Raw genomic sequence first — 115343 nt, 5'->3', positions numbered from 1 at the left:
CGATCGGTCAAATCGATCGCACTCCCGAGATCGACATTCCTCGCCAAAATCGCAAAATCGTCACCCCCCACCCGCGCCACAGTATCCGCGCGAGCAATACTTGCCCTCAGCCTCCGCACCACGGCGATCAACAGTTCGTCCCCTACCAAATGACCTAGAGAATCATTAATTACCTTAAATCGGTCTAAATCAATAAACAGCACTGCAAACAGATAGCTGTGGTGGCCTTTATTGTGGGCGATCGCCCGCCCCAAACATTCCACAAACAAATCCCGGTTCGGCAAACCCGTCAGACAGTCGTGAAAAGCATCGTAAACCTTCCTGTAAGCGCTGACGCCCACACCAGTCACCACCAAACCCAAAGCCGGCGATACCAGCGGCACCCACCCACCCCCAATAAAAATCGCAAAACTAATTCCCAGCAGCCCCATCAACACCGCGCCCCCAACCAATACCGCCCTCGCCGGGTGCACGATACGCCAAGCCACAACCCCGCCAAGCACAGCCCAAGAAGCGTTCCACAAAATTTCTGCCCATTGCGGCCAGATCCAAAACAGCGATCGCCCCTCCAAAACGGCACTCAATATTTGGCTGAGCATTTGGGCGTGCAGGATCACCCCCGGCATTTTCGGAGTTTGTTTTTGAACCGGACTGTAGGGCGTCAGAAACACGTCTCTGGTACTAGGTGCTGTCGTTCCGATCAGCACAATTTTGTCCTTTATCCAGCTTGGGTCAATTTCCCCCTTCAATACCTGCGAGATACTGACTTGTCGCGCTACATTCTTCCCCGATCGGTATTTGAGCAGAATTTGGTAGCCTCTGGCATCGAGATTTGCATAGCCGCCGCTGTCAGACTTTAAAGGCAGAAATTCTGCTTTACCCCAGTTGATTTGGTGGGGATTGACAGGGCTATTTTTCTGCTGCACTCTGTCTTTGAGATACAGCAGAGCCAGTTGCAAAGAAAACGACGAAACAGTAGTCTTGTTTGCTTGCGAGACTGAGAGTAAATGGCGGCGCACCACGCCGTCAGCGTCGAGCACGAAGTCGTTAAAACCGATTCGATCGGGCGGTATTCCTTGGGGCGCCGGGACTCCCGGACTTTCTGCATCGCTCATTTTGGCGATCGCCACTACATTCGGTGCTTTCAGCTTGACCAGCAATTCTTCGTGTCCCGGTGGTTGCGGCAAATCTCGGTACAAGTCCAAACCGATGACTTTTGGCTGGTACTTTTGCAATTTTGTCAAGGTTTGGGCGATCGCACCGTCGGAAACCGGAAATCTCCCCAAAGCTTGAATATCGGCCTCGGAAATTCCCACGATCAGCAGCCTCGGATCGCGGCCCGCATCGGGCTGCAAGCGTACTAACGAGTCAAAACTGCCCAATTCCCAGCTTTGCAGCCATCCCAACCGTTGAACTCCCAGATTCAGCAGCGTTACAGTAGCACCCGCCAGCATTGCAGGCAAAATTCTGACCCGGCGGCCTGGAGAACTCAGATCGAGGCCAGTGGCGACAGACAGTACATAACGAAGATTTCGAGAGAATTTGGGAGTCACAGAAAAAATATATGGGTGCAAATTCGCTTCGCACAAGTCTGTTCCACAGAATTGAGCTTATTATGAGATTGAGTGTAATTTTTTCAGAAATTGTGCCGAAACCGAGTTTATTTAAGTTAATTACTCGATTTTGCCAAGTATTTCGGGAGGGGAAACCGGGTTGTTGAAGATTTGCCGACAAGTCCTGTTTTTTATTCCCCTGTTTCCCTAAATTCCCACAAGCGTTAAAATTTAGTCGATCGAAGTTTCAGGATATTTTTGAGATTATGGCGAATCAACTTCCGATTCCGGTGATTGTTAACGGTGCTGGCGGCAAGATGGGCCGCGAAGTAATTAAGGCGATCGCCAATGCTGATGACATGACTTTATTTGGGGCTGTAGACCGTTCTCCTGAGTGCCTCAACGCCGATGCGGGGGAATTAGCCGGATGCGGCCCGTTAGAAGTTCCCGTCACTGACGACTTGCAAGGAATGCTGGTATTAGCGTCTCAGGAAAAGCAGTTAGGCGTGATGGTAGATTTTACGCACCCTTCGTCAGTCTATGAAAATGTGCGATCGGCTATAGCTTATGGTATACGCCCGGTAGTTGGGACTACAGGATTGAGCAGCAAGCAAATTGATAACTTAGGTGAATTCGCTGACAAAGCCAGCATCGGCTGTTTGATTATACCCAATTTCTCGATCGGCATGGTTTTGCTGCAACAAGCCGCCGTCACCGCATCTCAGTATTTTGAACACGTAGAAATTATCGAGCTGCACCACAATCAAAAAGCCGACGCTCCCAGCGGCACGGCGATTCAAACTGCCCAAATGCTAGCAGAATTGGGAAAAACTTTCAATGTGCCCGAAGTTGAGGAAACCGAAAAAATAGCCGGAGCTCGCGGTTCGGTAGCCGATGAAGGGATTCGGATTCACAGCATCCGTTTACCAGGCTTAATTGCCCACCAAGAGGTAATTTTTGGCGGTGCAGGTCAAGTTTATACTTTACGGCACGATACGAGCGATCGCGCTTGTTATATGCCGGGAGTTTTGTTATCGGTGCGAAAAGTTCTAGAATTGCGATCGCTCGTTTACGGATTGGAAAAAATACTCTAGAAAATTAGGAATTAGGAATTGGGCGAAGCGAAGCGGAGGGATTGGGAATTGGGAGTAAATAACCAATAATCAATAACTAATAACCTAATTATGTAGGGTGCGCAATGCGCACAAATTATGTAGGTTGCGCAATGCGCACAAATTATCTAGGGTGCCCAATGGCAAATTATGTAGGGTTGCGCAATGCCCACAAATTATCTAGGGTTGCGCAATGCCCACAAATTATCTAGGGTTGCGCAATGCCCACAAATTATCTAGGGTGCCCAATGCGCAAAATTATCTAGGGTTCCCAATGCGCACAAATTATCTAGGGTTCCCAATGCGCACAAATTATGTAGGGTTCCCAATGGGCACAAATTATGTAGGGTTCCCAATGGGCACAACCGTGCGCAATGCGCACCCTACTAATTTTTTGTCCGGTTCATATTTAACACGCCCGACTGTTACCAATAACCTATTACCAATTCTCCATGCCCATGCCCTGCGCAAGCCCATTCCCCATACCCCATGACAAATTATGCTAATTCCCTTAACCCGAGAAACCTTTCAAGAACTAATCCCCCCCGTCGCCACCGGAGCCCAATACAAATATATTTGGGGAAAACCACCCGATTTTTTGAGGCGAATGTTAATCTCTGCGGTAGCCGTAGTATTCCTGCTAGTAATCTATAACTTTGCAGGTTCCGATGTCGGGCCGCTAGTTTTAATTACCGGATTGATAGCTGGTTTGTACTGGTTGTGGGGGCCGATTTTCTGGGCGAGTTTGCGGAATGCAGAATGTCGCAAATATAAATATTGCGGTTTTTGGCAAGGACGAGTTTTGGATATTTATATCACCGATGAAGTCACAAGTCAAGAAGAAACAGTCAATCAAAAAGGACAACTCGTAATTGTAGACAACCTAGAACCGCGCATCAATATAGAAGTCGGCGACAAAACCGGATTTACTACCACACTCAAAGCGCCATTGCAAAAAAATCATCAAGGAATTGTCCCCGGCCAAGCTGCTTTAATGTTAATCATGTCCAATCAAGAAGATTTGGGCAGAATTGCCAAAGTATCAGATATTTACATTCCCAGTCGCGAAGTATGGGTGAGTGATTATCCTTATTTACGCAAAGATTTGTTTGTCGAAATGAGTCAACAAATTAAAAAAGGTAGAAACAAAAAAACGGGCGATAATGATAGTAGAAGCACAAAAAGACGATCGTCCGCCGACTATTAATTCCATCGGCGCGGGTAGTGGCGAGAAACCGGGTTTTTGCGACATACTTCGCCATCGTCCCAAATCTCCGTAAAAAACCCGGTTTCTAGGAGCTCAGGTTAGTGGCGAGAAACCGGGTTTTTGCGACATACTTCGCCATCGTCTCAAATCTCCGTAAAAAACCCAGTTTCTCCAATCCCCGCCTCCCCAACCAACCCATAAACCAACCCCAAATCCATCCGCTACATCCGCTACAAAATCTGTAAAAAACCCAGTTTCTCCAATCCCCGCCTCCCCAACCAACCCATAAACCAACCCCCAATCCATCCGCTACATCCGTTACAAAACCCAGTTTCTCCAATCCCCGCCTCCCCAACCAACCCATAAACCAACCCCCAATCCATCCGCTAAATCCCGCACATTGCTCGCTGCCAATCTTGCATTCCCCCCCACAAACAATGTAAAATATCCCAAACACGGGCAGTCAAAAATGAACCAACCACTGCGCCAAACCTATCTCACCCTAATTGAATCTCTCCTCACCTGTCCCAGCGAAGAACAAACCGCCATCCTGCAAGCCAATCTAGAATTATTAGACGATGAATTTGCCCAATATTTGCGAGAGTGGGCAACAGAAACACTGCCCAACTTCGATGCAGACAAAGCAGAAACTCGTGCCAATATATTATACAATTTAAATCTAAAAATTTCAAGTCTTCAGCAAGGCAGTCGCAGAAGCAACATAGAGATTGCGATTGCTTGTCTGGATATAGGATTAACTATTTTTACCCGCGAAGATTACCCAGAAGATTGGGCAATGTTTCAAAACAGTATAGCAATTGCTTACAGCCAGAGAATCAAGGGAGACAGGGGCGATAATCTAGAAAGGGCGAGATCCTGTTATGAATTAGCTTTGTCCGTTTACACCCGCGATGCTTTCCCCTAAAATTGGGCGACGACTCAAAATAATTTGGCTGCTGCTTACAGTGACAGAATCAAGGGAGACAGGGGCGATAATCTAGAAAGGGCGAGATCCTGTTATGAATTAGCTTTGTCGGTTCGCACCCCTACCGCTTTACCCCTTGACTGTCTGCAAACAGGGCGAAACTTAGGCAATTTAGGATTTGACGAAAGCTTGTGGGAAACAGCCATCTTCGGCTACGAAAAAGCCATCGAAGCAGTGGAACAAAGTCGCGAATGGGTAACATCCGACAACCGCAAACGAGAACTAATCGAAAAAAATCTCAACGTCTACGAAAAAATGATCCAATCCTGCATCAACCACCAACAATATCACAAAGCCATTCAAACGATCGAACGCAGCAAATCCCGCTACCTAGTCGAACTCTTCACCAACAGCGAAATCTATCCCAAAACAGCCACCGAATCCGAAAAACAGCAACTCCAAAACCTGCGCCGCCAAATCGCCACCCTCCAACAATCCCTAGAAACATCAACACCCACTCCAACTCCAACTCCCCCCCTTGTAGGGGCGGTGCCCCCGTGCCCGCCCTCTGGCGAGGGCGTTCCAGATGACTCTCCCCCTCTTCCTCCCCCCCTTACCAAGGGGGGGCCGGGGGGGGGTTCCCGAAGACTCAGACACCCAACGCACAACTCAAACCCGCACCCTCACCCCCCAATCACAAAAACAACAAAAAGACAAATTAGCAACAGCATTACAGCAACTAGAACAATTCCTAGAAATCTTCAAACAGCGAGAACCAGAATTCAAACTAACTCAAAAAATCTCACCCATAGACATCGCCGAATTCCAGCAAACATTAGATCCAAAAACCGCCATTATAGAATGGTACATCGGTAATTCCCCAGAGGGCGGGCACGGGGGCACCGCCCCTACGGGATTTGCCTTCATCATCACCCACAACAACATAGAATTAGTCACATACACCACAACCGAAATAGCCGAATTAGAAACTTGGAAAGATGAATATCTCGACCAATACCGCGACAAAAAAACCAACAAAATCTGGCAAAAAACCCTACCCGACAAACTGCAAAAACTCTCCGAAATATTGCGCCTCAACGAAATAGTCGCCCAAATCCCAGAGAATTGCCAACAACTAATCTTAGTCCCCCACCGCTACCTGCATTTATTCCCCCTCCACGCCCTACCATTCACATTCAAAGGCGAACCCAAAGAAACCGCCCCTAGGAAATACCTGCTAGATTGCTTCCCCAGCGGCGTGCAATACGCCCCCAGCTTGCAACTCCTAGAAATCGTCAAAAACCGCAGCAAAACCCGCAAAACCCCGGCCCCCGAATTGCAACCATTATTTGCCATTCAAAATCCCACCGAAGACTTAACCAATACCGACATGGAAGTAGAAACCATCAAACAAAGATTCAATCCCCACCACATCTTAATCAAAAACCAAGCCACCAAAATCGCCTTCACCGAAAACGCCAAAAACCTCTCAAACGCCACCTATATCCATTTTTCCTGCCACGGATTATTCGACTTTAACAATCCCCTGCTATCCCTACTAGCCCTAGCCGGTTCCATAGAAACAACCTCAGAAATTAACCCGCCGCAAATCCCCGAAATTAACCCCCCCCAACCCCCCCTTGCTAAGGGCGGGCTTCAAGAGCAAATTAACCCCCCCCAACCCCCCCTTGGTAAGGGGGGGCTTCAAGAGAATAAAGTCAAAAAACAGCGCTATGTCACCATGCGAAGCGGCAAAATGGTCATCCCTGAAAAATGCCTAACCTTAGGAGAAATCTTCAGCAATTTAGAGTTACCCCAGTGCAACCTCGTGACACTTTCCGCCTGCGAAACCGGGTTAACAAACTCAACAGCAATGACAGATGAGTACATCGGTTTACCCAGCGGCTTCTTGTATGCAGGAAGCATGAATGTAGTCAGCACATTATGGAAAATTGATGATTTTGCGACAGCCATATTCACGATCAAATTTTACCAAGAATTGCAACTACAAAAAGCAGTAGCCGTCGCCTTAAATGCCACGCAAAACTGGATGCGCTCTGTCACCCGGGAGGAGTTTATGGTTTGGATTGAATTATTAAAATTAGATGAAGATTCGATGGAAAAAGTCAAAAATTGGTTAAGTTTTGATAGAAGCAATGAACCGCCTTTCCGCAAACCCAAATATTGGGCGGCATTCTTTGCTACTGGATACTAGGGAAACAGGTTTATCGGTATCTGCAATGGGATGGGGCGGGTTGACAATTCCTGCGATTTGATGACATAAATTTCGGCGAAGTGAGCCCCTACAAATCTGGGTACTTTAGATGTATAATTGTCATATCAAATATCGTAGGGGCGGGTTAACCAACCATATTTGATTCGCACAAACAATTCACATAAACCCGCCCCTACCCCACCAATCAACCCCGAACGCAGAAAACGTTTATCTGTATCTGCAATGGGATGGGGCGGGTTGACAATTCCTGCGATTTGATGACATAAATTTCGGCGAAGTGAGTTCCTACAAATCTGGGTACTTTAGATGTATAATTATCATACCAAATATCGTAGGGCGGGTTAACCAACCATATTTAATTCGCACAAATAATTCACATAAACCCGCCCCTACCCAACAACCCATTTGTGATTACAATCCCACATTGTATTAACGGAGAATTATTTATGAACCCGGACAAAAACCTCATTGCTTTTATAAATTTGCTGACTGAATGTCCAAAAATATTTCAATTAGACTCAGAAGCATGGAAAGATTTACCTAATTTGGCAAAAGCAATAACCAACTTAGCAGACCATGAATCCGCCATTGGTGATACGATCAAAGATTGGTGTACGCAGCATGGCGATTTAGGAGAAGCATTAAGAGATGAGTTGCGAGAAATCTCCGATCCGGGTGACGCCCTTCACAGTACACTAGAACCGATCGCAAATCTCACCAAAAGAGCACCTGAGATCATTATGAAAGCTTACGAAGAAATGCAAAAACTCGAACAAAAAAATATTGCAGATAGCAAGAATGAATCCAAATAACCGAGTAGGCGCCCCAAACGTTCATTTATTCGCCTTCCACGTCTGGGATATCCTATCATCAGGCTCAATTTCCCCTACAAATCCCCGACAACCAGCCCTACCACCAACCTCGAATCCCCAACATCTCTGGGAAAAATGTAACGAAATTCTGCAAGAAAAACTCCATATTAATGCCGAATTTAACGATACCAATTTATACAAAACTGCACAACCACCAGGCCGCCGCGTGAATCTGATGATCGGAAAAGCGGTCAACAATCGGGGTTCGTTGTATTTAAGCAAACATATCAGCCATGAAAACCAGGAGATTTCCCTCACCGGATTGGCCCAACCCCTGCGGATTGATGACAGTTACGCTTTGGGCTTCAACCTGCGCGTCCCCGAAAAAACTAATGATACAAAAACACCTGATGTCGATATTAGTATCTTCCAGCGGTTCAATCCCGATAACTGTTTGCTGCAAAATTCGGTTAATAGTTATTTCCCTCAAACTCTCTTACTTACCGCTTGGCTAACCGAAGCACAAAAAGCCGCTGTCCAAGAAGATCCCAATTATATCAAAAGTTTAGGTCAACTTTGTCTAAAATCCTTTATTTCCGGTGAGAATTTCCCAGAATTTTACCGTGAAGGCGAATTATTTGGTAGCCCAATTCTGGAATACGGCTATCCCAATTACCCTGATAAATTCGGACAGATTCTGATTTGGTTTTTCGAGAGTCAAACCACGGGTGATATCTGGGATACCTACTACTCCGATTTTTTAGATTTATGCTTGTACCGCAATAAAGTCATTCTTGCTTACAAAGAAAGTCGCGCCTATTATTTGGAAATTCGCAAGGAATACGCACAAATCGATGTCGATATTGAAAGCACTTTTCAGTATTTGCAGCATGATGAAGCCTATCAGCGCCAAGGAAAGGACTCTCGTTTAAAGAAAGAGGAATTAGAGTATCTCGAAAGTCAGACAATTAATATGCCGCCCCGCGCTGTTAAGTATGCGCGCCTGCTGATTGAGATGGAAATTAGGCAAAATACGATCGCCATTAACGCCAAAAATTACCAAAATAAATTAAATCAAATAAGTCTTGACATCAAAGCCAGAAAGATTTATAATAATAGGGATACCAAAAATTATTCTGACTTGAGCTTCCTAGAATTATTCAGCAAAGAAACCTGCCCGCAGTTCAGCGAACAAATCAAAGCTGACCTAGGTTACTTCAAATACGGTACGGTGGCCTTAGACAAGGCGATGGAAGCAATTAGGGGCGTAGTGGCGATCGCCCAAGCCGATCGCGATGCAAAATTAGAAGCAACGATTCAAACAGTAGGTTCTGCTTTGGGATTGGTCGGCATAGTAGCTAGCGTAGCTCCATACTCGATCAAACAAGACCCGCCCGATCGCAAATTTTACTTCCCGTTGAGCAACATTGAAATCCCGTCATTTCTTCTAGTGCTGCTGATTAGTATGGGTGCGGGTTTTGGTGTGTGGATGTCGGTATGGGCGATCGCCAAAATCAAGCAAATCCTACCAAGAATCAAGCAGCGGCTGCCTTTCCGCTGACAGTTGACAGCAAGATTAGTAGGGTGTGTCGCGATCGATAGTATCCAAAACAGACGAAATATCGATCGAGCGACGCACCAGCAACAGACAATATTGTTACATTAACTTTCCATCCTTGATATTACTTTTCCGAATCGCCGCGATTGGACTTGTCAAAAAACGCCGTCAGCGAGTTCCAAGCCGACTTAGCAGTCTCTTTCAATCGAGCACCAATCGACTCAATTTCTCCCACAACAACGTGCCAATTCTTTTCCGTTTCCTTGTGGATGTGCTCGACAGCTCGATCGATGCGATCGCGTTCGACTAATTTATTTTGTTCCACCGCTTCCCGCGCTTGTCGCACCGCTTTCAAATAAGCTTCGCGGCTGACTTCGCCGGCATCTTGCACCTGGGCTTGAGCCCGGGTTTTAATTGCATCCACCACCAGCCAATTTTTCTCGGATTCCTTTTTCAACAGGCTGACAGCCTCAGTCATTCTCTCTTTGGCGATCGACTTATTTTGTTCGATCGCACCTGAAGCCTTTTGGAGGGCTTTCAAATAAGCTTCGCGGGTGAGATCGCCCGCTGCTTGCACTTCGGCGGCGGCGCGTTTTTTAATTGCTTCAAACAAAGCCGCTGTTTCTGCGATCGTCTCATCAGTCGCATCGGGCATCTCTTTTTTTACGATCGCCGTGGTTTCGGGAGTAGCCTCTACAATTGTTACTTCAGTCAAATTTGGATCTGTCATATCAATCGTCTCCTTTTGTAGTCCGCGAAGGCGGACTTTGTATGTGTAGCGCCAGAATTCATTCTGGCATTTAAGACTGGCCCTAAAAACTTAGTCATGTTCTCCTACATTCTATCTGCCCAAGTTGAGCTCGCGTGTAGGATACCGCCAACTTGCAGGTACGGTTTAGCGCACTTTAATTTTTGATAAGTGACTTTACCTAAAAAAACACAACACCCATAAACGAGGTTTCTAAACACTGTAAAAGGGGGAAATTTAATCCTTTGAATTTTCCAACTGCAAATCTCCGGCATCGCCAGCATATAACAAGCGGTGAGATTTTTGGGCATCCAGCCAAGATTTAGGAAATTGGTATTGAGATAGGAGGATATCTGCGATCGCGACTTGCATCTGATGCGCGCAGATATCCGGCGGCACTTTACCTGTGCCCGTACCCATGCCGGGAATCGCGATCGTTTCAATAATATGTTTGACAGGCGTTCCGTCTGGAACCGTGCCAAATTTTACGAGAGTTAAAATAGCGCGGGTTGCTAGATAAACATTGACGGTCTCTGTTAAAATTGTCGGAACCCGCATGGTTGGGGCAGCGATTAAATAGGGAATTTCTGCATGATCGGTATCTACAACTTCGGCTAATCCTACTAATAGTTCGCCCTGATGGCGAGTCTGAATGAGTTTTTGCAGGCGTTCTTGAACCTGGTCTCCAAAATATTCCGAAATCTCTAAATCTAAGCCGCCGTCCATGAAGCCAAAACTATTGGTCGGACTCACAAGCGCATCGCATTTCACATCAAAGATTGAGCCGCGATGTATCTTGACATTTTGCATATTACCGCAAGTTTGTTCCCAGGCTCTAACTAAGTCATCGTCTGCAGCAGCCAGCACAATTTGCATACATACTCTCTATAATTTTAAAATGGCGATCGCCATTTTAATCATACAATACATTACATGAGTTCGCTCAATCTAAAATCCAAAATCTAAAATCTAAAATTCTTAGATGCTGCAAGACCCCAATCTCCGCCATCCGATCGCAATTAGTTTCGGTGCCATTGCCGGTGCATTGAGCCGGTATTATATCACCTTGTGGTTTGCCAACCGTTTCGGCACGGCTTTTCCCTACGGAACTTTTTTTATTAACATCACCGGTTGCTTGGCTATGGGATTTTTTATCACCCTGGTTTTTGAACGGGTGCCGGCTGTTCCGTCGGAGGTGCGGTTAATGGTAGCAACGGGATTTTTGGGGGCTTATACTACTTTTTCGACTTACGGTTTAGAGACGAATGTCTTGTTGCGCGATCGATCCTATAGCTTGGCAACTTTTTACTGGGTTGGTAGTGCCATACTCGGAGTAATTGCCGTTCAGTTAGGCAGCACTTTAGCACGAATTGGCAAATAGTTGACACTCCCCGGTCTGAAGACGCGGGGATTCTTAAGGACAAACTTTGGGGGATGAATCCACCCAAAGTTTAATTCTTAAAGGGTTAGTCAGCAACCCTCTACCCAATCGCTCAATAATTGAGTCTGTGGCTACTTTTGATTTTCTGATGATATTAGCTGCACCATTAACATCTGCATTAATTAACAACCCAGTGCTAGAACGGTACAAGCCTCGCTTGATTCGCTGACCCGATGGCTGCCAATTGTCGGGTTTTTCACCGACTTTCACGGGCAACAAATCTTGGTCTAAAAAACTCGCTTTTGATGTGTAGGATTCGTCTTGTTCGAAAAATCGCCATCCCCTTAAGTCGCATTCTTGTTGTAGTCTATCCTTGACTTTAGCTGTGGGTATTTGGACAAAATTTTGGTTGGTCACTCCCCCCATATTGACTTCTTGCTTCTGTCCTTTATTCCAGCCAAAAACCATGACATTAATTTGGGAGTTTTCGCAATAATCCACGATGGCTCTAACTGCTTTGTTGACAGCATCTCTCATTCTTCTTGTACGAGTGTCTGACAACTGTTGCAGCCTGGTCGATGAGAAACCTTTGGGTAATTTATGTCGAGCGTGTTCCGATTGGACTCGCGCCTTTTCTTTGTTAAACCCTTGGTTCCAAGACTTCAATTTGTGACCATCAATGATGAAAGATTTACCATTACTAGAAACACAAGTTAACCAGTTGTTGATCCCGTGGTCGATGCCCAAAACTCCTGTTACTTCCAAGCTGCAACTAGGGGCTTGTTCAGTCAGAGATTTGTGGACGTATTCGACCCATACCTGACCATTCCTAGGAATTAACCTGAGTTCTTTAATCTGGCAATCTTTGAGTCTTTCCGGTAGGGGAATCCAGAGAGCATCTGTCCCGAAGTGTTCTTTACCTTTGTTTCCCAGAGGCAGTCTCACCTGATTGCCGACTATTTTCAAGGCTTGTCCCGGATAGGAAATCTGGTACATACCGCCTGGAGTTCTGTACTTGGGCAATCTCGGTTTTTGATTAAGTTCCCCTTTCTTGGCTAACTTTTCTAAGGCTCGGAAAGAGCTAAAAGATTCAGCAACAGATTTTAAGGATTGTTGAGCAACTTGAGAGTAAAGCAATCCGTAATTTTCGTTGGTTTTGGCAATCTTGTACAGGTCGGGATATTTGATGGCGCCTTGGTCCTTAAAGTACCGTTGCCGACTCTCGTAAGTGCCGACATTAAACAGGTTATTTGACCATCTTAGTAGTTGCTCAACAATGATTTTGTGGAATCCCTTTAAATGCCAAACATCTTTTTGTACTGCGTACATTTAATTTACAGTTTGTTGTCATAGGTTTACTATACACCAATTGCCTACCTGTGGACACCTAGCTACTTGGTCTCTACTGCGGGCAATATCTGTACACAAACAGTTAAGCGTTACATTGAAGATCTTTGAGAGTGGGCAGGATAAATCCTGCAACGCCCTTTCATCCCTGGACTAAAGTCACAGGGTTTTCAGGGTAATTCTTGTAAAATACTAATTGAGCATCTGTAGGGAGGGAGCATCTCAGTTTTGCAAGAAGCATTTCTAAAGAGCAGACTGAAGTCCGCACGTGCGTTCCTTTTTTTGAGCGGGGGAACACTGTAAATGCAAAACTGAGATGCTCCCTGTAGGGAAATGTCAATGGGGTGTCCGGGTGGCAGGTCATCAAAGGACAGATAATTTGTATAAAATCAGTAATCTCAAAATCAAGTTTTTTCAGATAGACTAGGTTTTGGCGATCGTTATTATTTTCTGCCTTAATTGATCTCTCGCAGATTTTACCAGAAAGTAGTTGACAGTTGACAGTTGGCTGTGAGGGAAGCCGAAGAGTTGATAGTATACCCATTCTCAAAGGCGATGAAGTAATTGGTAATTGGTAATTGGTAATTGGTAATAGATCGCGCTCCCCGAACTCACACTCTTTTCTGCTATAGCGGTTATCAAAAAAGTGAGGTATGCCCTAAACCAGGCCCTGGCCTAGGCCCGGCCCTGGCCTATTCCCTATTCCCAGTCGTCAGCGAATCTTTCTGAGAACCGCTATATATCAAAAACATAATACCAAAAAACCCGGTTTTCAGAATATATCTTCATTTGCGTCCTGGTGCCGCATCTGCCAAAAAATTCGGTTGCTCGCGCTGCCCGTGTAAATCATAATAACTGCAACCAGTGGTGTCAATAGGCTATAAACTGGATTCAGGAAGGCGTGCAGCACAGGTTGATACCAGTTAGCACAAAAATGCAACTGTAGGTCAAGTCCAAATCTGCTGACTCAGTAAGTCATTCCCAATTCTTTAATCCCAAATCCCAAATCCCAAATCTAAAATCTAAAATCTAAAATTGCATGAGGAGAGTCATCAGTGACAGAAAACAATTATCAATCGTCTTCTCTACCCACCTACGCGCGAAAAGAACTCCGGGAATTAGTTCGATCGCAGTTAAAGGCTTTGTTGGAACAAGGAGACTTTCAAGCAGCAAAAGCAATTTTGCAGCCGGTGCAGGAAGCAGACATCGCTGAAGCTATCGAAGGCCTGCCAGAAACCATGCAAGTAATAGCTTTTCGGTTGCTTTCTAAAGACGAAGCGATCGCAGTTTACGAATATCTCGACTCCAGCGTTCAGCAGTCCCTCTGCGAAAAATTCAAACGCCAAGAAGTCCTCGATATTGTAGACAAAATGTCCCCGGACGATCGAGCTAAACTATTTGATGAACTGCCGGCCATCTTAGTCCGCCGCCTCTTAGGTGAAATGAGTCCAACGGAACGGGAAGCTACTGCCCAACTCTTGGGTTACGAAGCCAGTAGCGCCGGCAGGATTATGACCCCGGAATACATTTCACTCAAAGAAAGCTTTACCGTTGCTCAAGCTTTAGACAGAATTCGCTCTTTGGCTAAAACTACCGAAACCATTTATTCTCTTTACGTCACTGATGCCGCGCGACGGTTGAGCGGCATTTTATCCTTGCGGGATTTAGTCACTTCTCCCCTCGACAAAACTGTCGGCGAAATTATGACCCGCGAGGTAGTTTCTGTGCAAACGGGAACGGATCGAGAAGAAGTAGCTAGGCTGATCCAGCGTTACGATTTTTTAGCCGTGCCCGTTGTAGACCGCGAACAGCGTCTGGTGGGGATCATTACAGTTGATGACGCGATCGACATTTTAGAACAAGAAGCCGCCAAAGATATTTATACCTTGGGTGGCGTCCAGTCCGGCGGCGACAATTATTTTCAGACCGATTTAATCACCGTCGCCCGCAAAAGGGTCGTGTGGCTGTTTGTTCTGCTGTTAACCAATACTGTCACCGGGGCAATTATTAGAGCTCAAGAAGATATTTTGCACCAAGTAGTCGCCCTAGCAGCCTTTATTCCGCTGCTGACGGGCACTGGAGGCAATGTCGGAGCCCAGTCCTCAACTGTGGTAATTCGCGGTTTGAATACTGATGAAATTACAGCAATGGGCCCCTTTCAAGTAATTGTCCGCGAGGGGATGGCGGGAGCGCTCCTAGGAGCTATATTGGGGACGGTAGCGACGGGGTGGGCTTACACTCTGCAAGGGAATTTAGCAGTGGCGATCGCGGTGGGGGTGAGTTTGCTGGCGATCGCAATTTTAGCTTCTATTGCCGGTTCTGCTCTGCCGTTTCTCTTTCGTTCTTTGGGTTTAGACCCCGCTTTAATGTCTGCTCCTTTTATTACCACCGCAGTTGATGTCCTCGGAGTCTTAATTTATTTCACTTTAGCTCGACTAATTTTGCAAATATAATATATTTATGTAGATTGGCATAATAAAAAACCGATAGTAATTTTAAATTCCGTGATGTACAGCCTCCCAATTCCTTATACCCTATGTCCTATGCCCAATGTCCTATGCCCAATTCCCAATTCCCAATTCCCAATTCCCAATTAATTTATGTCATCATCTAATTCATCAACCAAAATTCAAAATCCCAAATCGAGCAATTTGTTAGAAACTGCTGAATTAATCTTTCTTGCACTCTCGGCTGTAGGATTGGCTGCTAGTTTGGTTTTGCAGCAGAGCATTTATGTGGAAGTTCCTGTAGTGATTTCGCTCTTTTTGAATTTTGTGAACCGCCAGAAGTTTCGCGGGCAAGTTAAAACAAGTACGGCGGCAGTGTTCGATCGCGTAAACCAACAAGCCGCTACGAGCGATCGGGCGATCGAACAATTACAACTTGCTGTAAATTCTCTAGATACAGCTCTTGCCCAAACATCTCGCGAAAATCTCAATGTTGGCCAGGCAGAAAATTCCCACTCTCTAATTGCAGCAATTGAGAACCTGCGCCAGCGGCTCATAATTTTAGAAAAAACTATTAAAATGATTCAAAGCGAGATCGAAATCACCAGCCGCCAATTCAAACAACGACCGGAGTTGCAACAAGTCGAAACTTTGACAACAATCATTCTGGACTTGCAGGAGTTTATCAACGAACTGCCGCAATGGGGAAATTTGCAGCAGCGGCAGCTAAGTGAACTTCAGCAACAAGTAGATAATGCTTTGGCTCAGCTTTCTCAAGAAATTGCTGTGATTCCGGGCCGGGTAGAGGAGGCTGTAGCTAGTCGCGGCGCGGAAATTAACCAACCGTTGGGTTCTGGTTTGAATGCCGAGCCCAAAAATGCCGATCGAGCTAAAACCCAGAATGAGAAAATTCGCCAGAAATATCCCAGGGCTTACGTAAAGTGGAGTCGGGAGGAAGATGAGAATTTGCAGCAAGAATATGCAAACTGCCAAGAAATTAGTGAATTGTCTCAGAAATTTCAGCGACAACCTGTTGCCATTCGTTCGCGATTGCAGAAATTAGGATTGCTCGAATAATATTGAAGGAATTGGGAATTGGGAATTGGGAATTCGGAATGGGGAATTGGTAATGGGGAATTTTGCCTTCTTCCTGCTTCCTAATAACTAATAACTAATAACTAATGACTAATAGCTAATAACTAACAACTAACAACTAATGACTAATAGCTAATAACTAACAACTAACAACTAACAACTAATGACTAATGACTAATAACTAATAACTAATGACTAATGACTAATGACTAATAACTAATAACTTCTTCCATAACAAAGCGATCGCCCTTTTTTTCAAAAGAGCGATCGCGTTGTTTATTTATTCAGTACCTGCTGCCAACAGCGGGCCACTAACATCACATCTCAAGGCTTTTTAGCCTTGGTCTACCTCATTCTAGAAATCTTGCGGTAACAAAGAACTTAAACGCTCCAATAAAGGATCGGAATCCCGACGAGGAGCAACCTCAGCATCAGAAACTACATCATTCGCTACAGACTCAGACTCGATCGGGTCAGGCTCTACTACTTTTGAAACTTGGGCAAAAGAAACTTGAGCAAACTTACTGTCAACACTCCCCTGCAACTGATCCAACTGCGCGCCCAATTGACTCAGGTGATGTTCCAGTCCTTCCAAACGGCTTAATTCCTCAGCAGAAACATTGCGCTCAAACTCAGCAAATCTGACCGCAAGTTCAGCAATACGCTCTTCCAACCGCTGAGAGCTATCTGTAGAGCTAGCAGACTCAGATACAGACAAAAACTGCCACAAAGCTTGTTTGCAGAGATTGCTGAAAGTCTGATACTTCGTAAAAGCCAACTCTTTTTCAATAGCGGCCAGCAAAGTTTGATCGGCAGCATCTTCCGTAAACGCCACCGAGAAATTTGCCTTATTTTTTGCCCACAGTGCCATAGGGTTCAAGCCTTAATGCGTTACTTTATCGTGGCTAGCTGAGCCTCAGCATAAATAAACTGTCCCAAAGCATTAGCTTTCCGAGAAGGCTGAGCCAAGTGAGCCTTCAGATTGGCGTCTTTCAGCAAAGGTTGGAGTACCTCCCAGAAAAACTCGCCTCCACCGCCAGTCAGAACTACATCCGTCACCCGTTCCGGCAACCACTGTACCAAACGTTCGGACAGTTCGTTAGCGAAAGCCTCCCGCAAATCCTTAATAATTGGATCTAAATTGGTCGGCTTAGTCGCTCCTCTAGGACGGTAGAAACGCTGCCCTTCGGGTTTATTCACCCCTTCCAATAAAGACAGGGATTGAGGGTCTGCCCCCGGAATTTTTGAGGCAACTTGTTCGTAGAATTTGTTCATGGCGAAGGAATCGCTTTTAGAAGCGGCCCGGGCGAACCGGAAACGATCGACCATTAACAAATCCGTAGTTTGGTGTCCGATATCGACCACAGCCACCGACAGTTCCGGCAACTCCGGTACAAACTCCTTGTTGTCTTGAGCTTCGCACCAAATCAGGCTGCCGAATCCTTCCGGCATCACCCAAACGTGGCGGATGTCAATTTCCAAACGCTCGCCGCGGTATACCACAACGTGGGGAGAGCGCAGTTGGCTGATAATCTCTTCCTTTTCTTTCTCGAACTGATCCTGCGAATAAAAAGGCAAACCCAGCACTACTGCCATTTCGCCCTTCATCTGGAAATATCCAGCACAGGAAAAAACCTTAACCAAAGCATCTACTACTTTCGACTGGTCAGCCCCACCGAGATTAGCGCCAAAGTCAGCGGCCAGTTGACCGATGGCGTACCCCTTGCCCTGGTGCTCCAGCCACATATCCAACAGAGGGTCTGTTGCTTTTGACTCAAAGCTGCCGCCCCGCACCTTTTCCACGGGCATAGTAGCCACGTTGGCAGGGATGAAAACAACACCATTTGGGTTGCGACTCACGCAAGCTTTAGTTGCTGTACGACCCAAATCAGCACTAATAATCGATTTGTGAGAAGCGATCTTAGTCTGCTGCGTCAGCATAGCCGAATTAGGAACAAGCTGTCTAGTTGTCATTGAAATGTGTTACCTCACTGAGCCTCACCATTATCATGCCTTATCCCTGGACACTGCCGCGCTTAAAGACAGTGGGTTTTGAGGCGATTCTTCTAACTCTACCTAGATCGGTATTGAAATCAGCACCAAATATTATATTCGGGACGATCGCCCAAACATGGATTTTAGATTTTAGATTTTAGATTTTAGATTAAACAGGCGACAAGAGCGGCCGCTCGGACGGGGGTCAGATACCCTGGATGCTTGATTGTCGGTTTTATTCTCGATCGCGACAATAGGCCCTATTGCCCGATGTTGCATTGTTAAGTTAAATTTAGTTAAGATTCTGAGTGTAAACATTTGTCACACTAATCCGAGACCGCCAGCTTACCCGATTTGTCCCCAACTCAAGGCACCCGCATTTATGAAAATTTCTTGGCAAACTATACTACTTTGGACTTTACCAGCCCTAGTCATCGGCTTTTTCCTGTGGCAGGGAGCCTTCGCCGCAGCCCCGGCAGAAATGAGCAAGAACACCGCCAGCACCCGCCTGAGCTACGGTAGATTCTTAGATTACCTAAACGCCGATCGAGTCACCAGTGTTGATTTGTACGACGGAGGCCGGACTGCGATCATCCTAGCCGTCGATCCCGAACTGGACAATCACGAGCAGCGGTGGCGCGTGGACTTGCCCTCAAATGCCCCGGAACTCGTTTCTCGACTCAGAGACTCCAAAATTAGCTTCGACACTCACCCCTTGCGGAACGACGGCGCCATCTGGGGAGTGTTAGGCAATCTAGTATTTCCCCTACTGTTAGTAGGAGGGCTGTTCTTCCTGTTCCGCCGCGGCGGCAACGTGCCAGGGGGCCCTGGCCAAGCCATGAATTTTGGCAAATCCAAAGCGCGCTTTCAAATGGAAGCTAAAACAGGCGTACTGTTCGACGACGTAGCAGGCGTAGAAGAAGCCAAAGAAGAACTCGCCGAAGTCGTGACTTTCCTCAAAAAACCCGAACGCTTTACCGCAGTCGGCGCCAAGATTCCCAAAGGCGTACTGCTAGTGGGCCCTCCCGGAACAGGCAAAACCCTGCTGGCAAAAGCGATCGCAGGTGAAGCCGGCGTCCCTTTCTTCAGCATCTCCGGTTCGGAATTTGTGGAAATGTTCGTAGGTGTCGGCGCATCCCGCGTCCGCGACTTGTTCAAGAAAGCTAAAGAAAATGCTCCTTGTATAATTTTTATCGATGAAATCGATGCAGTGGGCCGCCAGCGCGGTGCCGGTATCGGTGGCGGTAACGACGAACGGGAACAAACCCTGAACCAGTTGCTGACCGAAATGGACGGTTTTGAGGGCAATACTGGCATCATCATCATTGCTGCTACGAACCGCCCCGACGTGCTCGACTCGGCGTTGCTGCGTCCGGGTCGTTTTGACCGCCAAGTGACGGTTGATACACCGGATATCAAGGGCAGGTTGGAAATTCTGGAAGTTCACTCGCGCAACAAGAAGCTGTCTGAGGAGATTTCTTTGGATGCGATCGCCCGCCGCACTCCCGGTTTTACCGGCGCTGATTTGGCTAACTTACTCAACGAAGCTGCTATTTTGACAGCAAGACGCCGCAAAGAAGCGATTACGATGCTCGAAATTGACGATGCAGTCGATCGCGTGGTTGCAGGTATGGAAGGCACACCGCTGGTGGACAGCAAGAGCAAGCGCTTGATTGCTTACCACGAAATCGGCCACGCGATCGTCGGTACTGTAATTCAAGCCCACGATCCCGTCCAAAAAGTTACCTTAGTTCCTCGCGGACAAGCCCGCGGCTTAACCTGGTTCATGCCCAGCGAAGACCAAGGTTTGATTTCGAGATCGCAAATTTTAGCCCGGATTAGCGGTGCTTTGGGCGGCCGCGCAGCCGAAGAAGTAGTTTTCGGGGATGCTGAAGTCACCACCGGTGCCGGCAACGACTTGCAGCAAGTTAGCGGTATGGCCCGCCAAATGGTGACTCGCTACGGGATGTCTACTTTGGGCCCGATCGCCCTGGAAGCTCAGCAAAGCGAAATTTTCCTCGGCCGCGACTACACGGCGCGATCGGAATATTCCGAAGAAATTGCCTCTCGGATTGACGGACAAGTCCGGGAAATTGTCGATCGCTGCTACGAAGATGCCCGCCGAATTATTCGCGACAATCGCAGCGTGGTCGATCGTTTAGTCGATTTGTTAATCGAAAAAGAAACCATCGACGGCGAAGAGTTGCGCCTAATCGTCTCTGAATACACTTTTGTTCCTGAAAAAGAACAATACGTTCCTCAGCTTTAAAAAGCTAATCTTCACGGCAAATATTCAGGGCGAATAGAATTCGCTCCTACACAGACAAAACCCGCCTGCGCGGGTTGAATTAATTCAGTCCGCGCAGGCGGACTTTGTTTGTGTAGAAGCGGTTTCAACCGCCGAGTTGATTTTTGATAGAATAACCGCAGATGAACGCAAATTAACGCAGATGAAAACTAGATTTTACAAGCATAAAACTCAGAATTTGTCAATAGTTTTAATAGCAAGTTTAATTTTTATTCCCCTCAATACTTTGAGCGCCCGCGCCGAAAAATTAAGATGTTTTGTGGATATTTGTATTGACCCCAGCAGCGTAAAATTAAGTAAATCCAATTTTCCCGGTGCTCCCTCTTATTCCGTCAGAACTGTTTTAGGAACTCAGCAGTTTAGTAACGAGAAAATGCGGGTGCAGATGGAAGTTAACTGCAAGCAGCGAGAGTTTAGAACTGTCCGAGTTAGCGAAGATGGCGAAAATTGGTCGAATTTCGATCCGAGGTGGACTTTGGTCGATCGCAACTCATCTTTGTCTCGGATGGTTGACTATAGTTGTAAATTGGCGATCGAATAAGCCTAAAATGTCGATCGAGTTATTGTAATTATTGTAGTTATTGTAGGGTGCGTCAGGGGGCTGAATGTTTTGTATCAACTCAAAAATTATCCCCTCCTGATGCTTAGTCATTGTAGGGTGCGTCAGGGGGCTGAATGTTTTGTATCAACTCAAAAATTCCCCCCCCCTGACGCACCCTACGGCTTAAAATAGCGATCGCGACTTAAGACTCTATCTCAAATCTAAAATCTAAAATCGGATGACCAACCCCAGCGAATACCGGCAAAGACGCGAACAGTTAATGGCAAAAATTGGCAGCGGGACGGCGATATTTCGCAGCGCGCCCGCAGCCGTCATGCACAACGATGTTGAATACGCCTACCGACAAGATAGCGATTTTTTCTATTTAACTGGTTTCAACGAAGCGGAGGCGGTAGCAGTGCTCGCACCGCACCACGAAGAACACAAATTTATCCTGTTTGTGCAGCCAAAAGACTTGGAAAAAGAAACTTGGCACGGTTATCGCGCTGGAGTTGAAGGCGCTAAGGAGTTGTACGGCGCCGATGAAGCGTTTCCCATCGCCGAACTTGCGGAAAAATTGCCGAAATATTTAGAAAAGGCCGATCGCATATATTATCACTTCGGGCGCGATCGCAGTTTCGACCAAACCGTGCTCGATCGCTGGCAAAGCTTGATGCGTACCTACCCCAAACGCGGTACAGGCCCTACTGCGATCGAAGATTCCAACATCATTTTACACCCGATGCGGCTGGTAAAAAGCCAAACAGAATTAGCCTTAATGCGAAAAGCCGCTAATATCTCCGTTACAGCCCACAACCGCGCCCGAGAATTTGCCCAACCAGGCAGGTACGAATACGAAATTCAAGCAGAAATAGAACATATTTTTGGCATGAACGGCGGCACTCCCGCTTATCCTTCAATTGTGGCATCCGGTTACAATTCCTGCGTCCTCCACTACATCGAAAACACCCGCCAAATGCAGGAAAATGATTTGCTGCTAATAGATGCCGGTTGTGCTTGCGGCTACTACAATGCCGATATTACTCGCACCTTTCCCGTCAGCGGCAAATTCACCGCCGAACAAAAGACTATTTACGACTTAGTTTTGCAAGCACAAACCCAGGCAATTAGTCAAGTATATCCCGGAAATCCTTACAGCAAAATTCACGAAACAGCCGTGCGCGTTTTGGTGGAAGGTTTAATGGATTTAAAACTTTTGGTCGGCGACATTGAAGAGATAATTAAAGAGGAGAAATACAAGCCCTTTTATATGCACCGCACTGGTCACTGGCTGGGATTGGACGTGCACGATGTTGGTGTTTATCAGTACGGCGAAAATCCGCAACTTTTGCAGGCGGGACAAGTCCTGACGGTGGAACCGGGGATTTATATTTCTCCTTATATTAAACCCGTTGAGGGACAGCCGGAGGTTCCTGAAAAATGGCGCGGTATTGGTGTGAGAATTGAAGATGATGTTTTGGTGACTGTTGACAGTCATGAAGTCTTGACTGCGGGAGTTCCTAAATGAATTCATTAGTCATTAGTCATTAGTCATTAGTCATTAGTCATTAGTCATTAGTCATAGTGCTGTCCCCGCGATCGAACGTTATTAGTCATCAGTCATCAGTCATTAGTCATTAGTCATCAGTCATTAGTCATCAGGAAGAAGAGAAATGGAAGTCGGAAGAAGAAGGAAAGTAATTATAGTCCTGGACTCATAACGGGCGTTGTGTAGGGCGCGCTAGGCGCAACGCTATAATTCGCGCGTCAAACCTTTTTTTGGTGTTAGTCGTATTAATGCTAAGCTGGACAAAACTCAAGTCCGCAACTGCAAAAAAAAGAACCCTACCATTTGAGATTAAAAAATTGAGAATGGCTTATTATGTATAGGTTTGGAGCTGGCAAAGCAGTTGCATTAGTTTGGGAACTGGTATAAGGTACTCGCCATTTGTCTTACCCATTACCCATTACCCATTACCCATTACCCATTACCTATTACCCATTACCACTTTGTACCTCACTCATTTGAGGATTGCTATATGTGTATTGATCCCACAAAGATCGATCGACCTCTCGAAAGCTGCGAAGCATTAGTCGCAGAGCAAAGCGCAAAAATTCGGCAACTGGAAGAGGATTTGCAGCAGCAGAGAGAATTGTGCCAGAAATTAGCAGCACAACTCAAAGCAGTCGAGAATGCCGACTATTCGGGATCCGCAACTGAGTTGGATATCACCGAGGACGATCGCACTGAGTTAATCGCATCTCTCGAAAAAAGCCAGGAAATGTACCGAACTCTCATCAAACATTATCCGAATGGTTCGGTATTTTTGTTCGATCCTGATTTGCGCTATACTCTGGTTGACGGTCAAGGTTTGGCAGTAGTTGGTTTGTCCAAAGAACTGTTGGAAGGCAAAACCTTGTGGGAAATATCGCCGCCAGAAGATTTGGAACTTTTTGAGACCAAATATCGCGCAGCTTTAGCAGGAGAAGAGAATAATTTTGAATATAAATATCGCGATCGATTTTATTCAATAACAATTTCTCCAGTGAAAAACGACCAGGCAGAAATTTTTGCAGGCATGGTAGTTACTCAAGATATTACAGAAAAAAAGCAATCAGAATTCGCGCTGCAACGCCTGAAAAATGAGCTAGAAATAAAATATCAAAAGCGCACTGAAGATTTAAGAATAGCTAACCAACACTTGCGGGAAGAAATTATCGATCGCTGGCGCACCGAAGAATTTTTGCGGGAAAGCCAGCAACAGCTAGAATTGTTTTTTTCTCAATCTTTAGATGGTTTTTTCTTTATGATGTTGGACGAACCAGTGTACTGGGACGATACCGCTGACAAAGAAAAAGTCTTGGATTACGTATTTGCGAACGGGCGGGTAACGAAGGCAAACGATGCTTTTATAGCTCAATACGGAGCGACTAGGGAAGAGTTGATGGGCTTGGGGCTTAACTCTTTCTTGTCCCACAACTTGGCTGTTGGCAGAGAGATTATCGGGCAATTATTTGATGCTGGCAGAATTCACATCGAATGTGACAATCGCAAGTTAGATGGGACTCCTATTTGGGTGGAAGGCGACTATATTTGCATTTACGATTCCCACGGCAAAATCGTCGGACATTTTGGCGTGCAGCGCGATATTAGCGATCGCAAAAAAGCAGAAGCTGCCCTCCGAGATAGCGAAGAACGCTTTCGCGCAACCGTCGAACAAGCCGCAGTCGGCATTACCCACTGCGACAAAAAAGGCCGCTTTTTGCGAGTCAACCAAAAATTTTGCAATATTTTGGGATATACTGCCGAAGAATTGCTGTGCCGAACTTGGATGGATGTCAGTTATTGTGAAGATATAGCTCCCGGCTTGGCGAAAAATAGCAGGTTGTTTGCTAGGGAAATTGACTGTTTCAACATAGAAAAACGCTTGGTGCGTCGAGATGGTTCTTTAGTTTGGGTAAATATCACTGTTTCCCTAGTCGAAGAACCGTTGAGCGGAGCAGTTTACAACATAGCAGTCATAGAAGATATTAGCGATCGCAAAAAAGCTGAAGCAGCACTGAAGGAAAGCGAAGAAAGGTTCCGACAGCTAGCAGAAAATATTGAAAGCGTGTTTTGGATGGTAGACGTTCAACCCCAGGAAATGATTTATGTCAGTCCGGGTTACGAAAAGATTTGGGGGAGAAGCTGCGCTGATTTGTATGATTCAGGGCACTTTTTTGCAGAGTCTATCCATCCAGAAGATCGTTCTCGCGTTATTGATACTTTCACTAAACAAGTTCTAGCTGAAGACGAGATAGAATATCGCATTGTCAGACCGGACGGCGAAATCCGCTGGATTCGCGATCGGGCTTTTCCAATTAGAAACCAAGCTGGTAAAGTTTACCGCGTTGTTGGGATTGCAGAAGATATCAGCGATCGCAAACAGGCAGAAAAAGCGATCCGTGAAAGTGAAGAACGCTTCCGCCAGCTTGCAGAAAATATCCAAGATTCCTTCTGGCTAGTTTCTGCTGACTTTACCGATTTATTGTATCTGAGTCCAACTTACGAACAAATCTGGGGGCGCAGCCGCGAAAAATTGTATGCCACTCCGATAAAATGGATGGAGTTTGTGCATCCAGAGGATATACATTTGCTGCAAGAGGCTTTGCCGCGAGTGTTGCAGGGCGAGTCCACCAGTACCGAATATCGGATTTTTCTGCCAGACGGTACAATTCGCTGGGTGTGCGATCGAGCTTTTCCCATTTATGACGAAGCGGGCAAAATTTATCGGCTGGCGGGTATTTGCGAAGATATTAGCGATCGCAAATTGACTTCTGCCCGCATCCAAGCAGCACTGCGCGAAAAAGAAGTATTGCTCAAAGAAATTCACCACCGAGTCAAAAATAATATGCAGGTAGTTTCCAGCCTGCTGCAACTTCAAGCTCAATACATTGAAGACGAACCGACGCTAGCTTTATTTGAAGAAAGCCAAACCCGCATCCATTCAATGGCTCTGATTCACGAGCAACTTTATCAATCGGAAAATATCGATCGCATTGACCTTCCCCCCTACGTCGAAAACTTGGTTGCTAATTTGTATCAATCTTTTGGTTGCGGCAACACTTCCATCCAATTCAATCTCAATGTTGACCCCATATATTTAAATATAGAAACGGCAATTCCTTGCGGTTTAATTATTAACGAACTGGTTTCTAATTCCTTAAAATATGCTTTTATTCAAAGTTTATCTGGAGAAATTAATATTAATTTCGATGGAAGTAATTTCCCAGAATTTCATTTAAGTATTCAAGACAACGGCAGCGGATTTCCGGCAGACTTTGATGTGGAAAGTAGCGAAACATTAGGATTGCGATTAGTTCGGATGTTGAGTCAGCAATTAGAAGGAACTCTTGTTATTGACACGGAGTGCGGAACTTGTTACCATATTACTTTCCTTGAGTTAAATTATCGGCGTCGCATTTAAGAAAAAAAGATGAATCCTATAAAAATTTTGGTAGTAGAAGACGAAATAATTGTCGCCCAGGACATAGCAGGCCGATTAAAAAAGCTGGGTTATGCAGTAACAGCTATTGTTGCTTCAGGAGAAGAAGCTATAGAAAAAGTAGACGAAAGTCCGCCAGATTTAGTGCTGATGGATATCGTGCTTAAAGGTGAGATGGACGGCGTGACAGCAGCCGAAAAAATCAGAAAGAAGATAGATGTACCGACAGTATTTTTAACAGCTTATGCCGACGATAAAACGATGCAAAGAGCGAAAATTACAGACCCATTCGGTTACATTATCAAACCATTTCAACAAAATGATTTGCGGGTGGCGATCGAGATTGCCCTCCACAGGCACGAAATCGAAACCAAAATGCGAGCAGCTCTCAAAGCTTCGGAAGCAGCCAGAGAGTCGGTGGAAGAAAAAGCGCACCGCCAAAACCAGTATATTTCAATGGCTGCTCACGAATTGCGTAACCCGCTGAACACAATTTTAATCTCTGCCGAGCTCCTAGAGCTCGATCGCGCTCGCCGCAGTGAGGAATCTCAAGTCAAAACCCTGCGCCTAGTGCACTCAGCTACCCAAAAGATGAACCAGCTAATCGACGATATGCTGTTCATGGGCCGAGCAGAAGCAGGAAGACTCAAATGCAATCCATTACCGATAAATTTAGTCGAATTTTGTCAAGATTTGCTGGATCAATTGCAGTTAGGACATGAAGCCAAGCACACACTAAGATTAAGCCCGTCAGGCGTTACCAGCGCGATGTTAGATCAACAATTGCTGCACGGCATTATTTCTAACTTAATCGTCAACGCCATAAAATATTCTCCCGACGGCGGGCAAATAACCTTAGAATTGGAATGCCGTCTACCAGGCGAGGGAGACAAAGAAGCTATTTTTTGTTTGTCTCCTCAGTGTTTGTTTCCCAATTCCCAATTTACCAATATTAACTCTCCTTTGCTAATTATCCGCATCCGAGACGAAGGTATGGGCATCCCAGAAACCGAAGTAGGGAAAATATTTGAAATGTTTTACCGCTGCAAGAATAGTGGAAAGATTAAAGGTAACGGTTTGGGATTGACGATTGTTAAAAAAGCTGTGGATTTGCAAGGAGGTGCGATCGCCTGCGAAAGCAAAATCGGGGTTGGTACGACCTTTACAGTCGCGCTTCCTTATGTTGCCCTTTCCTCGAAAACTCAGAGATCGGACAGCGGTTGAAACCGCTGTCGCGAGTCAAACATGCGCCTGCCTCCGCAGGTTGAAGATGCAGACGACGGTTGAAACCGCTGTCGCGAGTCAAACTTGCACCCACTAGAGAGCGGGTTGAAGTCTGCAACTAATCATCAAAGCGTTGCAAAATCCACTCAACCCCCGCAGCTAAATTTGCAGCAATAAAATCCGGTTTAGTATGGTGCTGATACTCGCCGCTCAACACGCTTTCCCCGTAACCAGTCTGCACCAAAATACCAGTACAACCGGCATTGTGAGCCATATCAACATCAGTCGCTTTATCCCCCACCATAAAACTATTCGACAAATCCAAATCGTGTTCCCAAGCCGCCGCTACCAACATCCCCGTATTCGGTTTTCGCCAAGTCGTATACCGGGTAAATTCTGGATTTGTTCCGCCTTCTGCTTCGCTCAAATAAGGACAATAATAAAGAGCATCTAACCTCGCTCCGGCTTCTTTTTTTAGTAACAAACACAGGCGTTTGTGCAAAGCTTCAACGTGGCTGACTGGATAATAACCCCTCGCAGGCCCCGATTGATTGGAAACCAAACAGCAAAATATTTGTCTGTCATTTAAACGGCGTACAGCTTCGGCTGTGCCGGGGATTAAATTCAAGTCTTCTAATTTGTGAATGTAGCCAGCTTCGATATTGAGGACGCCATCGCGGTCGAGAAATACTGCTCGTTTCATAGAATTGCGATCGGATTGTAGATACTGTCTGGAACTGTCAAGGAGTAGCGCTCAAATAATTTGCGATCGAAGGCTTTTGGGATTTCTAAAATCTCCAAAGCCGTGGGACTCCAATTATACTCTAGCTACCCTGAAAAATCAAGACAGTATCTACAGATATTGCAATTAATTTATCCGCCCAGTCACTACTTTTTGTACCAAGCTTGGCGCCACTGTTTCATTTGCTCAATCTCTTGCTTTTGCGAAGTCAAAATCTCTTGAGATAATTTCTTCATTTCCGGCCGTTTCGACTTCTTCAACGCATCTTGGGCCATCACTAAAGCTCCTTCGTGGTGGGGAATCATCGCATGCAGAAATCGCAGGTCAAATTCAGCATCAGCAGCGCCTAAATCCATGCTCATCATCATGCTTTGCATTTGTTCGGGAGTCATTGGCATCATGTGACCCATTTGAGCTTGATAAGCCATTGGCGTACTGTCGGCTTTGGCATACCAAGTTTTTCGCCACTGTTTCATTTGATTGATTTCGCGGTTTTGAGCGGCAATAATGTTATTAGCTAGTTTTTTCATTTCCGGGCGTTGGGATTTGTTTAGCACATCTTTTGCCATGTTTACAGCACCTTGATGGTGTACTGTCATGCCATCAATAAATCGCAAATCGTAGTCGGCATCCGCCGGGCCTAAATCCATTGACATATTGTGATTCATGCCATGATTCATACCATCCATTCTGCCACTTTGTCCCGCGTCTTGCTTGTTGTTCGCTTGGGTTGCTGCGGTAATATTTGGGGCTTGAGTTGGGCTGGTAGGAGATTTTGAACAAGCTGCTAGAATTCCGCTGGTTGCGGTGGCTGTGGCGGTCAATATTAGTGCTGCCAAGCCTGTTTTTAATGAAATTGGTTTCATAGATTTTATATCCTTAAAACTGCCACTTAATAATCAGCTTGTCACCGAGAGATGAAATTAAGATGAAATTTACAAAAATTTCAAATCTCAAATCTCAAATCTCAAATCTACTTGACTCTCCTGCTAACTGGAGACTTTACAATGGAGTTAATTCATCTATGAAGCAGAGTAGTTTCTGCTGAGGTTCCAATTATGAATTTACAGCTAAAAGTTCCCAAAATGGCTTGTTCGGCTTGTGTGAATACAATAACAAAAGCAGTTCAAGCCATTGACTCAGCCGCTACTGTTGAGGCGGATCTCAAGACAAAATTGGTCGCGATTCAAACCGCTAAGCCGGAAAGTGAGGTTAAAAAAGCGATCGCATCTGCTGGCTATCCAGTCAGTAGATTTTAGATTTTAGATTTTAGATTTATATCATGTCCGCAGAGAACGACCATGATAAGATTTGTTTGTAGTGAGGACTTCAGTCCTCATAATCAGAGGACTGAAGTCCTCACTACAAACCGTTTTTATTATAGTAGTAATTTAGAGGAGATAATATTACTCCACAGATGAACCTTGGAGATTTAATAAAAGTCTAAAATTTTTGATTCTCCACCACCGCCCTGCGGTGGCTTGTATCCATTTTTGGGGGTCATTTGCAGGCAGAAAGTAATTGTCTAATTTAGGATGGCATTTATGGACAATCTCACACTTAAATTGCGGGGCATGAGTTGTGCAGCTTGTGCTTCCTCTATCGAACAAGCAATTCAATCTGTCCCCGGCGTAAGTGAGTGCAGCGTCAATTTTGGGATGGAACAAGCAACCATCCAATACGACTCGAAGCAAACCAACTTAGCAATCATTCAAGAAGCTGTTGATGCGGCGGGATACGAAGCTTTGCCCCTGCAAGAAATGGCAGGGGATGATGCAGAAAAAGCCGATCGCAAATCCGCATCTCAAAACTTGCAGCGAAAACTCTGGATCGCAGGCAGCATCAGCATTATACTGGTTTTGGGTGGCATTCCAACCATGACAGGCGTTCACCTGCCATTCATTCCCCCATGGCTGCACAATTTTTGGCTGCAATTAGTGCTGACATCACCAGTACAGTTTTGGTGCGGTAAATCGTTTTATGTCGGGGCTTGGAAATCCTTTAAACGGCGCGTCGCAACTATGGATACCCTGATTGCTTTGGGGACAAGTGCTGCTTACTTTTATTCGGTATTTGTGACATTTTTCCCCGGTTTCTTCACTTCCCAAGGTTTGACTCCCAGCGTTTATTACGAAGTTGCCGCCAGCGTTGTCGCCTTAATTTTGTTGGGGAAAAACCTAGAAAATCGGGCGAAGGGAGAGACTTCGGAAGCAATTCGCAAACTCATGGGTTTGCAAGCAAAAACTGCTCGAATTATTTGCAACGGAGAAGAGTTAGAAGTACCCATCGCCCAAGTGGCAATTGGCGACATCGTGCAGGTGCGCCCGGGCGAGCAAATCCCCGTAGACGGAGAGGTGATTGAAGGTGCTTCGACGGTAGATGAAGCAATGGTTACGGGGGAAAGTTTGCCTGTCAAAAAGCAGCTTGGCGATGAAGTTATAGGAGCGACAATTAACAAAACTGGCAGCTTTAAGTTTCGCGCGACAAGAGTTGGAAAAGATACATTTTTAGCTCAAATTGTCAAGATGGTGCAGGACGCCCAGGGCTCAAAAGCCCCGATTCAAAAGTTAGCAGACCAAGTAACAGGTTGGTTTGTTCCCGCAGTAATTGCCGTGGCTTTAGCTACTTTTATTATTTGGTTTAACGCGACGGGTAACTTCACTTTGGCGACGGTGACAATGGTGGAAGTGCTGATTATCGCCTGTCCCTGTGCTTTGGGTTTGGCGACTCCGACTGCTGTGATGGTTGGCACTGGAAAAGGTGCAGAAAATGGAATTTTAATTAAAGGAGCAGAGAGTTTAGAAAAAGCTCAAAGAATTCAAATTATTGTGTTAGATAAAACTGGAACGCTTACGGAAGGTAAGCCGACGGTAACTGATTTTGTGACAATTAAAGGAACGGCGGACAGCAATGAGTTAAAATTGCTGCAATTGGCGGCTTCTGTAGAGCGAAATTCCGAGCATCCTTTGGGGGAAGCTGTGGTGAGGTACGCTCAATCTCAAGAGGTGAAGTTGACAGATATTCAGGATTTTGAGGCGATCGCGGGCAGCGGCGTGCGAGGGGTTTCGAGGGGAAAGCCGATCGCCCTGGGAACCCTGAGATGGATGCAGGAATTGGGCTGCGATACTGAATATCTGGAGCTGCGCGCGCGAGCTTTTGAAGCTGCGAGCAAAACGGTGGTTTGGATGGCTGTAGAGGGCAAAATTGAGGCAATTCTGGGCATTGCTGATGCTCTGAAACCTTCGTCGGCGCGGGCGGTGAAGGCGCTGCAAAAACTCGGTTTGGAGGTGGCGGTGCTGACTGGGGATAACCGATCGACTGCGGAGTCGATCGCCCGATCCGTAGGAATTACTCGCATTTTTGCCGAAGTTAGACCCGACCAAAAAGCCGCTCAAATCCAAGCGCTGCAAGGGGAAGGCAAAATTGTGGCGATGGTGGGAGACGGGATTAACGATGCACCGGCTTTGGCCGCTTCGGATGTGGGAATTGCGATCGGTACCGGCACAGATGTGGCGATCGCAGCCAGCGATATTACCTTAATTTCAGGAGATTTGCAAGGGATAGTTACAGCAATTCAACTTTCGGGCGCCACCATGCGGAACATCCGCGAAAATCTGTTTTTTGCCTTTATTTACAACATCGCTGGAATACCGATCGCAGCGGGCGTTTTGTACCCAATTTTTGGCTGGCTGCTCAATCCGATTATCGCTGGTGCAGCAATGGCTTTCAGTTCTCTTTCGGTAGTGACTAATGCTTTGCGATTGCGGCATTTTAAAGCCAAATCTATTGTATAAATTAGGAGGAATTTGAAAAATGTTTAGCCAGCGTCAAGTTTTAGGAAGTCTCGCAGGTTTAGGAATTATCCTCGGAATTGCGTCGGGAGTTCGAGCAAATCAAATATCAACCCATCCGGCAAATTCAACAGCTCAATTTCGGCAGATTGAACAGCCGCTAAGTTTAAAAATTGGCATAACAGCAGGCGGATTGAGCTTAATTGGTTTAGAATTATGGTGGTTTTTGTTCAGTAAAACTCAAGCTAAGCCTCAATACGGTTCAGTTAAGCCCGGAGATCCCCCCTAGCCCCCCTTAACAAGGGGGGGACAAGAGAATTGTCTTTCGTCCCCCTACAACCAGGAGGATGCGAGGGGGATCTCCGGGGGACAAGAGAATTGTCTTTCGTCCCCCTACAACCAGGGGGATGCGAGGGGGATCTCCGGGGCACAAACAGTTTTAACAATCGCGTATCGAGCTAAAATCAAGTAAATTTTCCCGGGGCGTTTTTTTTCAGCGAAATCTCGCTAAAATTGATCGAGCTTAAAAAATTTGGAGTGAGCTAAATGCAACTACTACACACGATGCTCCGAGTCGGAAACCTGGAAGAGTCCCTCAAATTTTACACCGAGGTTCTGGGGATGAGATTGCTGCGGCAAAAGGACTATCCAGATGGTAAATTTACTCTGGCTTTTGTGGGCTACGGCGACGAATCCGACACTACAGTTTTGGAATTAACGTACAATTGGGGCGTCGCAGAGTACAATTTGGGTGATGCTTACGGTCATATTGCGATCGGCGTTGACGACATTTACGGTACTTGTGAAGAAATTAAAGCCCGCGGCGGCAAAGTTACTCGCGAACCGGGCCCGATGAAGCACGGTTCAACTGTCATCGCTTTTGTACAAGATCCTGATGGATATAAAGTTGAATTAATCCAATTCAAAAATCAAGGTAGCAGCAGTCAGAAACTAACTGCGGAAGCAGCATCTTAGTCGTGGTAGTCGTGGTAGGGTGCGTCAGCAACAAACTTTTTGACTTACGTTAAAACTCCGGTTCTGACGCACCCTACAAAGGGGATGCGAAAGGATTTTCAACACTTTTAATTCGATCGCACCGACGGTACAAATTGCTGCAAGTAACTCTTTTGCCACAAAATAGAAAAACTGTTGCCTATTTGGCTTAAACTATCAAATTTAGGAATCAATTGAGATTCTCGGCGCTTGTCTAACGAAGCTAGCGTCGCAAAGAATATAGATAATACTAACAAAAATATCACCATCACAATAAAAAACATAGTCCAATAGACTAGAAATTCACTTTGGTAGTAGTTGACGGTCAATATCGAGTTAATCACTGCATCGGATAAATACAAAAGCAGCCCTGTTGAAAACCACACTCCTAACAATAGCCACGTCCACTTAAACATCTGTGTTGCAGTCTTGTTATTTTTGGACGCCGAAAGTTCTAAATCTCTAATTTTGCTGTTAATTTTTGATGTGACTTCATACAAAGTAGACTGCAAAGAATCTCTGATTAAATTCAAATCGTTGTCGAGGTTTATGCACTGCTCGGACGTGCTTTTGTCAACACTCACGTTTTGGAGTTTCCTGCGGTGTTCAGCCAGTTTATTACCAAGGGTCTGATCCCATTCTTGCAGCCGCTCTACTGTCAAATACAAAAGTTCCCTATTTGCATCTAACAAGCTCTGACAATCTAGAATCGACTTAACTAACTTGCTCAAATTGTTAATATGTTCGTCTACAGTATTTTGGTATTCCCTCTGTTTATCTGACAAGAAATTTGCCATTGCGACATCATCGCCGCACAGCGACACAGCATCAGAATACACGCCGTCAATTTCCTTTTTACCTAGATATAGTGACGCTTTGCACTCCTCAATTTCGGGAATGGTCAGAGATTCTAAAGACTGATGTTCTACATGAAATTTATATAGGAGCGCTGTCATAATTTGCGCCGATTTTCGGTCTAGCCGATCTTGGTAAGGTTCTAACATAATTGCCGCTCGATTTTTGATCGCCGCCTCCGGGTGGTGCAGAAACTCAAAAACTTTGGCAACTATTTGGGAGAATTCCCACTCCTTAAAATTATTTTTCGCCACATCCAAAAAGTTGGTGATGGCTGCATCCTTTTCGGCATGAAATTTGTACCCATCATCCGTAACTGCGATCGCAGGAAATACGCGATCGATCCAAAACAGATATTCCTCGCAATCCATTAACACACCCAGCAGCAGCCAGCTAGGGCCGTAGACCCAAAAATCGAGACAATTCTCGTATTCCTTACCGCTGTCCATTCTGCTGTTGTCGCTCAAAGCAAATTTATTGCTGGCTAACAGTTTAATTTGCTCTTCTACAACCCGCTGCTCAATTTCTGCTGCATTAATTGTGACATGGCCAGCAGATTCCTTGCCTTGTGCTTGCCATTCATCCAACAAAATTGACTGAATGCTAACAGCAGCACACCACCGAATTAAAGGAGTCGCTCCCTCATACGCTTCCTGTTCCAACACCGCCAGCCGATTTTCGCTAAAATCACTTGATACAGGTTCCTCACTTGATATAATACCCTCTCGCACCTTGCCAACTGCTTGAATTGCCAAAGCCCGAAACAGCAAATTTGGATGCGGTTTTCTAGCGGACTCCGGTATATCTTCCCCTAATCTTCCGCTTTTGGGCACGTCCAAAACTTCAGCAAAAGGACCGATTCCGCATTGTTGGAAGATGCCTTCAACGGTGTTTATTCTTTCCCAAGGTTGAGTATATTTGGTGAGACTGAAGATGAGCGCTGTGTCGCTGCACTCCATTGACTCAGGGATGCTAGTGCGATCGATTTTCCAGAGATTGCTTGTCATAATTTGTCGCCATGACAATTGCTAGATCTTAACGTCGTTGTCCGATGCTGAATGCAACTCTACATCTACTGCTGCTTTTTGTCAATATTAGTCTCGAACGCAGTTGACGCATAATAAGCTGGGAACCAAATTTCACGAGTATATTTCTGGTTGCTTCATGCGATCGAGTTCAGTAAAGGCTGATACCCCCTAGGCCTGATTAAGGAGAATAAGATAGTTCTTCAAGTCCCCCAACAATCAGGGCGATGCGAGGAACTCCGAAGGCTCGACAGTGTTAACTGAACGGTATGGTTGCTAAACCCGGTATTTTCCGTAGCAACCGGGTTGAGCGAGGCAAATATCTGTCGGCGACTAAGTATATAAATTTACACAAATCCGATAAAATGTCTAATTTGGAGGCTATTTTTATTTGCTCGAATCAACCTAGGATGCTGGTTTCTTTTTCGGGATTTTTAAGATTTTGTCCTTCGCCATTTCGTCAACAATTAAGTCGCTGATAATTTGAGCTCCGTGGGAGGTAAAATGCACGCCGTCATTAATTTTTACATAGCCTCGCTTCCCCGATTTATCAGCAACTACCGGAACAAATTTTCCGGCTTCTGCAAAACTTTCCCAAGTCGAAATAAATTCTATTTTCGGTGAAGATTTGGTCGCATTTTTATAAATCTCGTTCATGATGGGAAAAGCTTTGAGATACGAAGATTTGTTAGATATGGATTGACCTACCCAATACACTTTTCTAACGGAGGATGAACCAAGTAATTTGGCATATTTATCTACTCTTTCTTGATAAGCTTTTTGCCATTCTGGGGTCAGGATGGCCCGGTATTTTCCTTGAGAATCAATGATATCTTGAGGGTCGTTGCCTCCGAACAAAATTATGACTACATCCGGCCGATAATCCTGGATAAGTTCGCTGGTTCTGGCATACCAGTCATAATAATCTATCCGATTTAAGCCGCTCGATACTTTGTAGTCAAGTTTTGTATTTGCGATATTGTATTTTTCCTTGAGAGTGTACTGAATTTGAGTTCCTAAGTCGAACATTACTGAATCGCCAATAAATAAAAATTTGCGATAAGGTACGGTTAGTTTGGGTTTAGCTGTAGTTGGTTTTTTAGCAGGCTTTGGGGCTGCAACAGCAGGTTTTGTTGCGGTTTTGACCGGAATTTTTTCGGGTTTCTTGGAAATGCTATCGAAGTTAATATCTTTGATATTGCTCCAAAAATCTTGTTCGGATTTCCTGAAGCCGTCTATTTCGATCTGGCGCGCTGCTTGTTTGATTTCGTTACTGGCGAAGGGAGTTGAAGAAAAGCTTTTCAGAAATAAGGATAAGTTGGAAAATATTAAGGTGAGAATTACAGAGGTAACTATCAACAAAATTTCTCGGTCTCTCATAAGAAGGAAGTTCGGCAACGAGCAATGTACGGGATGTAACGGATGTAACGGATTTATTTCAGTCCGATGGAAGCCCGAATTCTGAAGGAGGAAGAAGGGAAGAAGACATAGACAGCAATCTTTTTAGATCTCCGTATTTTACGTTTAATTAGGTGGATTTACTTGTTTATTAGAAGTTAAAGTAAATAAAAGGTGGGACGGTACTCGGGCCTAACATTAAGATAGCATACACGAGTATGGAAACTAAAACAACCCGAAAGAATAGGTTGTTTAATGACAATACTGTTTGCAATACCTTGGAAACGATCTCGCCCCACAGGTTGATCGCGCCAATGACGGCAATTACTAGATACAATTGCCAAAAGTTGAATTGAAAAGTTGCAAACGAAAAACGAAAGATTCCCTGAAAAAACCTCATGGCAGTTTCCCAGTTGGGTGTGCCGAAAAATACCCAGCTACAGGTAACAAAGGTAAAGGTTAACAACCAACTGCAAAATTTAGTAAATCTGGGAAAGGCATAGTCTAATTTGAGGTGGATAGCTTGGGGAATATCTTTACATAGATGGTTGACAATCAGTCCTAAACCGTGAATTGCTCCCCAGACAATAAAGTTTAATCCTGCGCCGTGCCAAAATCCGCCGATCGCCATTGTTATCAGTAAATTTACGTACTTCCGCAATTTGCCGTATTTATTACCACCTAACGGAAAGTAAAGGTAATCCCTCAACCACTCGGAAAGACTGATGTGCCACCTTTTCCAAAATTCTTGCAAGCTGAGCGATCGGTATGGCATATTGAAATTGGCAATGGGTTTGAAACCCAACAAGCAAGAGATGCCGTTAGCCAAATCCGAGTAGCCGCTAAAATCTACATAAATCAAACAAGAATAGGAAATTGCCGCCAGAATTAAATCGATGCTGCTGTATTGCTGCGGAACTTTGAATGGTAGTTGAGTGAAGTTAAACAAAAAGCTGGATAAAGTATATTTTTTGAAGAGTCCCGACAAAATTAAAACGATAACTTCTTCGATTTGATAGTCGTATTTTTTGGGTGAATTTAGCTGCGAGTAAAATTCGCCAGGGCGCGAGATTGGCCCGGAGGCAATTTGGGGAAAGTAGGTTATGTAGGTGGCGTAGTCTATAAATTTAGGACAGGGAATTTTGTGCTGGTAGCAGTCGATTAAATGGGAAATTATTCTAAATGTGTAGAATGATATGCCGACGGGGGCGATTATTTGTAATGTTTGAAAATTCGCGGGAATTTTAAGCTGGTTTAATATCTCAAATAACGAAGTTACAAAGAAGTTGCAATATTTGAAAAAGCCGAGATTGGCAATGTTGACAATTATGCCGAAGATGAAGGCAATCTTTGGCTGTTTGCCGTGAACGACTGCTCGGAGAATGATATAATTGTAGGCTGTACTTAAAATGAGGAGGCAGAGAAAGTCTAAGCTCCAAAAGGAATAAAATAATAAACTGGAAATTAGCAAGACAATTTTATATAAATTGACTTTGGGCTTCAAAGAGAGGATGGCACTAAAAAGAATTAGGAAAAATACTAGAAATTGGTAAGTTGGAAATAACATAGGTCTCAATAAAGTAAAATTTTTAGTAGAGCAATAAAGAGGTTTGTAGTGAGGACTTTAGTCCGCAGAAATTGATGCGGACTAAAGTCCTCACTACGAACCAAGACATAACCTGGAAATTAGCAAGACAATTTTATACAAATCGACTTTGGGCTTTAAACAGAGGATGGCGCTAAAAAGAATTAGGAAAAATACTATAACTTGGTAAGTGGAAAATAGCATAGATGTCAATAAAGTAAGATTTTTAGTAGAGCAATAAAGAGGTTTGTAGGGAGGAATTTAGTCCTTTGATGGATGCGGACTAAAGTCCTCACTACGAACCAATAAATAACCTGGGAATTAGTAAGACAATTTTATATAAATTGACTTTGGGCTTTAAGGAGAGGATGGCACTAAAAACAATTAGGAAAAATACTAGAAATTGGCAAATTGGAAATAACATAGATCTCAATAAAGTAAAATCTTTAGTAGAGCAATAAAGAGGTTTGTAGTGAGGACTTTAGTCCGCATCAATTTCTGCGGACTCGCATTCCGAACGATCGAACGAAGACATAATATGAGACGGTAGTGCTGTGTCCGTGCAGTATTGTAGGTAATGGAGAACCTGTATATTTTCATAAGTTCGATCGCCCGATCCGGTCATGGCGCACAAAAAATCGCTGGGGATTGGGGGCTTGCAGATATTGCAAGAGGCTAACTATGTGATAACTTCCGCGCTCGTTAACCGCACTCATAGATTCACAATCGTGTTTCAAGATTATGATGGTTGTGAGACCATGTATTAACGGATAACAACAGGAATCCCCTTGATTGCGAGGAACCAACGTGCAGCCAACAGACCCTAGCAAATTTACAGATCAAGCCTGGGAAGCCATTGTCAAATCCCAGGATGTAGCCCGCCGCTTTGCCAATCAGCAGCTAGAGGTTGAACATTTAGCGATCGCCATTCTAGAACAGCAAGGCTTGGGCAACAGCATTCTCAGCAAGGCTGGAGTAGATGTCCCCCGCTTCGCCCAACAGTTAGAAGCTTTTGCCAAACGACAGCCCAGAGTTGCCAACGCTGACCAACTATACCTCGGCCGCGGCTTAGAAGTGATGTTAGATGCTGCTGAGTCTGCCAGACAGACTTGGCAAGATAATTTTATCGCCGTTGAACATTTATTAATAGGCTTGCTAGAAGATGAACGAGTTGGTAGGCGATTGCTGACTAGGGGCGACGGGCCGCCGGGCCGCCCCGGATACGATCGCAAACCGGCCCCCGGTACGATCGATCGCCCGAAACTCGATGAAGCAATCAAATCAATTCGCGCTACTACCAAAGTCAAAGATCAAAGCCAAAGCCAAAGCCAAAGCCAAAGTCAAAGTCAAAACCAAAATTCCGACGCCAACTCCGACGCCCTCAGCAAATACGGGCGCGATTTGACAGAAGCCGCCAAAGCAGGCAAACTCGACCCAGTAATCGGCCGCGACGAAGAAATTCGCCGCGTCGTGCAAGTTCTTTCCCGCCGCCAAAAAAACAATCCAGTGTTAATTGGCGATCCCGGAGTCGGAAAAACTGCGATCGCCGAAGGTTTGGCCCAGCGAATTGTCAACGGCGACGTACCCGAATCATTGAAAAACCGCCAGCTATTCAGCCTCGACATGGGCAGTTTAATTGCTGGGGCAAAATTCCGGGGCGAATTTGAAGAACGGTTGCGTTCTGTCCTGCGAGAAGTTATCGATTCCGACGGGCAAATTGTCCTATTTATTGACGAATTGCACACCGTTGTTGGCACTGGCGGCGGCGGAAGTTCCGGTTCGGGAATGGATGCGGGAAATTTGTTGAAACCGATGTTAGCCCGGGGCGAATTGCGCTGTATCGGCGCTACAACTCTCGATGAATTTCGCAAAAATATTGAAAAAGATCCGGCACTGGAACGCCGCTTTCAACAAGTATTTGTCGGGGAACCGACTGTGGAAGATACTGTTTCAATTTTGCGCGGCTTGAAAGACCGTTACGAACGCCACCACGGGGTAAAAATTACTGATTCGGCGCTGGTTGCGGCTGCAACTCTGTCTTTTCGCTATATTTCCGATCGCTTTTTGCCGGATAAGGCGATCGACCTTGTAGACGAAGCGGCCGCCCATTTGAAAATGGAGATTACCTCCAAACCCGTGGAATTGGAAGGGATCGACCGCCGGGTGATGCAGTTGGAAATGGAAAAATTGTCGATCGAAGGCGAGGGAAAAGGTTCTCCAACGGCCACCATCACCCCCCGCATCGAACGCATTAAATCTGAGATTGAGATTTTAAAAGCCAAGCAAGAAAAATTATCTTCGCAGTGGTTGGGCGAAAAGCAGTTGTTGGATGCGATCAATAAATTGAAAGCAGAAGAAGACCAACTGCGAGTGCAAATAGAACAGGCAGAAAGAGCTTACGATTTGAATAAAGCGGCACAGTTGAAGTACGGTAAATTGGAGACTGCGGTGCGCGATCGCGAAGCGAAGGAAGCCGAGCTTTTGAAACAGCAAGCTCAAGGTTCTTCGCTGCTGCGGGAAAAAGTTACTGAGGGCGATATTGCGGAAATTGTGGCTAAATGGACTGGCATTCCAGTCAATCGGTTGTTAGAATCGGAACGCCAAAAATTGCTGCAATTGGAAAGCCATTTGCACAAGAAAGTCATCGGTCAAGAGGAGGCTGTAACGGCGGTTGCTGCGGCGATTCGGCGGGCGCGGGCGGGGATGAAAGATCCCGGTAGACCGATCGGCTCTTTCTTGTTCATGGGCCCCACAGGCGTCGGTAAAACCGAGTTAGCGCGGGCGTTGGCGGAGTTTTTGTTTGATAGCGATGATGCGATTATCCGCATCGATATGTCGGAATATATGGAGAAGCAAAACGTCTCCCGGCTAGTCGGAGCTCCCCCGGGATACGTCGGTTACGACGAAGGCGGACAACTTTCCGAAGCAGTGCGGAGACATCCTTATTCGGTAGTGCTGTTTGACGAAGTGGAAAAAGCGCACCCGGATGTATTTAACATTTTGCTGCAAGTGTTGGATGACGGCAGAATTACCGATTCTCAAGGTCGAGTGGTTGACTTTAGAAATACCGTAATTGTAATGACTAGCAATATCGGTAGCGACCACATTTTAGACGTGTTTACTAAGAAGGGAAAAACTGCCAAAAAACCCGCAAGTCGAAAGCAGGAACCGAAGGAGGTGTCAATTCCCAAGACAGATTATAAAGTTGCTGAGGATGGTACTGTCGAGGTGTCAGCCCAGCGAGTCGATACACTAGACAAGAGTGAAAAAGACAACAGTGAAAGTGAAGATTTACCGACTCAAGAACGGGAGACAGACCAAGAGTACGAGCAAATGTTGAAACGGGTGATGACAGCTTTGCGATCGCACTTTCGGCCAGAATTTCTCAATCGCGTGGACGAGATCATTTTGTTCCACACGTTGAGCAAGATCGAACTGCGGCAAATTGTCAGCATTCAAGTGAAGCGGATCGAGCGGCTGTTGGCGGAGCAAAAAATTACTTTGGAACTGTCAGATGCGGCGAAAAACCACATTACAGATGTTGGTTACGACCCGGTTTACGGCGCTCGTCCGCTGAAACGCGCTATCCAGCGGGAGTTGGAAAACCCGCTGGCTAACAAGATTCTGGAAAATGCGTTTACCGAAGGCGATACAATTGCGATCGACTGCGTAAATAACACTTTGCAGTTTCGCAAAAAAGACTCTCTCCCCGCGTTAGTAGGTAACAGTTTGTAGTTGCGTTAGGAACAGGCTTTCTGGCCATTGGTGTCAACTTAACATCAAAGGTATTCAGAGACTGCTGTTGGGTGATTTAAGGCCGGATCCCCCCTAACCCCCCTTAACAAGGGGGGGATAAGAGTCTTCTCTTTCGTCAACCCCTACTCCCCTTTTTAAGGGATCTTTCCAACTAGCAAATCTATTTGCGAAGAAGGACAAAACTCTTCTCAAAGTCCCCCTTCTTAAGGGGGATTTAGGGGGATCGGGCCTAGGCTATAAACGAAAGATACAAAAGTTTTCTGGCTTAAGTTGACACCAATAACTTTCTGGCCTGTTCCACAAATAATTAATCTTCTTTTGTCCCAGAAAGCCTGGTAGTTTAAAATCATGAAACAACTAACTAGAATCACTCTGAATCCAGAAGTAATGGGTGGGAAACCCTGCATTCGCGGCTTGCGAGTCACTGTGGGTACTATAGTCGGACTGATGGCATCGGGACACTCACCGTCAGGCATTTTGCAAGCCTATCCCTACCTGGAAGAAGCAGATATATATGAAGCGCTTGCCTATGCAGCGTGGCGAGTTGAAGAAGTAGAAATTCCTATCAAAGTTGAACAGGCCAGAAAGCCTGTTATTCAAAAATTAGGAACAGGCTTTCTGGCCTGTTCCACAAATAATTAATCTGCTTGTGGAACAGGCCAGAAAGCCTGTTCTTGAAAATAGTCAAGCGTGCTACTTAATATTACGAATTGCCCATCGTGCGGCTGGTGTAAGCATCCATGCTGTAGGCGGGAACGCGAACGCTGTAATCAATTTCTGTTCCAGTCACCGATTTTGCCAGTTGTTCAAAAGATTTATCATTCCAATTGCGATCGTGGATGGGCTTTGACTGTTCGCCCAAGAAATATGCTTGAGTACCAATTAATGATGCTGCGACCCAGCCGACGACCAAAAGAGCGATTACAATAGTCATTTTTGCTTTTTCCTTAAGTTTTGTTGCTTTATGTAAATAAATGTAACAAAAATTTGCGAAGAGCGTCAAGTTAGTATAATGTCGTGCGAACCGTCCAGCAGGTACGGGATACCGCACCTTTGAGGGAAATTTAGGGTGTGCTTAGCCAGCACCGGTATATAGGGGGTGCTTAGCAAGCACTGGTATATAGGGTGTGCTTAGCCAGCACCAGTATCCCAATTGTGAACTGTATCCGCAATAACAAAATAGATTGTTTAAATTCTTTAATTAAGAAATTATAAGTTGTGCGATCGTAAATTACGATTAAAACTCTGCCGCTGGCATGACGAATCGCGGCAAAATTATGCGTTATGATTTATCAGTTTGGATTTGAACTAACAAATCCCAATTACCAAATCCCAATTACCAAATCAAAATTACCAATCACCCTAAAAAATATGCCCAACTCAATGTTAAATAACGATCCATTGTGGTTCAAAGACGCCATCATTTACGAAGTACCAATTCGCGCTTTTGCAGACAGCAATGCAGACGGCATCGGCGACTTTCGGGGACTCACAGAAAAACTGGATTACCTGCAAAACTTGGGAGTAACAGCAATTTGGGTACTGCCATTTTTTCCATCGCCGCTCCGAGACGACGGCTACGATACATCTCACTATACCACTGTCAACCCGATTTACGGCACGTTAGAGGACTTTAAAGAGCTTTTGGAAGCAGCGCACCAGCGCGGAATTAGAGTTATTATTGAGTTAATTGTTAATCACACTTCCGACCAGCACGCATGGTTTCAGCGAGCGCGGCGCGCCCCGAAAGGCAGCAATGAAAGAGATTTTTATGTCTGGAGCGACACTCCGGAAAAATATCAAGATGCTCGAATTATTTTTCAAGATTTTGAGACTTCTAATTGGGCGTGGGATCCGGTAGCAAAAGCTTATTACTGGCACCGTTTTTATGCTCACCAACCAGATTTAAATTACGACAATCCCGCCGTCCGCCAAGCCATCTTAGATGTGGTAGATTTTTGGTTGGAACTGGGAGTAGATGGACTGCGGATGGATGCCGTGCCTTATCTGTACGAGCGCGAAGGTACTAACTGCGAAAACTTGCCAGAAACTCACGTATTCCTCAAGCATTTGCGAAAACACGTAGATGAGAAATTCCCGAACCGGATGCTGCTTGCTGAGGCGAATCAGTGGCCCGAGGATGCGGTTGAATATTACGCGGGTGGAGATGAATGTCACATGAACTTTCATTTCCCGCTGATGCCGCGTTTATTTATGGCTTTGCATATGGAAGATAGCTTTCCTATTAGCGATATTCTCCAGCAAACTCCGCACATTCCCAATAACTGTCAGTGGGCATTATTTTTGCGGAATCACGATGAATTGACGCTGGAAATGGTGAGCGATGAAGACCGAGATTATATGTATCGGGTTTACGCTCAAGATACTCAGGCAAGAATTAATTTGGGTATCCGCCGCCGCTTGGCTCCGCTGATGGGAAATAACCGCCGCCGCATTGAGTTGATGAATGCTTTGCTGCTGTCTCTTCCTGGTACGCCGGTGCTTTATTACGGCGATGAAATTGGGATGGGTGATAATATCTATTTGGGCGATCGCAACGGGGTGAGAACTCCGATGCAGTGGAGCAGCGATCGCAATGCCGGTTTCAGCCGCGCTAACCCGCAGCGGCTGTACGCGCCGCCAATCGTTGACCCTGAATATCACTACGAATCTGTGAACGTGGAAGCGCAGCGGGCGAATCCGAGTTCTCTTTGGTGGTGGATGAAACGCTTGATTGCTGTGCGCCAGCGATTCCAAGCATTCGGCCGCGGCACTTGCGAGTTTCTGTACCCTGAAAACCGCAAAGTTTTAGCTTTTGTACGCACTTATCAAGACGAACACATCCTCGTAGTCGCTAATTTGTCGCGCTTCGTGCAGACGGCAGAATTAGACCTTTCTCCGTTTAAAAATGCTGTTCCGGTGGAGATTTTCGGGCGCGCTGAGTTTCCGGCTGTTGGCGAAGATCCTTACTTTTTGAGCTTGAGTCCTCACACGTTTTACTGGTTTACTCTTACTGCTAAACCCGAGGAATTTTCGCTGCACGGTTTTAAGACAGACTTGCCGAGTTTGGCGGTCATCGGCAATTGGAAAACCGCTTTTGCAACAAGTCAATTAAGCGAGATGCTACTCTCTCTTTTGCCAAACTACTTACGCAGCAGTCGCTGGTTCATCGGTGCAGATAGGACGATTCAATCGTTGGAGATTAGTGAAATTGTGCCTGTTGAATGTCACAATAGTGCGGGGGAGGAATCTACAGTTTACATTCTGTTTTTGCTGTTGAATTATACTGAAGGGATGCCGGAAACTTACGTTTTGCCTGTAGGTTGGGAAGAACTCAAAGGCGATGCGGACGATCGCGCGATCGCGCGCCTGCACTTCCCCGAAAGCAACGAAGCCGGGGTGCTATTTGATGCCGCTGGGGACAAAGGCTTGCTGACCGCGCTCTTGAGGGCGATCGCCAATTCTCGCAGTTACAAAGGTACAGCCGGTCAACTGGTAGGAATTGCCGATAATATATTCAGCTCAGACCAAGATTTATCGCAGCTCGAACCTCACCTGTTCAAAAAAGAACAAAGCAATACATCCGCAGGTTACGGCGATCGCTACGTCCTAAAAATATTGCGAAAAGTCGAGGAAGGAATCAACCCCGAATTAGAAATCGGACGCTTTTTAACCGATCGCAACCCGATCCAACACTACGCTCCAATAGCCGGAGCCTTGGAATATCACACAGCCGAAAAACAAGTAATTACAGTCGGAATACTGCAAAAACTAATCCCCGACAGCAGGGATGCTTGGTCTTATACATTAGACACGCTGCGCGACTATTTCGAGCAAGTAATGACAGTAGAAGCCAAGCATTTAGGCGATAATTTATCTACAGATCCAGAAAACTATTTACCCAGCGCTTTGACCGGACAAATGCGACAGTCAAACTCGCTAGTAGCGGATTTATCCCTAGAAATTCCGGCCTTAGCTCGCGAACTCATCGGCTCTTACTTAGCATCAGCCGAACTTTTAGGTCAGCGGACAGCGGAACTTCACCTTGCTTTAGCTTCAGACACAGAAAATGCGGCTTTTGCTCCAGAAAACTTCACCTCATTTTACCAGCGTTCCATCTATCAACACATGAGAAATATGGCACGAAGAACTTTGCTGCTGCTGAAAAAGCGGCTGTCCAAACTGCCGCCAGAAGCGCAAAAACTGGCACAAAATCTCCTCAACCGCGAAGAGTTGCTCATGGAACGTTTCAAGTCTATTTTGAACTTGAGAATCACGGCAGATCGAATTCGCTGTCACGGGGACTTTCATTTCGGACAAGTTCTTTATACAGGTAAAGACTTCGTAATTATTGATTTCGGAGGAGAACGGAATCGACCGTTAAGCGAGCGGCGGATGAAGAGGTCGCCCCTGCGAGATGTGGCGGGAATGCTGCAATCTTTCAATTACGCTGTTACTTTGGCCCTGCGAAATGAAGTAGAAAGCGGCATGATCCGCCCTGAAAATCTCCCGGAGATGCAGCAGTGGGCGAACGTTTGGCACCGCTGGGTCAGCCTGACTTTTCTTAACAGCTATTTGGTAACAGCAGCCGATGCCAGTTTCTTGCCAAAATCTATACCGGAACTACAAGTTTTGCTGGATGCTTACATTTTGGAAAAAGGGGTTGCTGAGCTGGCCTACGAACTAAATTACCGTTTGGATTGGGCGGAAATTCCGATGAAACGGATTTTACAATTGCTGAATGTCAATCGCAAGCCGTAGTGGATTTTTAAGTATTGAGTAGGGTGCGCAGTGCGCACCTTACTGAGTAGGGTGCGCAGTGCGCACCTTACATCATCTCGTTTTCTCAAAGGTTTGTAGTGAGGGCTTCAGCCCTAAAGGTTTGTAGTGAGGGCTTCAGCCCTAAAGGTTTGTAGTGAGGGCTTCAGCCCTAAAGGTTTGTAGTGAGGACTTCAGTTCTTCTTGTTCGGGACTAAAGTCCTCACTACAAATCTTCAAAAGTTTGTAGTGAGGACTTTAGTCCTCTCTTTTATGCGGACTAAAGTCCTCACTACAAACCAATCTTATTTGTTAGCTTTGTGGAATTGCTAGCGAGACTCTGGCAATATATAATGCGGATCTGGCATTACTTAAAATAGAGAGCTGCTTGATATAAAACTTGTTCTTGATGAGTTAACAAAGTGCAATCAGAAAGCGGGTAAGCGACACAGGTAACAGCATAGCCAGCTTGCAATTCTGAGGGCTTTAAAAACTTTTGTTCGCTTTGGTCGATTTCACCGCTAAGCAGTTTTGCAACGCAAGCAGAACACTCTCCTTGCTTGCATCCATTGGGCAAGCGGATGCCGGCATCTTCTGCCATATCTAGGATATACTGGTCGTCCGGTACTGCGATCGTGCGATCGAGCGATCGCTCCTCATTCACCAGCCGAATTTGATAAACTGCCATTTCCACCTCTGATATTATTTCCGAGTATTAGTGCGTTTCAAACCGCGTTTTGTCAAATATAATGGAGAATCGGCGGTTGAAACCGCGTCTATACAAACGAAGTCCGCCTGCGCGGACTGAAGAATAATTGGTATTAGCTGAATTATCCGCTGCTAGACAAGCGCTTCTTGATAATCCAGATTTTCATCCAGATAAATAGCGCGAATATCCTGCGGCAAATTTGACTCTAAAGTTTGATATCCTTTTTGCAGCAAAGCCTTAACTTGAGCGGGCGAAATAGCTTCACCTTCAGCTTGCAAATAAGCTGCAATTCGAGTTTCGCTCCAGCGGAAAGTCTGGGCCATCAACACGACTAAACGCGGCAGCGGCGCTAACAATTCTAAGGCTTGTCGGACGTAACACCACAGGGGAGGCGAAGCTGATTGCAAAGAGTAGTGAATCGACTCAACTGGGGGCAATTCGGCTTGATTGATGCAGACAGCGGTGACATTAATCAGCCAGTTTTGGAGACTGAGATTGTCGCCATCGGGATCTTGGGTTTCGCGGCGCAAATCGAGGCCTCGGAGCTCGTGATAGATGTGCTGCCAGGTGTGGGCGAACAGGTAATCCCCTTGTACGGGCGATCGCACGGAATGGCGGATCAGGGAGTGTACAATTTGAGCGTAGCGGCAAAAAATCGCCGTAAAGAAGCGGCCCTGATCGGGATGGTTTTGAAACAAAGTCAATAATTCGCGATCGCTGTGATGGAACAGGGATTTGACCACAGGGTGGTTTAGTTCGGAAAAAACAGGTGCTTGCACAATTGTTCTGTAAAGGTTTTGGGAATAAATGCTGTTGCAGCCCGATTCTACACTACGATCTACATTTAATGCAACTGCTTAAAAAGTGTTGATATTTAAGTCAATTTAATTATATAATGGAGTTGTAGGTGATGCTGCATTAATCTAAATTGATACATATAAACTCTATGTATCCAGCGCACCTAAAAAGATAATTAGTTGTTTCAAGGGTCAAGTGTTTGTATGTCTAGCATTAATACTGGTATAGAATGGTGCGATCGCACATGGAATCCCACAACTGGCTGCGATAAAGTCAGTCCGGGCTGCACCCATTGTTATGCAGAAGCATTAACAAAAAGGTTTCACACTAATTTTCCTAACGGCTTTGATTTAACACTCCATAGAAATCGCTTGGAAGAACCAAAGCGCTGGAAAAAACCCAGCCGTATTTTCGTAAATTCGATGAGCGATTTATTTCATGAAGAAGTGCCAATAGATTTTCTCAAAGAAGTTTTTGATGTAATGCGTGAAACTCCCTGGCATATATATCAAATTCTGACCAAAAGACACGAAGGCCTTCGAGAAATAGCTGACCAATTAGACTGGCATGACAATATTTGGATGGGAGTTTCTGTTGAAAATCAAAACTATGTTAACAGGATTGACTGTTTGCGACAAGTACCCGCCCAAGTCAGATTTCTATCATGCGAACCGCTTTTAGGTAATTTAGAACTAGATTTAAAAGACATTCACTGGGTAATTGTCGGGGGAGAATCTGGGGTAAAACACCGTCCCATCCAACCAGAATGGGTTGAGAATATTAAGCAGCAGTGCGAGGATGCTAAAGTAGCGTTTTTCTTTAAGCAATGGGGAGGTAGAACACCTAAAGCTGCTGGGAGACTTCTGGATGAGAAAATTTGGGATGAGATGCCGGAAGCATGGGATAAACATCAATCTAGTGCATAAATAACAACAGATTCGATTTGTGATATAATAGGAGAGCTTACATACAGATTAATGATTTATCAACTTCTTTGTTAGTTCATCGTGTGAAATTAGCACTATTAATTAATATTTAGTAAGTTACTTTGAAGGTAAAAAGTATGCTGATAAGTAATGCAGTGCGAGGCAAAGCGAATACTCCAGTTAGCTCTAGAACGATATATTCTAAGTTGACGACCATATATATTACCAAGAAAATAGTCAAATTTGGAGATGTTGTATATCAATTTTGTAACGTTACTGGATTTAAAATAACAGGAGTGGATATCATAAATCCCTTTGTACATATCGGAATGTTTTTCGGAATGTTTTTATGTGGTGTGGGACTCTCTTTGATTTCTCCAAATATAAAATTAGGATTTTTATTTATGCTGCCAGCATTATTTGTAATGATAATGCCAAAAATCTGGGTCAAAAAATATGGACTGGAAGTATCTATGAATTCTGGTGAAAAAGCTGTCTTTACTACAAATGATATAAAGGGGCTAAAATCAGTAATTGCAGAATTATCCAAATTCATCGAGAGTGACAATGAAACAGAGAACTGTGTCATAGATATTAACGATCGAAATATCTCATTTGCAAGATATGAAAATCAGCCAATAACCTGGGAAAGTTTTGGTTCTGTGGGAAATTTTGGTTCTGCATCGTTATACGAACATCTCAATCCGCGAACCAAAACATACGAGACAAGCGCAAATTATGAAGATGCGATCGCCCAGACAATCGCCTGCATTCGGGAAGCTAACCTAGCAGGGAATTTAACCGTCGTAGTTCCAGCAACAGAGGCAACTATCCACCTCGTACAAATAATAAAGAGTCAAGGATTAATCGCTAACTTCGAGTTAGTAGCCGACGCAAAGAACAAACATTTACTCCTGCACCTCAATTCTAAAGAGAACAACAGCAGCAACAACAAAATTACCGATCGTCAATTCGACTGGCTCAACCAGGAATTTCCAAAAGAGATAGTTCCCTTACTGCAAGATTTGGAAAGTCAAGATCCTGCTGTTCGTGCTAAAGCTGTATTGTCCTTGGGAGAATTCTACAGTGAGCGAACAAAATGAGTTCAGCGAGTCAAAAACCAGGACAATTGAGTTGATATGTCATATTTTGCAAAACGATCCGTCTTCTCTCGTTCGCATTAATGCTGCTGAAGCTTTGGCTAAAATGGGTGCTGACAGCAAAGAGGCGATCGCTACTCTATATCAAGCTGCATTGGAAGATAGCGATCCAAGTGTTCGGGCTAGTGCTGTTGCCGCCCTTGGAGAGATTTACAGAAATGCTATAATTTTTAATGTACTAAATCAAGCCATTAACACTATGTCAGAGCGCAAAGTACAAATGAACTTTAACGCCCCCGTCACAGGTGCTGCGGGGAATGTTGAAGGTGACTTCATCAATAATCCACCTCAGAATTTAGTTGATGCAGCAGCAGAAATTCAGCAATTGTTGAATCAAATAGCTCAGACTAATCCAACTATCACTGAATCCGCTGTAGCTGTAGCTATTCAGCATGAAATAAAGGAAAATCCCACTCTTAAACAGCGGTTGCGAAGTGCTTTAAAAGCAGGTGGCATTGAAGCATTGAAAGCAATCTTCAATCATCCGCTAGTCAGCGTTCCTATTGAAACAATTAAGGGTTGGATAGAAGCTGAATAATATTAAGATATCGCACTTTTTGTATACCGTTCGCGGGAGTTAAGCTGTTCGACATTCAAACTGCACTATTTGTGTGCCAGACCCCATACTGTAAGGCGTTGAGGCAATAAATTTAAATGACTAACAGCTTATCACCCTCGAACGGATGAAGGCTATCAACCACGATCGCTAGGAAAACCATAACCTCCGCCCCCGGGAGTCTCAATGACAAACACATCCCCCGATCGCATTTCCACACTCGCCGTACTCCCCAATTCCTCCACATTTCCATCAAATCTTTCAACATAATTGCGCCCAACTTTCCCCGCTTCACCTCCATGCAAACCGCAGGGAGAAACCACCCGCCGCCCCGATAAAATTCCCGCCGTCATCGCTTCCAGAAACCGCACTCGCCGCACCACTCCATTACCGCCGCGATGATATCCATTCCCCCCGCTATTAGCCCGGATTGCAAAACTTTCTAACAACACCGGAAACCGCCATTCCAATACCTCTGGATCGGTTAAACGCGAATTAGTCATGTGAGTTTGCACTGCATCTGTGCCGTCGAAATTTGCACCAGCACCCGAACCGCCACAAATTGTTTCATAATATTGATAGCGTCGATCGCCAAATGTGAAATTATTCATCGTGCCCTGAGAAGATGCGATCGCACCCAGCGCACAATACAAAGCATCCGTAATATTCTGCGAAGTTTCCACATTTCCCGCCACCACAGCCGCCGGATAGCGCGGATTCAGCATACAGCCAGCGGGATTGATGATTTCCAGAGGCTTCAAACAGCCCGCATTCAGAGGAATATCGTCATCTACCAAAGTGCGGAAAACATACAACACAGCCGCTTTACACACCGCAGCCGGAGCATTAAAATTGTTGAATAGTTGGGGAGAAGTGCCAGTAAAATCGATTTTCGCACTGCGCGCAGACTTGTTAATTGTAATAGCTACCTTAATTTCTCCGCCGCTATCCATCGGATAAGTAAACTCGCCGTCAGTCAAAACCTCAATGACTCGGCGCACAGATTCTTCAGCATTATCTTGCACAAAACCCATATAAGCTTGTACTGTTTCCAAGCCGTAATGTTCTACCATATTGACAAGTTCTGCTAAACCGCGATTGTTGGCGGCAATTTGCGCTTGCAAATCGGCGATATTTTGTGCGACATTGCGAACCGGAAAATCCCCGGATGTGAGGATTTGTAGTAATTCTGGTTCTCGGAATTTGCCCTCGCACACTAACTGGAAATTGTCAAACAATACGCCTTCTTCAGTTACCATTTTACTGTTGGGAGGCATGGAACCGGGAGTGATGCCGCCGATATCGGCGTGGTGTCCCCGCGACGCAACATAAAATAAAGGAAGCGAGGAATCACGATTAAATACTGGAGTAATTACGGTGATATCTGGTAAATGCGTGCCGCCATTGTAGGGATTGTTAGAAACATAAACATCGCCCGGTTTAATAGTATGACTTTGTGCTAGGATTAAAGCTGAAACACTTTCGCTCATGGAACCGAGATGCACGGGAATGTGCGGCGCGTTGGCAACTAATTGCCCGTTTTGGTCGAAAATTGCACAGGAAAAGTCGAGGCGTTCTTTGATGTTGACTGAGGAACTTGTATTTTGTAAAGTAACGCCCATTTGTTCGGCGATCGCCCGAAACAAGTTATTAAAAATTTCCAGCAAAACTGGATCAGATTTAACCGCCGATGAATGGGTGTTAACTGCATTCATCGGCGCGGATCTGCGGTTCAAAATTAAGTCATTATTTTTGGTGATTTCCCCTTCCCAACCCGGTTCTATGATATTAGTTCCAGTTGCTTCGACGATCGTAGCCGGGCCCGTAATGCAGTCGCCCGATCGCAAATCGTCTCTCTGATAAACAGGCGTTTCCCGCCACTCACCAGCAACATACATTTGCACAGTGGAAATTGGGGACACAGGCAAGATGCCTGTGCCACAAGATGGGGAAATTGTAGAATTATCCAGTACATTCATTGTTTCTATAACTTCCACCGAAACCGCTTCTACAATTAGCGATTTTTCCGGCATCATAAAACTGTAACGCTGTCGGTGTGCTGACTCAAAATCCGCTTGCATCTCTTCAACACTTCCAGCAAAATTTACGATTAAAACCGAATCGCTTCCCTGATATTTGAGATGCAGCTTCCTAACAACTAAAATATCGGGCTGTATTTCGGATAATTCTGCGCCTCTGCGGTTCAATTCCCTCTTTCCTTCCGCCTCCAACTGCGCTAAAATAGGATGCAACCCAGCGATTAATTCTAAAGTTAATAATTGCTCGATCGCCCTTTCGCGCATAGCCCGCACATCAGCCAAACCCATACCGTAGGCGGATAGCACCCCCGCGTAAGGGTGAATAAACACCCGTTTCATGCCCAAACTATCGGCGATCGCACAAGCGTGTTGGCCGCCCGCACCGCCGAAACAGCACAATGTATACTCGGAAACATCGTAACCGCGCTGAAGCGAGATTTTTTTGACCGCATTAGCCATCTTTTCCACCGCGATCGCCAAAAACCCCTCCGCCACCTGTTCCGGTGTCCTCTCGCCCCCAATTTCCCCCGCTAACTGCACAAATTTTTGCTTAACTGCGTCAGGATCGATCGGCAAATCTCCCTGCAATCCAAACACTTTCGGGAAAAAATCCGGTTGAATTTTGCCCAACATCACATTGCAATCAGTCACCGTCAAAGGGCCGCCTTTCCGATAGCAAGCCGGGCCTGGATTAGCGCCCGCAGACTCCGGCCCGACGCGGTAGCGCGCCCCATCAAAAAACACGATCGAACCGCCACCGGCTGCTACAGTGTGAATTGCCATCACGGGCGATCGCAATCTCACCCCAGCAATTTCCGTCTCAAATTCGCGTTCGTATTCGCCGTTAAAATGGGCAACATCTGTCGAAGTTCCGCCCATATCAAAGGTAATAATTTTATCGAAACCCGCCTTTTTACTCGTTTGAACTGCACCGACAATTCCCCCAGCAGGCCCGGATAAAATACTGTTTTTGCCTTGAAATTGGGCGGCATCAACTAAGCCGCCGTTCGACTGCATAAACATTAATTTGGGGGATGGGGGATGGGGCATTAGGCATTGGGCATTGGGGAATTTAACCTCGTTTACAGGCTCTGCCTGTATACGCATATCCCGAGGCTCTGCCTCGATTAACTGACTAATTACTTGTTCGACATATCGGCGTAAAATCGGAGATAAATAAGCATCGACAACCGCAGTATCTCCCCGGGAAACTAATTTCATTAAAGGACTGACTTCGTGAGATACTGAAATTTGAGTGAAACCAATTTCTCTGGCTATTTGAGCAACTTGTTTTTCGTGTTCCGAATAGCGGTAGCCGTGCATAAAGACGATCGCACAACTGCGAATTCCGTCATCGTAGGCTTGCTGCAAATACGGGATAAACTCAGGATTGACAGCAATTAACTCTTCACCTCGGGCGCTGTAACGTTCTGCAACCTCAATAACGCGATCGTACAGCATTTCGGGCAGCACAATGTGGCGGGCGAAAATATTCGGGCGATTTTGATAGCCAATTCTCAGCGCGTCGCCAAAACCTTTAGTAATTAACAGAATAGTGCGATCGCCCTTGCGTTCAAGCAAAGCATTTGTCGCTACCGTCGTCCCCATTTTAATCGCTGCAATCTGGGCCGCCGGTATCGATTCCCCCGCCCCAATCCCCAAAATATCGCGAATTCCTTGGACTGCTGCGTCGGTGTAGCGATCGGGATTTTCCGACAGCAGCTTGTGAATAACTAGCTTACCGTCGGGCTTTTGGGCGACAATATCAGTAAAAGTACCGCCGCGATCGATCCAAAATTGCCACGAAGTGCGATCGGGAAAAACAGTATTCATATCTTTTTCTATCATCTTCTTTCTTTCTTCCTTCGCGTTTTTCGCGTCTTCGCGGTTCATTAAAATAAAATTATAGATATCGAATAGCCTCAATTAACCCCCGACAAACACCAGCCAAAAAATCCAAATCCAAAGTCTCAATTGTATCGCTTGCTTGATGATAGTGCGGATTCCGCATATTAGCCGTATCCGTCACCATAATCGCCGGATAACCATTATCCCAAAAAGGAACATGATCGCTGCGGCGAGTATCCGGCACAATCAAACCTCGATTCGGCACCGGCAACCACTCGCAAGGCTGACCGGATTTGCGGATATTTCTGCTCAAATTCATCATATCGCGCACAGTCCGCAAATTTCCAATTAAAGCAATAAAATTGCCAATATTTGGATAAAAATATTTGAGTCCCGCCGGATAGCTTTGGGAGTTCGGAGTGCGATCGCAATAACCCAACATTTCCAAAGAAATCATCAACCGAATTGACTGTTGCTGTTGCTTGCATTTAGCTGCATGATGATGGCTTCCCCAATAACCAGTTTCTTCCATATCGAAGGCAACTAACTGTACTGGATATTTTAGCGGTTGAAGTGCGAGATCCCTTGCCAATTCCAGCAAAACAGCAACACCCGTAGCATTATCATCAGCCCCAGGCGTTCCGGGTACAGTATCGTAATGAGCACCAATTACGATCGGCAAATTTTCTTGCTTCCCCCCCTTTTCGGAGGGGGATACATCCAAGATAAAATTGTGATGAATTCGCCCGCGCACTGCAAAATCGTCGGTTTCTACAGTGCCCGACTGCAATAACTGTTCGCGGATGTATTGCTGGACATAGAAGTGCCCTTCGGATGCCAAGTAAGGATCGCGATCGCGTACAATTTGAATTAGGTGGCTGTGCAGGCGTTCTTTGAGTTCCATGCGATCGGAGATACAATGAGTATACTCAGATTATAGGGGATTTAATTATGATTGGAGAAGTCAGAATCCAAAATTACAAGTCAATTCAAAAGCTGAAGTTGGAATTAGGGCGAGTCACCGTACTGATTGGCGAAAATGGCTGCGGTAAGAGCAATATTTTGGAGGCGATCGCCCTGGCTTCTGCGGCTGCTAATGATAAACTTGATAACGAGTTCCTAGCTGCACGGGGGATTCGGGTGACAGAACCTCGATTTATGCGATCGGCTTTTGAAAAGGAAAATTTAGCACTAGATATAATAATCTCATTGTTAGGACAAAATAAGCAAGAACTTAGTTTTGTACTAAACAATGATAATCATCCCTATTCTCAGTGGCGAAATAAAGAAGCAGGCAAGCTATCTCTACTCAAACTCAGAGAGTTTCTTAAGACATTTGACGGTGACAAAGAAGAATTTATAACAAAAATAGCTAACGATGAGAATGTTTTTATAAATATTTTTCAAGAACCGCTTAGCAAAGTAATTGATTCCATGAAAATACACAATTTTTTGATTTATTCTCCGGAAAATTACTCCTTGCGAATCTTTGAACGAGAAGAGCAAATTCAACCCCTAGGCATTTACGGTGAAGGTTTGTTTAAGCTGTTACAAGTTTTAAGTTTAGAAGAAAATCAGGAAAAACTTACAAAAATCAAAAAATTACTTCAGTTAATAGATTGGTTTAAGGATTTTGAGCTTCCTCGCACTTATAGCGAATTTGAATACAGCCTTCAAATCACAGATAGGTACTTAGATGCAGATTTAAATTATTTCGACCAAAGAAGCTCGAATGAAGGCTTTTTGTTTTTACTGTTTTATTTTACCTTGTTCATCAGCGAACTTACACCTCAATTCTTTGCAATTGATAACATTGACGCTTCTCTCAATCCCAGATTAGGCCGCAGATTAATCGAAGAATTAGTCGAACTAGCAAAAAAGAATGATAAACAAGTCATCTTTACAACTCACAACCCAGCAGTTTTGGATGGTTTGGATTTAGATGATGACGAACAGCGACTGTTTGCGATTTCCCGCAACCAATTAGGTTACACTAAAGCTAGACGCATTCTCAAACCTAAACCTTTGGAGGGACAAGAACCTGTGAAATTATCAGAGGCATTTTTGAGAGGCTATATCGGCGGAATTCCTAAGAATTTTTAATATGATTAGTTTTGGATTGATTGCAGAGGGACTTACTGACCAAATTGTAATTGAGAATATTTTAGCTGGATATTTCAAGAGTCTCGATCTAGATGTCGAACCACTTCAACCAGAAAGAGATAAAGACAATCAGAATAAATCTAAATACGGCGGTTGGACTCTAGTTTTTGATTATTGCAAGTCAAAAGATTTTCGAGAATCATTTCAATTTATTGACTATATCATTATTCAAATAGATACTGATGTTTCAGAAGATTATGATATCGCCCACCAAGATGAAAATGGTGAGTTTACTCCCCAGCAGTTGATTGCAAAAGTTATTGATAAATTGAGAGACGCGATTGGTGAGGATTTTTACAACACCAATCAAAAGAAGATAATTTTTGCAATATCTGTACATTCTATTGAGTGTTGGTTGCTCCCACTGTATTATACAGATAAGAAGAAAAAAGCTAAATGCAAAAACTGTCTTAATACGTTAAATGATGAGCTTTCCAAGCAACACAATTTTACAATTGACAAGAAGGCTAAAAATCCTGAATATTATCGAGAGATTGCCAAACAATATGGCAAGCATAAAGTTTTGATGAAGCATTACCAACATAATCCTAGTCTGAAATTGTTTATAGAAGAGATTGAGACTAGAAATATTCAAATTGTTGAAGAGGATGACTGGTAACGATCCAGATTTTTATGTCGTATAATAGAGACAAAACTTAGGAGATTAGTATGCAAGCATACAAACTGAGAGGTAAAATCGATGCAACTGGCAACTTGGTAGTTTTGGAATCCGTGGATATGCCACCCGGAGATGTCGAAATCATCGTTTTGCCAGTGGCTGATGCGGTTGTCAGTTCCCCACAGCTAGTAATCCAGTCGGAAGAAGCTAACCCTAAAAGAAAAGTGACAACTAAAATTAAGGCTTTGCAAGCCTGGTTTGAGAATACTCAACCTATCTCACCTGACTTCGATGCAGAGGAAGCTAGATGGGAAGCTTTGAAGGAGAAATACAATCTGTGAAAGTCTTGCTAGATACTAATTACTGCGCCTCGAATTGTAACTCTCAATCAATTGATTCAAGAATTAACCAATTCTCCCTAAATTTATCAAAGCGCTAAACAGTTCGCAGCCAAGACAGAAGTCTTTTATTCCAAACTAGATCGAAATGCGGACTAAAGTCCTCACTACAAACCTTTTTATATCGATGTTTCTCAAACAATCCGGAATCAACAGCTACAAATTTGAATAATTAATTCAGGACTGGCGCGCGAGTGCCCAGAAACCGGGTTTTTTGCGAGAATACCTCGACACAGCGCAAAAACAGCCAAAAACCCGGTTTCTTTGGCTGTAATGGGTAAATCCTCATATAATAATAAGTTAATCCAGCCGCACAAAACATGGCAGAAAACTCCCTACGCATCAATCACGATGCTGATTCGATCCAACTATTCTGGCAGCGGGGAAACTCAGCACCCCGAGTTGCTCCTCCCGCAACCTTTGAACATCCATTTGACAGCAAAGTTCTAGCCGATTTGCGGTGGTATCTCGAAGAATACCTGCGCTTTCCCTACGGACTCGAACCGGAAAATGCTAAAAAAATTGAACAAAAATTGCAGGCTTGGGGACAGCAGCTATTTGACTTAGTATTTCGCAGCAGCGAGAAAGCACGCGAGTTTTTTCAGGAAGCGACGCGCGCCGGCTTGGATAAGTGCGAAATTAGCATTATTTCCGATGATGCGGCAGTCCTCAATTTGCCCTGGGAATTGCTGTTTTCCCCAGATTATCAATTTCTCGCACCTTTGCTGGCGGGGATGTATCGCAGTCTTAGCAACTATGCTGTTCGGGCAGAATTGGGCGCAATGTCTGACGAACAATTAAATATTTTACTGGTAATTGCTCGACCCTACGGAGAGCGCGATATTAATTTTCAAACTATCGCCCGCCCGATGCTAGAGGCGCTCAAACCGATTCAAAAACAGGTAAATCTTACTGTATTGCGTCCCCCCAGTTTAAAGCAGTTTGAAGCAGAACTTAACGCCCGCAAAGGCTTTTATCATATCGTTCATTTTGACGGACACGGCGATTTTCAAGCTGATAGCAAAATCGTGCAAACTCAGTACGGCAAATTGGGTGAAGGCGTTCTAGTTTTTGAAGATAATGACGGCAACCCGGAAATTGTTACTGCTAGGGAAATTGCTCAATATTTGAATGATTGCCGCGTGCCGGTGTTTGTTCTCAATGCTTGCAAGTCGGGTGAAGCGGGAGAAGAACCTTTTTCATCTGTCGCGGGACAGTTGGTGAAGTTGGGTGCGAAAGGCGTTGTCGCAATGGCTTATTCCGTCTACGCGACAGGGGCGAAACACTTTATGGGACGGCTGTACGGGGAATTGGTGCGGGGACAAGATATCGCCTCTGCGGTGGCTGCGGGGCGCAAATCCATGTCCATCGAGAATCAGCGCCCCAGTCCCAAAGGGCTGTTACCGCTGCAAGATTGGCTGGTGCCGGTATTGTACCAGCAGGAACCTTGCAGGCCTTTTCGCCCGACAACTGCGACTCCCAGTTTTGCAGATTTAATGGAGGAAGCTGATAATTCATCTGCGATTGCTTCGGCATTACTGGTAAATTTGCCAGATGTTAGCGCCTATGGTTTTATTGGGCGAGATTACGATATTTTGTGCTTGGAAAGAGCTTTTCGCCAAAATTATATTGTGCTGTTGCAGGGGATGGGCGGCGTCGGGAAAACTGAGTTGGTAGGAGGATTTGCGCGGTGGTTGGTTGATACTCAGGGGCGAAAAGGTGGGGTTTTCTTCACTTCTTTTGAAAGCGGTGCGGGATTCAGTCAGGTGGTGAATCAAATTGGCCGGAAACTGGGGGGTGAAAAATTCGCGTCATTGCCATCGGAAAAACAGCAGGATGTGGTGCGGCAATATTTGCAAACTAATCCTTGTTTGCTGATTTGGGATAATTTTGAACCGGTGAATGGGTTTCCCCAGGGGAATCAGCCGCTTTTACCGGCTGCGGAAAGAGACAGTTTGAAGCAATTTCTTAAAGAGTTGCGCGGGGGACAATCTTGGGTTTTGATTACCAGCCGGCGCGAGGAAAATTGGTTGGATTGCGGTTACGCGCTGCGGGAGTTAAAGGGATTGGTAAAGCCGGATGCGGAAGAGTTGGCGGCGGAGATTCTGAAGCAAGCGGGGGTTGATAGGGCGAAATTGCCTGGTGAATATCTGGAGTTGCTGAAACTGTTGGACGGACATCCGCTGTCGCTGAGGGTGGTGTTGCGGCATTTGAAAACGCAATCTCCGGTGCAGTTGATTGAGGCGCTGCGGCGGGGATTGGATACTTTTAAGGGTGCAGAGGAGGAAGGGAGAGATAAATCTCTAATGGTGTCGCTGGATTATTCGTTTGCTAATTTGTCGGAACGGGCGCGGCAGCATTTGCCGTTTTTAGGGCTATTTTGCGATCGGGTTGATGCTGATTGGCTTCATGCTTTTTCTCGAAATCCTGATATTGATTGGGGACAAGCATATCGGACGGTGTTTGGAGAAAACTTGCAGAAAGCGGATTGGATTGCACTTTTGAATGAAGCAACTGCGGCCGGAATTCTGGAAGATTTGGGGGGAAATATTTACAAAATTCACCCGGCATTGCCTTGGTATCTACGACAACAGTTAGACAAAATGGGTTCGCAGGAGGTAATCAGTAATTTGGAAAAAAAGTTGCTGGTTTTCTACGTACTGTTGGCTGATCAATGCAATAGAGAACTGATCGGCAATGCGGAATTGGCAACCTTTGTGCTGCGAGTGGAAGAACCGAATTTATTGCAACACTTACGACTGGCAGAACAGCAGCAGGATTGGGGTAATGCTTATCGTATTCTTTTCGCCTTGGGGGAAGTATATCAGCGATGGGGGCGCAAACCAGAATTTAAGTCCCTGCGAGTAAGGGCTCTGAACCAAATTGGCATCCACTTGGCACAAGCAAAGGCAAAGGGGCAAGATGCTTTTAATTTCTGGAGGTATTTGCGAGGAATAGATGCAAATGAAGCTACTCAAAGTGCCGACTGGGAAACAGCAAGAGCCGTTTATCAAGAAATTCTGGATGAACTGACAGCCTTAAATGACTCCTCCGTCAATGACAATATTGCCACTATTAATCACAATCTAGGAATAGTAGCCCAAGAGCAACGGCGGTTTGATGATGCGATCGCTTTTTACAACAAATCTCTCCAAATTAGAGAAGATGCGGGGGATTTGTACATGGCTGCTGGCGACTATCACCAACTGGGAATAGTAGCCGAAGAGCAACGGCGGTTTGATGATGCGATCGCTTTTTACAACAAATCTCTCCAAATTAGAGAAGATGCGGGGGATTTGTACAACGCTGCTGGCGACTATCACCAACTGGGAATAGTAGCCCAATTGCAACGGCGGTTTGATGATGCGATCGCCTTTTACAACAAAGCTCTCCAAATTTATGAAGATGCGGGGGATTTTTATAATGCTGCTGGCGACTATCACCAACTGGGAAGAGTAGCCGAAGAGCAACGGCGGTTTGATGATGCGATCGCTTTTTACAACAAAGCTCTCCAAATTTATGAAGATGCGGGGGATTCTCACAAGGCTGCTAACCAGTATGAAGGATTGGGAAACATTGCCAAAGAGCAAGGAGATTTTGACACTGCTGTTGCGTATTTTCAAAAAGCATTTACAGCCCTAAGTGCAGCCAATGATTGGCGTCAAGCTTCCTTAACTCTAACTGCATGGGGCCAAACCTTAGAAGCCGAATCGAATTGGACGGAGGCGGTGAAAATTTACATTCAAGCCTTAGTCATTGACATCGAGCATAATGAAGAATTTGTTGTCTCGGATATCCATAATTTAGGGCGAATGCTCAAACAGTTGGGAGACAGTCAGTTTAAGATAATTTGGCGAGAGTTTACGGGTAATGAGTGTCCCGAAAACTGGTTTTCAGCTATTCAGGAAGCCAGTGAAACAGAGGAGGAGGGAGCTGATTAATTGTGACAGGATTTACGCACGGGGGCTCAGAAACCGGGTTTTTGCGAAAATATGGGTTGCTATGTGCAGATTCGGGAAAAAACCCGGTTTCTTGGTGTGACGCAGGGGCTCAGAAACCGGGTTTTTGCCAAGATATTCGTTGCGACGCGCAGATTCACGAAAAAACCCGGTTTCTTGGTGTGACGCAGGGGCTCAGAAACCGGGTTTTTGCCAAGATATTCATTGCGACGCGCAGATTCGCGAAAAAACCCGGTTTCTCTGGTCGGAGCGCGTAATTCCTAACTGGTATAATCATGACAATCAAAATTGTTTAACTAACTTACCCGCAAAATAATATGGAACCGATACTAACTCCCGCCGAAATCAATGAAAAGCGAATGATGTTGCAAGATTACATTCCCGCACAAGCAGCTTTGGCGATACTGGAAAAAAATAACGGCAGAATAGACACCAGTTTTGATGAATTGTGGTTTCGTGGCGAAAAAATGGAAATTCCAGAACAGCAAAAAGGCGGTAAATCTCTATTGCAAGTCACGATGAAAACTCTCCGCGCCGAACTCTGCGGCAATGAAGGCTTGCGCGCCCAATTCAAAGAATATACCAAAAATCCTGGGAGTACGCCTTTACTTACGGGATTAATTGTTGCTATTGTCGGTTTGGGCGCTTCTTCGGGAATTCCGATCGACCCTACTATAGCTACTATTATTGTTCTGTATTTGCTCAAAATTGGTCTGAATATTTTTTGCGAATATACTGAACCAGCATAGTAGAAACTAGGTTTGGCTTTGTATGTAATTTGCCGTTTGGTAGGGGTTTAAATTTGCGCGTTACCCGGCAGTTTGGCAGGGGTTTAAATCCCCGCGCAGTCCCACAGTCCGGCAGGGAGGACTCATGATTTATTGAATTTTTATCATAAAATAAACATAGTTTCTTTCATTGATAACGAATGCACCGCGTCCGTGAAACACTCATAAAAATGATATCTTCTTCAGTCCTCTGAAGAGGACTTTCGCTATGAGACAGGGAATTAATTCCCTGTCGGACTGTGGGTAAAGCGATAATTGTTAAACACAAATTAATCCCAACAAATTACAGACCGACAGTCCAACAGTCGTTTAAATCCGCGCGCAGTCCCACAGTCCGGCAGGGGTAGGACTCATGATTTATTGAATTTTTATCATAAAATAAACATAGTTTCTTTCATTGATAACGAATGCACCGCGTCCGTGAAACACTCATAAAAATGATATTTTCTTCAGTCCTCTTTCAGAGGACTTTCGCTATGAGACAGGGAATTAATTCCCTGTCGGACTGTCGGGCTATCGACTATTTCTAAACACCAACAAACCTGTTTAATTAATCTTTCAAAAAACCCGCCCCAACAACTAAACTTCCGACTCCAATTCGCTCACCCGCAACTGCACCGGCAACTCTACAGAATCCAACTCAGACGACTCCAACAACCCCGCCACTTCCTCCTCAGAATTCGCTGCACCCTTCCGGCCTTTCCCCAATTTCTCAGCTAAAGTATCCCGCTGATTAATCAAATAAATACTCACCAACGTCAGCCCGACTCCCATCGATTGTACCGGATTGAGCACCTCACCCAACAACAAATTCCCGAACAGCAAAGCAAAAATTGGTGTCAGAAAAGTCAGAGAACTTAAACTCGTCAAACTGCCGCTTGATGCAAAGTAAAAGAATAAACCGTAGGCGATCGCACTTCCGAACACCGTAGAATAACCTAAAGCCATCCAACCCGACAAATCGATATTCACAAACTGCCCCGACTCAGTAGCCGCCGAAATCGCCAACAGCGGCAAACCGCCCAAAATCATGTGCCAGCCCGTCGCCACCACCGGGTCAACATAGCGGCACACCCAGCGCACCAAAACCGTACCCACAGCCATCGACAAAGCCGCCAACAGCATCAACCATTCCCCGCCCTGAAACACACTTTCGATACCCGCAGAAACCTGCACGCTTTCAGGGTGAAACAGCCCCAAAATCAAGCCATCCGGCAATCCAATCAAACTGATGCCGATAACGCCAATTACTAAGCCCAACCAGCCCCAAAAACCTATTTTTTCTTGAAACAGCCACAAACACAAAATCGCCACTGCTAGCGGTTGAGAATCAATCATCACCGAACCCAAACCCGCACCGGTTCTCGCCAAACCTTCGGCTAAAAAGCCTTGAAACAAAGTGCCGTCAACTAATGCAAATAGCGAAATCCACAGCCAAGCTTTCCAACCGGCAGGCTGCTGTTTTCCCATCAATGCCGCCGCCAGCAACACCAACACGCCCGCAGGTAATAAACGCACGACAGCCACAAACAGCGGTGTCGTGTGTGGCATGACTCCTTTCATCGCTACCATCGCGGTTCCCCACAGGAAAAACGGCGCAATCAGCAACAGCGGTGCAAAGGGCAGTTTAGAATCGGTAAGTTTTAGCTGCATGGCGGAGACTCCAAATAATTGATGAGAGTGGCGCTCTCGGGAATGATGTAGATTTGTTAAGCAATTTTTACAATTATATATCGGTGTTGTTCGCGATCGCACTCCTAGGCCATCACCTTTGTTTTTTCACCCAGATATCTGCCTCAAACCCTGAATCTCTGCAAAAAACCCGGTTTCTTCAGTCTCATCAAGTGGCCATCACCTTTGTTTTTTCACCCCAATATCTGCCTCAAACCCTGAATCTCTCGAAAAAACCCGGTTTCTTCAGTCTCACGAGTGGCCTTCTTCCTTCTTCCTTCTTCCCTCTTCCTTCTTCCTTCAGATAAGGCACACTATAAGTTAGCTACAAAATTTCACATTGCCCGAAACTGCCCATGATTTGGCCATTCAAGCCCCGCTACCGCAAACAAATCGCCCGCATCGAAGTCACCGGAGCCATAGCCGGAGAAACCCGCAAACGAGTTCTAGAAGCCCTCAAAACCGTTGAAGAGCGCAAATTTCCCGCCTTGCTGCTGCGGATAGACAGCCCCGGCGGCACTGTCGGCGATTCCCAAGAAATTTACAGCGCCCTCAAGCGTTTGGGCGAAAAAATCAAAATTGTCGCCAGTTTCGGCAATATTTCAGCTTCTGGCGGAGTTTACATCGGCATGGGAGCTCAACATATCGTTGCTAATCCCGGTACAATTACTGGCAGCATCGGCGTGATTATCCGTGGCAATAATATTGAACGGCTGTTAGAAAAAGTAGGGGTGTCTTTTCAGGTGATTAAATCGGGGCCGTATAAAGATATCTTGGCATTCGATCGACCATTGACCGATCCCGAACAGCAAATTCTGCAAGACTTGATCGACACCAGCTACCAGCAATTCGTCGAAACCGTCGCCGAAGCCCGGAAACTCCCCGTTGAAAATGTCAAAACTTTTGCCGACGGCCGCGTTTTTACCGGCCAGCAAGCCTTAGAATTGGGTTTGGTCGATCGGCTCGGAACAGAAGAGGACGCTCGCCGCCTGACAGCCGAACTCGCAGGCCTCGATCCCGAAAAAACCGAATGCTGCACGCTAGAAAAACAAAAACCTTTCCTAAATCGCGTTTTGGGGAGTAGTCTGGATACATCCGGGCTTTCAGCTTACAAAAATTTGCTGGAATTCGAGATTTCTACTAGCGGTTTGCCGCTGTGGCTGTATCGCCCGTGATTAAATAGTCATTAGTCCTTAGTCCTTAGTCCTTAGTCCTTAGTCAGCAGTCAGCAGTCAGCAGTCAGCAAATAACAACTAAAGATTCGTGATAGCAGACACATCACAGCTAATAGCTCACAACTAACTAATAACGAATAACGAATAACTAATGACCAATGACTGATGACTAATGACCAATGACCAATGACTAATGACTTAATCATAAAAAATGGAGAATATTTGCGTGGATTGGCAAGTGCGGGCGATTCGCGGGGCAACAACTGCCAGCGATAATTCGGTAGAAGCAATTCGAGAAGCGGTGAGAGAACTGTTAGATGAATTAGAAACAAGAAATAATTTAGATCCGGAATTAATAATTAGTGTTACGTTTTCTGTTACCCGCGATTTGGATGCTGTCTTTCCGGCTGCGATCGCCCGCGAACGCCCCCGATGGTGCAATGTTCCTTTGTTGGATGTCCAGCAAATGCACGTCAATGGTGCTTTAGAACGCTGCATCCGCTTTTTAATTCACATCAATTGGCCCGCACACCGCGAAATTTATCATCCTTATTTGCGCGGAGCTCAAAATTTGCGGCCAGATTGGAATTTAGCCGTCGCGGTTGCTGCGGAAAAATAAGAAAATCACTTTTTGATTGATTCAATAGTTAACCCACCAGCCATGGTGGGTTTATTTTTAAATGAGGAAGGAAAAGAGGTAATAACAAAATGAGTGATTACAAAGGATGTAACTACTGCCAACATTTTCGAGCAGACGGAACTTGTCCGGCTTTCGAGCCCGGTCTAATTCCCTTAATAATTGTTGACGCGCAAATCAAACACACTAAGCCTTTGATAAATCAGAAAAACACAATTGTTTACGAGCCAACTGAAAAACACATAATGTACAGGTATAGTCCCGATCAAGTATTGATGAAGTTGAGCGATTAGCTGCAATTGTTATGGATTGCAACAGTCTGTTGTTAATCCCAGATTTGCCGTAAATTCAAGGTAAATCCCGGCAACACATCTACCGAAACAGTTTGAGGTGCTTGCAATACCTCAAGTTCTCGATCGGGGCGATAAATTTCCACTTGTTGCTTTTTGCGGTTAATTAACAAACCCAGACGACAACCATTGTCTATATACTCTTGCATTTTGTCTTGAGTTTTTTTCAGGCTATCGCTTGGCGAAAGAATTTCAATCACAAAATCGGGACACAGCGGAATGAATTTTTCTCTTTGTTGTGCAGTTAAAGCCTCCCAGCGAGATTTTTCGACCCAAGAGACATCGGGAGATCGATCGGCTTTGTTCGGTAGAGTAAACCCTGTAGATGAGTCGAAGACTTCGCCCAGTTGAGTTTGCTCGTTCCAGAGTGCCAGTTGTACGATCAGTTTGACGTTGCGTTTTCCTGTTTCTCCTCCTGTCGGCGGCATCACGATTAATTCTCCCTTAGCGTTTCTTTCTAGTTTTAAATCTGGGTTTTCTTGACAGAGTAAATAAAACTGTTCTTCAGTAAGCTTGATAATTGGGTTGAGGTCGAGAGTAATTTGAGTCATGGCAGTTGCGATCGGCTGACTTGAAATAGGCTTCTTCAGCAGATAGATTTATTTTAGCTTATCTTTTCCTGTTGGGATTTCCGATCTAGCAATTGCCAATCAGCCTAAGATTTTATTGATTTCTGAAACGGTTGCGGAAAATTGTTTTTCCCTCTTCCCTCTTCCCTCTTCCTTCTTCCCTCTTCCCTCTTCCTTCTTCCCTCTTCCTTCTTCCCTCTTCCTTCTTCCCTCTTCCTTCGCATAAAAAAAACCGGCTTCTCGAAGAAACCGGGTTTTTTGTCAATCAGTGGCTTTCTTGTGATGCAGCCTAATCCCTAAAAAGATGTCATATATAAAACTCCAAAAGTCCTTTTTACCTTCCAATATTCCCAGACTTTGAGGAGAACCCTTTTCATCTAACAGCGGCTTCACAGCTTCGTAAGCTGGCTTGTAATTGTACCAAGGAATTGAAGGCCACAAATGATGGATCAAATGATAGTTCTGTCCCAAAATTAAAATATTCAGAATCGGACTCGGATATACTCTGGCATTTTTCCAGCGATCGCGCTCGTGAAACGGACGGTGCGGCAAATAATCAAAAAATAACCCCAAGGCTAACCCTACCACTAAAGCAGGAGAAAACCAAAAATTCAGCACGTAACCTAAATGGTCGTGTTGAATGGCGATATAAACCACTCCGATTACAAACAAACGGCTGAAAAACCATTCCCAAAGTTCGTATTTCCGCCACAGTTTGCGCTTAAAGAAGAAAATCTCGTGGTAGAAGAACCTCGCAGCAATCAACCACAGAGGCCCGCCAGTAGAAACATAATGGTCTGGATCGTTATCTGGGTCGTTAACGTGGGCGTGATGCTGCATGTGTACCCGCGTAAATACCGGGAAAGCAAAGCCCAACATCAACGCGCTACCGTGTCCCAAAATAGCATTTATTGTACGATCGCGGTGCGCCGCGTTGTGAGACGCATCGTGAATCACGGTTCCAGCCATGTGCAGCGCCAGCACGTTTAGCGAAAAACAACACCAATCCGGCCAGTCTCCGTACCAGTAACCCACAAAGGAAATCGCGATCGTCGCTAATGCACTCAAAAACAACAGCAGCGTCGGATTGAAGTCACCCGGAGGACTCAGAAACTCTTTCGGCACTGTCAGCGGCCGTCCTGCCTCCGACATCTTTGTTAACACTCCTTAATATTTCACACTTGCGTAGTATAAGATACAAGTCTGCCAATAGTAAAGTTTCGTGAAAAAACAGAGTCCGATCGCCAGACACTAGCCTCTGGACAAGAAGCCAAATATTGCTGTTATGCAAGGATACCAATGATAGATAGCCGCATAGCATAGCAGCCCAATTCTAATAAATGGGTATATCTGTATTTATGTCAAGCCTGGGAGGGGAAATAATTTCCCAAAAAGCCGATCGCCAAGAAAAAATTACCGATCGGTAAAAAGTCAGATATTCTATATAGTGGTCAATGCCTGCTGTGTTGACCACTATCAAAATTTTTAAGAGTTGAGACTAGCGTCATTGCTTGTACTGAAAGATGAAACGTTAGCCGAAATTTAAACAAGAAATCCTCCAGCCACCCCATCTCAATTCATGCAACCGCCAAAAGCCCTACGCCGAACTAAAATTGTCGCCACCATTGGCCCAGCAACATCCGACCCAGAAGTGCTCCGCAACCTCATAGAAGCTGGCGCCACAACTTTGCGACTCAACTTTTCCCACGGAACAGAAGACGACCACCAGCGCAGCATTCGTTTAATCCGGCAAACATCCTTTGAACTCAACCAGCCGGTCGCCATCCTCCAAGACCTTCAAGGCCCGAAAATTCGTTTAGGGCGCTTTGAAACAGGCTCTATAGTTGTCAAAAACGGCGATCCTTTCATTTTGACCAGCCGCCCGGTGGTCGGCACAGAACTGATTTCCTCCGTTACCTACGAACCTCTAGCTTCGGAAGTTCCAGAGGGAGCAATGATTCTGCTGGATGACGGAAAAGTGGAAATGCGGGTGGAAAAAGTAGACCGCGGCGCGGGGGAACTGTACTGTCGCGTGGTCGTGGGCGGGCCGCTTTCCAACAACAAAGGCGTGAATTTTCCGGGAGTTTACCTGTCAATTAAGGCGCTGACCGATAAAGACCGCAAAGATTTAATGTTCGGCCTAGACCAAGGTGTCGATTGGGTGGCTCTGAGCTTCGTCCGCAATCCCCAGGATATGCTGGAAATTAAAGAGCTGATTGCCAGTGCGGGCAAGCAAGTACCGGTGATTGCTAAGATCGAAAAGCACGAGGCGATCGAACAAATGGAACAAATTCTCGCCCTTTGCAACGGCGTGATGGTCGCCCGGGGCGATTTGGGCGTGGAACTGCCCGCCGAAGACGTGCCGATTTTGCAAAAGCGCTTGATTGCAACTTCCAACCGCATGGGGATTCCGGTGATTACCGCTACCCAGATGCTCGACAGCATGGTGAACAATCCCCGTCCCACCCGCGCCGAGATTTCCGACGTAGCCAACGCCATTATCGACGGAACAGATGCGGTGATGCTTTCCAATGAAACGGCTGTGGGCAAATTTGCCGTCGAAGCGGTGGCGACGATGGCGAGAATTGCGGTGCGGATGGAGAGGGAAGGAATTAAGCGCAATATTAGAAATGTAGAAGATGTCGGTCGATCGATCCCCAACGGCATCAGCCAAGCAGTCAGCCAAATCTCCGAACAGTTGAACGCAGCGGCGATTATGACGCTGACCAAAACCGGCTCTACAGCGCGCAATGTCTCCAAATTCCGACCAAAAACTCCAATTTTGGCAGTTACTCCCCACGTAGACGTAGCCCGACAACTGCAATTAGTCTGGGGAGTCAAACCCTTGCTGGTTCTGGATTTGCCCTCCACAGGCCAGACATTTCAATCTGCGATCAATGTCGCCCAAGAAAAAGAGTTGCTGTACGACGGAGATTTGGTGGTGATGACAGCCGGTACTCTGCAAGGGGTTGCCGGCTCGACGGATTTGATCAAAGTTGAAGTAGTGACAGCAGTTTTAGGTAAAGGTACCGGTGTCGGTTTGGGAGCAGTGAGCGGCATGGCCAGAGTTGCTCGCACTGCTGCGGATGTAGCGAATTTCCACGCAGGAGACATTTTGGTAGTAGAACGCACCAGCGCCGAGTTTGTGGAGATGATTCGCAAAGCAGCCGGTGTGGTGACGGAGGAGGAAAGTTTGACTTCTCACGCTGCGATTATCGGTTTGCGCTTGGGCGTGCCGGTGATGGTGGGCGTGGACAATGCGATGCGGGTAATTCGGGACGGAACTATGCTGACGCTGGATATGCAGCGGGGATTGGTTTATTCCGGTGCCCGAGGCGGCTCAACAGACGGAGAACTTGCCGTTTAACAAGTTCTGAGTCTTGTTCGTCTGCGGGGTCAAAAACCCGGTTTCTGCCTTAATGTCGATCGCCAGCCAGAGTTTTGGAGAGAAACCGGGTTTTTCTAGCCAGCGTCCTCAAGTTCTGAGTTGTGGAGTTTTGAATTAAATTCTACAGCTCATTGCTTTTTTCTTGAATTTGTGCTATACTTCTAAATTGTCTGTGCCGATGTAGCTCAGTGGTAGAGTAACCGATTCGTAATCGGTCGGTCGCGGGTTCAAATCCCGCCATCGGCTTCTAATGTTCTCAAGTCTCAAATTTAGGACTTACCACGGGTGGTCAGAAACCGGGTTTTTCCGGTTTCTTTGGGATTGATGAATATCAAGATCGATCGTAATTGTTGTAGGGGCGGGTAAACCTGCCAATATCTGCCAATAATTGATACCAATTTAAAAAAAGAATGCAACAATATTCTTGTTCCCCCCCTTGGCAAGGGGGGGCTAGGGGGGGTCAAAGAGTGTTGCACGATTTTAGAAAAATGGTATGACAATCTCAAAAACCCGCCCTGACCAAAATATTATGGTCGATAAATCGCAACAGTTTTAAAGCGTTTCATACACTTTCAGCACTTCATCCCCGTAGTGGTTAATCACCTTAACCGCAATCTTTCCCGGTTTACCATTCTTGCCTTTAGGGGGATCGAAGGGACGGCTAGTAGTAGAATACATCTGACTCCAAGCATCTTCATCAATTTCTGCTTTCAGCGCCCGTTTTAATTTTTCATAAGGTTGGTTAGCACCTGTAAAATAGGCATGACGCACAAAAAAGCTTTCCTCATTGTAGTCGGTGTCAATAAACCAACAAGCAATATCATCAGGCGAACTGCTGCGAATCTCCCCGGTAGTCGGATCGTAAATATCCAAGCCTTTTAAGGTGACTACTAGCTGACCATTTTGGCGTTTTAACTCAATATCTGGTTCGCCAAATACCATAAATAAATTACCAGCCCCTGTTTTCTTGAGCAGTTCATCACCCAGTAACAAATCAGGATTCATGCGAGTGATTAAAACTTGCAATTTGCCATAGCGTTTTGCTTCTTCATTAACATTAGGTTCAAAGGCAAAACCGCAGACAATTAATACATCATTCCCCAAACCTTTTACAGCTTCTTTAGCAGCTTCTTTGATATCATCAACGCTGACAGTGCCGTATTCTGGCCCGATGTGAACTGCTACCCGCTTGATGGTTTCATCGCTTTCTGCGTACTCGCCTACAGCATGAATGTAAGTACCCGCATGAGATTCTAAATATTCTAAATTTTCAAATTTGAGGCGTTGATTTTTTAAAGTGTTTTGGATTCCGGCTTTTTTCAGGTTGTCAATAATTCTGACTTCAAATTGATCTGATGCTTGGGTAACGCCTTCCTGTTCTGAAGCTGGGTATGCTTCATCGGTAGCAAGAATCCGGTGAGGTGAAAGACTTTCGACGGTAAACGGGCCAGTTATCCGAATGCGTTTATTGTTTTCATAAGGTTGGTCATAGAGTAGTTCGGTATCCGCATTGCGCGCAATAGATTCATCGATTTCTTTCTGCCGTTGTTGCCTGAGTTGCCACCATTTAGCTATTAATTCTTTAGCTTCATCTGACCATTTGGCATCTGCTTCTCTGGGAATTTCCCATTCTTCCCAGGACTTTTTGAGCAACTGGTTTAATTTAGTGCGAATGGGTTCTAGTTGTAACTGCCATTTTTCATGGATAGTATCAATTTCTGGATTATTTGCGATCGCTCCTAATGTAACATGAGGAACGCGCTTGTAAACAAAACCTTTTTTGATTTCGTTTTCTGTCTTAGGCTGTGTTGATGGTAGTTGTTTAGTGATTTCCGCTTCTTTTTGGATGCCTTCAGGGGAATCTGCTAGTAGGTAATAGGGATATTTTGCAGACATTAATCGAGTTCTAGCTAATGCTAAGGCGACGCGGCTAGTGTCAATCGTAATCCAACGTCTTCCCCATTGTTCAGCAACGTAGGCTGTCGTAGCACTGCCCATTGTTGGATCTAATACTAAATCACCTGGATCGGTAGCCATTAGGAGACAACGTTGGATAACTTTAATATTGGTTTGAACAACATACCATTTCCCCTCCTTAGTACCTGCAACTGATGTATCTCCCCACATATTGTTTAGCTCAAGAACAGAGAAATCGTCTAAATACCTCACATACGCCAAGCTATTTTCACGACCAAACAAACGATTAGATTCCTTTAATCTCTCCATACCGTCAGGCCAATTTGCTTTCCAATGATTGCCCTGACGGGGATAATAAACTCTACCTTCAAATGAAAAAGGTTGTGGTTGAGGGGGAGGATACTGGCTAGTGGTATTGTCTAGTCGGAATATTTTTGCGCTATCAGGCATAGAGTATTCTCCTTCCTTTTCACCCTGTTTCATAAGCCTGCGCCAACCATCTGAAAGTTCTAAATATCTATAATCACCACTTTTTAATGTTGTACTTGATTTCTGAATATACAGCGGATTATACTTAAGCTGTTCTCTATTTTTAGCATACCAAATTATGTAGTCACCTATTCTACTCAAAGCTGAAGTCTCAAAACCTCCAGTTGTTGCATAAAAAATCGTGCTAATAAAGTTTTCACTTTCAAAAACTTCATCCATCAAACATCTAACCAAATGAACATTCTCATCACTAATCTGCACAAAAATACTACCTGTTTCAGTCAATAACTCTCGCGCTACAACCAACCTATCCCTTAAATAACTCAAATAAGAATGAATCCCTAACTCCCAAGTATCCCGAAACGCTTTCACCTGTTCCGGTTGCCTAGTCACCTCTTCAGCCTTCCCATCTTTAACATCTCGCTTCCGAGTCGAAACCTGCCAATTAGAACCAAACTTAATCCCATAGGGCGGGTCAAGATAAATCATCTGCACTTTACCCTTTAATCCCTCCTTCTCCGCCAAGGAATTCATCACCAACAGCGAATCACCGAGAATCATGCGGTTAGCCCACTTCACCCCATCCTTATGCTGATAAAAGTCAATTAATTGGTCAAACTCTAACCCATTAAAATCACTAAATAAACTTAATTGTTCCGCTGGCTGTTCTTTCTTAACCTGCTTCTTAAAATCCTCAATAATTGCATGGGGGTGTATTTTCTCCTGAATATAAATCGGAACAGCCGGAACCTCTAAATCCTGACTGTCCTGTTCGTCTTTCCCCTGCCACACCAACTGCGGATCTAAAGATGGATCGCGGGGATAGAGAACTTTTTGAGGTTTTTTCTCGTCGTCAGCCATAAAATCACGCAACTCTTCAGTAGGAATATTAGCCCGTTTATCCTGATGTTTCACACTATCAATAGGTGTAGATTTGTCATTTTTTTTCCTAGGCATTAGTTATTTCCTTATAGATAAATGTTTGAATTTTACAGCCTTTGACATTCTGCTTTTGTACTCGAAACAATCGAGATTTTAATTCACTGAAATCTAAAATCAATTCATGAATTTTTAAGGCTTGTTGTTCATAATCAAAATCTCCTTGACATTCTTTACAGAGGATAATTCCACTGTGTTCTTTGACAAGCTTGTGTAGTTCAATAAAATCCTGCCTATTGAGCGTAATCACAGCCCGCTCTTGTTGATGGGCAAACTTGAGAACATCATCATCGGGAATTCCTTGATTAGCCTGTTTTGCGTCATAGGATGTCAACACATCATGTCCGAGATAACGAAGTTTGTTGACGATATCTAGGGGGAAATTTTCGTTAGAGTAAAGCCTAGCTATCTTCATCATCGTCATCCTGGGCAGCAATTACTCGATCGATTTCTGTTTGATGCTCTTCGTAGTATGACGAAGCTAATCTTAAATCTGCGGGAGTTAACCCCGGATAATTCCTCAGTATTTCCTCATCGGATGCCCCCAGCTTGTAAAAAGAAATAATTGTCCAGACAGGAATGCGTGTATTGCGTATCCTAGCGTTACCTCCACAAACACCAGGGGTTTTTTGAATTGTACTAATATTCGTATCCGTTTGTGCTGTCTGCTGAGACAAATACATCCGAATAGATTTTTCGGCATTCCAAGGATCGGATATTTCTAAGAAATCCCAACGCCCTAATCCCCCGTGATTTTTTACTGCTGGTATCCAAAGAGTTCTAGCCGCAGCCACCTTAGCTGCTTTGTCCTTTCTCGCTTCCCCCGATACTTCCAAAATTAAATTCAGTAGTTCTTTTTGCCCATCATTAATTCGCACAATAAAGTCAGGCAAATAATTTCTCTGTTCCCCATTGAGAGTATAGGGAATAGTAAAGCCTAAATTGTGATTTTTTACATAAGATACAACCTCATTCATTTGTTCTAAGGATTGCAGCATTTTGTTTTCCCAATTACTATCCATAACTGCATGGGAAACATGACATTTATGAGGATCTGTCCTATAAACCGCACGGGCGGTGTCAAAATCTACATAGCGAGTCGAACCAAAAGTATCATAGGGGCGGAGAATAGGTTTTAAATACTTCCGCAATTCTCCTTCCACAATGGCATGATAAATCCTGTCTGTCGCATCGTGGGCAAACTCAGTCAGCATTAACAACTGAGGATAGGTATTGTCTTTGTAACGGACACATTCTTTGAGCCACTGTTTAGTTATTTGCAAAACTTGGGGAAATAACCAAGCTTGTACATCCGCATCAAAAAAATGTATTGTAGTTTTTTCGGGTTTCTGATTTCCATCCCATCGGAAATACTTTTCTAAAGTTAGTTTTGCCAACAAAAAAGCGACTTCCTGTTCTCTGTGGGATTTCAATTGATCCAATGTATGAATACTGGATTGACCAACAATGGGAGCATTGACTGTAAGAGTAGGCAAATCAGCCGTAGAGATAACATATTGACAAACATCTGTAAAATTAGCTGTTAATTTTCCCCTACTAATGTCATAGCGATAACCCGTCAATCGAGGAAAAGTAATTTCAGATTCATTTCGTTCTGGCAAAGCTCGAACGCGGGTAGGGAGTGCTCCCCGCTTGGGCGTTTTATTAGAACCGGCACAGGGGATAAAAGCAAAGGGAATACCGTAAACTTCGGCATATTCGGGTTCATACATTCCCTCTTTATTCACTGCATAGTTAATCCGTCGCAGTCCCCGTCCCACAACTTGTTCGCACAACAACTGAGTGCCAAAAGCTCTTAATCCCAAAATGTGAGTGACTGTGCTCGCATCCCATCCTTCAGTCAACATAGAAACCGAGACTACACAGCGAATATTTTCCCCCAGTTTTCCGGGTTTACCAACAGTATTTAATACTTCCCGCAGTAACTCTTCAGGTGTGACTTTTTCGGGATCTTTACCTGGATATCTCTCTCGATATTCAGCTTTGAATTCTTCAATTTCCTGTGCAGCAATTTTCTTAAATTCAGCACTCATCGCCTCGCCTGATTCTAGTTGTTCGCTGTCTACCAGAATCGTGTTAGGTCTAGCTGTCCAGTTTTCGTTTTGGACATTACTAAATAATGGTAGTTTACCTGGAGCTAAAACAAATCGACCATCAGGATATTTTTTGCCAGTATCCCAGCCAGCAATATAGTCATAAACTAATTTAGAGACATTGGTATTATTACAAACAACGATAAATACAGGCGGTGTTTGTCCTCTGTCAGTAGCTTCTGTGTCCTGTTCCCATAATTCAAAAGCTTTTTTGTAGTTACTATAGAGACTTTCTAAGGCTCCCTCTAACTCTTTAGGAAGTTTTGGTTCGGGGGATGATTTACTTTCATCCTGGGTACTGCGTCCTTTCTTGGGGAGTTGGTCGCGAATTAAGGGCCAAATGCTGCGATAAGCAGGTAATTCCCCTTTCATATTGTCGTCAGAAACGGGGACGCGGGGAATTTTGACAATGCCTGATTCGATCGCATCAATCAACGAAAAGTCAGAAACTACCCAAGGAAATAGATTGCCTTCTTGATAGCCAGAACCTTTTAAAAAGAACGGTGTAGCTGACAAGTCATAAACAACTTTGACTCCAATTTTTGACTTTACAGCTTCAATCCCAGAAATCCAAAGTTGTGCCTGATCGTTGCGTTTTTCTGCTTCTTTCCGGTCATCTCCTTTGAGCTTGGCATCATCATCACCAACGCGACGACGGTAACAGTGGTGAGCTTCATCATTAATTACAATAATATTTTTCTTATTGCCCAAACCTTTGCAAACTCGCCTTACCATTTGGTCTGGGGTTTCAGTGAAAGCACTTTTTTGTCCTTGGGCGAGAATGTCTTTGGTTAAGCGGGCTGCTGAATTAAGTTCTCGCAGTCTAAATGCGTGATAGTTGGTAATAACTATTTTAGCTTTTTCTAATTCTGGGATGAATTCTGGTGGAACTAAGTCAAGTTTTTTGTAGTAATTTTCAGCATCATTAGGTTGGAGTACCCGCAGGCGATCGCGTACAGTAATCCCCGGCGTTACTACTAAGAAAGCATCGCTAAATTTATTATTCTGAGGATTGGCAGATTTATTAAGAGTATGCCACGCCATCAGCATTGACATGACTACTGTTTTACCGCTCCCTGTAGCCATCTTACAAGCCATGCGGAACAGCAGCGGGTTCGCATCTTCATTGAATTGTCGGAGTTGATTTTCAATCCAGTTGTCGCCGCACTTTTTCGCAACTTCGGTGATATAGATAACTGTCTCTAAAGCTTCTATTTGGCAAAAATATAATTTACGTTCGCGATCGGGATTAGTCCAATATGCCAACAGTTTTTTAGTAGTAGGAGTGACGTAGAGATAGCCGCCACGTCTCCACAAGCTAACGCGATCGCGCACTTGGTTGATAAACTTGTTTTCTGCTACCCTGTCTTGTGTCCATTCACCAAGATTTAGCTCTAGTTGCTGGAACTGCTTGCTTTTCTTTTTCGGTTGGGCGATCGGGATAAAATAATGGCTGACACGACGCTCTTCGAGAATTTCATCGGTAATACCATCATCGTCAAAGCGAAAGTGGCACTTGGGTTCCAAGAAAGCAGAGTTAATAATAGGATTTTCAATGACAACTTGATTCATCTATTTCCTGATACTTGTTATATGGACAGAGCGATCGCCAATGATACAGAATTCCTTATTCCCTAACCAATTGTCCCAAGGTCAGAGCAAATTCCCTCCAAATAGACTACCATCATAAATCCTCCTTTTATCTATATTTTAACTGAAAATAAGTTACTTATATTTATGTATCTACATAAAATATTATCTAAAATGATGGACTTCTGGAAATTGCTCATCTGCCCAAACCTCATAAAACAGCGCTGACACCAGTCATGCACCCACAAAGCAGAAATCTTAAACCTGGGCCCACAATTGGGACATTCCCAACGTGCGTAGGTGAAATCTGCCGAAGGCATCGCACCTCCCAACCCCGCCAACTTCCCCAACCAGCGTCGGCGTTAACTCCTTCGCCTGTCGAAACCGCCCCAAAAGAGGACTGGCATTTTTGACGACAAACCCGTTTGTAGTGAGGACTTTAGTCCTTCTTAAATTTAGTTCGGAGGGCGGGGGATGCGAAAACTTAGGGGGCTGAGGATTTGATTGAGGGCGCGCAATTGTTCGGCGGTGCCCAAACAAATGAGCGTATCTCCTCCTTCGATCGCAGTTTCTCCAGTTGGCCCGACAATCAAAGTCCCGCCAGCCCGTCGAATTGCTAACACTAATGCCCCGGATTGCGATCGCAATTTGGCATTTCTCAAAGTTTGTCCGACGTAGACACAACTATTCGGATCTACCAGAAATTCTTCCATGTAAAAAGAACTTTCTGTGCCCGTCAATACGCCGTCTAAAAAATCCATAACTTGAGGGCGCAAAGCAGCAGCAGCCATGCGTTTTCCCCCCGTAATGTAGGGGGATACGACGGCATCGGCGCCGCCCCGCTGCAACTTCTTTACGGCTTCTTCTGTGGTGGCGCGGGCGATCGCCCGTACCTTCGGATTCAGAGTTTTCGCCGACAGCACAGTGTACAAATTCTCAGCATCCGACGGCAAAGCTGCTACTATACAAATTGCGCGATCGATCCCCACATTCAACAAAATTTCATCGAGTGTCGCGTCTCCCTGCACCGCCGTGTACCCCAACGCCAAAGCAGCCTGCACCGACTGTAGCGCCGAATCTACCACCACAAAAGGAATACTTTCAGCCTCAAATTCCAAAGCAATCTGTCGCCCAGTACGCCCAAAACCGCAGAGAATGTAATGTTCGATCAAAGAATCCACCAAACGCCGCTGCTGCCTAATTCTTGCTCCTTCTTGAAAATATCCTTGAATCAGCGCTTCTGTAAAGCGGTTGACGATATAACCAATCACCATCACGCCCATCAAAATCAGGCACATGGTAAACATTCGCCCGCGTTTTCCGAGGGGGTGAATTTCACCGTAGCCGACAGTTGCTAAAGTAAATACAGTCATGTAAGCGGCATCGAGCAAAGGCCATTTTTCCACCAGCCAATACCAAAGAGTACCCGTGCAGAAAATGCCGCCAAGGGCGATGATGCCGCCCGTTAACTGTTTTTGCAGGCGCTCGTACTTTTGCTCTAGAGTTGAATACACCGATCGCCCTGACCTATGATTTATTAGCTGCTACTCAATTTAAGCATATCAAGACTTGCGCAAAAACCCGATTCATAAGAGTAAACCTAAAATCTAAAATCGACTGTCTGACTGACTTTCAACCCCGTCGCAGAGGTGACGATTGCTGGAATTGGCGATCGCATTTGTCTGAAAATAATTGCGGGCGACATTGCAGCCCTGCACCAACAAATCGTCAAGATTAAGATTCCACAGTATCACCGTACCATCAGCACTCGCACTAGCGATCGCCTTACCGTCAGGACTAAAACTCGCACTCCAAACAGCAGCCTTGTTACCTTTTAAAGTGTGTAGGGGCAGTGCCCCCGTGCCTGCCCTGCCGTCAATTTTCCAGAGTCTCAACATTTGATCTCTGCTTGCAGATAGCAACATTTGACTGTCAGGACTAAAATTAATATTTGTCAATCCACTTGTATGCTTTAAAATACTCAGCGGTGTGCCGTCTTTGCTCCAAGTTCTTACAGTTCCTCCAGCACTTGCAGCCGCCAACATGGCTCCGTTGGGACTGAAACTTGCACTCACAATTCGATCGCGATCGAACTGTAAAATTCTGAGCAACTTGATATCGCTACTTGTCTCGATTGACTGCTGTTTTTGCAATTTTTGCACAACCTCGGTCAAACTCCACAGTTTAACAGTACCATCAGTAGCACCCGCAGCAAGTATCTGCCCGTCTGGGCTAAAACTCAGGCTAGTTATCCAACCTTTATCCACTTTAAAATTTGATAATTCTTGCCCGTTCATGTGCCATAGTTTAACAGTTCCATCGGCACTTGCTGAAACAATAATTTTACCATCTGGACTCAAACAGATGCTGGTTAATTTAGCGCTGTGTCCTGTTAAATCGTGCATCAACTTTCCGTTACTTTGCCAAACTTTCACGGTTTTGTCATCGCTGGCGGAAACAACTATCTGACCGCTAGGATTGAAGAGTGCACTGATGATTTTATCAGTATGCCCGGTCAATGTTGCTTGTAAAGTGCCATTAATTTGCCAAAGTTTGATATCATTGCGATCGGTAGCTGTAGCCAGTGTTTGACTGTCTGGACTGAAGCTCGCGAAAGCAAGGTTAGTGGCTTGAATCTGCCAGCGGCGGCGTTCCAGCAAGCTGTAAACTGCCTGTTCTAGGGCGATCGCCACTCGCATCTGAATTTCTGAACTCACTCCGAGCGATCGCTGCATTTCTCTAACAGCTTTAATGCTTTCGATTAAAGCTTCCGGTTTTTTGTCCGCTGCAAATAGGGTTTCGGAAAATAAACTGAGAGTCAGAATTTTGTTATTTCTTTCCTCAATTGAGGGTTTGATCCAAAAAGCAGCAATTAATATGGAAATCATCAATACTGAACTTACCGTGAAAATTCGTACTTTCAGTCGTTCCTCACGCCAGAGTTTAAGTTGAGTAACTTTTCTAAGTTTTTGCTCGGCGGATAGTTTTTCTAATAACTGATTTTCCCGGCGCAATAGTTCTATTTCTGCTTGAGTTTGTTGATCGCGATCGCGCAATTGGGCAAATTCTGCTTCTTGGCTGGCAGCTAAAAACTGATAATCTTGGCTGCTTAAACTTTTACCAGCAGCCCATTCTCGCGCATCTTGCAATGCTTGACCGTGCAACAATCGAGATTCATCTTGACAATTTGATGCTATCCATGCTGTTAAGGATTCGGCATAAGGGCGCAAGTCACAAAGTGCTTTTTCTACCCAGTTTGGGTTGAATATAGATGCGTAAATTCGGTTATTTACGGTTAATTTGCCACCTCGTTTTACGACTAATCCACTCAGTCGCAATTCAGTTTCTTCGGGGGTGTCATCGGCCTCGATCCCCCCTGCCCCCCTTAAGAAGGGGGGTTCTGAGATATTCTCCCCCCTTAAGAAAGGGGGTTGGGGGGGATCGAATGCTAGTATTTTTTGGTATAGTCCTAACAATCTACTGGCACGTTGCTGATTTCTCAAAAGGCGATCGCGAATTGTTTTCAAATGCACAGGCTCATCAGCAGCCTCCCAATTCTCAACAATCCGACATTGCACAATCTCCCCAATTAACAACTGGTTCGTAGTGAGGACTTCAGTCCTTCTTTCATCCGTTGGCTCTAATATAATAGAAGCATCCCCTAAAAAGTTGACATTTTGCAGAATTAACTTGCAAAGCTTTTGAGTCAAAAATGGCTGTCCTCCCGTCCACTCCAAAATCTCTTTTAAAAATGCTTGAGGATTGTCAACTTTCCCCTCAAATCCCTTGACTAAAGGCAAACATTCGTGTAATTTAAAACCCTGAAGTTCAATAGCTCGACCAATATTAAAAGGTGTACGAGTTGCATCGCTAATTAAATCCGATGGCGTAGCGACTCCAAGCAAAGCAAAGGTTAACTGCTGATATTCTGGCTTATAAGCGCGTTTGTTATAGCAAGATCTAATCAGTGCAAAAAAGTCATCTAGCGATTCTTTAAAACTGAGAACGCTGTCAATTTCATCAATAAAAATGACAATTTTTTGAGAAATCTTAACCAGCAATAATTCTTCAATTAACTCTCCTAAGCGCTGCACGGGCGGCATCAACTCTCTCTCCCGCCACCAAGCCATAAACTCGACGGGATCGAACAGGTTGAAACTGCACAAAAGCTTGTAAGCGACGCCGCCGTACCACTTATCCAGAGAGACTTGCTGGTTGCCGATGTCCGAAAGGTCGATCGTAGCACAAGAAATGCGATCGATCGAGAGCTTTTGTACGGTGCGCACCAGCAAACTAGATTTGCCCATTTGTCGGGAATTGAGCACGTAACAAAACTCTCCAGCTTTCAGGGCTTGATAAAGTTCCGAGTCAGCTTGACGCACTACATAAGTAGGTGCATCTTGCGGGAGACTGCCGCCGATTTGATATTGATAATCGACTGTCATGAGTTTGCCTATAGTTAGATTATTTTGTCACTTGTGTTGTGCCTTTACCGCAGATCAGTTTGTCATTTTGTTCAGTTGGTTCCGCTGGTTTAATTGTACCGCTAGAATCAGCTTCGCACAAGATGGCTGATGTTGTCATTTCATGTTTAGGAGCATTGGGATAGGCAGGAACTAGAAAGACACCGCCAACAAAACTTTTTTCTTTTTCTTGCTTGGATAATGCATAGTTAAAAGCAGTTGTTTTAGTGCTACGAAGTGAATATTTGTAGTTTGTTGTTTCGGTTTTAATGCCAATTCCTAAAGCAGCAACTGAATTGCCCAAAACACCGTTTTCTGCATAATAAGCTTGCTGAGCCCTGTTCATTGAACCAACATACTGTTTGGCTTCTGACTGCTTAGCCTTATTTGTATTACCACACAAAAAAAATGATAAAACTAAAACACCAATTACTGGGGTAAGCAATATCAAAAGCACTAAACATCCGCAACCAGTAGTAGGTAAAAAGCTAGGTGAATTATAATCTCGTTGACTCATAGTATTGTCTCCTCTCTGTTTGTAGTAAGGACTTTAGTCCTTAAAAAGTGAATTAAATGCCGATTTTAGTTCGCGATCCGCTGTCATTATCCGCCCTAGAATTCGATCGCCAGTTTTGCAAATAATTGGTTGATTCTATATTTCATCTCGATCGCCCTTTTGCACTAATTCTTTCGCTGTCAGAACTATTAAAAAAACCAAACATCCAGAAACATTAATTGCATCTCGATCGCCCTTTGAATCAAATCCTCGATCGGGATTCATTGAAGCAACATACTGTATTGTTTCTGAATGTTTAGCCTGAGATGTTCTATTCAGATAAGATGGCAGGGCGATCGCGCCCATTACTCCAACGAACATTAAAAACAATAAGCATCTTAAACGCTTAGCTAAAGTGTTAGTTGATTGAGAATATTGTTGACTCATAGTATTGTCTCCTTTCTATTGGCAGTCAGAACTTTGGTGCTGAGAATGTCGATCGAATGCCGCGAGGCAGAGCCTCTGAATCTGCGTTACCAGGCTCTTCCTGGTAACGAGAATAACTAGAAAATGGTGATGAGAAAACATCTAAGCTTGCAGATTTTGGATCTCTTTCAAATCGATAGTTATCGGCTTAATTAATTTACTATCGATCGCAAAGTTCCGCAATTCCACTTTTGTAAACTTAACTCCCCAAGGCTCGGCTATTGTATCTACATCCTCCACTAAAGCATTATTTATTTGATGGCGATCGACGTACAATTGCTCTAGAGTTAATTGAGCGATGTGATTTCCAATTGCCAGAATCAGTATATTGAACAGGGATTGCTTGAGATTCTGCACCTTGTAGCAAGCTTTTTCTAAGTCAATAATTCGCCAGTGCACGATAAAATCAACTGTGACGGAAACCCGATCGCGAGTTTTGCATTGTTGTGGCGGTAGGTGTAAAATTTGCTCGCGCAGAGTTTCTTGATAGGCAACTCTTTCGACAAAGGGAACTAGAAATGTGATGCCAGGTTCGAGTTTTTTGCGATCGTAAATTCCGAAAACTTCTACTAAAGCTTCGTCTCCTTGAGGGACGACTTTGATGCTCCTGCTTAAGGATACTCCGGTGATTGCAAACACTGCCATCAAAAAATACTGATACATAGTGAATCTCCTAAACAGTTGATAGTTGAGAGTTGACAGTTAATAGTCGATCGTGATTTCTTAGTCCGCGAAGGCGGACTTTGTTTGTCTAGAAGCGATTTCAATCGCCGATGAGAGCGTGATTTCTTAGTCCGTGAAGGCGGACTTTGTTTGTCTAGAAGCGATTTCAATCGCCGAGTCATAAAGGAGGTAACTCAGATTTAGCCGTTAATGTGAATTAATCTGTCAGGTATCACAATCAACGTATTTCCTTCCCGCTGCAAAACGTAAACTTTTTGTTTGGCTGCGATTTCTTGGTAATCTTCATTGCGGGCTTTCCAAGGAGCACCTTCATAGATCACCATTCCAATTTCTCCAGGTAAAATCTCAGAAATAGTTGTGGCTGTGCTTGCTGCGGGAATCACAAACTTTTTGCGTAAGATTAAAAGGGGTCTAATCCAGGTGTTGAGGGCGAGAGAGATTACCATCCAGTAGGATATATGCCAGTCAAAAGCTGCATACATGACATAGGCCCAATTAAACTGAAATACGATCGAGCCTATCCACAAAGCAGAAGAGCAAATTAAAGCAGCAACCCCCATCATCAGCAAGTAAAATCTGTATCTTCGGGGCAGAGTTTTGAGGATTAATAGATCGATCGCACTCAACACAATTCCGGCTGTCAACCAAAATAGCGGCGGTGTTAATGTAAAAAGCGTTCGCTCGGTAGCTAATGCCAGCAGGAAAGTTAAAATAGAATCCATAATGTTTTTACCTCGTTTTGATGCGATTCAACCTTGTTATTTCTAATCTAATCAGGTGGCTATTTGAGTTCGCGAGTGAGTTATTTGAGAATTCATCGACTTTTCATCGACTTTTTATCGACTTTAGGGACGATTAGCAATCAATTTAAGGTCAAATCCGCATTCCGGCAGTCCGGCAGGGGTTTAAACCCCTGCCTCATAGCGAAAGTCGGTTGAAACCGACTATGGATTGGAGATTGGAGATTGGAGATTTTAGATGGGAATTATTGATTTGAGATTGAATATTTGAGATTTAAAATTGAGGATTAAGAAGTTGATTTAATTGGCTTTTTAGTCCTCTTTGAGAGGACTTTCGCTATGAGACAGGGAATTAATTCCCTGTCGGACTGTCGGACTTACAAACAATATCGGTACAGCATTCGATATTAAATTGATTTGAGATTTGAGATTGGCAATTAAGGCTGTTATCTCGATCGCTTCCTATTTACTTTGCTATTTGACTTAGACTTGTGTTGACGCATGGTATTGTTTCCTTTATATTTGCAGTCAGAGAACTTTGTTGCTGAGAATGTCGATCGAATTCACTGAGGCAGAGCCTCTGGATCTGCGTTACCAGGCAGAACCTGGTAACGAGAATAACTAGAAAAATGGTGATGAAAAAAAATCTAAGCTCGCAGTTTTTTTGCCGCTTTTGGATCGAGGGCTGTCGGCTGAATCACTTGAGTGCCGATCGCAAAATCGCGCAATTCCACTCTCGTAAACTTTACTCCCCAAGGCTCAGTGATTGTATCCAACTCCTTCACTAAAGCATTATTTATTTGATGGCGAGCGTCGTAAAGTTCCTCCACAGCTAATTTACCAATTTCAGTCCGAATTGCCAGAATCAGCATATTGAACATGGCTTCCTTGAGATTTTCTACCTTGTAGCAAGCTTTTTCTAAGTTAATGATTCGCCAGTACACGATAAAATCAACAGTGATGGCAACCCGATCGCGAGTTTTACATTGTTGCGGCGCTAGGTACAAAATTTGCTCGCGCAGAGTTTGTATGTAGGCGACTTTTTCGACAAAGGGAACCAGAAATGTCAAACCAGGTTCCAGTTTTTTGCGATCGTACTTTCCAAAAACTTCTACTAAAGCTTCATCTCCTTGACGGACGATTTTCATGCTGCTGGATAATGATACTCCGGTGATTGCTAAAAACACCATCAACAAATATTCAGACATAGTGAATCTCCTATTAAACAATTGACAGTTGATAGTTGACAGTTGACAGTGAACTTAACCTTTAATGCGAATTAATCTGTCAGGTATCACGATCAGCGTGTTTCCTTCGTGGCGCAAAACGTAAACTTTTTGTTGGGCGGCGATTCCCTGGGAATCTTCATTGCGGGCTTTCCACGAAACACCTTCATAGATCACCATTCCAATTTCTCCCGATAAAATTTCGGAGATAGTTGTCGCTTCGGTTGCTTCAGGAATCTCGAACTTTTTGCGAACAATGAAAACTGGTCTGATCCAGATACTCAGGGCGAGAGAGATTCCCATCCAGTAGAATATCTGCCAGTCAAAAGCTTCATACATGACGTTCGCCCAATCAAACTGAAATGCGATCGAGCCTCTCCACAAAACAAAGGATGAAATTAGAGCAGCAACTCCCATCATCAAAGCGTAAAACCTGTATCTTTGCGGCTGAGTTTTGATGATTAATAGCTCGATCGCACTCAGTACAATTCCGATAACCAACCAAAACATCGGCGGTGTGAATGCGAAACCCGATCGATTAGTGGCTGACGCCAGCGACCAAATTAGGAGAGAATACACAATGCTTTTACCTCGTTTTGATGCGCTCGAACCTTGTTATTTCTCATCTAATCAGGCCGCTATTTGAGTTGGTGAGTGAGTTATTTGAAAATTCATCGACTTTTCATCGACTTTTTATCGACTTTCGGACAAGAGGCATTTATCATGGTTTTAGTGTCTCGATGGTTATAAGCAATGCCTCGATCGCTCAGGCTGCGTCTCCAGCACATTCCCGCAGTTAAATCGTCTCTGCTGAGAAATGGCTTTCCCAGTCAAAAAATCCTGGCTGAGGATTTAGGGATCGCCCAATCTACTGTCAGTCATTTCCTAAATGGCAAACCTGTGGATTATGCCAATTTCATCGAAATTTGTCGCGGCTTGGGCCAGGAATGGCGCGATATCGCCGATTTTGAAACCCAATGCGAATCAGTAGAAATACAGTCGATCGCACCTAAAATAGCCAAAATTGCGATCGTCTTCGAGGGCTTCGCTAGCGCCCGATCGCACCCAAACCACACCCTGATTCAACAATTGCACCAAGCTTTGACGAATGCTAGCCACGAAGTCTTTTTAGTTAACAACAGCAGCAAAGATAACTCATATTTAAAGCTTTGCGATTATTTGCTGTTACCGATGTCCGCAGAATCTGCCGCTAGCGAAATGATATTAGAACAAGTACAGCTAGCCAAAGAATTGCACACTTTAACTAATAAAACACCAGCGATATTACCAATTTGCATTGAATTAAATGCACCATTTCCTTTCGATTTATTACATTATTTAGCAGGAGTTCCGTCCTGGCAATGGCGGTCTGCTGCCGACTCATCAAAGTTAATTTCAGAAATTTTGACCGTAGTTAAAGAAGGTCGCACATCCTTAAATGCAGACCATGAATTAGCTGTCAATTTGAGCGAAATTTCTAGCACAAAAAATTCGATAATTCCACCCCAACCCGCAGCAGCACCCGAATTGCCGGGAGGACAAGTAGATTTAGCTTCTCGTTTTTATATCGATCGCCCTCCGATCGAATCTCGCTGTTACGAAACCATCGTCCAACCGGGCGCGCTGATTCGGATTAAAGCACCGAGACAGATGGGAAAAACTTCTTTAATGGCGAGGATTTTGCATCATGCAGAAGTGCAAGGTTCTCGGACAGTGGCGCTGAGTTTTCAACTAGCAAATAGGAGAGTTTTCGCTAATTCGGATACTTTTTTGCAGTGGTTTTGTGCTAGCGTCGGTCAAGAGTTGGGAATGCTGGAACAGTTACCTAAGTGCTGGGAATTAGCAGATTTAATTGGCAGCAATCAGTGCTGTAAAGCTTTTTTTGAACAGTATTTGCTGTCAGAATCGTCACCACCTCTGACATTGGGTTTGGATGAGTGCGATCGCCTGTTTGAATCGCCGGAAATTGCCGATGACTTTTTTGGGTTGTTGCGCGCTTTGCACGAAGAAGCGAAGCGGCGAGATATTTGGAAAAAGTTTCGTTTAATTGTAGTACATTCCACGGAAGTTTATATCCCGCTGGATGTCAATAAGTCGCCCTTTAATGTCGGATTGCCGATAGAAATGCCGGAATTTAACCCGCAGCAAGTACAAGAGTTAGCCCAAAGGCACGGATTGAATTGGAGTACCGATGAAGTTGCAGAATTGATGGCTTTAGTGGGGGGACATCCCTATTTAGTGCGGCTGGCTATGTATCGCATTGTGTGTCAAGATGTGACTTTAAATAATTTGCTGAAATCTGCGACAACGGAGGCAGGAATTTACAGCGATCATTTGCGTCGGCATTTGTGGAATTTAGAAAAATATCCAGAATTAATCGAGGCGATGAGAGAGGTTTCGAGTGTGTCACAACCAGTTCGATTGAGGTTAGAATTAGGGTTTAAATTGAACAGTATGGGGTTGGTGAAACTGGATGGTAATTATTGCAGTGCGAGATGCAGCTTGTATGAGGAGTATTTTGGCGATCGCCTAAACTGCAAATAATCCTGATTTAGCCGATCGCCAAATCCACACTAACTACAAATTCGGGAAAAGCCAGCGGCGACACTCGATCGCCCCGCCAAAACCTCAGCATTAAACTGTAACCGTTAACAGTCGGCTGGCGGTAAACTTCCAAGCAGTTTTCCTGTAAATTGACTATCCAGACTTCCTGAATTTGCGATCGAGCATAAATAGGAAGTTTCACGTCTCTGTCATAGTCTATGGAAGTGTCAGCTACTTCTATTAATAGTAGAACTTCCGATGGGAGGGGGTGGGCGGTTGAATAGTAATCGGCGCGAGGTTGCAGCAATACTATATCAGGTTGCGGCTCAGTGCGATCGCTCAACTGAACGGGGTTCTGCACGTCAAAAGTAGCCAAATTTTCGGGAATTTGGCTGCACAGTCTGGCTAAGCGCCTCACAGAGGAAGCGTGACGAGTTCCAATAGCGGCCATTTCAACAAGTTCTCCTTCTATCAATTCTACGCGATCGCCCTCCGAAAGAATCCCAGCTTTACCCATCAGATGGTATTCCTCTACTGTGAAAAGTCTTTTGAGCAACTGCACAGCCATAACTTACCGTTCCTCTAATCATTTCTTCAATTCTAGTCTGTCGCGCCCTTAAATACCAGTAATGTCTAAAGTCGATGAGAAGTCGATGAAAACTCGATGAAAACTCGATGAAAACTCTCTTGACTTCTCAAATAGCCGGGTGATTTAATAGATATAGAAGAGAACCAAGGCGCAGTATGCGAACTTTGCAAACCCCACTGCACTCAAATCATTCATTTACCGGAAACCTGAATATCGTCGCGCTTCTCCTATAATCATTACTCGTTTAAAAACTACTCTGCTAACACATTTGGATAACAACAATGTTGCTTAAAATAAATCCTCAACTCAATCCACTCAACAAACAAGCAGTATCGACAACAACTATGCAGGTTAAGAAAAATCCTCAACTCGATGCAAGAAATAAACAAGCAGCATCAACAACAACCATGCAGGTTAAAACAAAACCTCAACTCGATGCACTCAACAAACAAGCAGAATCGACAACAACTATGCAGCTTAAGAATAAGCCTGAACTAGATGCAATAAACCAAGAATCGGAATCTTCCGCAAAAACTTATCAGGCAGATTTGCGGCCCAAAAAAGAACGTAAATCTGTCGCCACAACCGATCGGCAAGATTTGCAGCCGATAAAAAATCATAAATCTGTGGCAAAAACTTATCAGCCACATTTCCGGCCGATAAAAGAACATAAATCTGGGGGATTCACTTTAGTGGAACTCATTATTGTGTTCATGATAATTGGAATCCTTTCTGCCATCGCCCTCCCTTCTTTTCTCGGTTGTCACAAAGCGAAACATTCAGAAGCTAAGCAATATGTTGGCTCAATGAACCGCGCTCAACAAGCTTATTTTGCAGAAAAAGGTGCATTTTCCAATTCCATTACTGCATTGGGGCTCGGCATTAAAACTCAAACAACCAACTATAACTATTCAGCCATAGCCACCAAAAATGCTGCGTTTAGTTATGGAGTAGCCCGCAGCAATAATCTTCGTAGCTATGTCGGGGCTGTATTGTTAGTAACTGTTTCCCCATACAACGACAAGACTACTGTATCCATTCTGTGTGAAGCTACTTCTTTTGGGAAGATCCAACTGCCTAATCCTATCCTTCAGAATAATGTTCCTGTCTGCGCGGCTGGTAGTAGTGAAGTAACTAAGTAAATATCCACATTAATCAGAATCTCATGTTACCTGAAATAGTCAAAGGCTTCATCATCTTAGCTTGCATATTCATTCCCCTCGAAAGAATCTTTTCCTTGCACGAGCAAAAGATATTCCGTCTCGGATGGACAACGGATGCCACCTATTTTTTTACAGGTCACTTTATTGGTCGATCGGGCGCTATTGTTGTGACTGTAACTCTGTCGCTGATGACTAATTTTCTCAACCAGCAATTGCAAAGCAAAGTAGCTTCTCAACCTATCTGGTTGCAGTTTGCAGAAGCAGTTATCGTTTCAGATATGGCATATTATATCGCTCACCGACTGCTGCATGAAGTACCTTGGCTTTGGCAATTTCATGCAGTCCATCACAGCATTGAACACATGGACTGGTTGGCAGCAGTCCGGGTGCATCCCTGCGAGCAACTCTTTACTCAGATTTGCAAAATCATGCCTCTTTACTGGTTGGGATTTACCAAGGAGAGTTTGGTGGTTTATGCTCTTTATTCGGCGGCGATCGCGTTTTTGATTCATGCTAATATTACTCTCAGATTTGGCGTGCTAAAATGGTTTGTGGCTACCCCGCAATTTCATCAATGGCATCACAGTAAAATTCCCGCAATAAACAACAAAAATTTTGCTGTTCAGTTGCCGCTGTTAGATTTATTATTTGGCACTCTCTATATGCCAGCCGGGAAAAGACCCAGAAAATATGGTATCTCCGATCGCGTACCTGTTGGCTATCTCGGACAATTACTCTATCCGTTTCTCAGAACAATAAAAATGCTAAATGAAAAATTAAAACAAGGTATGGTTCGCTATTTTCGCCCTTTACCTGTAATCCTTGGTGCGATATTAGTTGCGGTTAGTTCTCTCAGTGCATTTACCTTAATTAATCACATGGATATCCCTACTTTTATCGTGAGTTTGAATGCCCCAAAAGTAACTGTTGCCGAATTGCAGCAGGGTAAGTTAAAACCTGTGATTTTGATTGACGTGCGATCGCCCGAAGAATACGCAGAAGATCGCATCGGTGAAAGTCCGCTGGTTCCCCTGATTGACATTGAAGCTGGATTCGGTGTCAAGCAAGTGCAAGCTATTGCTCGATCGAGCGTCAAATCCAATCAAACTCAGCCAACTATTGTACTTTATTGTGCGCGGGGAGGGCGCTCAGTTAAAGCATACCAAAAATTGCAAAAAACTAATTTGAATTTAGCTTTCCTCTCTGGCGGGATCGCAGCGTGGCGGGAAGCTGTGCCTGCTAAACAAGACGCTGAAATATTAGCGCCAATTGCTCGATCGCTCCCAGAGGCAGTCAGAAGTAATTAGTTAGTTAAAGCAAGAGCAGAGAATAAGGGAAACTCACAAATATCTATCAATAGAAAGGTGTGTCCGGCTGAATGATTCGGTATCTTGAAAATAAGCAGCCAGAATCCTCAGCAATCTGCAACGGTTGGCTGTTTTGGCAGGCAGCACAATAATCTGAGTTAACATAACTTGATTCCATGCAAAATACCGCAGATTTACTCCCCAAAATTGACTCGCCGAGTCTTCCTAAAAAGCAACCGGCACTCCCAAATTACGAAGCAGCCGATCGCCAATTTGTCAATTTGCTAGAGATAGATGATTTAGATAAGACGGTGGCTGCAAAACCGTTACTTGTTAGCGATTTTGAAAGCGCGATCGCCTTTGCCTTGCGATCGGCTTATCAAGAAGATGGCGACAACGAGGCCGCGCACCGTTTCTTGCAGCGCGTACTGTACCGCATCAACCGCCTCAACTTGTTTTGGTACGACGATTTGCACCGCTACAACAACGAACGATCGCACTATTTGCGTTCTGTGCGCGATCGCATCGAAGAACCTTGGCAGCAGTGGGAATTCGCCCAAATCGACGTTGCAGCCGTGCAAAACATCGAGAATGTCAAGCAAGCCCTGCGCGATCGCGCCGCTGCCGATGTCGATCCAGAACTCACTCCTATCGATCGCTACCTGCGAGAACAGATGACTGAAGGGGGATACAGACACCTGCTGGCGATCGCCTCCTTCGACGGTTTAGTGGAAGCCAGCCGCGTTTCTCGCATCATCGGCGGTGCCGGCAACGAAATTCAGTCAACCCTGACGCGGGTGCTGATCGAAGAATACGGCGGCGGTCGCTTACCCCGCAAGCACTCGACCTATTTTGCCCAAATGCTGGCAGAATTCGGGATGAGCACGGAACCGGAGGCGTATTTCGATTTGGTACCTTGGGAAGTGCTCGCCAGCATCAACCACAACTTCCTGCTTACCGAACGCAAGCGCTACTTTCTGCAATACAATGGCGGACTTACCTATTTTGAGGTAGCCGGGCCCGTCGCTTACCGCAATTATCTAGCCGCCGCCCAGCGTCTGGGCCTCTCGCAGGCTGCGATGGGTTATTGGGAAGTGCACATCCGAGAAGATGAACGTCACGGGCGCTGGATGCTTGATGAGGTGGCGATCCCCCTGGCTGACAGGTACCCGGATGAGGCCTGGGAATTGGTCTTGGGCTACGATCGGGAGAAGTCGATCGGCGATCGGGCTGCGTTGGCTGTAGTGCGATCGATCCAAGCCGCAGAACACAATTAAAGGGCGATCGCGCGGGTGCGTCAGTCACAAGCTTTTACTCAACTCAAGCAGTTTGTGGCTGACGCACCCTACCAAGGCTTTATGTTACAAAGCAGTCAATAACTGAATTAGCTCGATCGACAAATCTCTGGGCGACTTTTGCTGCTTCTGAAACAAAACTCCCGCCAGCAGATAGATATTTTCCGAATAAAAAGCCATGCCCTGTTTTCGGAGATTAGCGATCGCGCTTTTCACCTTAGACTCGGAACTGTAATAGCCAAAAGTTAAAGGTGCAATCTCAAAATTCGCCACCGAGTAGCCCCGATCCAAGGCATAATCCATCAAACCCACAGGATTAGAATAGCTCGAAACCATCAGCAAAACTTGGTCGCAGCCCAAAGATAAAAGTTTTTTAGCAATTGTCGAACCATCAGTCCCGCCGTGCAAAAGCGGCTGATATATCTTATCATCCGCCGCCGGCAAATAAGGCGGATTTGAGATTACACAATCCGCCGACTCGTATAAAGGCGAATCAAAAAAAGAGCAATTGTGGACAGTGTATTGTTCGCTCAGTTCGTATTGCTTAATTTGAGACTGAGCAATTTTCCAAGCTACATTATTTAGCTCAAATCCCTGTATAGTCCCATCAAAATCGGTTCTCAGCAAAGACTTAATAACTGGACTTCCCTCTCCAGAACCAAACTCTACGATCGATCGAGATTCGTCGCTGGCATTCAACACTAGACTTTCCAAGCAGTGCGAGTAAAAATCTGATTCTTCCGGGCAGTGAAATACCTGTTTGAGAGGATGGGATGAAGTGAGCATAAATTCTGTAACAAAGTTTACTTTTTTCAAAGTATCCAATAAATAAGAGTGCAGCCATCCGTCGCAAGAGCTATTTTATAAACTTATTAAATCTCACTCTTCCGGTTTGAGGTTTTGCCATCCCATAAGTATCACTTCCGAGCTATAAAAAAACCGGAGATTAATCCAATTGACTGATTCCAATTCTACAGATTGCTGTTGAGATAGGACCTAAGCCACTAATGGTTAATTTTAATTGTGTCAAATATGACTTTTTTTAATTGTTCAGTTCCGCCTCTGCGCCGCAAACAGCTTAACCCAGACGTTCAGGATTTCGAAGGAATTTGGCATTTTGAGTTTCCCCTAGGAAAAAAACGATCTTACTCAACATTTTATACTTGCCTCGATCGAGCTTGCCTGATGTGGAGCTTGCTGTTAATACCCATGTTCGGCACGGCACAATTTTTTCCTGTGAGTTGGATGCTGCAAGCAGGTTTGTGGTCGGCGCTCAGCCTCGCGGGTACAGTGGCTATGGTAAGCTGGACGTACTGTTGGGTCAAAAAAGACGCCTGACTTGGGTGCTTTACGGTTGGGTAATACTAATGTTATTGGGATTGCTGCTGACAGACTTGGGCATTTTTTTAGGTTGGGGAAAAGTGTTGGCAAATCTCTGTCCTCTGTCGTTGGGAATGAGCGGAATCGGGTATTTGGGGACTGGATGGGCTGTGCGATCGCGCGCGCTGTTAGCTGCAAGTTTGTTTCACCTGTTGGGGATTTTAATTTTGCCTTATACCAGCGGTTGGTCTTTCCTGTTTACGGGAGGGGTAATGGTATTTAGCTTGCTCGTTTTAGCCCAATGGCAATGGGATATGCGACGCCCGATCGAGTACGCTGCATTAGCTGCTCAACAGCAGCATTTAGATGGGGAACACGGCCGCATCCGACAGCTATTAACCTAAATCAAATTGGTTAGTAGTGAGGAATTCATTCCTCAAAAATGCGGACTGAATTCTTCACTACTAACCTGAGCTTGGTTGGTAGTGAGGACTTCAGTCCTCGGAAAATGCGGACTGAAGTCCTCACTACGAACCTTAATTACATGGGTTTGTAGTGAGGACTTTAGTCCTCGGAAAATGCGGACTGAAGTCCTCACTACCAACCTCAATTACATTGGTTGGTAGTGAGGACTTCAGTCCTCATCAGACGAGAGAACACTCAAATCCTAACCATCAAACCCGATCGAGGTTATTTTAGCGGACACGATCGGACTAATGACTGATGACTGATGACTGATGACTGATGACTAATGACTAATGACTAATGCCTAATTGCCACCAGACTGTACAGATTTGCGAGTTTGGTTAGTATCGTCGCCCTTGTGATGCCACCCGCCGTCGCCTTGAACATACTCAGATTTGACGCTGTTCCAAGCAACGCGAGTAGCAGCATCTTGGCTCATTCCATCTTCGCTAGCGCTCTTAAAAGCAGCTTGAAAAATATTCTGCGCCCCTTGGGGGAGTTCTTGTGCTTCTGAAGGTAATGTGTCAAATTGTTGTTCGGGCATAATGGCCTCCAATTATTAAACATAAATGCTATCTTATATACTAGAAGCCACAACTTTCATCTCTCTAAAAGCAAGTTTAAACCAGCATTTTTATCAGTCCCAAGACAGATGTAATATTAAATTTATGGTGGTGATAAAATGCAGTTGGCTTGCCGTTGCTGGTGGCGCCGGATTTGGGTAATTTACCCGATCGCACAGCTATAAATCTGACTTCGGCTTTTTCACCTGCGAACTTAGAAAATACGTCAGCGCTGCGATTACTAAAGCGATACTCCCTCCCAAGGGAAGGATGTTCGGATCGCCCTTCTACCTAACTACCTCAGCAAGAAACAATACGCTCAATACAACGACGATCGCGCTGGTGAGTTTGGTTTTTAGGTCGTCGATGGTGTGAATTTCCAGCCAGTGGGGTACTTTAATCCGCTCGTCAATGAACAGCTCGTAAAGTCCGAGCGCCGTAATGTAAAATACTGTGGCTAGCAGAAACAAATCCACAACTTCAATAAAGGACAGAATCAGTTGTTTCGAGTTTTCGCTGGAAATCGATGCTGTACTTATAACGTGGCCGATGCTAGTGATAGTTTCCAGCGCACCGTAGAGCAAAAGCGTCACAGAGGCTGTAAAACAACCGAGTACAGCGATTAACATTAGATAGCGACTTCTGGCAAGAATTCGATGCGGCATAGTTGATGTCCGCTTGGGAAATGTGTTATAGAACAACCGCTCTCTGGCATACTTTTGAGTTTACTATATCAGGGTTTGGTCGATCGCACTTACAATCTATTCTGACGAGTGCGCCGCCGCTAGTTAATCTAATATCGCGCCGGCCAATATCCGATAACCTTCAGTTCGCCTTTCTCCAAAGGCGGCGCCGCCTGTCAAAACCCCAGTCAAAAGCCTTGCCGTTGAAATGTTGCAGGCGTTGTGGAGACTCTCAACTGTTTTAACATAATCTAGTTTACTGGGAAAGTTTGAGCGGTATGCTGCGAGGGCCAAAATTGCCAGCAAGTTAAGGAAAAATAGCACTCAAAAATAATATTAAACTAACTCATCTGGTGGAGCTAAGCGAGCGAAACGCTAACCTAAAAGAATTCAGAAAAACCGGTTTGTCTCCCCATACGTAACTTTTGATATAGCTACTGAACCGCCAAATCAAATATCATCCACAACCTGAAATAAAACGCCATTTTGCCAAATATTCCTAAAGATGAATGTCGAACTTGCACGATAAGTAATACCTTAAAAACTATTAACGCTGCGGTGTAATTTTCCCTGGACAAATCATCTAGGGAACGGGAGTAAATTTGCTCTCTTAAACTTCATTATCCCGCAGCGAAGGTCATAAAAGTTGTACGTTCCGCTGTCAATTTGACCCTGCGGTTTTGGCAATCAAAAGCATCGCAGGACTCTACAAGGTAAAAGCAAGCATAACCATGAAATCTTCTAAATTGTTGAAAGTTGTTTTAGCAGGCGCTTGTACTTTAGGTTTAGCAACGGTTTCCTTAGCAGTGCCTGCTTCTGCCCAGTCGGGAGGCGGCGGTGCTGGAGGCGGTGCTGGAAGCGGTGCTGGCGGTAGCGCCGACAGTGGCACAAGCAGTACAGGCACTAGCGGTACCAGCGGTACGACAGGTACTGGTACAAGCGGTACAGGTACAAGCGGTACGGGCAGTGCCACAAGCGGTACGGGTACAACTGGTACAGGCAGTACAGGTACAAGCGGTACGGGTACAACTGGTACAAGCGGCACAAGTGGTACAAGCGGCACAACTGGTACAAGCGGTACGGGTACAACTGGCACAGGCAGTGGCACAAGCGGTACGGGCACAACTGGTACAAGCGGTACGGGTACAACTGGTACAGGCGGTACAGGTACAAGCGGTACAGGTACAAGCGGTACGGGTACAAGCGGTACAGGCAGTGGCACAAGCGGTACAAGCGGTACAAGCGGTACGACAGGTACGGGTACAAGCGGTACAACTGGCACGACAGGCACGGGTACCAGCGGTACAACTGGCACGACAGGTACAACCGGTACCAGCGGTACGACATCGGCGCCGACAGAGACTAATTCAGGAGTTTTGAATGCTCGGCGCGATCGCCCCAACAATTTGGGATGGCTCGGCGCCCTGGGCGCGTTTGGTTTGCTCAACTTGTTTCGCAAAGGCAGTACAGCGTCCCATCATCGCTAGGAAGCGGGCGATCGCACTATTGAAAACTTGAAAACTTAGAGGCTTAGAAATTCATGACTTCACCAAATCGCAAAAATTTGTTCGTAAAATTGGTTACTGTTGCCGGAATTGCCGGTGTTAGTTCCTTGCTCGCCGTGCCCGGATTCGCAGCATTGAACCGCCAGACTAACGACTCGAACAATTCTAATTTTGCAGGCTCGATCGCGATCGAGCCCATGAACAACACCAATCCTGGTGGCCGTCCTTATGACTCTACCGATCCGAACTACACTAACGATCTAGGTGGCAGTCCTTCAGAGTCTACAAATAGCCCCAGCAACAATAACAATTCCGATCGTTCTTCAGAACCTTCTGTGAGCGATCCAAACAACAATACAAATCCGGGCGGTCGTCCTTTTGACTCAACTGTTCCCACCGACAATAACGAGCCCGGCCGCCCTAGCAACACTCGCAATAGCCCCAGCAACAATAACAATTCCGGTGGTTCTTCACAAGCTCCTGCGAGCGATCCGAACAACAATACCAATCCCGGCGGCCGTCCTGTTGACTCTACTGTCCCCAGCAACAATTACGAGCCCGGCGGCCCTGGGAATACTCGAAATGGTTCCAGCAACAAGAACAATCCCGGCCGTTCTCCCAGCTCTTCAACAGGCGAAAATTCTCCTAATTCTGTCAGCAGCACAGACACCAACTTTGTGATGCAAGCAGCTCAAAGTGGTATGCTGGAAGTGCAGCTCGGCAGGTTGGCAGTGCAGCGCGGTTCTAGCAGTGCTGTAAAACAGTACGGGCAAGAAATGATTGAGGAACACACTCGGGCAAATCAAGAACTGATGCAGTTAGCAATGCAAAAAGGCGTTGAAGTACCTCTTCAGATGAGCGGCCAAAACAAAGCTTTGAGCGATCGACTTTCGGGACTTTCCGGTACAAGTTTTGACGCAGCTTACAAACAGGCTATGATCGACAGCCACAATCAGGCTATTGCTCTGTTTCAGGCTCAATCTCAACAGGGACAAGATCCCCAGTTAAAGGCTTGGGCTACCCAGAAATTGCCCAACCTTCAGGCGCACTTGCAAATGGTTAACCAAATGTTGGCAGATGTCAGCAGGCCGCAATAATTAGCTAGGGTCCGATCGCGTGAAAGTGCGATCGGACTTTATTTTTAGTGGTGGAAACTTAGAATAAATTAATAATTTTCTCACCGACGGGCGATCGCACTTCACCGCCCGCCGATTTATTCAAACAACACAAAATTAGGAATGAAAATTAAATAACTTACAATTTATTGTTCTTGTGGGACGGGGCGGGATGCCCATCCCACAAATAATGTGTAAATTATTTAATTCGCTATCATTAGTTACTGCTGATTGTCCACAAAAACAGTCACAGCCGCCACAGCGATTAACATTTCATCATTTTTATCATTCAGAGAGGCGATCGCCCTTCCTGGCACAATCATCCCCCCTTGCTCCACAATCAGAGTTTTGCTCCCAAAAGGCAGCACCGCCAACACATCATCCTGCCGCACTTGTTCCGGGTAAGGAACGGCCACCTTTACCTCTACAATCATCTGATTGGGGTCAGTCAAACCCGCCACTTCCCAGACGCCTAGGAGAGCATTATTGGCGATCGCATTTCGTACAGCCCTAGCCGCCGCCACAGTCGGTTCCTGCCCGTGCTGGTCGATACCCATCCCCATTTCAATGATGAAACATTTACGTGCCACAGTTACCCCTTCCTTGATTTTTGTTGATATTCGTTAGCGATGCCCTCGAAGACGATCGCACTTTTTCTCAAAACAATTATCAACCAAAGCGACCAATATTTACATTATGCGATCGCTCAATTCAATCTATTAGATTTGGAGATTTATTTTTTTATGAACAAACAAAAGCTTTGTGGGGTGGGCCGGAGAGCCCGCCCCAACGATAAAATGCAAATTTGCAGCAACAGCTTAACAACCAAACACTCATTCAGTTAAAAAAAATCCCACAAGCGACAATCTCAAAACCCATAGTCAATCAGTCATTGTCAATCTCAAATCCCAAATCCCAAATCTAAAATCGCACAACTTATGGTAATATAACCAAAATCACCATTCCTCGCGGACTGCCCAACTCATCGCCAGCTTGAATCATGGATAGTTTTCTCCCCATCGCCTACTTTCAAAACCAATTTCTCCCATTTACCGACGCCAAAATCTCCATAGCCACCCACGCCCTGCACTACGGAACCGGAGTTTTAGGCGGGTTGCGAGGAATTCCCGATCCCGAAAATGGCGATCGCATCTTACTATTTAGATTAGACCGCCACTGTCAAAGATTAAGTCAAAGTGCCAGCTTCCTCCACTGCGATATTCCCGCCGACAAAATCCAACAAATAATCATTGATTTTGTCAAGAAGAACCAGCCCCAAAAATCATTTTACATCCGCCCTTTTATCTACACATCAAGCCTAGGAATAGCCCCCCGACTGCACAACGTAGAAACAGACTTCTTTGTCTACGGATTAGAACTTTCAGACTACTTACCAAAAGAAGGAGTAAACTGTAGAATTAGCTCTTGGTACCGCCAAGAAGACCGCAGCTTACCCTTAAGAGGGAAAATTAGCGGCGCCTACATCACCTCAGCCTTAGCCAAAACCGAAGCAGTAGAATCCGGCTTCGACGAAGCGATTATGATGAACAGCCAGGGAAAAGTCAGCGAAGCTTCAGGGATGAACATATTCGTCGCCAGAAACGGTAAATTAGTTACTCCCGGTTTCGAGCAAGATATTCTCGAAGGAATCACCAGAGACAGCGCAATCACCATCGCCAGAGACTTAGGAATAGAAGTCACAGAAAGACCAGTTGACAAATCTGAACTGTTGATTGCAGACGAGATTTTTCTGTGCGGAACCGCCGCCAAAATTACGCCAGTTAATCGAGTAGAAAACTATCAATTGCCGAAAAACCGACCCATCACCGAAAAGATTTTAGATAAATTGACAGGAATTATCGAAAATCGCGACAGCAAGTACAAAGAGTGGGTATTTCCAATTAATCTTGAAAATCGCGACAGCAAGTACAAAGAGTGGGTATTTCCAATTAATCTTAATTAACTGAAAATACCTGTCGTCGTAGAAGCGAGTTTACTCAAGTTGTAGGGTGCGCAGTGCGCACCTTACCCCATAGATAGTGCAAAAATACTCGTTTGTATCATTCGGCTGTAACCGAATTTGTATTACTTACCCGCACAAAGCAGCCGCATGATGTCGAATGTGATCCTCCATAAAACTCGCCACAAAATAATAGCTGTGATCGTAACCTTCCTGCATCCTTAAAGTCAGCGGCTGTCCGACTTTTGCACAAGCAGCCGCAAACGCATCCGGCAACAATTGCCCGTCAGCTAGATACGAATCATCACTACCGCAGTCAATCAAAATCGGACGGTTGTATTGCTTTTGGCGAACTAACTCGCTAGCATCCCAAGCCTTCCAAATCTCCTTATCGACCCCAAGGTAGTGTCCAAATATTTTTTGTCCCCAAGGGCAGCGCACGGGCGCGCAAATAGGCGCAAAAGCCGAAACTGAAAGATAGCGATCGCAATTTTTCAACGCGCAAATTAAAGCCCCATGTCCGCCCATCGAATGACCGAAAATTCCCTGTTTTTCGCGTATCCCTGGAAAGTTTTCGGCGATTAAATTCGGCAACTCATCAACCACATAACTGTACATCCGATAGTGAGAATTCCAAGGTGCGGCTGTCGCATCCACATAAAAACCCGCGCCGCTTCCCAAATCCCAATTGTCGTCTTCCCCAGGAATGCCAGTATTGCGCGGGCTAGTGTCGGGTGCAACCAGGATTAACCCATATTTTGCCGCGAATTGCTGCGCCCCCGCTTTTGCCATAAAGTTCTCTTCCGTGGAGGTTAATCCTGATAGAAAGTACAGGATTGGTACGGGATGTAATACGGCTTGTGGCGGCTGGTAAACAGCGAATTTCATCTCGCTGTTGCAGGTTGAGGATTGATGGCTGTAAAAGCCGAGTTTGCCGCCAAAACTTTTATATTGTTTTTCCAGTTTTAGGGATTTTGAGCTCATGTTAATTTTATTTCATTTGTGAATTAGATTTTTTTTTACCGCAGAGGGCGCAGAGGGCGCAGAGGAAGAGAGAAGAAAGAATGATTTTTGTTCAAAATGTTAAAACTGTGCGTATTACTTTTCCTTGGTGCATCAAATCAAAGGCTTCATTAATTTGCTCGATCGGCATTACCTGAGTAATCAAGCTATCAATATCAATTTTACCATCCATGTACCAATCAACAATCTTCGGAACATCGGTTCTGCCCTTCGCCCCGCCAAATGCCGTGCCTTTCCAAACTCTACCAGTTACTAATTGAAAAGGGCGAGTGCTAATTTCTTGACCTGCTCCGGCTACCCCGACAATGACGCTCACGCCCCAACCTTTGTGGCAGCATTCCAAAGCTTGGCGCATCACATTAATGTTGCCGATACATTCAAAACTGTAATCAGCTCCGCCTTTGGTTAAATCTACCAAATAAGGAACTAAATCGCCCTCAATTTCGCGGGGGTTGACAAAGTGAGTCATGCCGAATTTTTCCGCCATGGCTCGCTTGTCGGGATTCAAATCGACGCCGACAATCATGTTTGCTCCCACCATGCGAGCCGCTTGAATTACATTCAAGCCCACGCCGCCCAAACCGAAAACTATGACATTAGAACCGGGTTCTACTTTCGCTGTATTGATGACAGCGCCGATGCCAGTTGTGACGCCGCAGCCGATCAAACAAACTTTATCAAAGGGAGCATCATCGCGAATTTTTGCTACCGCAATTTCTGGCAATACTGTATAATTAGCAAAGGTAGAAGTTCCCATGTAATGGAAAATTTTCTCGCCATTAATTGAGAACCTGCTCGTGCCGTCGGGCATCACACCTTGTCCTTGAGTGAGGCGAATTGCTTGACAGAGATTCGTTTTGCCGCTCAAACAATATTCGCAGTTGCGGCATTCGGGAGTGTAAAGTGGAATTACCCGATCGCCCTTTTTGACACTCGTTACTCCCGCCCCAACATCCGCAACAATCCCGGCTCCCTCGTGGCCGAGAATCGCCGGAAACAAACCCTCGGGATCGGCCCCAGAAAGAGTATAAGCATCAGTGTGACAAACACCCGTCGCTTTAATTTCCACAAGCACCTCACCAGCCCGCGGCCCATCCAGATCCACCGTTTCAACAGTCAAAGGTTGGCCGGCACTGCGAGCAACTGCTGCTTTTACTTTCATGCTTTCCCCCTGGGATGATTTGTTAAATGCCCCGTCAATATGTATTGTATTACTGAATCTCAAAATTGCAGCAACTCTATGACAAAATTAATTGTAATTACCGGAGTCAGTCGCGGTCTCGGTCTTGCCATGACCCAAAAGTTTATTGAATTGGGACACACAGTTTTAGGATGCGCCCGTTCAGTTGAAGCCGTGGAACAACTAAAACAAAAATATAGCGCCCCCAACCATTTTACTTGTTTGGATGTGGCAACTGACGAGCAAGTCAAAGCTTGGGCTACAGAAATTCTGGCAAATTACTTGCCGCCAGATTTGCTGATTAACAATGCAGCTATAACTAATTATTCGGCGCCGCTTTGGAATATCAGCAGCGAAGAATTTTCGCAGGTAATTGATGTTAATATTAAAGGAACCGCTAATGTAATTCGCCACTTTGTCCCGGCAATGATTGCGAGAAAAAACGGCATAATTGTTAACTTTAGTTCGGGTTGGGGAAGGTCAACTTCGCCGGAAGTCGCGCCCTATTGCGCTTCTAAATGGGCGATCGAAGGACTTACGCGATCGCTCGCCCAAGAACTGCCCCGAGGCATGGCAGCCATTCCTTTGAATCCGGGGATAATTCACACCGATATGCTAGAAATCTCTTTCGGGGCGGAGGCAGCAAGTTACACCCCTGTCAAAGCCTGGGTGCAAAAAGCAGTGCCTTTTTTACTAAAATTGAAACCTTCAGATAATGGAATGCCGATGACCGTTCCAGGATAATATAGCAACAGAAATCAGAATTTCCCAACATCTTTCTTTTCTACTCCTCTGCGCCCTCTGCGCTCTCTGCGGTTAATAAAAAAAAATCTCCAAAATGAAATAAAATTGCTATATTCCTAACTCAAAACTCTTTCCCCAAATAGCTACTGTGAACTTGCCATTAACCTCAGCCTCGCAAACCCAAACCCGCAAAGCAGACCACATCCGAATCTGCCTCGAAGAAGACGTACAATTTCGCGAAACAACCAGCGGACTAGAAAACTACCGTTTTGCTCACTGCTGTTTGCCAGAACTCGATCGCGGCCAAATCGATTTAACCTCCACATTCCTCGGCAAAAAACTAGCCGTACCCCTGCTAATATCGTCAATGACAGGCGGCACAGAACTCGCCCAGACCATCAACTATCGCCTCGCCGATGTCGCTCAAGAATACAAACTGGCCATGGGAGTCGGTTCCCAGCGCATCATCGTAGAAAACCCTCAACTTGCTCCTACATTTGCAGTGCGCCGCCGCGCTCCCGATATTCTGCTATTTGCTAATATCGGAGCGGTTCAATTAAACTACAATTACGGTTTGGAAGAGTGTCAAAAAATTATCGATATTCTGGAAGCAGATGCCCTAATTTTGCACCTCAATCCGCTGCAAGAGTGCGTTCAAACTGAAGGCGATACTAATTTTAAAGGACTGCTCGATAAAATTGCTAAATTGTGCGATAAATTACCAGTACCGGTGATTGCTAAAGAAGTTGGCAACGGTATTTCTGGTAAGATGGCACAGAAATTGCTGGCGGCTGGGGTAAGCGCGATCGACATTGCCGGAGCGGGAGGCACTTCTTGGGCGAAAATAGAAGGAGAGCGAGCCAAAGACAGCAAGCAGCGCAGATTGGGCGCCACCTTTGCCGACTGGGGAATCCCGACAGCCGAGTGCGTTGTCAGCACCCGCGCCGCAGCGCCAGATGTTCCCCTGATTGCCTCTGGAGGCTTGCAAAACGGCTTGGATGCAGCGAAAACCCTCGCCCTAGGCGCGGATGTGGCGGGACTGGCGCGGCCGTTTCTGCAAGCAGCAGCGCAATCGGAATCAGCCGCAGCCCTCTTAGCTGAGGTTTTAATTGCAGAAATCGCCACCGTGATGTTCTGTACGGGCTGCGCTAACTTGGATGAGTTAAAACATTCTGGGGTTTTGGAAAGGTTAAGATAAAAGTAAGTCAGCAGTCATTAGTCCGCAGTCATTAGTCCGCAGTCATTAGTCCGCAGTCATTAGTCCGCAGCTAATAACTAACGACAGCGAATAATTGCTAACTCCCACTTGCAGAAATCACCAATAACTAATGACTGACTAATGACTAATGACTAATGACTAATGACTAATGACTAATGACTAATGACTAATGACTAATGACTAATGACTAATGACTAATGACTAATGACTAATAACTCATAACCAATAACCAATTACCCATTATCTAAATGAAAGATTTCCTAAAATATACTTGTGCAAGTTTGCTGGGAACATTCCTCGGACTGTTGCTGCTGGGCGGCATCGGATTGGGGGGACTGGTAATGTTAATTGCTCTGGCGGCGTCGTCGTCTAAAGATGCAGGCCCGCAAGTTAAAGATAAGTCGGTATTGGTATTAGACCTTTCTTTAAATATCACCGACAGCAAACCGAGCCGCAGCACGAGCGCGGCGATTCAAGAAGCGCTTTCGGACGAGTCCGGCGATGCTGTGACGCTGCGGACTGTTTTAGATGCGATCGACTCTGCGAAAAAAGACCCGAAAATTGTGGGGATGTATCTCGAAGGCAGTTCGGATGCCAGCAGCAGCGGGTTTGCTAATCTCAAGGAAGTTCGATCGGCCCTACAGCGCTTCCGAGATGCCAAAAAACCCATTTTTGCTTACGAAATGGACTGGAGCGAGCGAGATTATTACCTCGGTTCAGTTGCTAACACAATTGCTATGAATCCTTACGGATCTCTTGAGATCAACGGTTTTAGCAGTCAAGCAATGTTTTTGACCGGTGCTTTCGAGAAATACGGCCTCGGAGTGCAAGTGACTCGCGTCGGTAAATACAAGTCCGCCGTCGAACCGTTTTTGCTCAAAAAAATGAGCCCGGAAAATCGCCAGCAAACCCAAAAGTTACTGGGAGATATTTGGGGTGAATACCTAAAAACTGTCGGCCCGAGCCGCAAATTGACTGTTCCTCAACTGCAAGCGGTTGCAGATAATGGCGGAACTTTGATGGCTGACGAAGCTCTCAAAGGCAAGTTAGTTGATAAAGTTGCATATTTTGATGAAATTGCAACTGAACTGAAAAAACTAACAGGAACTGATGCAGAAGATAAATCTTTTAAGCAAATAAGTTTGAAAAACTACGCGAGAGTTGCTGAGAGTAAAAACTCAAGTCGCGCTAACAAGAAAAACCAGATTGCTGTCCTTTACGCTGAAGGAGAGATTGTAGACGGGGAAGGTGGCCCGACTGAAGTAGGGGGCGATCGCATCGCTCAAGAAATGCGGAAAATCCGAGAAGATGACCGCGTAAAAGCAGTAGTTTTGCGCGTTAACAGCCCTGGAGGCAGCGCGACGGCTGCGGAAGTCATCGGGCGCGAAGTCGCGCTGACGGGCAAAAAAAAGCCAGTTATCGTGTCGATGGGCAATTTAGCAGCTTCGGGCGGCTATTGGATTTCGATGGGTTCTAGCAAAATCTTTGCCGAAGCGAGTACGATTACCGGTTCGATCGGCGTTTTTGGAATGCTGTTCAATGCCGAAAAGTTGGCTGCTAACAACGGCATAACTTGGGACGTGGTAAAAACCGCCCGTTTTGCGGATACTAACACGGTTTCCCGCCCCAAAAATCCTCAAGAATTGGCGAATATTCAGAAAATAGTCGATCGCATTTACGATCGATTTATCACCAAAGTCGCCGACTCCCGCAAACTGCCAAAAAACAAGGTACAAGAAATTGCTCAAGGCAGGGTTTGGTCTGGTACCGCCGCGAAACAGTTGGGTTTAGTCGATGAAATTGGCGGCCTGGAAGATGCGATCGGAGCCGCAGCTAAGCAAGCTAAACTCGGCGATGATTGGCAGTTAGAAGAATATCCAAAAACCCGGAGTTTGGAAGAGCGAATTTTGGAAAGAATTTCCGGCGTTCATGTGTTAAAACCAGCCACCAAACTCGACCCGCTGACGGCCGAAGTTAAGAAAATGCAGGATGAATTGACTCTTATCAAGTCAATGAACGACCCGCAGGGAATTTACGTTCGCTTACCTTTCGATTTACGCATTAATTAACTTTACTCTTCAACCCGCGTCGGCGGGTTTTGTCTGTGTAGCAGCGGTTTCAACCGCCGAGTTTCAACCGCCGAGTTTGTCTTGACTCTTCAACCCGCGCACCATCCGGGTTTTGTCTGTATAGCAGCGGTTTCAACCGCCGAGTTTCAACCGCCGAGTTTGTCTTGACTCTTCAACCCGCGCACCATCCGGGTTTTGTCTGTGTAGCAGCGGTTTCAACCGCCGAGTTTCAACCGCCGAGTTTCAACCGCCGAGTTTCAACCGCCGAGTTTCAACCGCCGAGTTTCAACCGCCGAGTCCGATGAAATAAACCAGGTTCGTAGTGAGGACTTTAGTCCTCTGACGGATGCGGACTAAAGTCCTCACTACGAACCAATCTTATTATGGCGGCCGCGGGGGTTACTGACTGAAAAACCCGGTTTCCTCAAGAAACCGGGTTTGTGAATACCCTATAAGTCGATCGACTGGGAATTGGCAATATTTATTATGCTGCACGCTGAGTCAACAATCCCCAGACAAAAAGTACCACGATCGCACCTACGACGGCTAAAGCTATGCTCCATAAACTAAATCCTCCTGCGGCGGTAGCTCCCCCTATCCGCAAGGCTTGAGCTAGATAACCTCCCACTACGGCGCCCACAATTCCTAAAGCTGTTGTGGCGATAAAACCGCCGCCTTGAGTTCCCGGATAAATGGCTTTGGCGATCGCACCAGCAATGAGTCCTAAAACAATCCAAGCAATAATACCGCCCATGTCTTTTTCTCCTGAATCCTTAACTTTTCTGATGCCTTGTCTTATGTTCTTAGAATAACAACCAATATCCCGCCCTTGCCTCTACCGCAGGGATGAACCGAAAGTGGTAGGATTTCTCATAAATCGTCTTAGTTTGAGTCTTTTTAATATCTCAAAAGAGTTAACCGATTTTTATCGGAAAAAAGGTACTTATGCTCAAGGCCCAAGGAAAATAAGAGAATTTTTCTGGGACTTTTTCTGTTTTACTGGTAAAAAAAATTACAATATTTCTGTCAAATGAGGAAAGTTGGCCCCCGATGAATCTGACACTCTGCACGATCGTGAAAAATGAAGAAGCAACACTGTCGCGGACTTTGGACAGCGTTAAGGGTGTTGTTGACGAAATTGTTGTAGTAGATACCGGTTCGCGCGATCGCACCCGTGAAATAGCCCTTATATCCGGAGCGAGAGTTTATGACTTTGAATGGTGCGACGACTTCGCAGCGGCGCGCAACGAGTCTCTGAAACACGCCCAGGGCGACTGGATTTTGGTTTTGGATGCCGATGAGGTGCTAGTACCGGAGATTGTACCTCAGATCCAGCAGGCAATTAAGAGCGATCGACTGCTGCTAATCAATCTCATCCGCCAAGAAATCGGCGCATCTCAATCACCCTATTCCCTAGTATCGCGTTTGTTTCGCAATCGCCCCGACATCCGCTTTTCTCGCCCCTACCACGCCATGGTAGACGACAGCGCGGCGGAGATTTTGCAGAGGGAACCGCAATGGAAAGTCGCTTCTCTCCCGGATGTGGCGATTTACCACTCTGGTTATCACAAAGATGCGATCGCCGCAAAAAGTAAATTCCAAAAAGCTCAAGCAGCAATGGAACGCTATATAACTTATTATCCAAACGATGCTTATGCTTGCAGCAAATTAGGCGCCCTGTACGTAGAAAGCGGGCAAATCGGGCGGGGAATTAATTTATTAACTAGAGGCTTGACTGCTGCGACAATTGATGAATCTATTGTTTACGAACTCAACTATCATTTAGGAATTGCTTACCGCCAGCAGCAGCAATTTGCCAAAGCCAAAGAACACTATCAACTCGCAATTAATACAGATGTTTTCCCGCCGCTCAAATTGGGCGCTTACAACAATTTGGGCAATCTGCTCAAAGACGAAGGAGATTTGCAAGCAGCAGAAAAAGCTTACAAAGCAGCTTTAAAAATTGACCCCAATTTTGCACAAGGTCACTACAATTTAGGACTGACTCTAAAAGCAGCCGGAAATTTAGCAGATGCGATCGCCTATTACCGACAAGCCATTAAAATCGATCCCGAACACGCCGAAGCCCATCAAAACTTGGCAGTAGCGCTGCTGAAAATTGGCAAAATGCCAGAAAGCTTAGCCGAATTCAAAAGAGCGATCGCCCTTCACGAACAGCGGCGCCCCTTTGAAGCAGAACGCCTGCGCCGGGGACTGCAAGAAATGGGTTTGATGTAAACTTGCATATCTACTTTCTCGTTACAAAATAACACTTTGTGCGATCGAACAATCACCATAAAATCGGTTTGTAGTGAGGACTTCAGTCCTCAAAAAAATCCCAACAATCACCATAAAATCGGTTCGTAGTGAGGACTTCAGTCCTCAAAAAAATCCCAAAAATCACAACAAAATCGGTTCGTAGTGAGGACTTCAGCCCTCCGAAAAATCCCAAAAATCACAACAAAATCGGTTCGTAGTGAGGACTTCAGTCCTCCGAAAAATCCGAGGACTAAAGTCCTCACTACAAACAGGTTTATTACGAGCAATTGACCGAATCTGATATAATTTATAGGAGCCATTACCTACAAAATATGAAAATTCCCAGTCAAATCAAGCAATTATCTCTACTTTGCCGCTATCCAAATCGTAGCGCCCCCCAACAACTTTCAGCTTGCCGGCTTTCACTGCTTCAGCTAAAATAGGCGAAGAATCTTTTAACTTCTCTACATTCATTTTCACATTAGCTCTGACTGCGTTATCCCAAGCATCGCCCGCTAGATTTTTTGTAGCATCAACGGCCGGTTTAATCGCCTCCACCAAAGTGCTAATGTGACCCGGCACAGCTTTGCCATCTAAAGCTGCTTTCACAGCACCGCAGCGTTCGTGACCCAGAATTACTAATAGCGGAACCCCTAATTCTAGTGCAGCATATTCGATATTGCCGAGAACCACATCGTCGAGAAAATTTCCAGCTATTCGGACATCAAATAAATCCCCCAATCCTTGGTCGAAAATAATTTCGGGTGTTACCCGCGAATCAGAACAAGCAAGGACGGTTGCAAACGGATGTTGACCCTTTGCTACTTCGACAATTCGCGATCGGGCTTGGTCGGGAAATGTCCGTTTTTGGTCAATATACCGCTGATTCCCCTCCATCAATTTCTTAAGAGCACCGTCGGGAGTAATGTCAGATATTGTCTCTGCATTTGCGGCTTGGGCTTGCAAAAGCGTCGGTGCAATGCTTGCCGCCAGTGTCCCTGCACCTGCCATCAACATTAAATTGCGTCGCGAAATCATGCCCATTCTTTCGCTTTCAGTCATTGCTTGCAACTCGGTTCAATTTTTTGCACTTTTTAGCATAATATTTGCCACCTGCTCAGCCAGATTTCTTTACTTTTTCTTTACAAGTCGCTCCCAAATTTAAACTTCAAAAAAGTTGACCATTTTTATTTGATAAAGTCAACTGCGGTCATCCTTCGGCTTGCCGGGGATGCTATAGTGTATCTAAAATGACAATTATTTATCAATGAATCACAATGTCTTACGTCGCCAGCATTCATATCTATCCGGTCAAGTCCCTTGACGGCATAGCAGTCAGTCAAGCCACTATTCTTCCTAGCGGAGCTCTAGCAGGCGATCGCTCTTTTGCAATCTGCGATGAAGCAGGAGAATTTGTTAACGCTAAGCGCAACAGCGGAGTCAATTTTCTGCGCCTATCATTTGACATAAAAAAAAGAATCGCCGGCCTAAAAATTCAAGACACCGAACAAGAAATATTTTTTCATGTAGATAGAGAACGCCCCGCAATAGAATCTTGGTTGAGCAACTACTTCGGTTTCCCCGTCAAGTTAATTGAAAACTTGCTCACAGGCTTTCCCGATGATACCGCTTGCCCCGGGCCAAGCATTATCAGTACCGCAACAATAGCCGAAGTAGCATCTTGGTTTCCGAGAGTTTGCGTTAACGAAATGCGCCACCGCTTGCGAGCTAATATTGAAATAGGAGATGTCCCGGCTTTTTGGGAAGATAGACTTTTCGGAGCAGCCGATGAAGTTGTCAGGTTTAAAATAGGCCAAGTAATATTTGAAGGTATTCATCCCGCTCTGCCCTGTCTCATCTCTACACGAAATTCTACGGTGAAAGAAGCTGCTCCCAATTTAAAAAATTTACTAATAGCCAAGCAGAAGGAAATTATGCCTGAATTGGCAAAAAAAGGGCATTTCAATCACTTTAGTCGGCTGATAGTTAACACGCGAGTGCCACATCCAACAGCAGGAAAAATAGTACACATAGGAGATGAAGTTCAAATCCTCAGCGTCAGCAAATCCCTATTTAATACCATTCCTGATTAGTTTTAAAATTTTTATGAGGACTTCATATCAAATCCGGTTACACCGTCAGGTGATTGTTGACTGTTGACTGTTGACTGTTGTTACCAATTCCCCATTCCCCATTCCCAATGCCCGATGCCCGATGCCCGATGCCCCATTCCCAATGCCCAATGCCCGATGCCCAATCACCAATGACTAATTACCTTAGATTTCGGTTGGTACTATAAACCACGATCGGTCTGTCAATTCCTTTAAAGCGGAAATCTCCCATCGGCTCAAAACTTTGGGGCGATCGCAGCAACGTGTAAGTAGCTTCACTCACCACGCATTCCCCAGGCTGACAAATTCCCTCCATCCGAGCAGCCAGATTAATAGTCGAACCCAACACAGTATAATCAACTCTTTTAGAACTGCCAACATCACCAATTATTGCCTTGCCGCTGTTAATAGAAATCCGCAATTGCAGCGGTTCCCCCAAACTGTTATTGGCATTGAGTTCATCAAGACGGTTGAGCATTCCCAAAGCTGCCGCCACAGCGCGATCGGCATGATCCGGTTGAGGTTCCGGCGCTCCAAAAAATGCCATAATACAATCTCCAATAAACTTATCTAAAGTTCCTCCTTCCCCAAAAACTTCTTGCAGCATTTCCTCAAAAAAATTGTTGAGCAACCGGGCAATTTCAGGGGGACTCAACCGTTCCGACATGGCAGTAAAGCCTACAATATCTGCAAACAAAATACTGATTTCGCGTTCCACAGGGGGCAGGCGGTGGTCAATTAAAGTCCCCGTATTCATTAAATGCTGCACCACAGCCGGAGAGTGATAGCGTTCCAATCTTTGCCGCATAGTTTCTTCGGTGCGGAGTTTTTGTGTCAGCAGCCACCTTTGCACGCTAGAAGCGGCGATATTTCCTAAAGCTGAAAAAAAGCTCAAGTCTTCATCTCCGCCCAGATACCACTCTCTAGAAGTCAGTTGAGCGTCGCCGTAAAGCACTCCAAAAACTGTATTTTCATCCCAGAGAGGAACAGCTATTGCCGTGCGAATTCCTTTATCGATCATGCTCATATTGTCATCAAACTGTTCGTCAAACTGAGCGTCGGCAGTTTTGAGAGCAACTTGTTCGTCCAATACTTTGCGGCAAATAGTGCGGCCGATCCAACTGCCGTCAGCGGGGATATATTTATTTTTGGCTGTGGGTCTCGCAGCGGTTTTAACTACTTCCAGTTCGCCGTTATTTCGGAAGTCTATTAACAGCGCCAAACGTTCAATATTTTTGATATCGCGGAACACGATTTGCTGGACTTGATCGAAAATTGCTTCGATGGATTCAGCGGTGTTTAAATACTTAGCGATATCGACTAAGTATTTTAAACGCGAGATCGCTTGTTCGTAGTTTTTTTCGAGTTTTGTGTCGGGTTCTATCCACTGTTTTTGCAGTTCTTTGGCTTTGCCGAGGATTGTAACTCCTTCGGGCATGGTGCCGATTTCGGGAAGTTGGGGGTCGGAGCGATCGGGCAAAACGACAATCAAATTAATCCGGTGTCCCAGATAAATCACATCGCCCTGATTGACTAAGTGAGCTTGGTTGAGAGGACTATTGTTCAGTAGCGTCCCGTTGGTACTGCCCATATCCTCAACCAGCCACTCCCCTGAAGCTATTTTAAACAAGCGGGTGTGGTGCCGGGAAATGTCAGAAAAAGGCAGTTGCAAATCGCATTCTAGCAACCTACCGATAATAAATTCGTCACCCTCGACAGGCACGGTTTTTTCGATGATTCCATTGATTTGCAGTTCCAGATTCAATTCATTCATAAATAGCACCGCTGTTGAATTTTCAAGGCTTTGATAAGACTTGAATTCATCAGATAAAATCTTCTACGAGTCCGATCGCTCGGGCGGCAACTCCAATGTAAGCTGACCCAAAACACCCGTTCTAAAATCGTTTAACATCTGCCGCGCCGTTCGTTCGACATCTCCTTTATACCTGTCTTTTGCTACTTCGTGCAAATAATCTTCACCATTTCTAGATCCTATATCTAATTTATACCGGGATTTGAAACCAGATACTGATATCAAAGTGTCATCGGCCGCCTCCAGCGCTAGGAGCAAATCTACCATAGCTGCGGCTACTACCTGATTGTCGTAAGCTGCTTCGCCAATATCTTCGCAAATAGCTAATTTTAGGGCATTTTCTTGATTGTTAATCCGGGTAGGAATCACTCCGGGGGCGTCTAGTAACTCAATTTCGTCAGAAATGCGAATCCATCGGAGCGATTTAGTTACTCCAGCTCTGCGGGCACTGTCTACCACTCTGCGCCCTAACAGGCGATTGATTAAAGCAGATTTTCCGACATTGGGAAAGCCGATGACTACGGCGCGGACTGGACGGGGTAGCATTCCTCGATCGAACCTGCGTTTATTTAGCTGCACCCCAGCCTCCTGGACAGCATCGGAAACATCGTGTACTCCTTGACCGTGTTCGGCGTTAGTAAAATAGGCAGTTTCCCCCTGAGATTCAAACCAGGTTTCCCACTCATCGCGGGTTTTAGGCGTAATCATGTCCATGCGGTTGACCACCAACACTCGCGCCTTACCGCCCACCCAGCTCGGCATTTGGGGGTGGTAAGTTGCTAGTGGAATGCGCGCATCTCGGACTTCGAGCACCACATCTACTCGCTTTAGCTGTTCTTTTAATGCCCGTTCAGCTTTGGCAATGTGACCGGGATACCATTGAATTTTCATTAGTTATTAGTTATTAGTTATTAGTCATTAGTCATTAGTCATTAGTCATCAGTCAGCAGTCATCAGTCGGCAGTCAGCAGTCATCAGTCAGGGCGGGTTTACAAATACCCTGGATTTACATAATAGATACGGATGAACCCGCCCCTACAGAATCTACGTTTATTTAGTCGGACATGACATCACACCTGACTAACAACTAATGACTAATGACTAATGACTGAGGACTAATGACTAAGGCACAATCAAAACTGCACAAGGAGACAGATTGATCACCCGACTGGTAACGCTGTCAGACGCACCATCATCAGTTAAACCCATCCCACGACAGCCCATCACAATCAAGTCGGCCCCAACTTCGTCAGCCACATCACAAATCGTGAAAGCAGGTTTGCCTTCTCGTTCGATGATTTCAGCTTGGATTCCCTGCTGGGAAAACATCGACTGGGCCTCTGACAGCAGTTTGGCGACTGCTTCGGGGGAACTCATCACTTCTCGCGGTGCCTCGCCCTCCTCGGCGGGGGGTTCGACTACCGACAGAATAACTAAACGAGAAGCGTAGGTTTTCACGATATTGACAACCTTTTCCGCAGCTTCGCGGGCTTCTCGGCTTTGATCTACAGGAAATAAGACAGTCTTGAACATAGTTCGCATTTCCCGGACACGGACTCCGATAAAATGTTTACGTTGAGCCAAATCAGTGCGGTTTGTTTCATCTTCCGTTTTTTGTACGGGCGCGGTTGAATGCGCCCTCCGGCCCCAAGTGCAAGTGACGAGTGCCGCCATTTCAACGGAATTAGACAAAAACACAAATATTAGGAGGTTAATCCTGTGACAAAAAAAACTGTAGCAAATTTATCGGCATCGGACTTATCGGGCAAACGGGTATTGGTGCGGGCGGACTTTAACGTGCCGCTCGACAACGGCAATATCACCGATGATACTCGCATCCGGGCTGCTCTGCCGACTATTGAGGATTTAGCGTCCAAGGGTGCTAAGGTCATTTTGTGCAGTCACTTCGGGCGTCCCAAGGGTGTGACGGAGAAGTTGCGCTTGACTCCGGTTGCTAAGCGGCTGTCGGAATTGTTGGGGAAGGAAGTCAAAAAGACTGATGACTGTATCGGCGATGAAGTGGCTGCTACTGTGGCGGCGATGGCTGATGGCGATGTGGTGTTGCTGGAAAATGTCCGCTTCTACCCTGAAGAGGAAGCAAATGACCCGGAATTTGCGAAGAAGTTAGCTTCTGTTGCCGATTTGTATGTGAATGATGCTTTTGGGACGGCTCACCGGGCTCACGCTTCGACTGAGGGTGTGACTAAGTATCTGAGTCCTTCGGTGGCTGGGTTTTTGATGGAGAAGGAGTTGCAATATCTCGGTAGTGCGATCGACAATCCGCAACGTCCCTTAGCTGCTATCATCGGTGGTTCTAAGGTTTCCAGCAAGATTGGAGTCATTGAAAAACTGCTTGAAAAGTGCGACAAATTGCTGCTGGGAGGCGGCATGGTGTTCACGTTCTACAAAGCTCGCGGTTTGAACGTTGGCAAGTCTTTGGTTGAAGATGACAAGCTGGAACTAGCTAAGTCTTTGGAAGCTAAGGCTAAGGAACGGGGAGTTACTTTTCTGTTGCCTACTGATGTGGTAGTTGCTGACAAGTTTGCTGCTGACGCCAACACTCAAACTGTCTCTGTTGAAAGCATTCCCGACGGTTGGATGGGTTTGGACATTGGCCCGGATTCTGTGAAAACTTTCCAAGATGCTTTGGCCGATTGCAAAACGGTAATCTGGAACGGGCCGATGGGCGTGTTTGAGATGGAGAAGTTTGCAGCGGGAACTGAAGGTATCGCTCATTCTTTGGCGGGAATTACTAAGACTGGTACTACCACAATTATCGGTGGCGGTGATTCTGTTGCGGCTGTGGAACAGTTGAATCTGGGGCCAGAAATGAGCCACATTTCTACAGGTGGCGGTGCTAGTTTGGAACTGCTCGAAGGTAAGGAATTGCCTGGTGTTGCTGCTTTAGATGAAGCTTAAATCTTCGGATAGAAAGTAGAATGCCGAAGGCAGAATTCAATATAATTGTAAATTAAAAAAAAGTGATTTTTTTAGTTGGCTATGCTATTGAAATTTCTGCCTTCTGCAGGCTTATATGCTCTCCACTAGAACCACCCTAATAAAATTCGTTCGATCGTTCGGAATGCGAGTCCGCATCCAAGAAAGGACTAAAGTCCTCACTACAAACCTTTTATATGGGAGA

91 protein-coding genes and 1 tRNA gene (1 of these 92 running past the window's edge) are annotated in these 115343 nt (G+C 45.2%); 49 read left to right on the top strand and 43 right to left on the bottom strand.

The features are described from left to right. Window positions 1–1553: the 5' portion of an EAL domain-containing protein gene (locus JGK39_RS02905; RefSeq protein ID WP_293248962.1), read on the bottom strand. It extends 1003 nt beyond the left edge of the window; the window shows 1553 of its 2556 coding nt (coding positions 1–1553); the start codon lies at window positions 1551–1553; its stop codon lies off the left edge, out of view. Between the two features lie 266 nt (window positions 1554–1819). Between JGK39_RS02905 and dapB the strand changes: the two genes are divergently transcribed. The 7 genes from dapB to JGK39_RS02870 all read left to right on the top strand — a co-directional run bounded on the left by dapB (window position 1820) and on the right by JGK39_RS02870 (window position 9406). Beyond that, complete coding sequence (gene dapB, locus JGK39_RS02900) at window positions 1820–2647, top strand: 4-hydroxy-tetrahydrodipicolinate reductase (RefSeq protein ID WP_293213387.1); 828 nt, start codon at window positions 1820–1822, stop codon at window positions 2645–2647. A 517-nt stretch (window positions 2648–3164) separates the two neighbouring features. Beyond that, window positions 3165–3872, top strand: coding sequence for a phosphate ABC transporter permease (locus JGK39_RS02895; RefSeq protein ID WP_293248959.1), 708 nt, complete (start codon window positions 3165–3167; stop codon window positions 3870–3872). A 469-nt stretch (window positions 3873–4341) separates the two neighbouring features. After that, complete coding sequence (locus tag JGK39_RS02890) at window positions 4342–4797, top strand: hypothetical protein (RefSeq protein WP_293248956.1); 456 nt, start codon at window positions 4342–4344, stop codon at window positions 4795–4797. Window positions 4798–4821: 24 nt separating this feature from the next. Beyond that, a complete protein-coding gene (locus tag JGK39_RS02885; RefSeq protein WP_293295715.1) occupies window positions 4822–5673 on the top strand; it encodes a hypothetical protein in 852 nt (283 codons plus the stop codon). Continuing rightward, window positions 5555–7012, top strand: a complete 1458-nt coding sequence (locus JGK39_RS02880; protein ID WP_293295727.1) for a CHAT domain-containing protein — start codon at window positions 5555–5557, stop codon at window positions 7010–7012. The genes JGK39_RS02885 and JGK39_RS02880 overlap by 119 nt, the downstream gene beginning before the upstream one ends. A gap of 467 nt (window positions 7013–7479) precedes the next feature. Continuing rightward, window positions 7480–7845: a hypothetical protein gene (locus tag JGK39_RS02875; RefSeq protein WP_293248950.1), complete on the top strand. Its 366-nt coding sequence runs from the start codon at window positions 7480–7482 to the stop codon at window positions 7843–7845. Beyond that, window positions 7832–9406: a hypothetical protein gene (locus JGK39_RS02870; protein ID WP_293248947.1), complete on the top strand. Its 1575-nt coding sequence runs from the start codon at window positions 7832–7834 to the stop codon at window positions 9404–9406. Before JGK39_RS02875 ends, JGK39_RS02870 begins: the two co-directional genes overlap by 14 nt. 121 nt (window positions 9407–9527) lie before the next feature. On the opposite strand, the gene JGK39_RS02865 is transcribed toward JGK39_RS02870, so the two are convergent. Together JGK39_RS02865 and JGK39_RS02860 are read right to left on the bottom strand one after the other, a co-directional pair. Beyond that, complete coding sequence (locus JGK39_RS02865; RefSeq protein ID WP_293248944.1) at window positions 9528–10133, bottom strand: hypothetical protein; 606 nt, start codon at window positions 10131–10133, stop codon at window positions 9528–9530. A 255-nt stretch (window positions 10134–10388) separates the two neighbouring features. Next, window positions 10389–11027 (bottom strand): macro domain-containing protein, encoded by a 639-nt coding sequence (locus tag JGK39_RS02860; protein ID WP_293248941.1) that lies wholly within the window; start codon window positions 11025–11027, stop codon window positions 10389–10391. A gap of 106 nt (window positions 11028–11133) precedes the next feature. On the opposite strand from JGK39_RS02860, the gene crcB reads away from it, so the two are divergent. Then, window positions 11134–11532, top strand: coding sequence for a fluoride efflux transporter CrcB (gene crcB / locus JGK39_RS02855; RefSeq protein ID WP_293295713.1), 399 nt, complete (start codon window positions 11134–11136; stop codon window positions 11530–11532). A 33-nt stretch (window positions 11533–11565) separates the two neighbouring features. Here crcB and JGK39_RS02850 read toward each other — a convergent pair whose 3' ends face one another. Then, on the bottom strand, window positions 11566–12861 hold the full coding sequence (locus JGK39_RS02850) for a transposase (RefSeq protein ID WP_293295712.1): 1296 nt from the start codon (window positions 12859–12861) through the stop codon (window positions 11566–11568). Between the two features lie 1073 nt (window positions 12862–13934). Here JGK39_RS02850 and mgtE point away from each other — a divergent pair. Beyond that, entirely contained in the window at window positions 13935–15332 is a 1398-nt protein-coding gene (mgtE, locus tag JGK39_RS02845; RefSeq protein WP_293248926.1) for a magnesium transporter, read from the top strand. 147 nt (window positions 15333–15479) lie between these two features. Beyond that, window positions 15480–16403 carry a hypothetical protein gene (locus tag JGK39_RS02840; RefSeq protein WP_293295711.1) on the top strand — a complete coding sequence of 308 codons (924 nt, stop codon included), beginning with the start codon at window positions 15480–15482 and terminating at the stop codon, window positions 16401–16403. Between the two features lie 373 nt (window positions 16404–16776). Here the strand turns inward: JGK39_RS02840 and JGK39_RS02835 are convergent, their stop codons facing one another. Both JGK39_RS02835 and JGK39_RS02830 read right to left on the bottom strand, forming a co-directional pair. Next, window positions 16777–17292, bottom strand: a complete 516-nt coding sequence (locus tag JGK39_RS02835) for a hypothetical protein (RefSeq protein ID WP_293248920.1) — start codon at window positions 17290–17292, stop codon at window positions 16777–16779. 20 nt (window positions 17293–17312) lie between these two features. Beyond that, window positions 17313–18395 carry a ParM/StbA family protein gene (locus tag JGK39_RS02830; protein WP_293248916.1) on the bottom strand — a complete coding sequence of 361 codons (1083 nt, stop codon included), beginning with the start codon at window positions 18393–18395 and terminating at the stop codon, window positions 17313–17315. A 403-nt stretch (window positions 18396–18798) separates the two neighbouring features. Here JGK39_RS02830 and ftsH2 point away from each other — a divergent pair, with 403 nt between their 5' ends. From ftsH2 to JGK39_RS02805, 5 genes are all read left to right on the top strand, one after another. After that, on the top strand, window positions 18799–20685 hold the full coding sequence (gene ftsH2, locus JGK39_RS02825; RefSeq protein WP_293248913.1) for an ATP-dependent zinc metalloprotease FtsH2: 1887 nt from the start codon (window positions 18799–18801) through the stop codon (window positions 20683–20685). A 181-nt stretch (window positions 20686–20866) separates the two neighbouring features. Continuing rightward, window positions 20867–21265, top strand: coding sequence for a hypothetical protein (locus JGK39_RS02820; protein ID WP_293248910.1), 399 nt, complete (start codon window positions 20867–20869; stop codon window positions 21263–21265). Window positions 21266–21503: 238 nt separating this feature from the next. Then, window positions 21504–22793, top strand: coding sequence for an aminopeptidase P N-terminal domain-containing protein (locus JGK39_RS02815; RefSeq protein WP_293248907.1), 1290 nt, complete (start codon window positions 21504–21506; stop codon window positions 22791–22793). A gap of 511 nt (window positions 22794–23304) precedes the next feature. Further along, on the top strand, window positions 23305–26232 hold the full coding sequence (locus JGK39_RS02810) for a PAS domain S-box protein (protein ID WP_293248904.1): 2928 nt from the start codon (window positions 23305–23307) through the stop codon (window positions 26230–26232). 9 nt (window positions 26233–26241) lie between these two features. Then, window positions 26242–27474, top strand: a complete 1233-nt coding sequence (locus JGK39_RS02805) for an ATP-binding protein (RefSeq protein WP_293248901.1) — start codon at window positions 26242–26244, stop codon at window positions 27472–27474. Between the two features lie 118 nt (window positions 27475–27592). On the opposite strand, the gene JGK39_RS02800 is transcribed toward JGK39_RS02805, so the two are convergent. Both JGK39_RS02800 and JGK39_RS02795 read right to left on the bottom strand, forming a co-directional pair. Continuing rightward, window positions 27593–28177 (bottom strand): HAD family hydrolase, encoded by a 585-nt coding sequence (locus JGK39_RS02800; RefSeq protein ID WP_293248898.1) that lies wholly within the window; start codon window positions 28175–28177, stop codon window positions 27593–27595. Between the two features lie 185 nt (window positions 28178–28362). After that, complete coding sequence (locus tag JGK39_RS02795) at window positions 28363–29082, bottom strand: DUF305 domain-containing protein (RefSeq protein WP_293248896.1); 720 nt, start codon at window positions 29080–29082, stop codon at window positions 28363–28365. Between the two features lie 192 nt (window positions 29083–29274). Between JGK39_RS02795 and JGK39_RS02790 the strand changes: the two genes are divergently transcribed. The 4 genes from JGK39_RS02790 to gloA all read left to right on the top strand — a co-directional run bounded on the left by JGK39_RS02790 (window position 29275) and on the right by gloA (window position 32982). Then, window positions 29275–29475, top strand: coding sequence for a heavy-metal-associated domain-containing protein (locus JGK39_RS02790; RefSeq protein ID WP_293248894.1), 201 nt, complete (start codon window positions 29275–29277; stop codon window positions 29473–29475). A 285-nt stretch (window positions 29476–29760) separates the two neighbouring features. Further along, window positions 29761–32010 (top strand): heavy metal translocating P-type ATPase, encoded by a 2250-nt coding sequence (locus JGK39_RS02785; RefSeq protein ID WP_293248892.1) that lies wholly within the window; start codon window positions 29761–29763, stop codon window positions 32008–32010. Window positions 32011–32029: 19 nt separating this feature from the next. Further along, window positions 32030–32296 (top strand): hypothetical protein, encoded by a 267-nt coding sequence (locus JGK39_RS02780; protein WP_293248890.1) that lies wholly within the window; start codon window positions 32030–32032, stop codon window positions 32294–32296. A 257-nt stretch (window positions 32297–32553) separates the two neighbouring features. After that, the gene (gloA, locus tag JGK39_RS02775; protein ID WP_293260492.1) at window positions 32554–32982 is read left to right on the top strand and encodes a lactoylglutathione lyase; all 429 of its coding nucleotides are present in this window, start codon (window positions 32554–32556) and stop codon (window positions 32980–32982) included. Between the two features lie 107 nt (window positions 32983–33089). On the opposite strand, the gene JGK39_RS02770 is transcribed toward gloA, so the two are convergent. From JGK39_RS02770 to JGK39_RS02760, 3 genes are all read right to left on the bottom strand, one after another. Continuing rightward, entirely contained in the window at window positions 33090–34862 is a 1773-nt protein-coding gene (locus JGK39_RS02770) for a hypothetical protein (RefSeq protein ID WP_293260489.1), read from the bottom strand. Window positions 34863–35285: 423 nt separating this feature from the next. Continuing rightward, window positions 35286–36260, bottom strand: coding sequence for a DUF459 domain-containing protein (locus tag JGK39_RS02765; protein WP_293260486.1), 975 nt, complete (start codon window positions 36258–36260; stop codon window positions 35286–35288). A gap of 169 nt (window positions 36261–36429) precedes the next feature. Then, window positions 36430–37845 (bottom strand): MBOAT family O-acyltransferase, encoded by a 1416-nt coding sequence (locus JGK39_RS02760; protein ID WP_293260483.1) that lies wholly within the window; start codon window positions 37843–37845, stop codon window positions 36430–36432. Window positions 37846–38670: 825 nt separating this feature from the next. Between JGK39_RS02760 and JGK39_RS02755 the strand changes: the two genes are divergently transcribed. Both JGK39_RS02755 and JGK39_RS02750 read left to right on the top strand, forming a co-directional pair. Next, window positions 38671–41598, top strand: coding sequence for an AAA family ATPase (locus JGK39_RS02755; RefSeq protein WP_293260480.1), 2928 nt, complete (start codon window positions 38671–38673; stop codon window positions 41596–41598). 369 nt (window positions 41599–41967) lie between these two features. Further along, a complete protein-coding gene (locus JGK39_RS02750; protein ID WP_293260477.1) occupies window positions 41968–42261 on the top strand; it encodes a DUF433 domain-containing protein in 294 nt (97 codons plus the stop codon). A 61-nt stretch (window positions 42262–42322) separates the two neighbouring features. Here JGK39_RS02750 and JGK39_RS02745 read toward each other — a convergent pair whose 3' ends face one another. Next, entirely contained in the window at window positions 42323–42553 is a 231-nt protein-coding gene (locus JGK39_RS02745) for a hypothetical protein (RefSeq protein ID WP_293260474.1), read from the bottom strand. A gap of 437 nt (window positions 42554–42990) precedes the next feature. On the opposite strand from JGK39_RS02745, the gene treS reads away from it, so the two are divergent. Next, a complete protein-coding gene (gene treS, locus JGK39_RS02740; protein WP_293260495.1) occupies window positions 42991–46380 on the top strand; it encodes a maltose alpha-D-glucosyltransferase in 3390 nt (1129 codons plus the stop codon). A 364-nt stretch (window positions 46381–46744) separates the two neighbouring features. Here treS and JGK39_RS02735 read toward each other — a convergent pair whose 3' ends face one another. Then, entirely contained in the window at window positions 46745–47065 is a 321-nt protein-coding gene (locus JGK39_RS02735; protein WP_293260257.1) for a 2Fe-2S iron-sulfur cluster-binding protein, read from the bottom strand. 152 nt (window positions 47066–47217) lie between these two features. Next, window positions 47218–47865, bottom strand: coding sequence for a sigma-70 family RNA polymerase sigma factor (locus JGK39_RS02730; RefSeq protein ID WP_293295710.1), 648 nt, complete (start codon window positions 47863–47865; stop codon window positions 47218–47220). 222 nt (window positions 47866–48087) lie between these two features. Here JGK39_RS02730 and JGK39_RS02725 point away from each other — a divergent pair, with 222 nt between their 5' ends. The 3 genes from JGK39_RS02725 to JGK39_RS02715 all read left to right on the top strand — a co-directional run bounded on the left by JGK39_RS02725 (window position 48088) and on the right by JGK39_RS02715 (window position 50508). Continuing rightward, the gene (locus JGK39_RS02725) at window positions 48088–48810 is read left to right on the top strand and encodes a phage Gp37/Gp68 family protein (protein WP_293295709.1); all 723 of its coding nucleotides are present in this window, start codon (window positions 48088–48090) and stop codon (window positions 48808–48810) included. Window positions 48811–48947: 137 nt separating this feature from the next. Continuing rightward, window positions 48948–49913, top strand: coding sequence for a 30S ribosomal protein S8 (gene rpsH / locus JGK39_RS02720; protein WP_293260248.1), 966 nt, complete (start codon window positions 48948–48950; stop codon window positions 49911–49913). Continuing rightward, window positions 49897–50508: a HEAT repeat domain-containing protein gene (locus JGK39_RS02715; RefSeq protein ID WP_293260245.1), complete on the top strand. Its 612-nt coding sequence runs from the start codon at window positions 49897–49899 to the stop codon at window positions 50506–50508. Before rpsH ends, JGK39_RS02715 begins: the two co-directional genes overlap by 17 nt. A gap of 155 nt (window positions 50509–50663) precedes the next feature. Here JGK39_RS02715 and JGK39_RS02710 read toward each other — a convergent pair whose 3' ends face one another. Beyond that, a complete protein-coding gene (locus tag JGK39_RS02710) occupies window positions 50664–54398 on the bottom strand; it encodes a hydantoinase B/oxoprolinase family protein (RefSeq protein WP_293260260.1) in 3735 nt (1244 codons plus the stop codon). A 70-nt stretch (window positions 54399–54468) separates the two neighbouring features. Beyond that, window positions 54469–55317 (bottom strand): M28 family peptidase, encoded by an 849-nt coding sequence (locus tag JGK39_RS02705; protein ID WP_293260242.1) that lies wholly within the window; start codon window positions 55315–55317, stop codon window positions 54469–54471. Between the two features lie 47 nt (window positions 55318–55364). Between JGK39_RS02705 and JGK39_RS02700 the strand changes: the two genes are divergently transcribed. From JGK39_RS02700 to JGK39_RS02680, 5 genes are all read left to right on the top strand, one after another. Next, window positions 55365–56516 carry an AAA family ATPase gene (locus tag JGK39_RS02700; protein ID WP_293295708.1) on the top strand — a complete coding sequence of 384 codons (1152 nt, stop codon included), beginning with the start codon at window positions 55365–55367 and terminating at the stop codon, window positions 56514–56516. Between the two features lies 1 nt (window position 56517). Next, window positions 56518–57195, top strand: a complete 678-nt coding sequence (locus JGK39_RS02695) for a phage tail protein (RefSeq protein WP_293295707.1) — start codon at window positions 56518–56520, stop codon at window positions 57193–57195. 50 nt (window positions 57196–57245) lie between these two features. Beyond that, entirely contained in the window at window positions 57246–57536 is a 291-nt protein-coding gene (locus JGK39_RS02690; protein ID WP_293295705.1) for a hypothetical protein, read from the top strand. A gap of 377 nt (window positions 57537–57913) precedes the next feature. Continuing rightward, window positions 57914–61534 (top strand): tetratricopeptide repeat protein, encoded by a 3621-nt coding sequence (locus JGK39_RS02685; RefSeq protein WP_293295703.1) that lies wholly within the window; start codon window positions 57914–57916, stop codon window positions 61532–61534. A gap of 335 nt (window positions 61535–61869) precedes the next feature. Then, window positions 61870–62301 carry a hypothetical protein gene (locus tag JGK39_RS02680; protein WP_293295701.1) on the top strand — a complete coding sequence of 144 codons (432 nt, stop codon included), beginning with the start codon at window positions 61870–61872 and terminating at the stop codon, window positions 62299–62301. Between the two features lie 618 nt (window positions 62302–62919). Here the strand turns inward: JGK39_RS02680 and JGK39_RS02675 are convergent. Next, window positions 62920–63993 (bottom strand): DMT family transporter, encoded by a 1074-nt coding sequence (locus JGK39_RS02675; protein ID WP_293258324.1) that lies wholly within the window; start codon window positions 63991–63993, stop codon window positions 62920–62922. Between the two features lie 374 nt (window positions 63994–64367). Here JGK39_RS02675 and sppA (JGK39_RS02670) point away from each other — a divergent pair, with 374 nt between their 5' ends. Both sppA (JGK39_RS02670) and aroH read left to right on the top strand, forming a co-directional pair. Then, window positions 64368–65186: a signal peptide peptidase SppA gene (gene sppA / locus JGK39_RS02670; protein WP_293295699.1), complete on the top strand. Its 819-nt coding sequence runs from the start codon at window positions 64368–64370 to the stop codon at window positions 65184–65186. A 211-nt stretch (window positions 65187–65397) separates the two neighbouring features. Beyond that, window positions 65398–65805, top strand: a complete 408-nt coding sequence (gene aroH / locus JGK39_RS02665; protein ID WP_293258328.1) for a chorismate mutase — start codon at window positions 65398–65400, stop codon at window positions 65803–65805. 343 nt (window positions 65806–66148) lie between these two features. Here aroH and JGK39_RS02660 read toward each other — a convergent pair whose 3' ends face one another. Then, window positions 66149–66724: a Uma2 family endonuclease gene (locus JGK39_RS02660; protein WP_293258330.1), complete on the bottom strand. Its 576-nt coding sequence runs from the start codon at window positions 66722–66724 to the stop codon at window positions 66149–66151. 279 nt (window positions 66725–67003) lie between these two features. Further along, window positions 67004–67894, bottom strand: coding sequence for a beta-carotene hydroxylase (crtR, locus tag JGK39_RS02655; RefSeq protein WP_293258406.1), 891 nt, complete (start codon window positions 67892–67894; stop codon window positions 67004–67006). 427 nt (window positions 67895–68321) lie between these two features. On the opposite strand from crtR, the gene pyk reads away from it, so the two are divergent. Further along, window positions 68322–70109 carry a pyruvate kinase gene (pyk, locus tag JGK39_RS02650; protein WP_293258332.1) on the top strand — a complete coding sequence of 596 codons (1788 nt, stop codon included), beginning with the start codon at window positions 68322–68324 and terminating at the stop codon, window positions 70107–70109. Window positions 70110–70304: 195 nt separating this feature from the next. Beyond that, a tRNA-Thr gene (locus JGK39_RS02645) sits at window positions 70305–70376 on the top strand. 306 nt (window positions 70377–70682) lie between these two features. On the opposite strand, the gene JGK39_RS02640 is transcribed toward JGK39_RS02645, so the two are convergent. From JGK39_RS02640 to JGK39_RS02590, 11 genes are all read right to left on the bottom strand, one after another. Continuing rightward, the gene (locus tag JGK39_RS02640) at window positions 70683–73493 is read right to left on the bottom strand and encodes a site-specific DNA-methyltransferase (RefSeq protein WP_293258334.1); all 2811 of its coding nucleotides are present in this window, start codon (window positions 73491–73493) and stop codon (window positions 70683–70685) included. Then, window positions 73486–73893 (bottom strand): DUF5615 family PIN-like protein, encoded by a 408-nt coding sequence (locus tag JGK39_RS02635; protein WP_293177715.1) that lies wholly within the window; start codon window positions 73891–73893, stop codon window positions 73486–73488. Before JGK39_RS02635 ends, JGK39_RS02640 begins: the two co-directional genes overlap by 8 nt. Beyond that, entirely contained in the window at window positions 73877–77161 is a 3285-nt protein-coding gene (locus tag JGK39_RS02630) for a BPTD_3080 family restriction endonuclease (protein WP_293258336.1), read from the bottom strand. Before JGK39_RS02630 ends, JGK39_RS02635 begins: the two co-directional genes overlap by 17 nt. A 473-nt stretch (window positions 77162–77634) precedes the next feature. Beyond that, on the bottom strand, window positions 77635–78693 hold the full coding sequence (locus JGK39_RS02625) for a TrkA family potassium uptake protein (RefSeq protein ID WP_293258338.1): 1059 nt from the start codon (window positions 78691–78693) through the stop codon (window positions 77635–77637). A 93-nt stretch (window positions 78694–78786) separates the two neighbouring features. Further along, window positions 78787–81624: an AAA-like domain-containing protein gene (locus JGK39_RS02620; RefSeq protein ID WP_293295697.1), complete on the bottom strand. Its 2838-nt coding sequence runs from the start codon at window positions 81622–81624 to the stop codon at window positions 78787–78789. Between the two features lie 19 nt (window positions 81625–81643). After that, window positions 81644–82159 carry a type IV pilin-like G/H family protein gene (locus tag JGK39_RS02615; RefSeq protein ID WP_293295695.1) on the bottom strand — a complete coding sequence of 172 codons (516 nt, stop codon included), beginning with the start codon at window positions 82157–82159 and terminating at the stop codon, window positions 81644–81646. A 135-nt stretch (window positions 82160–82294) separates the two neighbouring features. Next, entirely contained in the window at window positions 82295–82585 is a 291-nt protein-coding gene (locus JGK39_RS02610; protein WP_293295660.1) for a hypothetical protein, read from the bottom strand. A gap of 141 nt (window positions 82586–82726) precedes the next feature. After that, window positions 82727–83287, bottom strand: coding sequence for a paraslipin (locus JGK39_RS02605; protein WP_293295658.1), 561 nt, complete (start codon window positions 83285–83287; stop codon window positions 82727–82729). A gap of 200 nt (window positions 83288–83487) precedes the next feature. Beyond that, window positions 83488–84030: an NfeD family protein gene (locus JGK39_RS02600; RefSeq protein ID WP_293258346.1), complete on the bottom strand. Its 543-nt coding sequence runs from the start codon at window positions 84028–84030 to the stop codon at window positions 83488–83490. Between the two features lie 665 nt (window positions 84031–84695). Then, window positions 84696–85256 carry a paraslipin gene (locus JGK39_RS02595; RefSeq protein WP_293258348.1) on the bottom strand — a complete coding sequence of 187 codons (561 nt, stop codon included), beginning with the start codon at window positions 85254–85256 and terminating at the stop codon, window positions 84696–84698. Between the two features lie 54 nt (window positions 85257–85310). Further along, a complete protein-coding gene (locus JGK39_RS02590) occupies window positions 85311–85853 on the bottom strand; it encodes an NfeD family protein (protein WP_293258350.1) in 543 nt (180 codons plus the stop codon). Window positions 85854–86027: 174 nt separating this feature from the next. Between JGK39_RS02590 and JGK39_RS02585 the strand changes: the two genes are divergently transcribed. Further along, window positions 86028–87818 carry an AAA-like domain-containing protein gene (locus JGK39_RS02585; protein WP_293258354.1) on the top strand — a complete coding sequence of 597 codons (1791 nt, stop codon included), beginning with the start codon at window positions 86028–86030 and terminating at the stop codon, window positions 87816–87818. Window positions 87819–87825: 7 nt separating this feature from the next. Here JGK39_RS02585 and JGK39_RS02580 read toward each other — a convergent pair whose 3' ends face one another. After that, entirely contained in the window at window positions 87826–88386 is a 561-nt protein-coding gene (locus JGK39_RS02580; protein ID WP_293258356.1) for a Uma2 family endonuclease, read from the bottom strand. Between the two features lie 302 nt (window positions 88387–88688). Between JGK39_RS02580 and JGK39_RS02575 the strand changes: the two genes are divergently transcribed. The 3 genes from JGK39_RS02575 to JGK39_RS02565 all read left to right on the top strand — a co-directional run bounded on the left by JGK39_RS02575 (window position 88689) and on the right by JGK39_RS02565 (window position 92154). Next, window positions 88689–89549: a type IV pilin-like G/H family protein gene (locus JGK39_RS02575; protein WP_293295656.1), complete on the top strand. Its 861-nt coding sequence runs from the start codon at window positions 88689–88691 to the stop codon at window positions 89547–89549. Between the two features lie 23 nt (window positions 89550–89572). Next, window positions 89573–90877: a sterol desaturase family protein gene (locus JGK39_RS02570; protein WP_293258360.1), complete on the top strand. Its 1305-nt coding sequence runs from the start codon at window positions 89573–89575 to the stop codon at window positions 90875–90877. Window positions 90878–91053: 176 nt separating this feature from the next. Then, on the top strand, window positions 91054–92154 hold the full coding sequence (locus JGK39_RS02565; RefSeq protein WP_293258362.1) for an iron-containing redox enzyme family protein: 1101 nt from the start codon (window positions 91054–91056) through the stop codon (window positions 92152–92154). 84 nt (window positions 92155–92238) lie between these two features. Here the strand turns inward: JGK39_RS02565 and JGK39_RS02560 are convergent, their stop codons facing one another. Further along, window positions 92239–92958 carry a methyltransferase gene (locus JGK39_RS02560; protein WP_293258364.1) on the bottom strand — a complete coding sequence of 240 codons (720 nt, stop codon included), beginning with the start codon at window positions 92956–92958 and terminating at the stop codon, window positions 92239–92241. A 377-nt stretch (window positions 92959–93335) separates the two neighbouring features. On the opposite strand from JGK39_RS02560, the gene JGK39_RS02555 reads away from it, so the two are divergent. Continuing rightward, entirely contained in the window at window positions 93336–93896 is a 561-nt protein-coding gene (locus tag JGK39_RS02555) for a hypothetical protein (protein WP_293295654.1), read from the top strand. A gap of 365 nt (window positions 93897–94261) precedes the next feature. Here JGK39_RS02555 and JGK39_RS02550 read toward each other — a convergent pair whose 3' ends face one another. The 3 genes from JGK39_RS02550 to JGK39_RS02540 form a co-directional block, all read right to left on the bottom strand. Continuing rightward, a complete protein-coding gene (locus JGK39_RS02550) occupies window positions 94262–94501 on the bottom strand; it encodes a ChaB family protein (RefSeq protein WP_293258368.1) in 240 nt (79 codons plus the stop codon). 306 nt (window positions 94502–94807) lie between these two features. Next, window positions 94808–95185 carry a YqhA family protein gene (locus tag JGK39_RS02545; protein WP_293295653.1) on the bottom strand — a complete coding sequence of 126 codons (378 nt, stop codon included), beginning with the start codon at window positions 95183–95185 and terminating at the stop codon, window positions 94808–94810. Window positions 95186–95308: 123 nt separating this feature from the next. After that, window positions 95309–95527, bottom strand: a complete 219-nt coding sequence (locus tag JGK39_RS02540; RefSeq protein ID WP_293302135.1) for a hypothetical protein — start codon at window positions 95525–95527, stop codon at window positions 95309–95311. 407 nt (window positions 95528–95934) lie between these two features. On the opposite strand from JGK39_RS02540, the gene JGK39_RS02535 reads away from it, so the two are divergent. Further along, window positions 95935–96690, top strand: a complete 756-nt coding sequence (locus tag JGK39_RS02535; protein WP_293258372.1) for a hypothetical protein — start codon at window positions 95935–95937, stop codon at window positions 96688–96690. 53 nt (window positions 96691–96743) lie between these two features. Further along, entirely contained in the window at window positions 96744–97805 is a 1062-nt protein-coding gene (locus JGK39_RS02530; protein WP_293258374.1) for a DUF4142 domain-containing protein, read from the top strand. Between the two features lie 239 nt (window positions 97806–98044). Here JGK39_RS02530 and JGK39_RS02525 read toward each other — a convergent pair whose 3' ends face one another. Further along, on the bottom strand, window positions 98045–98413 hold the full coding sequence (locus tag JGK39_RS02525; protein ID WP_293258376.1) for a Lin0512 family protein: 369 nt from the start codon (window positions 98411–98413) through the stop codon (window positions 98045–98047). 410 nt (window positions 98414–98823) lie between these two features. On the opposite strand from JGK39_RS02525, the gene JGK39_RS02520 reads away from it, so the two are divergent. After that, window positions 98824–99786, top strand: a complete 963-nt coding sequence (locus tag JGK39_RS02520) for a branched-chain amino acid transaminase (RefSeq protein WP_293321966.1) — start codon at window positions 98824–98826, stop codon at window positions 99784–99786. A 126-nt stretch (window positions 99787–99912) separates the two neighbouring features. Here JGK39_RS02520 and fghA read toward each other — a convergent pair whose 3' ends face one another. After that, window positions 99913–100767 carry an S-formylglutathione hydrolase gene (gene fghA / locus JGK39_RS02515; protein WP_293258380.1) on the bottom strand — a complete coding sequence of 285 codons (855 nt, stop codon included), beginning with the start codon at window positions 100765–100767 and terminating at the stop codon, window positions 99913–99915. Window positions 100768–100858: 91 nt separating this feature from the next. Next, window positions 100859–101968, bottom strand: a complete 1110-nt coding sequence (locus JGK39_RS02510) for an S-(hydroxymethyl)glutathione dehydrogenase/class III alcohol dehydrogenase (protein ID WP_293295652.1) — start codon at window positions 101966–101968, stop codon at window positions 100859–100861. A gap of 78 nt (window positions 101969–102046) precedes the next feature. Here JGK39_RS02510 and JGK39_RS02505 point away from each other — a divergent pair, with 78 nt between their 5' ends. The 4 genes from JGK39_RS02505 to JGK39_RS02490 all read left to right on the top strand — a co-directional run bounded on the left by JGK39_RS02505 (window position 102047) and on the right by JGK39_RS02490 (window position 106323). Continuing rightward, a complete protein-coding gene (locus JGK39_RS02505; RefSeq protein ID WP_293295650.1) occupies window positions 102047–102730 on the top strand; it encodes an SDR family oxidoreductase in 684 nt (227 codons plus the stop codon). A 148-nt stretch (window positions 102731–102878) separates the two neighbouring features. Continuing rightward, on the top strand, window positions 102879–103928 hold the full coding sequence (gene fni, locus JGK39_RS02500; RefSeq protein ID WP_293258386.1) for a type 2 isopentenyl-diphosphate Delta-isomerase: 1050 nt from the start codon (window positions 102879–102881) through the stop codon (window positions 103926–103928). 269 nt (window positions 103929–104197) lie between these two features. Further along, a complete protein-coding gene (gene sppA / locus JGK39_RS02495) occupies window positions 104198–106018 on the top strand; it encodes a signal peptide peptidase SppA (RefSeq protein ID WP_293258388.1) in 1821 nt (606 codons plus the stop codon). Between the two features lie 164 nt (window positions 106019–106182). Then, on the top strand, window positions 106183–106323 hold the full coding sequence (locus JGK39_RS02490; protein WP_293258390.1) for a hypothetical protein: 141 nt from the start codon (window positions 106183–106185) through the stop codon (window positions 106321–106323). A 179-nt stretch (window positions 106324–106502) separates the two neighbouring features. On the opposite strand, the gene JGK39_RS02485 is transcribed toward JGK39_RS02490, so the two are convergent. Next, complete coding sequence (locus JGK39_RS02485; RefSeq protein ID WP_293258392.1) at window positions 106503–106772, bottom strand: GlsB/YeaQ/YmgE family stress response membrane protein; 270 nt, start codon at window positions 106770–106772, stop codon at window positions 106503–106505. 296 nt (window positions 106773–107068) lie between these two features. Between JGK39_RS02485 and JGK39_RS02480 the strand changes: the two genes are divergently transcribed. Further along, window positions 107069–108256: a glycosyltransferase family 2 protein gene (locus JGK39_RS02480; protein ID WP_293258394.1), complete on the top strand. Its 1188-nt coding sequence runs from the start codon at window positions 107069–107071 to the stop codon at window positions 108254–108256. Window positions 108257–108628: 372 nt separating this feature from the next. Here the strand turns inward: JGK39_RS02480 and JGK39_RS02475 are convergent, their stop codons facing one another. Then, window positions 108629–109339, bottom strand: coding sequence for a carbonic anhydrase (locus tag JGK39_RS02475; protein WP_293258396.1), 711 nt, complete (start codon window positions 109337–109339; stop codon window positions 108629–108631). Between the two features lie 215 nt (window positions 109340–109554). Here JGK39_RS02475 and JGK39_RS02470 point away from each other — a divergent pair, with 215 nt between their 5' ends. Then, a complete protein-coding gene (locus JGK39_RS02470) occupies window positions 109555–110370 on the top strand; it encodes an MOSC N-terminal beta barrel domain-containing protein (protein WP_293258398.1) in 816 nt (271 codons plus the stop codon). Window positions 110371–110548: 178 nt separating this feature from the next. Here the strand turns inward: JGK39_RS02470 and JGK39_RS02465 are convergent, their stop codons facing one another. The 3 genes from JGK39_RS02465 to JGK39_RS02455 form a co-directional block, all read right to left on the bottom strand. Next, window positions 110549–112162, bottom strand: a complete 1614-nt coding sequence (locus JGK39_RS02465) for an adenylate/guanylate cyclase domain-containing protein (protein WP_293258400.1) — start codon at window positions 112160–112162, stop codon at window positions 110549–110551. A 63-nt stretch (window positions 112163–112225) separates the two neighbouring features. After that, complete coding sequence (ylqF, locus tag JGK39_RS02460) at window positions 112226–113092, bottom strand: ribosome biogenesis GTPase YlqF (protein WP_293258402.1); 867 nt, start codon at window positions 113090–113092, stop codon at window positions 112226–112228. 231 nt (window positions 113093–113323) lie between these two features. Then, complete coding sequence (locus tag JGK39_RS02455; RefSeq protein WP_293258408.1) at window positions 113324–113734, bottom strand: universal stress protein; 411 nt, start codon at window positions 113732–113734, stop codon at window positions 113324–113326. 186 nt (window positions 113735–113920) lie between these two features. Here JGK39_RS02455 and JGK39_RS02450 point away from each other — a divergent pair, with 186 nt between their 5' ends. Further along, a complete protein-coding gene (locus tag JGK39_RS02450) occupies window positions 113921–115120 on the top strand; it encodes a phosphoglycerate kinase (protein ID WP_293258404.1) in 1200 nt (399 codons plus the stop codon). Window positions 115121–115343: the final 223 nt, after the last annotated feature.

This window comes from Microcoleus sp. PH2017_12_PCY_D_A (genome assembly GCF_020738565.1).
GTDB lineage: Bacteria > Cyanobacteriota > Cyanobacteriia > Cyanobacteriales > Microcoleaceae > Microcoleus.
Note: the sequence above shows the minus strand (reverse complement) of the source record. Positions and strands in the feature narration are given on the sequence as shown.

What these genes read in the sequence shown, in the direction of transcription:
- dapB (WP_293213387.1), top strand. Translation starts at nt 1,820, where the DNA reads ATGGCGAATCAACTTCCGATTCCGGTGATTGTTAACGGTGCTGGCGGC.
- JGK39_RS02895 (WP_293248959.1), top strand. Translation starts at nt 3,165, where the DNA reads ATGCTAATTCCCTTAACCCGAGAAACCTTTCAAGAACTAATCCCCCCC.
- JGK39_RS02890 (WP_293248956.1), top strand. Translation starts at nt 4,342, where the DNA reads ATGAACCAACCACTGCGCCAAACCTATCTCACCCTAATTGAATCTCTC.
- JGK39_RS02875 (WP_293248950.1), top strand. Translation starts at nt 7,480, where the DNA reads ATGAACCCGGACAAAAACCTCATTGCTTTTATAAATTTGCTGACTGAA.
- JGK39_RS02870 (WP_293248947.1), top strand. Translation starts at nt 7,832, where the DNA reads ATGAATCCAAATAACCGAGTAGGCGCCCCAAACGTTCATTTATTCGCC.
- JGK39_RS02865 (WP_293248944.1), bottom strand. Translation starts at nt 10,133, where the DNA reads ATGACAGATCCAAATTTGACTGAAGTAACAATTGTAGAGGCTACTCCC.
- JGK39_RS02860 (WP_293248941.1), bottom strand. Translation starts at nt 11,027, where the DNA reads ATGCAAATTGTGCTGGCTGCTGCAGACGATGACTTAGTTAGAGCCTGG.
- crcB (WP_293295713.1), top strand. Translation starts at nt 11,134, where the DNA reads ATGCTGCAAGACCCCAATCTCCGCCATCCGATCGCAATTAGTTTCGGT.
- JGK39_RS02850 (WP_293295712.1), bottom strand. Translation starts at nt 12,861, where the DNA reads ATGTACGCAGTACAAAAAGATGTTTGGCATTTAAAGGGATTCCACAAA.
- JGK39_RS02840 (WP_293295711.1), top strand. Translation starts at nt 15,480, where the DNA reads ATGTCATCATCTAATTCATCAACCAAAATTCAAAATCCCAAATCGAGC.
- JGK39_RS02835 (WP_293248920.1), bottom strand. Translation starts at nt 17,292, where the DNA reads ATGGCACTGTGGGCAAAAAATAAGGCAAATTTCTCGGTGGCGTTTACG.
- JGK39_RS02830 (WP_293248916.1), bottom strand. Translation starts at nt 18,395, where the DNA reads ATGACAACTAGACAGCTTGTTCCTAATTCGGCTATGCTGACGCAGCAG.
- ftsH2 (WP_293248913.1), top strand. Translation starts at nt 18,799, where the DNA reads ATGAAAATTTCTTGGCAAACTATACTACTTTGGACTTTACCAGCCCTA.
- JGK39_RS02820 (WP_293248910.1), top strand. Translation starts at nt 20,867, where the DNA reads ATGAAAACTAGATTTTACAAGCATAAAACTCAGAATTTGTCAATAGTT.
- JGK39_RS02815 (WP_293248907.1), top strand. Translation starts at nt 21,504, where the DNA reads ATGACCAACCCCAGCGAATACCGGCAAAGACGCGAACAGTTAATGGCA.
- JGK39_RS02810 (WP_293248904.1), top strand. Translation starts at nt 23,305, where the DNA reads ATGTGTATTGATCCCACAAAGATCGATCGACCTCTCGAAAGCTGCGAA.
- JGK39_RS02805 (WP_293248901.1), top strand. Translation starts at nt 26,242, where the DNA reads ATGAATCCTATAAAAATTTTGGTAGTAGAAGACGAAATAATTGTCGCC.
- JGK39_RS02800 (WP_293248898.1), bottom strand. Translation starts at nt 28,177, where the DNA reads ATGAAACGAGCAGTATTTCTCGACCGCGATGGCGTCCTCAATATCGAA.
- JGK39_RS02795 (WP_293248896.1), bottom strand. Translation starts at nt 29,082, where the DNA reads ATGAAACCAATTTCATTAAAAACAGGCTTGGCAGCACTAATATTGACC.
- JGK39_RS02790 (WP_293248894.1), top strand. Translation starts at nt 29,275, where the DNA reads ATGAATTTACAGCTAAAAGTTCCCAAAATGGCTTGTTCGGCTTGTGTG.
- JGK39_RS02785 (WP_293248892.1), top strand. Translation starts at nt 29,761, where the DNA reads ATGGACAATCTCACACTTAAATTGCGGGGCATGAGTTGTGCAGCTTGT.
- JGK39_RS02780 (WP_293248890.1), top strand. Translation starts at nt 32,030, where the DNA reads ATGTTTAGCCAGCGTCAAGTTTTAGGAAGTCTCGCAGGTTTAGGAATT.
- gloA (WP_293260492.1), top strand. Translation starts at nt 32,554, where the DNA reads ATGCAACTACTACACACGATGCTCCGAGTCGGAAACCTGGAAGAGTCC.
- JGK39_RS02770 (WP_293260489.1), bottom strand. Translation starts at nt 34,862, where the DNA reads ATGACAAGCAATCTCTGGAAAATCGATCGCACTAGCATCCCTGAGTCA.
- JGK39_RS02765 (WP_293260486.1), bottom strand. Translation starts at nt 36,260, where the DNA reads ATGAGAGACCGAGAAATTTTGTTGATAGTTACCTCTGTAATTCTCACC.
- JGK39_RS02760 (WP_293260483.1), bottom strand. Translation starts at nt 37,845, where the DNA reads ATGTTATTTCCAACTTACCAATTTCTAGTATTTTTCCTAATTCTTTTT.
- JGK39_RS02750 (WP_293260477.1), top strand. Translation starts at nt 41,968, where the DNA reads ATGAAACAACTAACTAGAATCACTCTGAATCCAGAAGTAATGGGTGGG.
- JGK39_RS02745 (WP_293260474.1), bottom strand. Translation starts at nt 42,553, where the DNA reads ATGACTATTGTAATCGCTCTTTTGGTCGTCGGCTGGGTCGCAGCATCA.
- treS (WP_293260495.1), top strand. Translation starts at nt 42,991, where the DNA reads ATGCCCAACTCAATGTTAAATAACGATCCATTGTGGTTCAAAGACGCC.
- JGK39_RS02735 (WP_293260257.1), bottom strand. Translation starts at nt 47,065, where the DNA reads ATGGCAGTTTATCAAATTCGGCTGGTGAATGAGGAGCGATCGCTCGAT.
- JGK39_RS02725 (WP_293295709.1), top strand. Translation starts at nt 48,088, where the DNA reads ATGTCTAGCATTAATACTGGTATAGAATGGTGCGATCGCACATGGAAT.
- rpsH (WP_293260248.1), top strand. Translation starts at nt 48,948, where the DNA reads ATGCTGATAAGTAATGCAGTGCGAGGCAAAGCGAATACTCCAGTTAGC.
- JGK39_RS02710 (WP_293260260.1), bottom strand. Translation starts at nt 54,398, where the DNA reads ATGAATACTGTTTTTCCCGATCGCACTTCGTGGCAATTTTGGATCGAT.
- JGK39_RS02705 (WP_293260242.1), bottom strand. Translation starts at nt 55,317, where the DNA reads ATGGAACTCAAAGAACGCCTGCACAGCCACCTAATTCAAATTGTACGC.
- JGK39_RS02700 (WP_293295708.1), top strand. Translation starts at nt 55,365, where the DNA reads ATGATTGGAGAAGTCAGAATCCAAAATTACAAGTCAATTCAAAAGCTG.
- JGK39_RS02695 (WP_293295707.1), top strand. Translation starts at nt 56,518, where the DNA reads ATGATTAGTTTTGGATTGATTGCAGAGGGACTTACTGACCAAATTGTA.
- JGK39_RS02690 (WP_293295705.1), top strand. Translation starts at nt 57,246, where the DNA reads ATGCAAGCATACAAACTGAGAGGTAAAATCGATGCAACTGGCAACTTG.
- JGK39_RS02685 (WP_293295703.1), top strand. Translation starts at nt 57,914, where the DNA reads ATGGCAGAAAACTCCCTACGCATCAATCACGATGCTGATTCGATCCAA.
- JGK39_RS02680 (WP_293295701.1), top strand. Translation starts at nt 61,870, where the DNA reads ATGGAACCGATACTAACTCCCGCCGAAATCAATGAAAAGCGAATGATG.
- JGK39_RS02675 (WP_293258324.1), bottom strand. Translation starts at nt 63,993, where the DNA reads ATGCAGCTAAAACTTACCGATTCTAAACTGCCCTTTGCACCGCTGTTG.
- sppA (WP_293295699.1), top strand. Translation starts at nt 64,368, where the DNA reads ATGATTTGGCCATTCAAGCCCCGCTACCGCAAACAAATCGCCCGCATC.
- aroH (WP_293258328.1), top strand. Translation starts at nt 65,398, where the DNA reads ATGGAGAATATTTGCGTGGATTGGCAAGTGCGGGCGATTCGCGGGGCA.
- JGK39_RS02660 (WP_293258330.1), bottom strand. Translation starts at nt 66,724, where the DNA reads ATGACTCAAATTACTCTCGACCTCAACCCAATTATCAAGCTTACTGAA.
- crtR (WP_293258406.1), bottom strand. Translation starts at nt 67,894, where the DNA reads ATGTCGGAGGCAGGACGGCCGCTGACAGTGCCGAAAGAGTTTCTGAGT.
- pyk (WP_293258332.1), top strand. Translation starts at nt 68,322, where the DNA reads ATGCAACCGCCAAAAGCCCTACGCCGAACTAAAATTGTCGCCACCATT.
- JGK39_RS02640 (WP_293258334.1), bottom strand. Translation starts at nt 73,493, where the DNA reads ATGCCTAGGAAAAAAAATGACAAATCTACACCTATTGATAGTGTGAAA.
- JGK39_RS02635 (WP_293177715.1), bottom strand. Translation starts at nt 73,893, where the DNA reads ATGATGAAGATAGCTAGGCTTTACTCTAACGAAAATTTCCCCCTAGAT.
- JGK39_RS02630 (WP_293258336.1), bottom strand. Translation starts at nt 77,161, where the DNA reads ATGAATCAAGTTGTCATTGAAAATCCTATTATTAACTCTGCTTTCTTG.
- JGK39_RS02620 (WP_293295697.1), bottom strand. Translation starts at nt 81,624, where the DNA reads ATGACAGTCGATTATCAATATCAAATCGGCGGCAGTCTCCCGCAAGAT.
- JGK39_RS02615 (WP_293295695.1), bottom strand. Translation starts at nt 82,159, where the DNA reads ATGAGTCAACGAGATTATAATTCACCTAGCTTTTTACCTACTACTGGT.
- JGK39_RS02610 (WP_293295660.1), bottom strand. Translation starts at nt 82,585, where the DNA reads ATGAGTCAACAATATTCTCAATCAACTAACACTTTAGCTAAGCGTTTA.
- JGK39_RS02605 (WP_293295658.1), bottom strand. Translation starts at nt 83,287, where the DNA reads ATGTATCAGTATTTTTTGATGGCAGTGTTTGCAATCACCGGAGTATCC.
- JGK39_RS02600 (WP_293258346.1), bottom strand. Translation starts at nt 84,030, where the DNA reads ATGGATTCTATTTTAACTTTCCTGCTGGCATTAGCTACCGAGCGAACG.
- JGK39_RS02595 (WP_293258348.1), bottom strand. Translation starts at nt 85,256, where the DNA reads ATGTCTGAATATTTGTTGATGGTGTTTTTAGCAATCACCGGAGTATCA.
- JGK39_RS02585 (WP_293258354.1), top strand. Translation starts at nt 86,028, where the DNA reads ATGCCTCGATCGCTCAGGCTGCGTCTCCAGCACATTCCCGCAGTTAAA.
- JGK39_RS02580 (WP_293258356.1), bottom strand. Translation starts at nt 88,386, where the DNA reads ATGGCTGTGCAGTTGCTCAAAAGACTTTTCACAGTAGAGGAATACCAT.
- JGK39_RS02575 (WP_293295656.1), top strand. Translation starts at nt 88,689, where the DNA reads ATGTTGCTTAAAATAAATCCTCAACTCAATCCACTCAACAAACAAGCA.
- JGK39_RS02570 (WP_293258360.1), top strand. Translation starts at nt 89,573, where the DNA reads ATGTTACCTGAAATAGTCAAAGGCTTCATCATCTTAGCTTGCATATTC.
- JGK39_RS02565 (WP_293258362.1), top strand. Translation starts at nt 91,054, where the DNA reads ATGCAAAATACCGCAGATTTACTCCCCAAAATTGACTCGCCGAGTCTT.
- JGK39_RS02560 (WP_293258364.1), bottom strand. Translation starts at nt 92,958, where the DNA reads ATGCTCACTTCATCCCATCCTCTCAAACAGGTATTTCACTGCCCGGAA.
- JGK39_RS02550 (WP_293258368.1), bottom strand. Translation starts at nt 94,501, where the DNA reads ATGCCCGAACAACAATTTGACACATTACCTTCAGAAGCACAAGAACTC.
- JGK39_RS02545 (WP_293295653.1), bottom strand. Translation starts at nt 95,185, where the DNA reads ATGCCGCATCGAATTCTTGCCAGAAGTCGCTATCTAATGTTAATCGCT.
- JGK39_RS02535 (WP_293258372.1), top strand. Translation starts at nt 95,935, where the DNA reads ATGAAATCTTCTAAATTGTTGAAAGTTGTTTTAGCAGGCGCTTGTACT.
- JGK39_RS02530 (WP_293258374.1), top strand. Translation starts at nt 96,744, where the DNA reads ATGACTTCACCAAATCGCAAAAATTTGTTCGTAAAATTGGTTACTGTT.
- JGK39_RS02520 (WP_293321966.1), top strand. Translation starts at nt 98,824, where the DNA reads ATGGATAGTTTTCTCCCCATCGCCTACTTTCAAAACCAATTTCTCCCA.
- fghA (WP_293258380.1), bottom strand. Translation starts at nt 100,767, where the DNA reads ATGAGCTCAAAATCCCTAAAACTGGAAAAACAATATAAAAGTTTTGGC.
- JGK39_RS02510 (WP_293295652.1), bottom strand. Translation starts at nt 101,968, where the DNA reads ATGAAAGTAAAAGCAGCAGTTGCTCGCAGTGCCGGCCAACCTTTGACT.
- JGK39_RS02505 (WP_293295650.1), top strand. Translation starts at nt 102,047, where the DNA reads ATGACAAAATTAATTGTAATTACCGGAGTCAGTCGCGGTCTCGGTCTT.
- sppA (WP_293258388.1), top strand. Translation starts at nt 104,198, where the DNA reads ATGAAAGATTTCCTAAAATATACTTGTGCAAGTTTGCTGGGAACATTC.
- JGK39_RS02485 (WP_293258392.1), bottom strand. Translation starts at nt 106,772, where the DNA reads ATGGGCGGTATTATTGCTTGGATTGTTTTAGGACTCATTGCTGGTGCG.
- JGK39_RS02480 (WP_293258394.1), top strand. Translation starts at nt 107,069, where the DNA reads ATGAATCTGACACTCTGCACGATCGTGAAAAATGAAGAAGCAACACTG.
- JGK39_RS02475 (WP_293258396.1), bottom strand. Translation starts at nt 109,339, where the DNA reads ATGACTGAAAGCGAAAGAATGGGCATGATTTCGCGACGCAATTTAATG.
- JGK39_RS02470 (WP_293258398.1), top strand. Translation starts at nt 109,555, where the DNA reads ATGTCTTACGTCGCCAGCATTCATATCTATCCGGTCAAGTCCCTTGAC.
- JGK39_RS02465 (WP_293258400.1), bottom strand. Translation starts at nt 112,162, where the DNA reads ATGAATGAATTGAATCTGGAACTGCAAATCAATGGAATCATCGAAAAA.
- ylqF (WP_293258402.1), bottom strand. Translation starts at nt 113,092, where the DNA reads ATGAAAATTCAATGGTATCCCGGTCACATTGCCAAAGCTGAACGGGCA.
- JGK39_RS02455 (WP_293258408.1), bottom strand. Translation starts at nt 113,734, where the DNA reads ATGTTCAAGACTGTCTTATTTCCTGTAGATCAAAGCCGAGAAGCCCGC.